The following is a 113902-nucleotide window of genomic DNA, read 5'->3' as shown; positions in this document are numbered from 1 at the left end:
TAAAGGTAGCGTTAATGGCGTTTATGAAGGCCAGCCGGTCATCAGCGACAAAGGTGTTGTTGGTCAGGTGGTGGCCGTCGCTAAACTGACCAGTCGCGTGCTGCTGATTTGTGATGCGACCCACGCGCTGCCAATCCAGGTGCTGCGCAACGATATCCGCGTGATTGCAGCCGGTAACGGTTGTACGGATGATTTGCAGCTTGAGCATCTGCCAGCGAATACGGATATTCGTGTTGGTGATGTGCTGGTGACTTCCGGTCTGGGCGGTCGTTTCCCGGAAGGCTATCCGGTCGCGGTTGTCTCTTCCGTAAAACTCGATACCCAGCGCGCTTATACTGTGATTCAGGCGCGTCCGACTGCAGGGCTGCAACGTTTGCGTTATCTGCTGCTGCTGTGGGGCGCGGATCGTAACGGCGCTAACCCGATGACGCCGGAAGAGGTGCATCGTGTTGCTAATGAACGTCTGATGCAGATGATGCCGCAGGTATTGCCTTCGCCAGACGCGATGGGGCCAAAGTTACCTGAACCGGCAACGGGGATCGCTCAGCCGACTCCGCAGCAACCGGCGACAGGAAATGCAGCTACTGCGCCTGCTGCGCCGACACAGCCCGCTGCTAATCGCTCTCCACAAAGGGCTACGCCGCCGCAAAGTGGTGCTCAACCGCCTGCGCGTGCGCCGGGAGGGCAATAGTGGCGAGCTATCGTAGCCAGGGACGCTGGGTAATCTGGCTCTCTTTCCTCATTGCGCTGTTGCTGCAAATCATGCCCTGGCCGGATAACCTGATTGTTTTCCGGCCAAACTGGGTGTTACTCATCTTGTTGTATTGGATCCTGGCCTTGCCTCATCGCGTAAATGTGGGCACAGGTTTTGTGATGGGTGCCATACTGGATCTGATCAGCGGCTCGACACTTGGCGTACGCGTATTGGCGATGAGCATCATTGCTTACCTGGTGGCGCTGAAATATCAGCTTTTCCGCAACCTCGCATTATGGCAGCAGGCGCTGGTCGTCATGTTGCTTTCGCTGGTGGTGGATATTATTGTTTTCTGGGCAGAGTTTTTAGTGATTAACGTCTCTTTCAGACCGGAAGTGTTCTGGAGTAGTGTAGTCAATGGAGTGCTCTGGCCGTGGATTTTCTTGCTGATGCGTAAAGTCCGTCAGCAGTTTGCAGTGCAATAAAGGTTTCTATGACTTCTCTGTATTTAGCTTCCGGTTCTCCGCGTCGTCAGGAGTTACTTGCGCAACTTGGCGTGACCTTTGAACGTATTGTTACGGGCATTGAGGAGCAGCGTCAGCCGCAGGAGAGCGCGCAGCAATATGTTGTGCGTCTGGCGCGCGAGAAAGCACAGGCGGGTGTCACGCACACGGCGCAGGATCTCCCGGTGCTGGGTGCGGATACTATCGTTATCCTGAATGGAGAAGTGCTGGAGAAACCGCGCGACGCAGAACATGCGGCGCAGATGTTGCGCAAATTATCGGGGCAGACCCATCAGGTGATGACGGCAGTGGCGTTGGCCGACAGTCAGCACATTCTCGATTGCCTGGTGGTCACCGATGTGACTTTCAGAACGTTAACAGACGAAGACATCGCGGGCTATGTCGCCAGCGGTGAACCGTTAGATAAAGCAGGTGCATACGGTATTCAGGGGCTGGGTGGCTGTTTTGTCAGGAAGATAAATGGCAGCTATCACGCCGTAGTCGGCTTACCGCTGGTTGAAACGTATGAATTATTAAGTAATTTTAACGCACTGCGTGAGAAAAGGGATAAACATGACGGCTGAATTGTTGGTAAACGTAACGCCTTCGGAAACGCGAGTGGCGTATATTGATGGCGGTATTCTGCAGGAAATTCATATTGAACGTGAGGCGCGACGCGGAATAGTAGGCAATATCTACAAGGGTCGTGTAAGTCGTGTACTTCCGGGTATGCAGGCGGCTTTTGTAGATATTGGGCTGGATAAAGCCGCGTTTCTTCATGCATCCGATATCATGCCGCACACTGAATGTGTGGCGGGTGAAGAACAAAAGCAATTCACGGTGCGCGACATCTCGGAACTGGTCCGTCAGGGGCAAGATCTGATGGTGCAGGTGGTGAAAGATCCGCTTGGCACTAAAGGTGCGCGCCTGACTACCGATATCACGCTGCCTTCTCGCTATCTGGTGTTTATGCCAGGGGCTTCTCACGTTGGGGTTTCCCAACGTATTGAAAGCGAATCAGAACGTGAACGCCTGAAAAAAGTGGTCGCAGAGTATTGCGACGAGCAGGGCGGGTTTATCATCCGTACCGCAGCGGAAGGGGTTGGCGAGGCTGAACTGGCCTCCGATGCCGCTTATCTGAAACGCGTCTGGACCAAAGTGATGGAGCGTAAAAAGCGCCCGCAGACTCGTTATCAGCTGTACGGCGAACTGGCGCTGGCGCAGCGTGTTCTGCGTGATTTCGCCGACGCCGAACTGGATCGCATTCGCGTTGACTCACGCCTGACTTACGAAGCATTGCTGGAGTTTACCTCGGAGTACATTCCCGAGATGACCAGCAAGCTGGAGCATTACACCGGACGCCAACCGATTTTCGATCTCTTTGATGTCGAAAACGAAATCCAGCGAGCGCTGGAACGCAAAGTTGAACTGAAATCCGGTGGTTATCTGATTATCGACCAGACCGAAGCGATGACCACCGTGGACATCAATACCGGAGCGTTTGTCGGTCATCGCAATCTGGACGACACCATTTTCAATACCAATATTGAAGCGACGCAGGCTATCGCTCGCCAGTTACGGTTGCGCAATCTGGGCGGGATTATCATTATTGATTTCATCGACATGAATAATGAAGATCACCGTCGCCGCGTGTTGCATTCGCTGGAGCAGGCGTTGAGCAAAGACCGGGTGAAAACCAGCGTTAATGGTTTTTCGGCGCTGGGGCTGGTGGAGATGACGCGTAAACGCACCCGCGAAAGCATTGAGCACGTACTATGTAACGAATGCCCAACCTGCCACGGTCGCGGAACGGTGAAAACCGTGGAAACGGTATGCTATGAAATCATGCGCGAGATTGTTCGTGTACACCATGCTTACGATTCCGACCGTTTCCTGGTCTATGCTTCTCCGGCAGTAGCCGAAGCCTTGAAAGGCGAAGAGTCACACTCGCTGGCGGAAGTGGAAATTTTCGTTGGCAAACAGGTTAAAGTACAAATTGAACCGCTCTATAACCAGGAGCAGTTTGACGTCGTAATGATGTAAACAGATGCTGGGCCGCCATCCGGCAAAGGGTTTTTGAGTCACATTTTTAGCAGACAAGGAGTGACGGGTGAGGCGATTGCCGGGGATTTTACTGCTTACTGGAGCCGCGCTCGTTGTGATCGCTGCCCTGCTGGTTAGCGGCCTGCGTATTGCTTTACCGCATCTTGACGCCTGGCGTCCGGAAATCCTCAACAAAATAGAATCCGCGACTGGCATGCCGGTAGAAGCCAGTCAGCTCTCAGCCAGCTGGCAGAATTTTGGCCCGACGCTTGAAGCGCACGACATCCGTGCAGAACTAAAAGATGGCGGCGAATTTTCGGTTAAACGCGTTACTCTGGCGCTGGATGTCTGGCAAAGCCTGTTACATATGCGCTGGCAATTTCGTGATCTCACTTTCTGGCAGCTGCGCTTTCGCACCAACACTCCTATCACCAGCGGTGGTGGTAATGATAGCCTGGAAGCCAGTCACATCAGCGATCTGTTTCTTCGTCAGTTCGACCATTTTGATCTCCGCGACAGTGAAGTCAGTTTCCTGACGCCATCCGGTCAGCGCGCCGAGCTGGCGATCCCACAACTCACCTGGCTGAACGATCCACGTCGACACCGTGCAGAAGGCCTGGTAAGCCTCTCCAGCCTTACCGGACAGCACGGCGTGATGCAGGTGCGCATGGATTTGCGTGATGATGAGGGGTTGTTAAGCAATGGTCGCGTCTGGCTCCAGGCGGATGACATCGACCTGAAGCCGTGGCTCGGTAAATGGATGCAGGACAATATTGCGCTGGAAACGGCGCAGTTCTCCCTTGAAGGCTGGATGACGATCGATAAAGGCGATGTAACCGGTGGCGACGTCTGGCTGAAACAGGGCGGTGCCAGCTGGTTGGGCGAGAAGGAAACGCATACGCTGTCGGTGGATAATCTGACCGCGCATATTACGCGTGAAAATCCGGGATGGCAGTTCTCTATTCCCGATACACGGATCACGATGGACGGCAAACCCTGGCCGAGCGGAGCATTGACGCTGGCCTGGATACCGGAACAGGACGTTGGCGGCAAAGACAATAAACGCAGTGACGAACTCCGGATTCGCGCCAGTAATCTGGAGCTGGCAGGCCTGGAGGGCATACGCCCGCTGGCCGCGAAACTTTCACCTGCACTGGGTGATGTTTGGCGCTCCACACAACCGAGCGGCAAGATTAACACGCTGGCGCTGGATATCCCGCTTCAGGCGGCAGACAAGACCCGTTTTCAGGCATCGTGGAGCGATCTGGCCTGGAAGCAATGGAAATTATTACCGGGTGCGGAACACTTCTCCGGGACGCTTTCCGGCAGCGTTGAAAATGGTTTGCTTACCGCGTCGATGAAGCAGGCAAAGATGCCTTACGAAACGGTATTCCGTGCGCCACTGGAAATCGCCGACGGCCAGGCAACTATAAGCTGGCTGAACAATGACAAAGGTTTCCAGCTGGATGGGCGTAATATTGACGTTAAAGCCAAAGCCGTCCATGCGCGCGGCGGTTTTCGTTACCTGCAACCTGCTAACGATGAACCCTGGCTGGGTATTCTGGCTGGCATCAGTACCGATGATGGTTCACAAGCCTGGCGCTATTTCCCGGAAAACTTGATGGGTAAAGACCTGGTTGATTACTTAAGTGGCGCGATTCAGGGCGGTGAAGCGGATAACGCGACGCTGGTTTATGGTGGCAATCCGCAACTCTTCCCCTATAAACACAACGAAGGTCAGTTTGAAGTGCTGGTGCCGCTGCGCAACGCGAAGTTTGCCTTCCAGCCGGACTGGCCTGCATTAACTAACCTTGATATTGAACTGGACTTTATTAACGACGGTTTATGGATGAAAACCGATGGCGTTAATCTGGGCGGCGTGCGCGCGAGTAATCTCACCGCAGTGATCCCTGACTACTCGAAAGAAAAACTGCTGATTGACGCTGACATTAAAGGTCCGGGTAAAGCCGTTGGCCCTTACTTTGATGAGACACCGCTGAAAGATTCTCTGGGTGCGACCCTGCAAGAACTCCAGCTCGATGGCGATGTGAATGCTCGCTTACATCTTGATATCCCGCTGAACGGCGAGCTGGTAACCGCGAAAGGTGAAGTGACGCTGCGTAATAACAGTCTGTTTATCAAACCACTCGACAGCACCCTGAAAAATTTGAGCGGTAAATTCAGCTTTATCAATGGCGATCTGCAAAGTGAACCGCTGACAGCAAGCTGGTTTAATCAGCCGTTGAACGTGGATTTTTCCACCAAAGAAGGGGCAAAAGCCTACCAGGTAGCGGTAAACCTCAACGGTAACTGGCAACCGGCGAAAACCGGCGTTCTGCCTGAAGCGGTGAACGAAGCATTGAGTGGCAGCGTGGCGTGGGATGGTAAAGTGGGCATTGATCTGCCTTATCATGCTGGTGCGACCTATAACGTAGAGCTGAACGGCGATCTAAAGAATGTGAGCAGTCACTTACCTTCACCGTTAGCCAAACCTGCGGGTGAACCACTAGCGGTAAACGTTAAGGTTGATGGCAATCTCAACAGCTTTGAATTAACCGGACAGGCTGGTGCGGATAATCATTTCAATAGCCGCTGGTTGCTCGGTCAAAAGCTCACGCTCGACCGTGCTATTTGGGCGGCAGACAGTAAAACGCTCCCGCCGTTGCCGGAACAAAGTGGCGTTGAACTCAATATGCCGCCGATGAATGGTGCCGAGTGGCTGGCCCTGTTTCAGAAAGGTGCGGCGGAGAGTGTCGGTGGTGCAGCGAGTTTCCCACAACACATAACGTTACGTACGCCTATGTTGTCGCTGGGAAATCAGCAATGGAATAACCTGAGTATTGTTTCGCAACCGACGGCAAATGGCACCCAGGTTGAGGCGCAAGGGCGTGAAATCAACGCCACGCTGGCGATGCGTAATAACGCGCCGTGGCTGGCGAATATCAAATATCTTTATTACAACCCGAGCGTGGCGAAAACTCGTGGTGATTCAACACAGTCATCACCTTTCCCGACAACGGAACGCATTAACTTCCGTGGCTGGCCGGACGCCCAAATACGATGCGCAGAGTGCTGGTTCTGGGGGCAAAAATTCGGGCGCATTGACAGTGATATCACCATTTCTGGCAATACATTAACGCTTACTAATGGACTGATTGATACTGGTTTTTCGCGGCTCACTGCCGATGGTGAATGGATTAACAATCCGGGGAATGAACGTACCTCGCTGAAAGGAAAACTGCGCGGGCAGAAAATTGATGCCGCCGCAGAATTTTTTGGTGTCACGACGCCCATACGCCAGTCGTCATTTAATGTGGATTACGATTTACACTGGCGCAAAGCACCGTGGCAGCCAGATGAGGCGACGTTGAATGGCATCATTCATACTCAACTGGGTAAAGGCGAAATTACCGAAATCAATACCGGACATGCCGGGCAATTGCTGCGCTTATTGAGCGTAGATGCCCTGATGCGTAAGCTGCGTTTTGATTTCAGAGACACTTTTGGCGAAGGGTTCTATTTTGACTCCATTCGCAGCACCGCGTGGATTAAAGACGGCGTTATGCACACCGACGACACGTTGGTGGATGGCCTGGAAGCGGACATTGCCATGAAAGGGTCGGTAAATCTGGTGCGTCGCGACCTGAATATGGAAGCGGTTGTCGCACCAGAGATTTCTGCGACGGTGGGCGTGGCTGCGGCTTTTGCGGTTAACCCCATTGTTGGCGCGGCAGTGTTTGCAGCCAGTAAAGTGCTGGGGCCGCTGTGGAGCAAAGTCTCCATTTTGCGCTATCACATTTCGGGTCCGCTGGACGATCCGCAAATCAACGAAGTGTTGCGCCAACCGCGTAAAGAAAAAGCGCAATGATTTGACGAGGGCGCGTAATTGCCCCAATCTCATATGATAATCGTTGCCAAAGGCCAACGAGCCGGAACATAACCGTAGGCCGGATAGGGCGTTCACGCCGCATCCGGCAGCCGTAAAAAATCCTCTACTGCAGTAACTAACGAGTAGCAAAAACGATGAGTCTGAACCTGGTAAGTGAACAATTGCTAGCGGCGAACGGCCTGAAACATCAGGACTTGTTCGCGATCCTCGGTCAACTGGCCGAACGTCGCCTTGATTATGGCGATCTCTATTTTCAGTCGAGCTATCACGAATCCTGGGTTTTAGAAGACCGCATTATTAAAGATGGTTCTTACAACATCGATCAGGGTGTTGGTGTGCGTGCAATCAGCGGTGAAAAAACCGGATTTGCTTACGCAGACCAAATCAGCCTGCTGGCGCTGGAACAGAGTGCGCAAGCGGCGCGCACCATCGTCCGTGATAGTGGTGATGGCAAAGTACAGACGCTGGGCGCGGTAGAGCATAGCCCGTTGTATACCTCGGTAGATCCGCTGCAAAGCATGAGCCGTGAAGAGAAGCTGGATATCCTGCGTCGCGTCGATAAGGTTGCCCGCGAAGCGGACAAGCGCGTACAAGAAGTGACTGCCAGCCTCAGCGGCGTTTATGAATTAATTCTGGTTGCGGCCACCGACGGCACGCTGGCGGCGGATGTTCGTCCGCTGGTGCGTCTTTCCGTGAGCGTTCTGGTCGAAGAAGATGGCAAACGCGAACGCGGTGCCAGTGGCGGCGGCGGTCGTTTTGGTTATGAGTTCTTCCTTGCCGATCTTGACGGTGAAGTCCGTGCGGATGCATGGGCAAAAGAAGCAGTGCGTATGGCGCTGGTCAATCTTTCTGCCGTCGCCGCACCAGCAGGCACCATGCCGGTAGTACTTGGCGCAGGTTGGCCGGGCGTGCTGTTGCATGAAGCGGTGGGGCACGGTCTGGAAGGCGACTTCAACCGCCGTGGCACTTCAGTATTTAGTGGACAGGTCGGGGAGCTGGTGGCTTCAGAACTGTGTACCGTGGTTGATGACGGTACGATGGTCGATCGCCGTGGTTCGGTGGCGATTGATGATGAAGGTACGCCAGGTCAGTACAACGTGCTGATTGAGAATGGCATCCTGAAAGGCTACATGCAGGATAAACTCAACGCGCGTTTGATGGGCATGACGCCGACTGGCAACGGTCGCCGTGAATCCTACGCTCATCTGCCGATGCCGCGTATGACCAACACCTATATGCTGCCGGGTAAATCGACCCCGCAGGAAATTATTGAATCCGTTGAGTACGGTATCTATGCACCGAACTTTGGTGGCGGTCAGGTGGATATCACCTCCGGCAAATTCGTTTTCTCCACTTCAGAAGCGTATCTGATTGAAAACGGTAAAGTAACGAAGCCGGTGAAAGGCGCAACGTTGATTGGTTCCGGTATCGAAACCATGCAGCAGATTTCGATGGTTGGCAACGACCTGAAACTGGATAACGGCGTGGGTGTCTGCGGTAAAGAAGGGCAAAGTTTGCCGGTTGGCGTGGGCCAGCCAACGCTGAAAGTTGATAACCTGACTGTTGGCGGTACCGCGTAATAATTTCAGTATTTTCAGAAGGATAATTAATCCTTTTACATGCACGAACGGTCCCCTCGCCCCTCTGGGATTAGGGTGAGGGGACCCCATTGGCACAGGTTTGTACAACGTAACAGTATAATATTAATTACTTCTCTTTCCCGCGCCCGTGCATCTCCTGAAACAATTTACCGACCTCAACAAAATAATCCGTTAGCGAGTTGATCACGACTTGTACCTTCAGCGGCAGCTTATCTTTTTCGGTATATAACGCATAAACCGGGCGTGGATCTGACTGATAACGCGGCAGCAGGATCTCCAGCTCCCCACGATTGATCTCGTTGATCACCCACATCAGCGGCACGTAGGCGATCCCGGCACCCGCCGTCAGCCAGCGCACCAGCGTCATCGGATCATTAGTCACAAATCTTCCTTGTGGGATCAGGCGAGTCGAGATCCCTTCCGGTGCGATCAGTTCAAATTCATTGTCGGGCCGCACGCTGTATTCAAGCCATGAATGACTACTCAAATCGGCGGGTTTTTCCGGTATGCCGTATTGTGTGAGATAGCTTTTCGCGGCGCACACCACCATTGGCATCGCGCCCAGACGGCGGGAAAACAGGCTGGAATCCTGCAACGCGCCGACGCGGATCACCACATCCAGACCGTCGGCAATCAGGTCGGGGGCAGGAATTCCGGTAACCAGATTGACGCTCAAACCTGGGTATTCTTTCAGCATTTTTGCTGTCAGCCCGGCGAGAACATTTTGTGCCATAGTTGAAGAACAGCCAATGCGCAGCGTCCCGATGGGGGTGTTATTGAAGGCATACAGTTGCTCATGAACATCCTGCACTTCATGGAGCATCCGACGGCAGCCCTGGTAGTAAATTCTACCGGCTTCGGTCAGGCCAATGCTGCGTGTGCTACGGTTTAACAGCTTTACCTGCAACTCATCTTCCAGTTTTGACACCGTCTGACTGATGGACGAAACGCTCATCTGTAGCTGTCTGGCGGCGGCGGTAAAAGAGCCAAATTCAACTACTTTGGCAAACACCGACATGCGTTTTAGTCGTTCCATTATTCACTCTGACTTAAAAGTGATTTAGATCACATAATATAGATAACAGCATAACAGTTACGCTAATATATTAAATATCAATCTACAGCAATGTTGCTCTCGCCCGGCTTTCCATGCCCTTCTCTGCGGCGACAGATGCTGAAAATAATAACGCCTGCTCTCTCTATACAACCAAGGTCAACATGAGTCTGTTTCCCGTTATCGTGGTGTTTGGGCTGTCCTTCCCACCGATATTTTTTGAATTGCTTTTATCACTGGCGATTTTCTGGCTGGTGCGCCGGGTACTTGTGCCAACAGGTATCTACGACTTTGTCTGGCATCCGGCGTTGTTCAACACCGCGCTCTATTGCTGTTTGTTTTATTTGATATCGCGACTGTTCGTTTGAGGTTGAAGTGAAAACACTAATAAGAAAATTCTCCCGTACGGCCATCACGGTCGTATTAGTCATTCTGGCCTTCATCGCAATTTTTAATGCCTGGGTCTATTACACCGAATCCCCGTGGACGCGTGACGCGCGCTTTAGCGCTGACGTCGTTGCGATCGCGCCGGACGTTTCTGGACTTATCACCCAGGTGAATGTTCATGATAACCAGCTGGTGAAAAAAGGACAGGTACTGTTCACCATCGACCAGCCGCGCTATCAAAAGGCGCTTGAGGAAGCGCAAGCCGATGTTGCTTATTATCAGGTACTGGCACAGGAGAAACGCCAGGAGGCCGGACGTCGTAACCGTCTCGGTGTGCAGGCGATGTCTCGCGAAGAGATCGATCAGGCCAACAACGTACTACAAACGGTTCTGCATCAGTTAGCGAAAGCGCAGGCGACCCGCGATCTGGCAAAACTGGATCTTGAACGCACGGTGATCCGCGCGCCAGCAGATGGCTGGGTGACCAACCTCAACGTCTATACCGGTGAGTTTATTACCCGTGGATCAACGGCGGTTGCGCTGGTGAAACAGAACTCCTTCTATGTACTGGCCTATATGGAAGAAACTAAGCTGGAAGGGGTGCGCCCTGGGTATCGTGCAGAGATCACGCCGCTTGGCAGTAACAAAGTGCTAAAAGGGACTGTTGATAGTGTTGCCGCAGGGGTCACCAACGCCAGCAGCACGCGTGACGACAAAGGGATGGCGACCATCGACTCTAACCTTGAATGGGTGCGTTTGGCGCAACGTGTTCCGGTTCGTATTCGTCTCGACAACCAGCAAGAGAACATCTGGCCTGCGGGCACCACTGCTACAGTGGTGGTCACTGGCAAACAAGATCGCGACGAAAGCCAGGATTCGTTCTTCCGTAAAATGGCCCATCGCCTGCGTGAGTTTGGTTAATCACGATGGGTATTTTCTCCATTGCTAACCAACATATTCGCTTTGCGGTAAAACTGGCGACCGCCATTGTACTGGCGCTGTTTGTTGGCTTTCACTTCCAGCTGGAAACGCCACGCTGGGCAGTACTGACAGCGGCGATTGTTGCCGCCGGTCCGGCCTTTGCTGCGGGAGGTGAACCGTATTCTGGCGCTATTCGCTATCGTGGCTTTTTGCGCATCATCGGCACATTTATTGGCTGTATTGCCGGACTGGTGATCATCATTGCGATGATCCGCGCACCATTATTGATGATTCTGGTGTGCTGTATCTGGGCCGGTTTTTGTACCTGGATATCCTCGCTGGTACGAATAGAAAACTCGTATGCGTGGGGGCTGGCCGGTTATACCGCGCTGATCATTGTGATCACCATTCAGCCGGAACCATTGCTTACGCCGCAGTTTGCCGTCGAACGTTGTAGCGAGATCGTTATCGGTATTGTGTGTGCGATTATGGCGGATTTGCTCTTTTCTCCGCGATCGATCAAACAAGAAGTGGATCGAGAGCTGGAAAGTTTGCTGGTCGCGCAATATCAATTAATGCAACTCTGTATTAAGCATGGCGATGGTGAAGTTGTCGATAAAGCCTGGGGCGATCTGGTGCGACGCACCACGGCGTTACAAGGTATGCGCAGCAACCTGAATATGGAATCTTCCCGCTGGGCGCGGGCCAATCGACGTTTAAAAGCGATCAATACGCTATCGCTGACGCTGATTACACAATCCTGCGAAACTTATCTTATTCAGAATACGCGCCCGGAATTGATCACTGATACTTTCCGCGAATTTTTTGACACGCCGGTAGAAACCGCGCAGGACGTCCACAAGCAGCTCAAACGCCTGCGGAGAGTTATCGCCTGGACCGGGGAACGGGAAACGCCTGTCACCATTTATAGCTGGGTCGCGGCGGCAACGCGTTATCAGCTTCTCAAGCGCGGCGTTATCAGTAACACAAAAATCAACGCCACCGAAGAAGAGATCCTGCAAGGCGAACCGGAAGTCAAAGTAGAGTCAGCCGAACGTCATCATGCGATGGTTAACTTCTGGCGAACCACTCTTTCCTGCATTCTGGGGACGCTTTTCTGGCTGTGGACGGGCTGGACTTCCGGCAGTGGTGCAATGGTGATGATTGCGGTAGTGACGTCACTGGCAATGCGTTTGCCAAATCCACGCATGGTGGCGATCGACTTTATCTACGGGACGCTGGCCGCGCTGCCGTTAGGGCTGCTCTACTTTTTGGTGATTATCCCTAATACTCAACAGAGCATGTTGCTGCTGTGTATTAGCCTGGCAGTGCTGGGATTCTTCCTCGGTATAGAAGTACAGAAACGGCGACTGGGCTCGATGGGGGCGCTGGCCAGCACCATAAATATTATCGTGCTGGATAACCCGATGACTTTCCATTTCAGTCAGTTTCTCGACAGCGCATTAGGGCAAATCGTCGGCTGTGTGCTCGCGTTCACCGTTATTTTGCTGGTGCGGGATAAATCGCGCGACAGGACTGGACGTGTACTGCTTAATCAGTTCGTTTCTGCTGCTGTTTCCGCGATGACTACCAATGTGGCACGTCGTAAAGAGAACCACCTCCCGGCACTTTATCAGCAGCTGTTTTTGCTGATGAATAAGTTCCCAGGGGATTTGCCGAAATTTCGCCTGGCGCTGACGATGATTATCGCGCACCAGCGCCTGCGTGATGCGCCGATCCCGGTTAACGAGGATTTATCGGCGTTTCACCGACAAATGCGCCGCACAGCAGACCATGTGATATCTGCCCGTAGCGATGATAAACGTCGTCGGTACTTTGGCCAGTTGCTGGAAGAACTTGAAATCTATCAGGAAAAGCTACGCATCTGGCAAGCGCCACCGCAGGTGACGGAACCGGTTCATCGGCTGGCGGGGATGCTGCATAAGTATCAACATGCGTTGACCGATAGTTAAGTCAAAACCGACGCCAAAAGCGTCGGTTTTTTCATGGCTATACTTAGCGATGAACGGCAGAACTCGCCGCGAAACGTGACGGTGGCAACAGATGAATATTTATACCTTTGATTTTGATGAGATTGAGAGTCAGGAGGATTTTTATCGCGACTTCAGCCAAGCCTTTGGTCTGGCGAAAGATAAGGTACGCGATCTCGACTCACTATGGGATGTGTTAATGAACGATGTCCTGCCGCTACCACTTGAGATTGAATTTGTTCATCTGGGAGAGAAAACGCGTCGCCGTTTTGGCGCGTTAATATTGCTGTTTGATGAGGCAGAGGAAGAGCTGGAAGGGCATTTGCGTTTTAATGTTCGTCATTAGCGCAAAAAAAGCCCCCGAACCGGGGGCAATATCGTCGGACAAGACGATGAGGGTTTATTTGTACAGTTCAGCCGTAGCGTGCCAAGTGTCACCACTACGAGCTTCAGTAATCTGGTAGGCCGTTGCGCCTTTCTCTTCCGCTTTTTTGTTCAGCATTTCACGCATATCCATTGGCGAAGACGCCACACCACTTACGGATACGGTCCCGATTGCTTCACGATTTTGTGCTTGTGCAGCATCAATGGAGTCGGCAGCGAATGCACCGAAAGAGAGAACAGAAAGTACGCTTAATGCAGCAACAGTGGTTTTGATTTTCATGATTTTTACCTCGACATAATCTTTTAGCTGGGCCTTTGTTTCGTGACCCATATCACAAAATCAAGTATACACTAATTGTTGGACTAATTAATACCACGCTAACTGTTTCAGTTGATACTAAGTGTTAAAAATGTGAATTTTAATAACAAAAAAGAATTAAAAACACGGTTATTTATTATTAATTCTATTGTTTTCAATTAGATAATGAATTTTGCATAATGTGCTTTTTTTACCGTATGTATTCATTGTGTGAATGACATGTCGCAGTAAAACGCACTATTCGTTAAATTAATCGCAGAGGAAAGCAGGGGGTTGAGAGGGATAAGCAACATTTTCCCCGCCGCCAGAAGCGACGGGGCAGAGATTAAAGCTCCTGGTCGAACAGCTCTAAAATCGCTTCGTACAGGTCTTTGACGGTGAAACCGTTAGCAGGGGTAGTAAAGATGGTGTCATCGCCAGCGATGGTGCCCAGAATACCTTCTGCTTTGCCCAGTGAGTCCAGCAGGCGAGCAATTAACTGCGCCGCGCCAGGGCTGGTATGAATCACGACAACTGCATCGTTGTAGTCGATATCCAGCACCAGATTTTTCAATGGACTGGAGGTGGTTGGTACACCCAGTTCAGCTGGCAGGCAGTAAACCATTTCCATTTTGGCATTGCGTGTACGTACAGCACCAAACTTGGTCAACATCCGCGAGACTTTAGACTGATTAATATTGTCAAAGCCTTGCTCCTGCAACGCGGCGACGATTTCGCCCTGGGAGCTAAATTTCTCTTCTTTAAGTAATGCTTTAAATGCTTTAACTAGTTCTTCTTGCTTAGCCGAGCTTCGCATAAGTCACCCGATATGGTGGTTGATACAACATTATTGTGCATACAGATGAATTTTTATGCAAACAGTCAGCCCTGAAGAAGGCTGAAATAATGTTATGAAAGAGCGGGATTTTATCAAATTTCGTTATTGAGAAACATGCCTGCGTCACGGCATGCAAATTCTGCTTAAAAGTAAATTAATTGTTATCAAATTGATGTTGTTTTGGCTGAACGGTAGGGTATATTGTCACCACCTGTTGGAATGTTGCGCTAATGCATAAGCGACTGTTAATTACGTAAGTTAGGTTCCTGATTACGGCAATTAAATGCATAAACGCTAAACTTGCGTGACTACACATTCTTGAGATGTGGTCATTGTAAACGGCAATTTTGTGGATTAAGGTCGCGGCAGCGGAGCAACATATCTTAGTTTATCAATATAATAAGGAGTTTAGGATGAAAGTCGCAGTCCTCGGCGCTGCTGGCGGTATTGGCCAGGCGCTTGCACTACTGTTAAAAACCCAACTGCCTTCAGGTTCAGAACTCTCTCTGTATGATATCGCTCCAGTGACTCCCGGTGTGGCTGTCGATCTGAGCCATATCCCTACTGCTGTGAAAATCAAAGGTTTTTCTGGTGAAGATGCGACTCCGGCGCTGGAAGGCGCAGATGTCGTTCTTATCTCTGCAGGTGTAGCGCGTAAACCGGGTATGGATCGTTCCGACCTGTTTAACGTTAACGCCGGCATCGTGAAAAATCTGGTACAGCAAGTTGCGAAAACCTGCCCGAAAGCGTGCATTGGTATTATCACTAACCCGGTTAACACCACAGTTGCGATTGCTGCTGAAGTGCTGAAAAAAGCCGGTGTTTATGACAAAAATAAACTGTTCGGCGTTACCACGCTGGATATCATTCGTTCCAACACCTTTGTTGCGGAACTGAAAGGCAAACAGCCAGGCGAAGTTGAAGTGCCGGTTATTGGCGGTCACTCTGGTGTTACCATTCTGCCGCTGCTGTCACAGGTTCCTGGCGTTAGCTTTACCGAGCAGGAAGTGGCTGATCTGACCAAACGTATCCAGAACGCGGGTACTGAGGTGGTTGAAGCGAAAGCCGGTGGCGGGTCTGCAACCCTGTCTATGGGCCAGGCAGCTGCACGTTTTGGTCTGTCTCTGGTTCGCGCACTGCAGGGCGAACAAGGCGTTGTCGAATGTGCCTACGTTGAAGGCGACGGTCAGTACGCACGTTTCTTCTCTCAACCGCTGCTGCTGGGTAAAAACGGCGTGGAAGAGCGTAAATTTATCGGCACCCTGAGCGCATTTGAACAGAACGCGCTGGAAGGTATGCTGGATACGCTGAAGAAAGATATCGCCCTGGGCGAAGAGTTCGTTAATAAGTAATTGATTAGCGGATAATAAAAAACCGGAGCACAGACTCCGGTTTTTTGTTTTGAGCGCACGACTTAATTGGTTGCCGGATATTCCTGAATGGTGACCTGCAGCGTTAACTGCTTATCATCACGCATCACTACAACCGGGATCACCGAGCCAGGGCGAATTTCCGCCACCTGATCCATCGTCTCCAGAGCAGAGATGGCCGGTTTGTTATCCACCGAAATAATCAAATCATTGACCTGAATACCCGCATTCGCCGCCGGGCCGTCAGGTGACACTTCATTAACCACGATCCCTTGCAGTTGATCTATACCACCGCCTTGCGCGTGCAGTGGTGCGATCTCACGTCCGCCGATACCAATGTAGCCGCGGATCACGCGACCATCGCGGATCAGCTTATCCATAATTTTGGTTGCCAACTGGAAAGGAATCGCAAAGCCGATACCTTCCGGCGTTTCGCCATCGTTACTCTTATCAAACGACAGCGTGTTAATGCCCATCAGTTCGCCCAGCGAGTTCACCAGCGCGCCGCCAGAGTTACCGTGGTTAATGGAAGCATCGGTTTGCAGGAAGTTTTGCCGCCCGGTCGGGTTCAGACCAATTCGACCCGTGGCACTAATAATCCCCTGGGTAATGGTCTGCCCGAGGTTGTACGGGTTACCGATCGCCAGTACCACGTCACCAATGTGCGGTACGCGACGTGCATTGATTGGAATGGTAGGTAAACCGCCAGTGGCATTAATTTTAAGTACCGCCAGATCGGTTAGAGAGTCAGATCCCACCAGTAATGCTTCAAATACACGTCCATCCTGTAAGGCGACGATGATCTGATCGGCGTCGTTGATGACGTGTTTATTGGTGATGATATAACCGCGTTGATCCATGATTACACCGGATCCCAGGGTGCGGATCTCAAGCTGGTTGTGAGAGTTGGTGTTCAAACCACGGTTGTAAACGTTAACCACCGCTGGCGCGGCGCGGCGAACCGCCAGATTATAGCTGGCAGGCGTCTCATCGGTACTGTCAAATTGAGGAGTGGAAAGCGGGTTAAGGCTGCGCAGCGAAGGCATGGCAACCAGCAGAATAGCGCCGACAATTAATCCAATCGCAACGGAACGTAAGAGCTTCACAAACATGATGGAGGCGTCATTAAAAAAGGGAACGGCAGCAGCATACCACGAGTTAACCGGACATCACACGTCAGCCTGATGCCCGGTTTACGACATTAACGCATCAGCAGATAGATGCTTTCATTGCCGCGTACAATTTGCAGGGCGATGATGGCCGGTTTTGCCGCCAGCACTTTACGCATTTCAGCAATCGAGTTCACCCGATCGCGGTTGACGCCAATGATCACATCGTCTTTTTGCAAGCCTGCCTGAGCAGCTGGGCTTCCTTTGACAACCTCATCGATCTTAATACCTTTGCCGCCATCTTTTAGCTGACCATCGCTCAACGTTGCACCTTCCAGCGCTGGCGTGATCATTTCAGCGCTGGCCGACGAAGAGGTGCTGGTATCGAGCGTCACTTCTACTTCCAGTGGTTTGCCGTTACGCAGCAGGCCTAGCTTCACTTTCGTGCCCGGCTCGGTGGTTGCGATACGAGAGCGCAACTCAGCAAAGCTATTCAGCGGTTTGCCGTTGAGGCTGGTAATAATATCGCCCGCTTTGATGCCCGCTTTTGCCGAGCCAGAACCTGGCAACACTTCGCTGACAAACGCGCCACGCTGCACGTCAAGGTTGAAGGCTTTGGCGATATCGGCACTCATCTCTGTGCCTTTGATGCCTAACAGACCGCGTTTGATTTCACCAAAGTCGATAAGCTGCTGCGCCAGTGTTCGCGCCATATTACTGGGGATGGCAAATCCAATCCCGACGCTCCCGCCGCCAGGCGCAAGGATTGCCGTGTTGATGCCAATTAACTCACCGTTAAGGTTTAACAGTGCACCGCCGGAGTTACCGCGGTTAATGGAAGCATCTGTCTGGATAAAGTTTTCCAGACCTTCAAGATTCAACCCACTGCGGCCTAATGCGGAAACAATGCCAGAGGTGGCGGTTTGCCCAAGGCCAAATGGGTTACCGACCGCCACGGCAAAATCACCGACGCGCAATTTATCGGAGTCGGCAATAGCGATTTGCGTTAATTTGCTCGGGTTTTGAATTTGCAACAGGGCGATATCGCTCTGGTCATCGCTACCAATCAGTTTTGCATCAAACTCGCGCCCATCATTGAGCTGAATACTGATTTTCTGTGCCTGATTAATCACATGGTTGTTAGTCAGCACATAGCCTTTACTGGCGTTGATGATGACACCGGAGCCTAAACCTTCGAAGGGTTGTGCCGGTTGATCCGGTAAATCATCACCAAAAAACTTTTTGAATTCTTCCGGGATTTTCTGTCCCTGACTGGCCGTTCCTTCCACCCGTACGCTCACCACTGCCGGAAGCACTTTTTCCAGCATTGGGGCCAGACTGGGGAGAGGGGCCTGATCGGCAACCTGGCCTGGAATCGACGCAACGGCCTGAAATGACGCCGAGAGAGTTAACCCGACACTTAACGCTAATGCACTCAACAGCTGGGTTTGTTTTTTCATTATTCCTGCTCTCGTACCTGAATGATAAGAAAAGAGATTCAAAACAGTTTGATGTTATTGAATTTTCAGACGGCTAACAATGAGACACCAGATTAAATGATAGTCGGGGAGGGAAAGAAGAGGAGGGCGCAATGGCTGCGCCCGAAAAATAAATTAGTCGCGCTTCGCGCCAGTACGCAGCAGGCCGGACGCGCCTTCAGAATAGTCGCGAGGCATCTGCACCGGTGCCTGATCGTTGCTGGCTTCAGACTCTGCCAGACGATTACGGAACGGGTTTGCTTCAGCAGACAGTTCCGGCAGCAGGCTGCTGGAGCTTTTCGCCATGTGTTGATACAGCTGGCGATAGTCGTGCGCCATGGTATCCAGTAATTCCGCGCTGCGGGCAAAGTGGCTAACCAGCTCTTCGCGATACTCGTCCAGTTCAGCTTTATTCTTTTCCAGTTCGTACTGCAACGCCTGTTGCTGGCGTAGTTTACGATTACCAAAACGCATGGCCACAGCACCAATAATGATGCCGACGACTAACCCAATTAGCGCATATTCCCAGGTCATGAACATCTCCCGTTGTCTTTTGTTTCCGTAGGGTGTTGGCTTCAGGCTCCATGCCTGCGGCTGATTATGCCACTATAACCGTTAATTCCACAGAAGTGGAATCCCGACTGCATATCGCGTAGTGTAGAACGGCCTTTTTTTCGTCAACCGTGAACAACGGCGCACCGATTATTCAAGGAATAACAATAAGATCATGCAAAGCGTTACCCCAACATCGCAATACCTGAAGGCGCTCAATGAAGGCAGCCATCAACCCGACGACGTTCAAAAAGAGGCCGTCAGCCGCCTGGAAATTATTTATCAGGAACTCATCAATAGCACGCCTCCAGCCCCCAGGACGAGTGGGCTAATGGCGCGGGTTGGTAAGCTGTGGGGTAAACGTGAAGACACAAAGCATACGCCAGTGCGTGGCTTATATATGTGGGGCGGGGTAGGACGCGGGAAAACCTGGCTGATGGACCTTTTCTATCAAAGCCTGCCGGGAGAGCGGAAACAGCGTCTGCACTTTCACCGTTTTATGCTGCGGGTACATGAAGAGCTAACTGCTTTGCAGGGGCAGACCGATCCGCTGGAAATTATTGCCGATCGCTTTAAAGCAGAAACTGACGTGCTCTGTTTTGACGAATTTTTTGTTTCTGATATTACCGATGCCATGCTACTTGGCGGTCTGATGAAAGCCCTGTTCGCCCGCGGTATTACCCTGGTAGCGACGTCAAATATTCCGCCGGACGAACTTTATCGAAATGGCCTACAACGTGCGTGTTTTTTGCCTGCAATCGATGCCATTAAACAGCATTGTGATGTAATGAACGTGGACGCTGGTGTTGACTATCGACTGCGTACGCTTACTCAGGCGCATCTGTGGCTTTCACCCCTCAACGATGAAACCCGGGCGCAAATGGATAAACTATGGTTGGCGCTGGCGGGGGCGAAACGAGAAAATTCACCGACGTTAGAAATCAACCATCGACCGTTGGCGACAATGGGCGTCGAGAACCAGACGCTGGCGGTCTCTTTTACTACGCTGTGCGTTGATGCCCGCAGTCAGCATGACTATATTGCGCTCTCACGCCTCTTTCACACGGTCATGTTGTTTGATGTGCCGGTCATGACGCGGTTGATGGAGAGCGAAGCGCGGCGCTTTATTGCGCTGGTGGATGAGTTTTACGAGCGCCATGTCAAATTAGTGGTGAGTGCAGAAGTGCCGCTATATGACATTTATCAGGGCGAGCGGCTGAAGTTTGAGTTCCAGCGTTGCCTGTCACGTCTGCAAGAGATGCAAAGCGAAGAGTATTTGAAGCGCGAGCATTTAGCGGGTTAAAACCTGCCACAAATCACAAAAAGGGGTCGATCTTTGACCCCGACTTCTCTATAATCCTGCGACCCCACGTTACAAGAAAGTTTTTTTCCCAAAACTTTTTGTGTGCTGGCATAGGCTATTCGAAGGGGTAGGTTTGCCGGACTTTGTCGTGTGAACCTCAACAATTGAAGACGTTTGGGTGTTCACCAACGTGTAACTATTTATTGGGTAAGCTTTTAATGAAAACTTTTACAGCTAAACCAGAAACCGTAAAACGCGACTGGTATGTTGTTGACGCGACCGGTAAAACTCTGGGCCGTCTGGCTACTGAACTGGCTCGTCGCCTGCGCGGTAAGCACAAAGCGGAATACACTCCGCACGTAGATACCGGTGATTACATCATCGTTCTGAACGCTGACAAAGTTGCTGTAACCGGCAACAAGCGTACTGACAAAGTGTACTATCACCACACCGGCCACATCGGTGGTATCAAACAAGCGACCTTTGAAGAGATGATTGCTCGCCGTCCTGAGCGTGTGATTGAAATCGCGGTTAAAGGCATGTTGCCAAAAGGCCCGCTGGGTCGTGCTATGTTCCGTAAACTGAAAGTTTACGCGGGTAACGAGCACAACCACGCGGCACAGCAACCGCAAGTTCTTGACATCTAATCGGGATTATAGGCAATGGCTGAAAATCAATACTACGGCACTGGTCGCCGCAAAAGTTCCGCAGCTCGCGTTTTCATCAAACCGGGCAACGGTAAAATCGTAATCAACCAACGTTCTCTGGAACAGTACTTCGGTCGTGAAACTGCCCGCATGGTAGTTCGTCAGCCGCTGGAACTGGTCGACATGGTTGAGAAACTGGACCTGTACATCACCGTTAAAGGTGGTGGTATCTCTGGTCAGGCTGGTGCGATCCGTCACGGTATCACCCGCGCTCTGATGGAATACGACGAGTCCCTGCGTTCTGAACTGCGTAAAGCTGGCTTCGTTACTCGTGACGCTCGTCAGGTTGAACGTAAGAAAGTCGGTCTGCGTAAAGCACGTCGTCGTCCGCAGTTCTCCAAACGTTAATTGGCTTCTGCTCCGGCAGAAAACAATTTGCGAAAAAACCCGCTTCGGCGGGTTTTTTTATGGCTAAATTCTGAATCAGCGTAAAAAATGGAAAGTTGCTTTTTGCTGCCGTCTGACAGACAGGTAAAACAAAAACCACATCGCCAATAAGGGACTAAGTCAACTATTTCAGACTAAAGCGCATCTCTTTTTCCCCATTTCCGGCATCGACTCACCACAAAGGTCGCAAAATCTGGTAAACTATCATCCAATTTTCTGCCCAAATGTCGGGTATTGCTCATTTTTTGTTTGATTTTCGAACAAAGAGAGTCGTTCCTTACTGGGTAACACAACTTCTGACTGGCCACCTGGTGGCTGGTAGCAGTAAAAATTCTGACTATACCTGGAGGTTTTCATGGCTGTCGCTGCCAACAAACGTTCGGTAATGACGCTGTTTTCCGGTCCTACTGACATCTATAGCCATCAGGTCCGCATTGTGCTGGCTGAGAAAGGTGTAAGTTTCGAGATCGAACACGTGGAAAAGGACAATCCGCCTCAGGATCTGATTGACCTCAACCCGAATCAGAGCGTTCCGACCCTGGTGGATCGTGAGCTGACCCTGTGGGAATCTCGCATCATTATGGAATATCTGGATGAGCGTTTCCCGCATCCGCCACTGATGCCTGTTTACCCGGTAGCTCGCGGTGAAAGCCGTCTGTACATGCATCGCATCGAAAAAGATTGGTACACGCTGATGAACACCATCATCAACGGTTCAGCTTCTGAAGCAGATGCCGCACGTAAGCAACTGCGCGAAGAACTGCTGGCGATTGCGCCGGTCTTCGGTCAGAAGCCGTACTTCCTGAGCGATGAGTTCAGCCTGGTCGATTGCTACCTTGCTCCGCTGCTGTGGCGTTTGCCGCAACTGGGCATCGAGTTCAGCGGCCCGGGTGCGAAAGAGCTGAAAGGCTATATGACCCGCGTCTTTGAGCGTGACTCTTTCCTTGCTTCTTTAACTGAAGCTGAACGTGAAATGCGTCTGGGCCGGAGTTAATCTGTATGGATTTGTCACAGCTAACACCACGTCGTCCCTATCTGCTGCGTGCATTCTATGAGTGGTTGCTGGATAACCAGCTCACGCCGCACCTGGTGGTGGATGTGACGCTCCCTGGCGTGCAGGTTCCTATGGAATATGCGCGTGACGGGCAAATCGTACTCAACATTGCGCCGCGAGCTGTCGGCAATCTGGAACTGGCGAATGATGAGGTGCGCTTTAACGCGCGCTTTGGTGGCATTCCGCGTCAGGTTTCTGTGCCGCTGGCTGCCGTGCTGGCTATCTACGCCCGTGAAAATGGCGCAGGCACGATGTTTGAACCTGAAGCTGCCTACGATGAAGATGCCAGCATCATGAATGATGAAGAGGCATCGGCAGACAACGAAACCGTTATGTCGGTTATTGATGGCGACAAGCCAGATCACGATGATGACACTCATCCTGACGATGAACCACCGCAGCCACCACGTGGTGGTCGACCAGCATTACGCGTTGTGAAGTAATACTAAAACAGGCCCTGGCGGCCTGTTTTGTCTTTTTAATGACTTAATAAAATAGCGTGATTGTGGCAATCATATTCACCACGAAACCGACTGCCATGGGGATCGCTGTCCGCTTCACTACCGCAAAAGGCGAAACGCCTGCAATTCCTGACGTAACGACCACCACCGCAGTAATCGGCGAAACAGCGCGCGCTAGCGTCGTGGCAAAATGCATCGGCATAATCATTACAACCGCTGGTACATGTAGTCCGGCTGCGATATTCGGAATAAGACTGGCAAATGACATAAACGGCGCATTGCCTGAGCCCATCACAATGGCACAAATGGCAATGACCAGCGCCATAATAATCATCACGCCAATACCGCCCAGGCCAGAATGCTCCGCACCCCTGATAACCGCATCGACAGTGCCAATCGTCGTTAAGCCTTTCGCAAATATTTCACCCGCGACCACCAGCGTTACCACGTTGGCAAACTGCGTACCCATGCCGTCAAAAAACGCCTGCACATCGTCCATTGTTTCGCGCAAGTTATGCTTGCGGAAGAACTCAACAAACATCGTCACCGTCAAACTCAGTAACATCACCACCACCAGATGCAGTTCTGACTGCATCAGCCCGACGTGGGCAAGGAACAGCGAGCCGAGCATCAGGATTAACGGCATCACCGGTAAAATGGCGTAATAGAGCGGCGGGACATTATCGAGAGCTTTTTGCTCTGCCTGTTCGTGATTGATATTTTTATCTTTTTTGTCGAAAGCGCGTTGCACGAAAAAGTGGGAGATCGCCACCGAGATAATGACACAAGAGGCGACCGGAAGCTGGTAGTGGAAGAAGTAAGTGGCAATTTTCATTCCCGCTACCTGGGCAGCAAAAATGGAGTTCGTTTCCAGAATCCCCCACTCAATGGACATCGTGGTTGCGATAACCGCCACCGCAGAGAGGCGACTTACTCCCAGACTCACCAGCGTCGGAAATAAGGTGACCATCAGCAACATACCCAGACCGGAGGCGCTGGTAATAAACTGCGCCATGATTTGGCCGATGACGTAAGTTGCCGACAGAATAATATACGGCGAGCGAATGAGTTTTAACGGGCGGCTTAACAAGCTCACCATCGCGCGACTTGCCCCTATGCGCTCCATATAGCGGGCATAACCGCCCACTGCCATAATCGACAGCCCCAATCCGGCAATGCGGTTGGACAGCATGCGCAGGATTTCATTATAAATATCGACGATCAAGTAGCCGCTGCTTTTGGCGGGATCGAGCACACCACCGAACCCTAACCAGACACCGCACATCATCAGGAAGATACCTGCGGCAGCCAGCACCACCTGAGGTTTGTAGTTTTTCAGGATCAAATAGCCCATCGTAATTAATACGATGACAGATATAATTATGCCGAACATTGTTGAACTCCGTGTCAAAAGAAAACGGTCAATCCCATAAACGGCAGATTGAAAACAATGATGTTATATTTTTTGCAAGGCTATTTATGGTGCGGATGTCGTGTTTTTAATTGTAGGTGAGGTGATTTTTCATTAAAAAATATGCGCTTATGATTATTTTGTAAGAACACATTCATAATATTCATAATGCTCGTGAATAGTCTTATAAATAATTCAATCGGGATGTTTTTATCTGCGTTACATTAATTTTTCGCAATAGTTAATTATTCCGTTAATTATGGTAATGATGAGGCACAAAGAGAAAACCCTGCCATTTTCCCCTACTTTCAATCCTGTGATAGGATGTCACTGATGATGTTAATCACACTGACCTTACAGAATGGGCCTTATGAACGCATTTGATTCGCAAACCGAAGATTCTTCACCTGCAATTGGTCGCAACTTGCGTAGCCGCCCGCTGGCGCGTAAAAAACTCTCCGAAATGGTGGAAGAAGAGCTGGAACAGATGATCCGCCGTCGTGAATTTGGCGAAGGTGAACAATTACCGTCTGAACGCGAACTGATGGCGTTCTTTAATGTCGGGCGTCCTTCGGTGCGTGAAGCGCTGGCAGCGTTAAAACGTAAAGGTCTGGTGCAAATAAACAACGGCGAACGCGCTCGCGTCTCACGTCCTTCTGCGGACACCATCATCGGCGAGCTTTCCGGCATGGCGAAAGATTTCCTTTCTCATCCTGGCGGGATTGCCCATTTCGAACAATTACGTCTGTTCTTTGAATCCAGCCTGGTGCGCTATGCGGCTGAACACGCCACCGATGAGCAAATCGATTTGCTGGCAAAAGCACTGGAAATCAACAGTCAGTCGCTTGATAACAACGCGGCATTCATTCGTTCAGACGTTGATTTCCACCGCGTGCTGGCGGAGATCCCCGGTAACCCAATCTTCATGGCGATCCACGTTGCCCTGCTCGACTGGCTGATCGCCGCACGTCCAACCGTGGCTGATCAGGCTCTGCACGAGCATAATAACGTTAGCTATCAACAGCATATTGCGATCGTTGACGCGATCCGCCGCCACGATCCCGATGAAGCCGATCGCGCGTTGCAATCGCATCTCAACAGCGTCTCTGCTACCTGGCACGCCTTCGGTCAGACCACCAACAAAAAGAAATAATGCCACTTTAGTGAAGCAGATCGCATTATAAGCTTTCTGTATGGGGTGTTGCTTAATTGATCTGGTATAACAGGTATAAAGGTATATCGTTTATCAGACAAGCATCACTTCAGAGGTATTTATGGCAACGAATTTACGTGGCGTAATGGCCGCACTCCTGACTCCTTTTGACCAACAACAAGCACTGGATAAAGCGAGTCTGCGTCGCCTGGTTCAGTTCAATATTCAGCAGGGCATCGACGGTTTATACGTGGGTGGTTCTACCGGCGAAGCCTTTGTACAAAGCCTTTCCGAGCGTGAACAGGTACTGGAAATCGTCGCCGAAGAGGCGAAAGGCAAGATTAAACTCATCGCCCACGTTGGTTGCGTCAGCACTGCTGAAAGCCAACAACTTGCGGCATCGGCTAAACGTTATGGCTTCGATGCCGTCTCCGCCGTCACGCCGTTCTACTATCCTTTCAGCTTTGAAGAACACTGCGATCACTATCGGGCAATTATTGATTCGGCGGATGGGTTGCCGATGGTGGTGTACAACATTCCTGCCCTGAGCGGGGTAAAACTAACCCTGGATCAGATCAACACCCTGGTTACGCTGCCTGGTGTCGGCGCGCTGAAACAGACCTCTGGCGATCTCTATCAGATGGAACAGATCCGTCGTGAACATCCTGATCTGGTGCTCTATAACGGTTACGACGAAATCTTCGCCTCTGGTCTTCTGGCGGGCGCTGATGGTGGTATCGGTAGTACCTACAACATTATGGGCTGGCGTTATCAGGGGATTGTGAAGGCGCTGAAAGAAGGCGATATCCAGACCGCGCAGAAGCTGCAAACCGAATGTAATAAAGTCATTGATTTACTGATCAAAACGGGCGTATTCCGCGGCCTGAAAACGGTCCTGCATTATATGGATGTCGTTTCTGTGCCGCTGTGCCGCAAACCGTTTGGTCCGGTAGATGAAAAATATCTGCCAGAACTGAAAGCGCTGGCCCAGCAGTTGATGCAAGAGCGCGGGTGAGTTGTTTCCCCTCGCTCGCCCCTACCGGGTGAGGGGAAATAAACGCATCTGTACCCTACAATTTTCATACCAAAGCGTGTGGGCATCGCCCACCGCGGGAGACTCACAATGAGTACTACAACCCAGAATATCCCGTGGTATCGCCATCTCAATCGTGCACAATGGCGGGCATTTTCCGCTGCCTGGTTGGGATATCTGCTTGACGGTTTTGATTTCGTTTTAATCGCCCTGGTACTCACCGAAGTACAAGGTGAATTCGGGCTGACGACGGTGCAGGCGGCAAGTCTGATCTCCGCAGCCTTTATCTCTCGCTGGTTCGGCGGCCTGATGCTCGGCGCTATGGGTGACCGCTACGGGCGTCGTCTGGCAATGGTCACCAGCATCGTTCTCTTCTCGGCCGGGACGCTGGCCTGCGGCTTTGCGCCAGGCTACATCACCATGTTTATCGCTCGTCTGGTCATCGGCATGGGGATGGCGGGTGAATACGGTTCCAGCGCCACCTATGTCATTGAAAGCTGGCCAAAACATCTGCGTAATAAAGCCAGTGGTTTTCTGATTTCCGGCTTCTCTGTGGGGGCCGTCGTTGCCGCTCAGGTCTATAGCCTGGTGGTTCCGGTCTGGGGCTGGCGTGCGCTGTTCTTTATCGGCATTTTGCCAATCATCTTTGCTCTCTGGCTGCGTAAAAACATCCCGGAAGCGGAAGACTGGAAAGAGAAACATGCTGGTAAAGCACCAGTACGCACGATGGTAGATATTCTCTACCGTGGTGAACATCGCATTGCCAATATCGTAATGACACTGGCGGCGGCTACTGCGCTGTGGTTCTGCTTCGCCGGTAACCTGCAAAATGCCGCAATCGTCGCTGTTCTCGGGCTGTTATGCGCCGCAATCTTTATCAGCTTTATGGTACAGAGTACGGGCAAACGCTGGCCAACGGGCGTAATGCTGATGGTGGTCGTGTTGTTTGCTTTCCTCTATTCATGGCCGATTCAGGCACTGCTGCCAACGTATCTGAAAACCGATCTGGCTTATAACCCGCATACTGTCGCCAATGTGCTGTTCTTTAGTGGCTTTGGCGCGGCGGTGGGGTGCTGCGTCGGTGGCTTCCTCGGTGACTGGCTGGGAACCCGCAAAGCGTACGTTTGTAGTCTGCTGGCCTCGCAGCTACTGATTATTCCAGTATTTGCGATTGGCGGCGCAAACGTCTGGGTGCTCGGTCTGTTACTGTTCTTCCAGCAAATGCTTGGACAAGGGATCGCCGGGATCTTACCGAAACTGATTGGCGGTTATTTCGATACCGACCAGCGTGCAGCGGGCCTGGGCTTTACCTACAACGTCGGCGCATTGGGCGGTGCACTGGCCCCAATCATCGGCGCGTTGATCGCTCAACGTCTGGATCTGGGTACTGCGCTGGCATCGCTCTCGTTCAGTCTGACATTTGTGGTGATCCTGCTGATTGGTCTGGATATGCCTTCCCGCGTTCAGCGTTGGCTGCGCCCGGAAGCATTGCGTACTCATGACGCTATCGACGGCAAACCATTTAGCGGTGCCGTGCCATTTGGCCGCGCCAAAAACGATTTAGTCAAAACCAAAAGTTAATCCTGTTGCCCGGTCTCTGTACCGGGCCTTTCGCTAAGGGAAGATGTATGTCGTTACTTGCACAACTGGATCAAAAAATCGCTGCTAACGGTGGCCTGATTGTCTCCTGCCAGCCGGTTCCGGACAGCCCGCTCGATAAACCCGAAATCGTCGCCGCCATGGCATTAGCTGCAGAGCAGGCGGGTGCGGTCGCCATTCGCATTGAAGGTGTGGCAAATCTGCAAGCCACGCGTGCGGTGGTGAGTGTGCCGATTATCGGGATTGTGAAACGCGATCTGGAGGATTCTCCGGTACGCATCACGGCCTATATTGAAGATGTCGATGCGCTGGCGCAGGCAGGCGCGGACATTATCGCCATTGACGGCACCGATCGTCCGCGTCCGGTGCCTGTTGAAACGTTGCTGGCACGTATTCACCATCACGGTTTACTGGCGATGACCGACTGTTCCACGCCGGAAGACGGCCTGGCATGCCAAAAGCTGGGAGCCGAAATTATTGGCACTACGCTTTCTGGCTATACCACGCCTGAAACGCCAGAAGAGCCGGATCTGGCGCTGGTGAAAACGTTGAGCGACGCCGGATGTCGGGTGATTGCCGAAGGGCGTTACAACACGCCTGCTCAGGCGGCAGATGCGATGCGCCACGGCGCGTGGGCGGTGACGGTCGGTTCTGCCATAACGCGTCTTGAACACATTTGTCAGTGGTACAACACAGCGATGAAAAAGGCGGTGCTATGACCACACTGGCGATTGATATCGGCGGTACTAAACTTGCCGCCGCGCTGATTGGCGCTGACGGGCAGATCCGCGATCGTCGTGAGCTTCCTACGCCAGCCAGCCAGACACCAGAAGCCTTGCGTGATGCCTTATCCGCATTAGTCTCTCCGTTGCAAGCTCATGCGCAGAGGGTTGCTATCGCTTCAACCGGAATTATTCGCGACGGCAGCTTGCTGGCGCTAAATCCGCATAATCTTGGTGGATTGCTACACTTTCCGTTAGTCAAAACACTGGAGCAGCTTACCGATTTGCCGACCATTGCCATTAACGACGCGCAGGCCGCAGCATGGGCGGAGTATCAGGCGCTGGAAGGCGATATAACCGAGATGGTGTTTATCACCGTTTCCACTGGCGTCGGCGGCGGTGTAGTGAGCGGCGGCAAACTGCTTACCGGCCCTGGCGGTCTGGCGGGGCATATCGGGCATACGCTTGCCGATCCGCATGGTCCAGTCTGCGGCTGTGGACGCACAGGTTGCGTGGAGGCGATTGCTTCTGGTCGCGGCATTGCAGCGGCAGCGCAGGGGGAGTTGGCTGGTGCGAATGCGAAAACTATTTTCACGCACGCCGGGCAGGGCGATGAGCAGGCGCAGCAACTGATTCACCGCTCCGCGCATGTGCTGGCAAGGCTGATCGCTGATATTAAAGCCACAACTGATTGCCAGTGCGTGGTGGTCGGTGGCAGCGTTGGTCTGGCAGAAGGGTATCTGGCGTTGGTGGAAACGTATCTGGCACAGGAGCCAGCGGCATTTCATGTTGATTTACTGGCGGCGCACTACCGCCATGATGCAGGTTTACTTGGGGCTGCGCTGTTGGCCCAGGGAGAAAAATTATGATGATGGGTGAAGTACAGTCATTACCGTCTGCCGGATTACATCCTGCGTTACAGGACGCGTTAACACTAGCCTTAGCTGCCAGACCGCAAGAAAAAGCGCCGGGTCGTTACGAATTACAGGGCGACAATATCTTTATGAATGTCATGACGTTTAACACTCAATCGCCCGTTGAGAAAAAAGCGGAGCTGCACGAGCAATACATTGATATCCAGCTGTTATTAAACGGTGAGGAACGGATTCTGTTTGGCACGGCAGGCACTGCGCGTCAGTGTGAAGAGTTCCACCATGAGGATGATTACCAGCTTTGCAGCGCCATTGAGAACGAGCAAACCATCATCTTAAAACCGGGAATGTTTGCCGTGTTTATGCCTGGAGAACCGCATAAGCCGGGATGCGTTGTCGGCGAACCTGGTGAGATTAAAAAGGTGGTAGTGAAGGTTAAGGCTGATTTAATGGCTTAAAACTTAGTTCGTTTTAAAGATTCTGCAGACACTGTCTGCAGAATTCGAAATTGCTGAAATTATCGGCGTCTATAGCCTTCCTCTAGCACCGCCTGTGTTCGAACGAGTTCATCCGCGAGTCGTTTTTCATCAGGTAGTTGCATCTTATATTCGCTCGCCAGAACGGTGTTAGGCAAACCTGCCAGAGCATAATGTGCTTCTCCGGCTCCTTTCTCTGCACAGAGAACCAGACCGATGGGCGGATTTTCATCCGGTAGCGTCCAGTGCTCTTTGGCGTAGTTGAGATACATATTCATCTGTCCGGCATCGCTATAGCTAAATTTGCCCACTTTTAGATCGACGATTAGCAGGCAGCGTAAACGGCGGTGGAAAAACAGCAGATCGACCCGAAACCAGTTGTCATCAATGCGTAACCTTCGCTGCCGACCAACAAAGGCAAAATCATCCCCAAGTTCCAGCATGAAATCCATCAGGTGGTTGATCAGCGCCTCCTCAAAATCAGATTCTGAGTATTCATCTTTCAACTCCAGAAATTCGAGCACAAAGGGATCGCGTATCGCCTGTTGCGGAAGAATATGCATCTCGGCAGGAGCGTGTTGTTGCAGCATGGCTGATTTGTCATGTGACAGTAGTGTTCGCTCATAAAATTGGGTCGCAATTTGCCGCTCTAGCTGGCGAACAGACCAGCCACAGCGGAGCGTCTCTTTTTCATAAAAGCTGCGGGCGTCAGCGTTTTTAACAGAAAGCAAACGGACGTAAGTGGACCAGGGCAGGGGGAAAGATTTGGCAGACAGCGTCTGCCAAATCTTTGCCGATGGGAATTCTGCAGATGGTGTCTGCGGAATTCCCAATGGTGTTAATTCGCCAGACACTGTCTGGCGAATTTCAACATGTTGAAAAAAGAGGTAAAAAAGCCTCATTTGGCGTAAGTTTTTTGCAGAGAACCCACGCTTAAACCTTAGACTTAAATCCTTTGATAGTCGCTTGATTAGCTGCGCACCATACGCAGCCCTGGCCTCGCCACCTTGTTCAAATTCGACAATTCGTCGGCCAATTTCCCAGTATGTCGCGGTCATCAGCGCGTTAACGCTACGTACCGTTTCCGTTCGGGCGCTATCGACCAGATGAATAATGCCGTCGTGGATTTGCTGGTAGCCTGCTGTGGTTCCTTCTGAGAGCGATTCCATTATCTGTCCCTTAATATGGCGCAGTGTTGAATAATGGAATCAGCTATACGCCGGGCATCTGCCGGTAACAATCCAGATGTGCGTATTACATTGGTTTTCTTCAGATTATGCGAGGCGCTTTCCAGAACGAAAGGAGAATTTCAGCGCCGACTCTTTTCTGAGGAGGCGGCGCTGGGACAGAGCTTAAACTTCCAGCCAGTTCATAATGCCGTCTGCCGCTTTGCGACCTTCGGCGATGGCGGTAACGACCAGATCGGAACCACGGACGATATCGCCGCCAGCAAAGATTTTCGGGTTACTGGTCTGGAAGGCGTTGTCGCTGCCTTCCGGGGCGATGATGCGGCCTTGTGAATCCAGCTCGACGCTGTGTTTTGCCAGCCATTCCATGTTGTGTGGACGGAAACCAAACGCCATGATCACCGCATCTGCCGGAACGATATGTTCGGAACCTGCCACGATCTCCGCGCGGCGACGGCCTTTGGCATCCGGTTCGCCCATTTCGGTACGTACCATTTTTACGCCGCTGACTTTGCCGTTACCGTTCACTTCAATCCCCAGTGGCTGGACATTGAATTTGAACTCTACGCCTTCTTCTCGCGCGTTTTTCACTTCGCGGCGGGAACCTGGCATGTTCTCTTCATCACGACGATAGGCACAGGTAACGTGCTTCGCTCCCTGGCGTACAGACGTACGCACGCAGTCCATCGCAGTGTCGCCACCGCCAAGTACCACCACGCGTTTGCCTTCCATGCTGACGAACGGTTCTTCGCGGGTTTCGCCAAAGCCCATTAACTGTTTGGTGTTGGCGATAAGGAACGGCAGCGCTGCGTACACGCCATCGGCGTCTTCGTTTTCCAGCCCGCCGCGCATTGACTGATAAGTCCCGACGCCAAGGAACACGGCATCGTAATCACTCAGCAGATCGTCCAGCTGTACGTCGCGGCCCACTTCGGTATTGAGTTTGAATTCAATACCCATGCCGGTGAAGATTTCACGGCGGCGCGTCATTACCTCTTTTTCCAGCTTGAAAGCCGGAATACCGAAGGTCAGCAATCCGCCAATTTCCGGGTGACGGTCGAAGACGACCGCTTTTACGCCGTTGCGCGTCAGAACATCCGCACACGCCAGACCCGCCGGGCCAGCGCCGATAATCGCCACTTTTTTACCGGTCTGTTTCACGCCGGACAGATCCGGACGCCAGCCCATTTCGAACGCTTTATCGTTGATATAACGCTCAATGTTGCCGATGGTCACAGCGCCAAACTCATCGTTCAGGGTGCAGGAACCTTCGCACAGACGGTCTTGCGGGCAGACACGTCCGCATACTTCCGGCAGGGTGTTGGTCTGGTGCGACAGTTCCGCCGCTTCAAAAATACGCCCCTCGTTGGCGAGCTTCAGCCAGTTCGGGATGTAGTTGTGTACCGGGCATTTCCACTCGCAGTATGGGTTGCCGCACGACAGGCAGCGGTCAGCCTGCGCTTTGGCCTGGCCTTCGGAAAACGGCTCGTAAATTTCAACAAACTCAATTTTACGGATCTTCAGCGGTTTCTTTGGCGGATCAACGCGCTGCAGGTCGATAAATTGATAAACATTCTGACTCATTGTTGCTACCCCTTACTGCGCCTGCACGCGCAACTCTGCTGCGCTACGACTACGGTGACCCAGCAGTGCTTTTACATCACTGGACTTCGGTTTAACCAGCGCGAATTTCGTGGCGAAGGTTGACCAGTTCGCCAGAATCTCTTCACCGCGCTGGGAACCGGTATGCTGCACATGCTCGGTGATAAGACCGCGCAGATGCTCTTCATGGATCGCCAGATCGTCAACGCTTAAGACCTCGACCAGTTCCGGGTTAACGCGTTTGCGGAAATCGCCGCTTTCATCGAGAACGTAAGCGAAGCCTCCGGTCATACCCGCGCCGAAATTCACGCCGGTTTTACCCAGAATACAGACAATACCGCCCGTCATATATTCACAGCCATTGTCGCCAATGCCTTCTACCACGGTGATAGCACCGGAGTTCCGCACGCCGAAACGTTCACCCGCGCGGCCTGCGGCATACAGACGACCACCGGTCGCGCCATACAGGCAGGTGTTGCCGATAATACTTGCTTCATGGCTGCGGAAGGCTGAGCCAACCGGAGGGCGAATGGCGATTAAGCCGCCCGCCATGCCTTTACCGACATAGTCGTTGGCATCACCGGTCAGGTACAGTTCCACGCCGCCCGCGTTCCACACACCGAAGCTCTGGCCTGCGGTGCCGTTGAAGTACGCTTTGATCGGATCGGCTGCCAGACCCTGATCGCCGTGCGTCTGGGCGATATAGCCTGAAAGCGACGCGCCGACAGAACGGTCGGTGTTGCGAATATCGAACCAGAAGGTTTTGCTCTGACGCTCATCGACAAACGGTTTTGCCTGTTGCAGCAACTGTGCGTTCAGCAGGCCGTTATCAAACGGCGGGTTGTTTTCGGTACAGTAGAGCGCCTTACCTGGATGCGGCTCAGCGGTCTCCAGCAGTTTCGACAGCGCCAGTTTCTGCTGTTTGGCGGTGAAACCGTCCAGCTCTTTCAGCAGGTCGGTGCGACCAATCAGATCCACCAGACGCGTTACCCCCAGCTGTGCCATCAGCTCGCGGGTTTCACGGGCGATAAACTCAAAGTAATTGGTCACCTTGAACGGCAGGCCGTGATAGTGATTCTTACGCAGTTTGTCATCCTGAGTTGCTACACCCGTGGCGCAGTTGTTCAGATGGCAAATTCGCAGATATTTACAACCGAGCGCGACCATTGGGCCAGTGCCGAAGCCGAAGCTTTCTGCGCCGAGAATCGCCGCTTTGATGATATCAACGCCCGTTTTCAGGCCGCCATCAACCTGCAAACGAATTTTATGACGTAAACCGTTGGCAACCAGCGCCTGTTGGGTTTCAACAAGCCCCAGCTCCCACGGACAGCCTGCGTATTTCACCGATGAAAGCGGACTTGCGCCGGTGCCGCCGTCATAGCCTGCGATGGTGATTAAATCGGCATAAGCTTTCGCCACGCCAGTCGCGATGGTGCCTACTCCCGGTTCGGAAACCAGCTTCACGGAGATCATCGCTTTCGAGTTAACCTGCTTGAGGTCGAAAATAAGCTGCGCTAAGTCCTCGATAGAGTAGATATCATGGTGCGGCGGCGGGGAGATCAGCGTCACTCCGGGCACCGAATAGCGCAGTTTGGCGATGTAAGGCGTGACTTTATCGCCCGGTAACTGACCGCCTTCGCCCGGCTTCGCGCCCTGGGCGACTTTAATCTGAATGACGTCGGCATTGACCAGGTACGCCGGAGTAACGCCGAAGCGACCGGACGCCACCTGCTTGATGCGCGACACTTTGTTAGTGCCATAGCGCGCCGGGTCTTCGCCGCCTTCACCGGAGTTCGAGTTACCGCCGATGCTGTTCATCGCTTCAGCCAGCGCCTCGTGGGCTTCCGGGCTTAACGCGCCGATAGACATCGCAGCGGTATCGAAGCGTTTAAACAGTTCGCTTGCCGGTTCAACATCGGCAATGTTGACTGCGTTTTCACCCGGCGTAATTGCCAGCAGATCGCGTAGCGTGGTTGCCGGACGCTCATTAACCAGCTTCGCGTATTCCTGATAGTCGCTATACTCGCCGCTTTGTACCGCCTGCTGCAGTGTGCGCACCACGTCCGGGTTGTAGGCGTGGTATTCGCCGCCGTGCACATATTTCAGCAGGCCGCCCTGGCTGATGGGCTTGCGCGCCAGCCAGGCACGTTTCGACAGATTCAGCAGATCCTGCTGGAAGTCTTCAAAGCTCGCCCCGCCAATGCGGCTAACCGCGCCCTGGAAGCACAGGCCTACGACATCATCGTGCAGACCGACCGCTTCAAACAGTTTCGAGCAGCGGTAAGAGGCGATGGTGGAGATGCCCATTTTGGACATGATTTTGTACAAGCCTTTGTTGATGCCGTTACGGTAGTTGAGCATCACGGTACGATAATCTTTGGCAATCGCGTGGGTGTCTACCAGGCGGCCCAGCGTTTCATAGGCAAGGTACGGATAAATAGCCGTCGCACCGAAGCCCAGCAACACGGCGAAATGGTGCGGATCGCGGGCGCTGGCGGTTTCGACGATGATGTTGGCATCGCAACGCAGGCTTTGCTCGACCAGACGGGTCTGGATCGCGCCAACCGCCATCGGGGCTGGAACCGGCAGGCGATCTTTAGCGATATTCCTGTCGGAGAGCACCAGCAACACGGTGCCGCTACGTACCATTTTTTCAGCTTTGTCGCACAGCTCTTTGACCGTCGCTTCGAGCGTGGTTTTGGTGACGTCAAAGGTGATATCCAGTGTATCTGCGCGGTAGTGCTCCTCTTTCATCGTCGTGAGCTGTTTGAAATCGGAGTAGAGCAGAATCGGCGATTTAAAACTTAAACGGTGCGCCTGGCCCTCTGCTTCACAGAAGACGTTCATTTCACGCCCGATGCTGGTGGCGAGCGACATAACATGCGCTTCACGCAGCGGGTCGATTGGCGGGTTAGTCACTTGGGCAAATTGCTGGCGGAAGTAATCGTAAATAATGCGCGGCTGACTGGAGAGCACGGCGAATGGGGTGTCGTCGCCCATCGAACCGACCGCTTCCTGACCGTTTTCGCCCAGTACGCGAATTACGGAGTCCAGTTCTTCCGCGCTGTAGTTAAACTGTTTCTGGTAGCTGGCAAGTGTGTCGTCGTCCAGTTCGCGGCTACCCACTTCTTCATCGGGCAGATCTTCAAACGGTACCAGTCGGCGGACGTTTTTCTCCATCCACTCTTTATATGGATGGCGGCTTTTCAGATCGTCATCGGTTTCTGCCGAGTGCAGAATACGCCCACTGCGGGTGTCGATAACCATCAGTTCGCCTGGCCCGACGCGGCCTTTTTCGACCACTTCGTCAGGCTGATAATCCCAGATACCGACTTCAGAGGCGCAAGTAATGAGCTTATCTTTGGTGATGACGTAGCGCGCCGGACGCAGACCGTTACGGTCGAGGTTACAGGCGGCAAAACGACCGTCAGACATCACGATGCCTGCCGGGCCATCCCACGGCTCCATATGCATGGAGTTAAAGTCAAAGAAGGCGCGCAGTTCCGGGTCCATATCCGGGTTGTTCTGCCAGGCAGGTGGCACTAATAGACGCATGGCACGGATGATATCCATCCCGCCTGCCAGCAGGAGTTCCAGCATGTTATCCATCGAACTGGAGTCAGAACCGGTTTCGTTGACGAACGGCGCGGCGTCGTGCAGGTCAGGGATCAGCGGCGTCTGGAATTTATAGGTACGTGCGCGCGCCCATTGGCGGTTACCGGTGATGGTGTTGATTTCACCGTTATGCGCCAGGTAGCGGAACGGCTGCGCCAGCGGCCAGCGCGGTACGGTGTTAGTGGAGAAGCGCTGGTGGAACAGGCAAATGGCCGATTCCAGACGCAGGTCCGCAAGATCCAGATAAAAGCGCGGCAGATCCGCCGGCATACACAGACCTTTATAAATATTGACCAGATTCGACAGGCTACAGACGTAGAAGTCTTTGTCGGCTTCGAGACGCTTTTCAATGCGGCGGCGGGCGATAAACAGACGGCGCTCCATATCGCGCGGACGCCAGCCTGCCGGGGCGTTCACAAAAATTTGCTCAATGCGTGGCAGAGAGGAGAGGGCGATTTCACCCAGCACGCCTTCGTTAGTGGGGACATCACGCCAGCCCACAATCGACAACGTTTCGCGTTGCAGCTCTTCTTCAACGATGCGGCGTGCGGCAGCGGCGAGCTCAGGATCTTTATTCAGGAAGAGCATCCCGACGGCGTAGTTTTTCGCTAAACGCCAGCCGCGCTCCTGCGCAACGATGCGAAAAAAGCGATCCGGTTTTTGTAACAGCAAGCCGCAACCGTCACCGGTTTTACCATCGGCGAGAATCGCGCCACGGTGCTGCATGCGGGCCAGTGCGTGTATTGCAGTACGCACTACCTTGTGGCTAGGTTCGCCTTCTATGTGGGCGATCAGGCCGAAACCACAGTTATCCCTCTCAAGGGATTTATCGTACAACATATCGTGAACCTCCCCCAGGCTCTGCGGGAACCCCACTTCCGAACCGCTGCGCACGGGCACAGAAAGAGCGTGGCGACGGGGGTTGCGTGTCATACGCGCGCCTCGCATTCGCCCCCTTGTTGTCCTTTTCGCATCGGTTAATACGGTGAAGAGGGGATCTCAATTACTGCATAAATATGATGAGCAGGCTGCTCATCCAGAAAGCTTCCAGCGGATTTCCAACTTATCGGGAAAGCTGATACAGGTCAAATGGCAAGCTTATTGGTACAGAAATGTGCTTTAGCGCAAAATTCTTTATTAATTAGCTGAAATTAAAATAGATTTTCTCTTTAAGGCTAAAAGGGGAGTCGTTAGAGAAACTGCCAATTCCTGACTGTCATAAAGGCGTGTTAACCCTTATCCTGCCTTGAACTGACGAGAAAACCAGCATTTTATACTGCCTTAATTGGTAATGGCATTTTATGCTACTGTTTTTGCCTAAAATCTATAAGGAGATAAAAAAATCTGACACAAGATAAGCAAAAATGATTTATGTGATCATGCATGAAATTTCGGTAATTTTGATTGATTATGCAGTTGATAAAAGCAGGCCGGGGCGATTGATCCAGGTCATCGCCGAATTGAGCTAAAAATGGCAGGCTTTGGCCTCTTTTCAAGGCGCGGTCTATCAGATTATGCAGTTACAGAAATTAGTCAATATGTTTGGTGGTGATCTCACCCGTCGTTATGGGCAAAAGGTGCATAAGCTGACGCTGCACGGCGGTTTTAGCTGCCCTAACCGTGACGGTACCATCGGGCGTGGTGGCTGCACATTCTGTAATGTTGCCTCGTTTGCCGATGAAGCGCAGCAACATCGTTCCATTGCCGAACAACTGGCGCACCAGGCGAATTTAGTTAACCGCGCTAAACGCTATCTGGCCTACTTTCAGGCGTATACCAGCACCTTTGCGGAAGTTCAGGTGCTGCGTTCTATGTATCAGCAGGCGGTGAGCCAGGCCAATATTGTCGGTTTGTGTGTTGGTACCCGCCCGGACTGCGTGCCAGATGCGGTGTTGGATCTGCTTTGCGAATATAAGGACCAGGGCTACGAAGTGTGGCTGGAGCTGGGGCTACAAACCGCGCACGACAAAACGCTGCATCGCATCAACCGCGGCCATGATTTTGCCTGTTATCAGCGTACAACCCAGCTGGCACGTCAGCGCGGGCTGAAGGTGTGTTCTCACTTAATTGTCGGCCTGCCAGGTGAAGGACACGCTGAATGTCTGCAAACCCTGGAGCGAGTGGTTGAGACCGGCGTGGACGGCATAAAGCTGCATCCGCTGCATATTGTGAAAGGCAGCATTATGGCGAAAGCCTGGGAAGCGGGGCGTTTGAACGGTATTGAACTGGAAGATTACACGCTCACTGCCGGAGAAATGATTCGCCATACGCCACCGGAAGTGATCTACCACCGCATTTCCGCCAGCGCCCGTCGCCCGACGCTGCTTGCTCCTCTGTGGTGTGAAAATCGCTGGACGGGAATGGTCGAGCTGGATCGTTATCTGAATGAACATGGCGTACAGGGATCGGCGCTGGGACGTCCGTGGCTACCTCCAACGGAGTAGTCCATTGAGGGGAATTCCGCATTTCTCACACAATTTATAACGTAACTGTCAGAATTGGGTATTATTGGGGCAGGTTGTCGTGAAGGAATTCCCTAATGAAGCAAATTCGTCTGCTGGCGCAGTATTATGTTGACCTGATGATGAAGTTAGGTCTGGTGCGCTTCTCAATGCTGCTGGCGCTGGCCCTCGTCGTTCTTGCCATTGTGGTACAAATGGCAGTGACCATGGTGCTGCATGGTCAGGTCGAAAGCATTGATGTTATTCGTTCTATCTTCTTTGGTTTGCTGATTACGCCGTGGGCGGTCTACTTTCTATCGGTGGTCGTCGAGCAACTGGAGGAGTCACGGCAACGTCTGTCACGGCTGGTGCAAAAACTGGAGGAGATGCGCGAGCGCGATTTGAGCCTCAACGTTCAGTTAAAAGATAATATTGCCCAGCTAAATCAGGAAATCGCCGTTCGTGAAAAAGCGGAAGCAGAACTGCAGGAAACCTTCGGCCAACTGAAAATTGAAATCAAAGAGCGCGAAGAGACACAAATTCAGCTCGAACAGCAATCCTCATTCTTACGTTCCTTCCTTGATGCTTCACCCGACCTGGTTTTTTATCGTAACGAAGATAAAGAGTTTTCCGGCTGTAACCGCGCGATGGAGCTGCTGACCGGAAAAAGCGAAAAACAACTGGTTCACCTGAAACCTGCTGATGTTTACTCACCGGAAGCCGCCGCAAAAGTCATTGAAACCGATGAAAAAGTGTTCCGTCATAATGTGTCACTGACCTATGAACAGTGGCTGGATTACCCGGACGGGCGCAAAGCCTGCTTTGAAATCCGTAAAGTGCCGTACTACGACCGCGTGGGTAAACGTCACGGTTTGATGGGCTTTGGTCGCGACATTACCGAGCGTAAGCGGTATCAGGATGCGCTTGAACGCGCCAGCCGCGACAAAACGACGTTTATCTCCACCATCAGTCACGAATTGCGTACACCGCTGAATGGTATCGTCGGCCTGAGCCGCATTCTGCTGGATACAGAACTCACCGCCGAGCAGGAAAAATATCTCAAAACCATCCATGTTTCGGCCGTCACGCTGGGGAATATCTTCAACGATATTATCGACATGGATAAGATGGAACGGCGTAAGGTCCAGCTTGATAATCAGCCGGTTGATTTCACCAGCTTCCTTGCCGATCTGGAAAATCTCTCCGCATTGCAGGCGCAACAAAAAGGATTGCGCTTTAATCTGGAGCCTACGCTGCCATTACCGCATCAGGTCATTACCGACGGGACGCGTTTACGGCAGATCCTGTGGAACCTCATCAGTAACGCCGTCAAATTCACCCAGCAAGGCCAGGTTACTGTGCGCGTGCGCTACGATGAAGGCGATATGCTGCATTTTGAAGTGGAAGACTCTGGTATCGGCATTCCGCAGGATGAGCTGGATAAAATCTTTGCCATGTATTACCAGGTGAAAGACAGTCATGGCGGTAAACCTGCCACCGGCACCGGTATTGGTCTGGCCGTTTCTCGTCGTCTGGCGAAAAATATGGGCGGCGATATTACGGTTACCAGCGAACAGGGCAAAGGTTCAACCTTTACGTTGACGATCCACGCACCGTCGGTGGCTGAAGAGGTCGATGATGCGTTTGATGAAGACGATATGCCTTTACCGGCGCTGAATGTGCTGCTGGTGGAAGACATTGAACTGAACGTGATTGTCGCGCGTTCTGTGCTGGAAAAATTAGGTAACAGCGTTGATGTCGCCATGACCGGCAAGGCGGCGCTGGAGATGTTTAAACCGGGCGAATACGACCTGGTATTGCTGGATATTCAGTTGCCAGATATGACCGGGCTGGATATCTCTCGTGAACTGACGAAGCGTTATCCGCGCGAGGATTTACCGCCGCTGGTGGCCTTAACCGCTAACGTGCTGAAAGACAAGCAAGAGTACCTCAATGCTGGAATGGATGATGTGCTGAGTAAGCCGCTTTCTGTTCCGGCGCTAACCGCGATGATCAAGAAATTCTGGGATACCCAGGATGATGAGGAGAGTACGGTGACGACAGAAGAGAACAGTAAATCAGAAGCATTGCTCGATATTCCCATGCTGGAACAGTATCTCGAACTTGTAGGACCGAAGCTGATCACCGACGGGTTAGCGGTGTTTGAGAAGATGATGCCGGGCTATGTCAGCGTGCTGGAGTCGAATCTGACGGCGCAGGATAAAAAAGGCATTGTTGAGGAAGGACATAAAATTAAAGGTGCGGCGGGGTCAGTGGGGTTACGCCATCTGCAACAGCTGGGTCAGCAAATTCAGTCTCCTGACCTTCCCGCCTGGGAAGATAACGTCGGTGAATGGATTGAAGAGATGAAAGAAGAGTGGCGTCACGACGTAGAAGTACTGAAAGCGTGGGTGGCAAAAGCCACTAAAAAATGACCCCGGCTAGACCGGGGTGCGCGAATACTGCGCCAACACCAGGGAAATCTTGGCTGCGCCGTAAATTATTATGATGAGTTACAAGGGCACAGCACTGTTTTTCAGGCCGCACGCAGTTAAGATAGCAAAACTTAAATGATTTGTTACATGAATCAGTTAAATGTGTGATGCGTAGCATTTTTATTAAAAAAATTAATGTGTTTCAGTCAATTGCGAAAGGATGATCACAATGAAGAAAATTGGCGTAATTCTGAGCGGATGCGGCGTCTATGACGGTTCTGAAATTCATGAAGCGGTGTTGACGTTGTTAGCTATTTCACGCAGCGGTGCGCAGGCGGTCTGCTTTGCACCGGATAAGCAGCAGGTTGATGTTATCAATCATTTAACTGGCCAAGCGATGACGGAAACGCGCAATGTGCTGATTGAAGCGGCACGAATAACGCGCGGTGAAGTCCGTCCTCTGGCTCAGGCCGATGCCGCTGAACTGGATGCGTTGATTGTGCCGGGGGGTTTTGGCGCGGCAAAGAATTTAAGCAATTTTGCCAGTCTTGGTAGCGAATGCACCGTTGACCGTGAATTAAAGGCGCTGGCACAAGCGATGCATCAGGCCGGAAAACCGCTTGGTTTTATGTGTATTGCCCCGGCGATGCTGCCGAAAATTTTCGATTTCCCGCTGCGTTTGACCATCGGTACTGATATCGATACCGCAGAAGTGCTGGAAGAGATGGGCGCGGAGCATGTGCCGTGTCCTGTCGATGATATCGTGGTTGATGAAGACAATAAGATTGTCACCACCCCGGCATATATGCTGGCGCAGAACATTGCAGAAGCGGCGAGCGGCATTGATAAGCTGGTTTCCCGCGTGCTGGTACTGGCTGAATGAGTAAAAGCCGCTTAACGGTGTTTAGTTTCATTCGCCGTTTTCTTCTGCGGTTAATGGTTGTCCTCGCCGTTTTCTGGGGCGGGGGCATCGCGTTGTTTAGCGTTGCGCCTGTTCCTTTCTCAGCGGTAATGGCCGAGCGACAAGTCAGCGCCTGGCTGCATGGCAATTTTCGTTACGTGGCACATTCTGACTGGGTCAGTATGGATCAAATTTCGCCGTGGATGGGACTGGCGGTGATTGCCGCAGAAGATCAGAAGTTTCCTGAGCACTGGGGCTTTGATGTCGCCTCCATTGAGCAAGCCCTGGCCCACAACGAGCGCAATGAAAACCGTATTCGCGGTGCGTCAACGATTTCTCAGCAGACAGCCAAAAATCTCTTTTTATGGGATGGGCGTAGCTGGGTTCGAAAAGGGCTGGAAGCTGGATTAACGCTGGGGATAGAAACTGTCTGGAGCAAAAAGCGTATCCTGACGGTTTACCTGAATATCGCCGAATTTGGCGACGGTGTGTTTGGCGTCGAAGCTGCGGCACAACGTTATTTCCACAAACCCGCGAGCAAACTTACCCGCTCGGAAGCTGCATTACTGGCAGCTGTATTACCTAATCCACTTCGTTTCAAAGTCTCCGCGCCATCGGGCTACGTGCGTGGCCGTCAGGCGTGGATTTTACGGCAGATGTATCAGTTAGGCGGTGAGTCGTTTATGCAACAGCACCAGCTGGATTAAGCTTCGCGCGAAGTGAGGGCCAGCGTTTTGCTTTCACGAGGTTGCAGATCTTTCTGCAGGGCAATAGCCAGCGCCGGTTGGGCGATAAATCGTTTCCATAACCGCTCTTGCTTACGCAGACAACACCACTTCGACCAGGTCGCCAGTGGAATCAATGTGCTTTCACCAATGTTGTCGCAGACGACGGGGATAACCTCTGACTCACTGATGCGGTGACAGAGGATATTCTGCGGCTTCAGCGACATCGTCACGATACGGTTATCCTGCAAATAACGCTTCAGCTGTTTCAGTAACTGGCGTAGTTGTGCAATGTCTTCTTCGTAACGGCATTGTTCTGCAAATTCGGTCAGCGTAATGGAAGGCTTGCCGTCGAAATCGGCAATCACATCGTAGACATAACCGGTTCCGCAATCCGTCTCAACGGTACCGTGATAGCGCGGTATTCCACTCCAGTCTTTTAACCGGCGACCAAGATGCGCGTAGTACTTTAACTCACGGCGGATCTCTTTATCGCCACCATCGCCACGATGGTAGACAATCTTGATACAGCGTTGGGCATCTTCCGGATGCGCATAACATTTCCGATGTCTTCCGGTGCCCAGGGGACTTTGTTCAGATAAGCGAATCATGCCATCTCCTGGAAATATTTTCTGACGATCTCCAGTATGGTCGATTAACTTAAACGAAACCTAAACAATGCTTCTTAAGGTTTTCTTAAGGTTCTTCTGAAAGTAAAAAGCGCACGAAATGTACAATTGACGTTGATTGAGAACGATTTCAGTACGCGCTTTTCTTATTGCCGGGGGAGCTTGAAGGGATTTGAATGTCAAAGTGATGAAGATTAATCTTCATCAAAACCAGAGTTAAAGAGGGCGATAACGGCGGCCAGTGCTTCCTCTTCCTGTGGACCGGTCGCTTCAACTTCAATCTGCCGTCCTTTGGCAGAATCCAACATCAGCAGCGCAATAACGCTGTTGGCTTCAGCCTCGGTGCCTTCGTCATTACGTAACAGCACTTCAGCGTCAAAACCTTGCATTAATTCAAACAGCTTCATTGCAGGCCGGGCATGCATGCCCAGCTTGTTTGTGATTTCAACAGTTTGCTTGACGGTCATGGTTTACGTTTTTCCAGCGTACGATGGCGTGACTGGACATTTTTACCGCGCGAGCGGAAGTAGTCTGCCAGTTGCTCTGCAATATACACCGAACGGTGCTTCCCGCCGGTACAACCAATGGCGACCGTCAAGTAGCTACGGTTGTTGGTTTCCAGCATAGGTAACCATAGCTCAAGATAGCTTCGCGTCTGGTAGATAAAATTGTGTACTTCTGTGTGGCGGTCGAGGAACGCGGCGACAGGTTTATCAAGACCTGTCATTGGACGCAGTTTCGGATCCCAGTGCGGGTTCGGCAAGAAGCGCACGTCAAAGACGTAATCTGCATCGATAGGGATACCGTGTTTGAAGCCGAAAGACTCAAAGACCATGGTCAGTTCGCGTTCACGTTTACCCAGCAGACGGGTACGCAGCATTTCAGCCAGCTCGTGAACGGACATTTCTGAGGTATCGACAATCAGATCCGCTCGCGAACGCAGAGGCTCCAGCAAATCGCTTTCTTTGTCGATAGCACTTTCCAGCGACAGGTTTTTGCTGGAAAGCGGATGCAGTCGGCGCGTGTCACTGTAACGACGAATTAAGGTATTACGGTCGGCATCCAGGAACAGTAGTTGCGGTGAGAAAGCGTCAGGCAGGTTACTCATCGCCTGTTCGAATATTTCTGGTGACTCCGGCATATTACGAACATCAATGCTGACGGCGGCAGAAATCTCGCGATCGGCCAGGGTTCGAGCCAGATCGGGTAACAACACTACGGGAAGGTTATCCACGCAGTAAAAACCCATATCTTCCAGCGCACGCAGGGCGACAGATTTACCTGAACCTGAACGTCCGCTGACGATCATCAGTACCATGTACTGTTTCTCCTCACAACGTCTAAAAGAGACATTACCGAATAACTACGCTTCATCCGGAGTACCTTCGGTATCCGTAATGATTTGATACAGCTCTTCATCGCTCTGGGCTGCGCGTAAACGGCGGCAGATGGTTTTGTCCGCCAGACGTTTCGCCACCAGCGACAGAGTATGCAGGTGCGTTTTGGTTTGGTCAGCCGGAACCAGCAACGCAAATAGTAAATCTACCGGTTGGTTGTCAATGGCATCGAAAGCTATAGGCGTTTCGAGCTGAACGAAAACGCCAACGGCGCGCAGAGTATCTTCTTCCAGTTTACCATGCGGAATGGCAATACCATTGCCGATACCGGTACTGCCCATTTTTTCCCGCGTCAGGATAGCTTCAAAAACCACCTGAGGCGGCAGGCTAAGTTGTTTCGCCGCCAGCTCGCTGATGATTTCCAGGGCGCGTTTTTTGCTCTGACAGTGGACGCGGCTTCGCGTACATTCCCTGTTAAGAACACTGCTAAGCTGTAGAGTTGTATCATTATTTGTCATAATTTCACCTAAGAACCTGCCCACTCAAACAGTGGAACAGGCTCGGAGCATTAACCGTACAAATGGCCCGTTGTGCCGCACAACAGGCCGCCATGCACATGCTAATTGCCCGGACAATTAGTGTTGTTTCAGTTTATCTTTATGTTTGGTCAACTGGCGTGCCAGCTTATCAATTAAGCCATCAATGGCAGCGTACATGTCCTGACCTTCCGCGCTGGCATGAATTTCACCACCGTTTACATGCAGTGTTGCATCTGAGGTGTGGGTGACTTTCTCCACTTTCAGAACAACATAGACCTGGTTGATTCGGTCAAAATATTGCTCAAGTTTGGCAAATTTGGCTGTAACAAATTCGCGCAGTGCCTCGGTGATCTCGACGTTATTTCCGGTAATGTTGAGCTGCATAGTGTCTTCCTTATCGGTTGGGTCAAACGAGCTGTTTACGCTGGTTTGACGGCGGAATGGATAAAGACTCTCGGTACTTCGCAACAGTGCGGCGTGCCACCATGATACCTTGTTCCGACAGCAAAGAGGTTAACTTGCTGTCGCTCAACGGTTTCGCTGGGTTTTCCGCCGCGATTAATTTCTTCACCAGCGCACGAATCGCCGTGGAGGAAGCTTCGCCGCCGCCCTCGGTATTGACGTGACTGGAAAAGAAATACTTCAGTTCAAAAATGCCTCGTGGACTATGCAGGTATTTTTGCGTGGTCACGCGAGATATCGTCGATTCATGCATTTCGACAGCCTGGGCGATATCGGCCAGTACCATCGGTTTCATATATTCTTCACCTTGCTCAAAGAAGGCTTGCTGCTGTTCAACGATACAGCGACTCACGCGCAGTAGCGTATCGTTACGGCTTTCCAGACTCTTGATCAACCATTTGGCATCCTGCAGATTGCTGCGGATAAACTGGCTATCACCATCGTTGCGCGCGTTATTGCACATCGAGGCGTAGTGCTGGTTGATTTGCAGACGCGGAATGCTGTCACTGTTGAGTTCTACCGTCCAGTGACCGTTATGCTTACGCACCAGCACATCTGGAATGACATACTCAGGTTCGCCCGTCTGGATCGACTGCCCGGGGCGCGGATCGAGCGACTGGATCAGATTGACGGCTTCTTTCAGCACATCTTCTTTCAGCCGCGTGACGCGCATTAAAGTGCGGAAGTCGTGATTGGCTAACAGATCGAGATGATCGCTAATGATCAGTCTGGCCTCTTCCAGCCATGGCGTGGTTTTATCGAATTGGGAGAGTTGGATCAGCAGACAGTCACGCAGATCTTTTGCTGCCACACCGACCGGATCAAACCGTTGGATCCGCTTAAGGACGGCTTCAACTTCGTCGATGTCAATCTCTTCATCGCCCATACTTTCGAGAATATCTTCCAGCGGGACAGTCAGATAACCGGTGTCATCAACGGCATCGACGATAGAGGTAGCAATGGCGCGGTCAGTGTCAGAAAACGGTGTCAGCTCGACCTGCCACATCAGGTAATCCTGCAAGGTCTGCGTCGTTTCGCCCTGATAGACCGGCAGCTCGTCGTCAATGTAGTCACCGCTGGTGCCGGATGGTGTACCAGCGGTGTAAATGGTGTCCCAACTGGCATCGAGCGGCAGCTCTTCCGGCATCTCTTTTTGTTCGAGCGCGTCGGCGGTGTCCAGTGTTTCACTGTCTTGCGTTTCGCGGGTGTCGATTTCTTCATGAGTGTCGATTTGCTCAAGCAGCGGATTACTCTCCAGCGCCTGCTGTAGCTCCTGCTGAAGTTCCAGCGTCGACAACTGCAACAGACGAATTGCCTGTTGGAGCTGTGGCGTCATCGCCAGTTGTTGGCTAAGCCTGAGTTGCAAACCTTGCTTCATGTTCAGAATCGTACTCTCCTGCTAAAACGTCGCAAACTTCTACCCTATCAGAGTCTGAAGTCTTCCCCAAGGTATACACGCTTAACGTGTTCGTCTTGTAAGATTTCTGTAGGCGTGCCGTGGGCGATCAAATGCCCCTGACTGACGATATAAGCGCGTTCACAAACCGCCAGTGTTTCACGCACGTTGTGGTCAGTGATCAGTACGCCCAGGCCGCTGTCGCGCAGGTGTTCAATGATGCGTTTAATGTCGATAACCGAGATCGGGTCAACCCCGGCAAACGGTTCGTCGAGCAGAATAAATTTCGGATTCGCAGCCAGTGCGCGGGCAATTTCTACACGGCGACGTTCACCCCCGGAGAGTGACTGCCCCATGCTGTCACGCAGGTGCTCAATGTGAAACTCTTCCATCAGCTCGTTCGCGCGGTCTTCACGTTGTTCAGCAGACAAGTCGTCACGAATTTGCAGTACCGCCATCAGGTTATCGTAAACGCTGAGGCGACGGAAAATGGAGGCTTCCTGTGGCAGATAGCCGATACCGCGGCGCGCGCGTGCATGCAGTGGCAGCAGACTGATATCGTCATCATCAATAATGATGTTGCCCGCATCGCGCGGCACAATGCCTACAACCATGTAGAAAGTGGTGGTCTTACCGGCACCGTTTGGCCCCAGCAGACCGACAATTTCCCCGGAGTTGACGGTCAGGCTGACGTCTTCTACCACGCGACGGCCTTTATAGGCTTTTGCAAGGTTCTTTGCAGTTAATGTTGCCATAACGAATTAATTACCCTTCTTCTGTGCCGGGGTCTGGCCTTTGTTGTTTTTGTCCTGCAGCTGCGACGGCACCAGAACGGTGGTTACGCGCTTACCTTTGTCGCTGAAAGCCTGCATTTTCTGCTCTTTCACCAGGTAAGTGATCTTATCGCCCTTAATGTTGCTATCGACCTGCTGCAGATAAGCATTACCCGTCAGAACGACAAAATCTTTTGCCAGTTCGTAGTGCATCTGGGAAGCGTGACCTTCAACGGGTTTACCATTGTCCTGCATCTGGTAGAACGTTGCCGGTTTACCGTAGCCGTCAATCACTTCTTTACCTTGTTCGCCGCCCGGACGGGTAACGACCACTTTGTCGGCATTAATTTTGATGGTGCCCTGGGTGACGATGACATTACCGGTAAAGGTAACCACGTTGCCTTGCATATCAAGAGATTGCTGGTCCGATTCAATGTGGATCGGCTGATCAGTGTCTCCGGTTACGGCAAATGCCGGAATGCTGGCGGCCAGAAGTGAGCTGGCAAGCACAAGATTAAGGCTGAGTTTGTTTGTTTTGAATTTCATAGGATGTTCTAACCTTTTCAATCAGCTCGGCGTTCTTGCTGCGTAAGTTGCCGCGCATTTTCAGACCGCTGGAGTTAAATGTTGTTCCGTATAACGTGACGAGGTCTTCAGAGGTAACATCCTGCGTCACCAGATTGATCTGCGCGTTATCCGTCGTGATTCTGCGAAGTTGAGAGTCCGGCACAAGTGCGTTGACTTCAACGTGTCCATATAAATAGAGCATCCGGTCATTGGTCAGCTTGGCTTTATCTGCTTTTACGGACCATGTCGGGATTTTATCCTTATCAAACGTGGTAAGTACCGGCTGCGTAAACCACGAAACGGCCTGATCGGAATAATATTCAACATGTTGAGCAATCAATCGATAGCTTAGTGCCCCTTCTGGGTTATAGACGAGCGTGTCCGTATGCTCGCTTTTATAGGTGGGATCATTGTTGTTGACGACCACCTGGGCGGTATCGTCTTTTTCGGCCATATTAATGCCGATCATCACCAGAACCGCCAGTGATAGCACAATGATAACCCAACGTCTGGCTTTACTCATATCGATTGCCCTTTGGCTTCATCCAGTTTGCCCTGCGCCAGGAGTAATAAGTCGCAAACTTCGCGCACTGCGCCACGACCGCCAGCAATGCGCGTCACGTAATCGGCGCGCGGGATCAACAGTGGATGCGCATCGGCCACGGCGACGCTTAAACCCACTTTTTCCATTACCGGCCAGTCGATGAGATCATCGCCGACATAGGCCACATTTTCCGGGGCAATCGCCAGTTTTTCCAGCAGATCGCTAAAGGCGATCAGTTTGTTTGACTGCCCCTGATACAAGTGAGTGATCCCCAATGTGGCACAACGATCTTCTACCAGTTTAGCCTTTCGCCCGGTAATGATAGCGACTTCAATATCAGAGGTGAGCGCACAACGAATGCCATAACCGTCACGAACATTGAACGCTTTCAGCTCTTCGCCATTATTGCCCATATAAATCAGGCCATCTGACAGTACGCCATCGACATCGAGGATCAGCAGACGAATGTTCTCTGCTTTTGCTATAACGTCGGCGCTGACAGGGCCGTAACAGGTCGCAAGCGACGCACCTGCTTTGCTCATTGTTGTTTATCCTTGAATCTTTACACTACGCCTGCACGCAGTAAATCATGCATATGTAACACACCGAGTAAATGGTCGCCATCGGCAACCATCACGGAGGTGATATGGCGGGACTGCATTAAGTTCAGTGCCTCAACGGCCAGAATGCCAGGGCGCACACGTATTCCCCCCGGCGTCATCACATCGGCAATACTTAACTGACGAACATCCACGCCCATATCGAAGACACGGCGTAAATCACCGTCGGTAAAGATGCCTTCAATCATCATATTGTCATCGCAAATGACAGTCATACCAAGATTTTTGCGGGTAACTTCCAGCAATGCGTCACGCAGACTGGCCGTTTTCTTAACATGCGGGATCTCATCGCCCGTATGCATAATATCGTTTACGCGCAGCAGAAGTTTACGACCCAGTGCGCCGCCTGGGTGTGAGAGCGCAAAATCTTCAGCAGTAAAGCCGCGTGCTTTTAACAGCGCGACAGCGAGGGCATCGCCCATAACCAGCGTGGCGGTGGTGCTGCTGGTCGGTGCCAGCCCTAACGGACAGGCTTCTTTCGCTACTTTAACACACAGATGCACATCTGCGGCGCGCGCCATGCTGCTCTCCGGGCGACCGGTGATGCAGATTAACGGTACGTGAAGACGCTTAAGCACTGGAATTAAGGCCGTGATTTCGCTGGATTCACCTGAGTTAGAGATAGCAATCACCACATCCTGTGGGGTGACCATGCCTAAATCACCATGCGCGGCTTCACCAGGATGGACGAAAAATGAAGGTGTACCGGTGCTGGCAAACGTTGCGGCCATTTTGCGCCCGATGTGCCCCGATTTCCCCATCCCCATGACGACAACTTTCCCTTTACACCAGAACATCTTTTCACAGGCAAGCGTGAAATTCTGATTGATGTATTGATCAAGCTCCGCCAGGCATTCACGTTCAATCGCCAGGACTTCTTTACCTGCTTGCTGAAAGTCAAAACCCGGTTGTAACTCTACGTGCGACATAATGCGTTTCCAGTTATTCAACGAGTATTGGCGATAACCAGTACAACATCGCCAGCCATACGATAAATCCGCCAGTTAATAATACCCCTACACCACGGCCCGGTTGCGGGGAGCGCCGCCAGCACAGCAACGCAAAAATAATGCTCACCAGCAACATCACGCTGTAGTCACGACTGTACGCCAGTGGATCAATCTCTCCTGGCGTTATCAGCGCGGGTAAACCCAACACGATGACAATATTAAAAATGTTTGCGCCAATGATATTTCCGACCGCAATGTCGTTTTCACCTTTGCGAACCCCCGCTATTGCGGTTGCCAGTTCCGGCAGGCTGGTTCCGATAGCAATTGCTGTCAGACCCATCATCAACTCGCTGATGGCAAAGTAATTCGCCAGCACCGTGGCGTTATCAACCACCATCCGCGTGGCCACTGGCATGATGATAAGCGCAATGCCGAGCCATAAAAACGCGACGGGCAATCCGCCGTCACGCGGCAGCTCTGCAAGCTGCTCTCTGGTCAGGCTGTCAGTCCCCTGACGTTCAGCCTGACGTGCAAGTTTAACAATGAACAGCAGCCATAGCACAGCCAGAAAGAGGAGAAAGATACCATCGCTGCGACTAAGTTGTCCGTCATAGAGTACGGAACCGGCCACCACGCTGACCAACAACATTAAGGGTAATTCACGGCGTAGAACATCAGAATGGACGGTAAAAGGACGAACCAGCGCAGCCAGACCGAGGATCAGCAATATATTGATAATGTTTGAGCCGAGGGCTGTACCAACGGCTAAATCGCGTTGTTCGTGCAGAGACGCGGCAAGCGAGACGATGATTTCTGGTAACGATGTACCAATACTGACCACCGTCATGCCGATGATTAGCGGCGGGATGCCAAAGGTTCGGCAAAGAATAGACGCGGCAAAAACCAGGCGGTCGGCACTGTAAACGACCAAAAGTAAACCAACAATTAACAGTGCCGTAGCTAAAAGCATCTAACGTCCTTTCTTCAGGTATACTCGCCGGTCCGCTGAAGATTTTCAGAAAGCCGTAACGGATTCTTAATTTTGACTTTATGCGGCTAAAAAGTAAAACAAATGCCAGCTTTCGCTAACCACGGCGGGTAATATTCTGTAAATATGTTGGGTTCAAGGTTAAATTGAGCGCCATGCTTAGAAAATCAACGCAAGACGAAGGGTGAATTATGGAGCAGTCTGTGGCGAATTTAGTCGATATGCGCGATGTCAGTTTTACGCGTGGCAATCGCTGCATCTTCGATAATATTTCCCTGACCGTGCCGCGAGGGAAGATCACGGCGATCATGGGGCCATCGGGCATCGGTAAAACGACGCTACTCCGTCTGATTGGCGGGCAAATCGCACCAGATCATGGTGAGATTCTTTTCGATGGTGAGAATATTCCGGCGATGTCTCGTTCGCGCCTGTATACAGTGCGCAAACGGATGAGCATGTTATTTCAGTCCGGGGCGTTGTTCACTGATATGAACGTATTTGACAACGTCGCCTATCCACTGCGCGAACATACTCAACTTCCCGCGCCATTGTTGCATAGTACGGTGATGATGAAGCTGGAGGCCGTGGGGCTGCGTGGAGCGGCTAAACTAATGCCTTCTGAACTTTCCGGTGGGATGGCGCGGCGTGCAGCGCTGGCGCGTGCGATTGCGCTGGAGCCGGATCTCATCATGTTTGATGAGCCCTTTGTTGGGCAAGATCCCATCACCATGGGCGTACTGGTGAAGCTGATTTCTGAGCTGAACAGCGCGCTGGGCGTGACTTGTGTGGTGGTTTCTCACGATGTGCCGGAAGTGTTAAGTATTGCGGATCACGCCTGGATCCTGGCGGACAAAAAAATTGTCGCTCATGGCAGTGCCCAGGCGTTGCAGGCGAATCCTGATCCACGCGTACGTCAGTTTCTGGACGGGATAGCTGACGGGCCTGTTCCGTTCCGCTATCCTGCCGGCGATTATCACGCTGATCTTTTACCAGGGAGTTAAGCCACTCATGCTGTTAAATGCGCTGGCGTCGCTCGGACATAAAGGGATTAAAACCCTGAGAACGTTCGGGCGGGCCGGGTTAATGTTATTCAATGCGCTGGTCGGCAAACCGGAATTTCGCAAACATGCGCCGCTGCTGGTGCGCCAGCTCTATAATGTCGGCGTCCTGTCGATGCTGATTATTGTAGTTTCTGGCGTGTTCATCGGAATGGTGTTGGGGCTGCAAGGTTATCTGGTTCTGACCACTTATAGTGCGGAAACCAGTCTGGGTATGCTGGTGGCGTTATCGCTACTGCGTGAACTGGGGCCGGTGGTTGCCGCGTTGTTGTTTGCCGGGCGTGCGGGTTCGGCGCTAACCGCAGAAATCGGCCTGATGCGCGCTACAGAGCAACTCTCCAGTATGGAGATGATGGCGGTGGATCCGCTGCGTCGGGTTATTTCTCCCCGTTTCTGGGCTGGGGTTATTTCATTACCACTGTTGACGGTTATTTTCGTCGCCGTGGGGATCTGGGGCGGATCTCTGGTCGGCGTCAGTTGGAAAGGCATTGATAGCGGGTTCTTCTGGTCGGCAATGCAAAATGCCGTCGACTGGCGTATGGATCTGGTCAACTGTCTGATTAAGAGCGTGGTGTTTGCCATCACGGTGACGTGGATTTCGTTGTTTAACGGCTACGACGCCATCCCGACGTCTGCCGGGATTAGCCGGGCAACCACTCGCACCGTTGTCCACTCGTCTCTGGCTGTTCTGGGGCTGGATTTTGTGCTGACCGCATTGATGTTTGGGAATTGAGTTCATGCAAACGAAAAAAAATGAAATTTGGGTGGGTATCTTTTTATTAGCAGCACTACTGGCGGCGCTGTTTGTTTGCCTGAAGGCGGCGAACGTGACGTCCATACGTACTGAACCGACCTACACGCTTTATGCGACGTTCGATAACATTGGCGGCCTGAAAGCGCGCTCTCCGGTCAGCATTGGTGGTGTTGTTGTGGGCCGGGTGGCGGATATTACGCTGGACCCGAAAACATATCTGCCGCGCGTAACGCTGGAAATTGAACAACGTTATAACCACATTCCTGATACCAGTTCGCTGAGCATTCGTACTTCCGGCCTGCTGGGGGAACAATATCTGGCATTAAACGTCGGTTTTGAAGACCCGGAACTGGGGACTGCTATCCTGAAGGATGGCGATACAATTCAGGACACCAAGTCTGCGATGGTGCTGGAAGATCTTATTGGTCAGTTCCTTTACGGTAGTAAAGGCGATGACAATAAGAATAGTGGCGATGCGCCAGCTGCTGCGCCAGGTAATAATGAAACCACTGAACCTGTGGGTACAACGAAATAATTTCAGGAGAACCGACGCATGTTTAAACGTTTAATGATGGTCGCTTTGCTGGTGATTGCACCGCTGAGTGCGGCAACCGCGGCAGACCAGACCAATCCGTATAAGCTGATGGACGAGGCGGCGCAGAAAACGTTCGATCGCCTGAAGAATGAGCAACCGCAAATTCGGGCCAACCCGGATTATCTGCGTACCATTGTCGATCAGGAACTGCTGCCATACGTACAGGTGAAATACGCCGGTGCGCTGGTGCTGGGCCAGTATTACAAGAGTGCGACCCCTGCTCAACGTGATGCTTACTTTGCCGCTTTCCGTGAGTACCTGAAGCAGGCTTACGGTCAGGCGCTGGCGATGTATCACGGTCAAACCTATCAGATTGCGCCAGAACAGCCGCTGGGCGATAAAACCATTGTGCCTATTCGCGTTACCATTATTGACCCGAATGGCCGCCCGCCGGTGCGTCTGGACTTCCAGTGGCGTAAAAACTCCCAGACGGGCAACTGGCAGGCTTACGACATGATTGCTGAAGGCGTCAGTATGATCACCACCAAACAAAACGAGTGGGGAACGCTGCTGCGTACCAAAGGTATCGACGGCCTGACTGCACAACTGAAATCGATTTCTCAACAGAAAATCACTCTGGAAGAGAAAAAATAATGAGCGAGTCACTGAGCTGGATGCAGACGGGTGACACGCTGGCGCTATCCGGAGAGCTGGATCAGGACGTTCTGCTACCGCTTTGGGAAATGCGTGAGGAAGCGGTGAAGGGGATTACCTGCATCGATCTTAGCCGTGTGTCCCGCGTGGATACGGGTGGACTGGCACTGCTGCTCCATCTTATCGATCTGGCGAAAAAGCAGGGCAACAACGTGACGCTTCAGGGGGTAAACGATAAAGTGTATACCCTGGCGAAATTGTATAATTTGCCTGCTGATGTTCTGCCTCGTTAAATTTTTTCAGGCCGGATATGGCGTTAACCGCCTGTCCGGCAAACCTGCCTGCAAGTCGAGCCTTGTCTGATTTATCAGCGAGGCTTTTTGCTTATTTATGCCAGCGCAACTTTGCTCTAAGATGTTTCGCTGGTTTATTAACTGATGATTGAAGATCCCATGGAAAATAATGAAATTCAGAGCGTGTTGATGAACGCTCTCTCCCTCCAGGAAGTCCACGTTTCCGGCGATGGCAGCCACTTTCAGGTTATTGCCGTGGGTGAGTTGTTTGACGGCATGAGTCGGGTTAAAAAACAGCAGACGGTCTATGGCCCGCTGATGGAATATATTGCGGATAACCGCATTCATGCTGTGTCGATCAAAGCGTATACCCCTGCGGAGTGGGCGCGCGATCGCAAACTGAACGGCTTTTGAGCTATGGGCGATTCGCCGGTAGCGGATATGAATTGTTAACTGAGAACAACCTAAATGGATAAATTTCGTGTTCAGGGGCCAACGAAGCTCCAGGGCGAAGTCACAATTTCCGGCGCTAAAAATGCTGCTCTGCCTATCCTTTTTGCCGCACTACTGGCGGAAGAACCGGTAGAGATCCAGAACGTCCCGAAACTGAAAGACGTCGATACATCAATGAAGCTGCTAAGCCAGCTGGGTGCGAAAGTAGAACGTAATGGTTCTGTGCATATTGATGCCCGCGACGTTAATGTATTCTGCGCACCTTACGATCTGGTTAAAACCATGCGTGCTTCTATCTGGGCGCTGGGGCCGCTGGTAGCGCGCTTTGGTCAGGGGCAAGTTTCACTGCCTGGCGGTTGTACGATTGGTGCACGTCCGGTTGATCTACACATTTCTGGTCTCGAACAATTAGGCGCGACCATCAAACTGGAAGAAGGTTACGTTAAAGCTTCCGTCGATGGTCGTCTGAAAGGCGCACATATCGTGATGGATAAAGTCAGCGTTGGCGCAACGGTGACCATCATGTGTGCTGCAACCCTGGCGGAAGGCACCACGATTATTGAAAACGCAGCGCGTGAACCGGAAATCGTCGATACCGCGAACTTCCTGATTACGCTGGGTGCGAAAATTAGCGGTCAGGGCACCGATCGTATCGTCATCGAAGGTGTGGAACGTTTAGGCGGCGGTGTCTATCGCGTGCTGCCGGATCGTATCGAAACCGGTACTTTCCTGGTGGCGGCGGCGATCTCTCGCGGCAAAATTATCTGCCGTAACGCGCAGCCAGATACTCTCGACGCCGTGCTGGCGAAACTGCGTGACGCTGGAGCAGACATCGAAGTCGGCGAAGACTGGATTAGCCTGGATATGCATGGCAAACGTCCGAAGGCTGTTAACGTACGTACCGCGCCGCATCCGGCATTCCCGACCGATATGCAGGCCCAGTTCACGCTGTTGAACCTGGTGGCAGAAGGGACCGGCTTCATCACCGAAACGGTCTTTGAAAACCGCTTTATGCATGTGCCAGAGCTGAGCCGTATGGGCGCGCACGCCGAAATCGAAAGCAATACCGTTATTTGTCACGGTGTTGAAAAACTTTCTGGCGCACAGGTTATGGCAACCGATCTGCGTGCATCAGCAAGCCTGGTGCTGGCTGGCTGTATTGCGGAAGGGACGACGGTAGTTGATCGTATTTATCACATCGATCGTGGCTACGAACGCATTGAAGACAAACTGCGCGCTTTAGGTGCAAATATTGAGCGTGTGAAAGGCGAGTAATCGTCTGAGAGCTGGCAGCCCCGTTCGCGGGGCTACCGCCAGACCACTCATTTTTTCGGTTTAGTGTAGCTACGCATCAACTGCGTTCTGTCGATAAACTCATGGGTCTGCGGATCATGGTAGCGTGATGGCCAGATAACCCAGGGGTCAGTTCCCAGGGCTTTCGCAATAATCATCTCTCCTTTCGGCCATGGGCGCGATAATGCGTTCGCCAGCGTTGAGGAACTCAAACCATTTCTGCGAGATTCCGCCGCCATTGACGTTCCCTTCTTGCGCAAACCCGCAATGATGTCAGCGGGATGCCAGTCAATGAAATTACTTTCCATCTTTCCTCACTCCTTAAGTTAGTCGCTTTCATTCAGAACATTTCTTTTGTCGGGCATCACTATACTCCTGATGGCCTATTGCTCTAAAAAGTTCCTGTAAAGAGTGTGAATGTTCAGAATATATAAAGATACATACACTGGTTTTTCAGGCGTTATTACGCTGAATAAGTGTTTTTATGGAACTTATTGGAATCATCCCGCGCACTGCGCGGGATGAGGGGGAGGGGATTAACGATCGCGTTGAACAGCTATGTGCGCGAGGCCGATGAGTGCTTCTCGCCACGGGGTGTCCGGGAGCACCTGTAACGCTGCGATGGCTTTGTCTGCTTCTTCCTCGGCACGCTGACGCGTCCATTCAAGAGATCCACAAGCGTTCATTGCTTCCAGAACCGGTTCCAGAAGATGGCGACCGTTACCCTGTTCGATGGCGGTACGAATCATCTGTGCCTGTTCTGGTGTGCCATGATGCATTGCATGCAGCAGCGGCAGCGTCGGTTTACCTTCGTTCAGATCGTCGCCGACGTTTTTACCTAACTGTTCGCCATCGGCATTGTAATCGAGTAAATCGTCGATCAACTGGAAAGCAGTGCCGAGATAGCGCCCATAATCCTGCAGGCCTTTCTCCTCCTCCGGCGTACAGCCAGCCAGAATCCCGGAACACTGCGCGGCAGCCTCAAACAGACGCGCGGTTTTGCTATAGATAACGCGCATGTAGTTTTCTTCAGTGATGTCCGGATCGTTAACGTTCATCAGTTGCAGAACTTCACCTTCTGCGATGACGTTTACGGCTTCTGACATGACTTCCAGCACTTTGAGCGAGCCGAGGCTGGTCATCATCTGGAACGCGCGGGTATAAATAAAATCGCCTACCAGCACGCTGGCGGCATTGCCAAATGCGGCGTTGGCGGTAGCTTTACCCCTGCGCATATCTGATTCATCCACAACGTCGTCGTGCAGCAGAGTCGCCGTGTGGATAAACTCGATCAGGGCAGCAATGGTGACATGCGCATTTCCCTCATAGCCAACAGCTCGTGCAGCCAGTACAGCAATCATCGGGCGAATACGTTTACCGCCGCCGCTGACGATGTAATAGCCTAACTGATTGATCAGTTGGACGTCGGAATTAAGCTGCTCAAGGATTGCCGCATTAACACCCGCCATATCTTGCGCGGTTAACTCATTGATTTTTTCTAAATTCATCGCAAAAGCCGGGCTTTTCGCCCCGATTACCTTACTGTGAACAAAGGCAAGTTAGGGTTTATGGTTAGGAATATAGGGTGATTGTACTGAAAAAATGGCACAGATAAACGTTACCGTACAAGTTGTGTTTTTTTTCTTCGTGTATTGACTGTAGCACTTGTCAAAGGCGTGCGTTTTGCGTAATATTCGCGCCCTATTGTGAATATTTATAGCGCACTCTGAATCATTGAAAAGGTGTGCGCGGAAGCGGAGTTTTATATGTACGCGGTTTTCCAAAGTGGTGGTAAACAACACCGAGTAAGCGAAGGTCAGACCGTTCGCCTGGAAAAGCTGGACATCGCAACTGGCGAAACTGTTGAGTTCGCTGAAGTGCTGATGATCGCAAACGGTGAAGAAGTCAAAATCGGCGTTCCTTTCGTTGATGGCGGCGTAATCAAAGCTGAAGTTGTTGCTCACGGTCGTGGCGAGAAAGTTAAAATCGTTAAGTTTCGTCGTCGTAAACACTATCGTAAGCAGCAGGGCCATCGTCAGTGGTTCACTGATGTGAAAATTACTGGCATCAGCGCCTAAGACCTGAGGAGAGATTTCAAATGGCACATAAAAAGGCTGGCGGCTCCACACGTAACGGTCGCGATTCAGAAGCTAAACGCCTGGGCGTTAAGCGTTTCGGTGGCGAATCCGTTCTGGCGGGTAGCATCATCGTTCGTCAACGTGGTACCAAATTCCACGCTGGCGCTAACGTAGGTTGCGGTCGTGACCACACTCTGTTTGCTAAAGCAGACGGTAAAGTGAAATTCGAAGTTAAAGGCCCGAAAAACCGTAAATTTATCAGCATCGAAGCTGAATAAGTTTTTCGCGTCCCGGTAACGGATGAAAGCCCCGCAACACGTTGCGGGGCTTTTTACATTCGATAACCGGTAAAAATGCGCATGGTGCGACGTTAATTCGCAAATGCGCTTTGCAGGGAATACGGTATGAAGCAGCAGGCAGGCATTGGCATTCTTTTGGCGCTCACCACAGCAATTTGCTGGGGGGCGTTGCCAATCGCAATGAAGCAGGTGCTGGAGGTGATGGAACCTCCGACAATCGTGTTTTACCGTTTCTTGATGGCGAGTATTGGCCTTGGTGCCATTCTTGCGGTGAAGAAGAGGTTGCCGCCATTACGCGTGTTTCGTAAGCCACGCTGGTTGATTTTGTTGGCAGTGGCGACCGCCGGGCTGTTTGGGAACTTCATCCTGTTCAGCTCATCCTTGCAATACCTGAGTCCGACCGCTTCGCAGGTGATTGGGCAACTCTCGCCAGTTGGCATGATGGTTGCCAGCGTATTTATCCTGAAAGAGAAAATGCGCAGCACTCAGGTTGTAGGGGCATTGATGCTCCTGAGCGGCCTGGTGATGTTTTTTAACACCAGTCTGGTCGAGATATTTACAAAGCTCACCGATTACACCTGGGGAGTTATCTTTGGGGTCGGTGCTGCGACGGTTTGGGTGAGTTATGGCGTGGCGCAAAAGGTTTTATTGCGTCGGCTGGCCTCACCGCAGATTCTGTTTTTACTGTACACTTTATGTACAATTGCGCTCTTCCCTCTGGCAAAGCCTGGAGTGATAGCGCAGCTTAGCCACTGGCAGCTCGCATGTTTAATTTTTTGCGGACTGAATACATTGGTAGGATATGGCGCCCTGGCGGAAGCGATGGCTCGCTGGCAGGCAGCGCAGGTGAGCGCGATCATTACGCTCACCCCACTGTTTACGCTGTTTTTTTCAGATCTTTTATCACTGGCCTGGCCCGATTTCTTCGCCAGACCGATGTTAAACCTTTTAGGTTATCTCGGTGCGTTTGTCGTGGTTGCGGGCGCGATGTATTCCGCCATTGGTCATCGTATTTGGGGCGGATTACGTAAGCATACAACGGTGGTATCGCAACCCCGCGCAGGCGAATGATTTACGGAGAATAAAATGAAGTTTGTTGATGAAGCATCGATTCTGGTCGTTGCAGGTGATGGCGGTAATGGTTGCGTGAGCTTCCGCCGCGAAAAGTATATTCCGAAAGGCGGCCCGGATGGCGGCGACGGCGGTGACGGCGGTGACGTATGGATGGAAGCCGACGAGAACCTGAACACGCTTATCGATTATCGTTTTGAAAAATCTTTCCGCGCAGAGCGTGGTCAGAATGGCGCAAGCCGCGACTGTACCGGTAAGCGCGGTAAAGACGTGACGATTAAAGTGCCGGTAGGTACGCGTGTTATCGACCAGGGTACCGGTGAAACCATGGGCGATATGACCAAACACGGTCAGCGTCTGCTGGTTGCTAAGGGCGGCTGGCACGGTCTGGGCAATACCCGTTTCAAATCGTCAGTTAACCGTACACCACGGCAGAAAACTAACGGTACGCCGGGCGATAAGCGTGAGCTGCTGCTGGAGCTGATGCTGCTGGCTGACGTCGGTATGTTGGGGATGCCAAACGCGGGTAAATCGACCTTTATTCGTGCGGTATCGGCGGCTAAACCGAAAGTGGCGGATTATCCGTTTACCACTCTGGTGCCAAGTCTTGGTGTGGTACGAATGGACAACGAAAAGAGCTTCGTTGTTGCCGATATTCCAGGACTGATTGAAGGCGCTGCAGAAGGCGCAGGTCTGGGCATTCGCTTCCTGAAGCACCTGGAACGTTGCCGCGTCCTGTTGCACCTCATCGATATCGATCCGATTGACGGCACCGATCCGGTTGAAAACGCGCGTATTATTATCAGCGAGCTGGAAAAATACAGCCAGGATCTGGCGGCGAAACCGCGTTGGTTAGTCTTCAACAAGATCGACCTGCTGGATAAGGCAGAAGCCGAAGAGAAAGCGAAAGCGATCGCTGAGGCGCTGGGTTGGGAAGATAAATATTATCTGATCTCTGCGGCGAGCGGACTGGGCGTGAAAGATCTCTGCTGGGATGTGATGACCTTTATCATTGAAAACCCGGTCGTGCAGGCTGAAGAAGCGAAACAGCCAGAGAAAGTTGAATTCATGTGGGATGATTATCACCGTCAGCAGCTTGAAGAGATTGCTGAAGAGGATGATGAAGACTGGGATGACGACTGGGACGAAGACGACGAAGAAGGCGTTGAGTTCATTTACAAGCGTTAATCAGCAAAACCCCGGCCATGCGCCGGGGTTTCTTTTTGACTAATTGTTCTGATAAATATCTTTGTACAAACGGCTTTCAAAACGCACTAACGGAATACGGCGATTACGCTGATCCGCGGGTTCTACTGCATAGCCGGAAAGATATTGCACAAACGCCATTCGTTGCCCGCTCGCCGTGGTAATGAATCCCGCCAGGTTATATACCCCCTGCAACGAGCCGGTTTTCGCTGAGACTTTGCCATCCACGCCCGCCTGATGCAGACCTGCACGGTACTGCAAAGAGCCGTCATAGCCCGCCAGCGGCAGCATAGAGATAAAGTTAAGTTCATTGTCGTGTTGGGCTATGTATTGCAGCACCTGCATCATGGTGGCGGGGGCAATCAGGTTATGCCGCGAAAGCCCTGAACCATCGGCAATAATGGTGTTACCAATATCGACACCGGCTTGCTGGCGCAGGATCTGACGCACGGCGTCCGACCCGGCCCGCCATGTTCCAGGCACATTGAAGCGCGCATGGCCTATCATGCGGAAAACCGTATCGGCAATCATGTTGTCCGACTTTTTCAGCATAATCTTAAGCAGATCGTGCAGCGGGGCCGACTGTTTACTGGCAACTACCGTTCCAGGTTCGTTAACCTGCGTCTGACGCAGCAGTGTTCCGCTCCAGGTGATACCTGCCTGTTTTAACTCATCTTTCAGAATTGCTCCGGCATAGCTGGCTCCATCCTGCACGGCAAAAGCCAACGGGAGCGGCTCAGAACGTTGTGGCAGGCATCCGGTCAGCGTAAAGCGGTTCAGGTCGCCTGGCACCACATCCAGCTCGCAATATTGCGCTTCGGCAGAACCACGGGGGAGGGTGCGTACCTGGCTGAACATCGTAACGGGGTAATAAGATGCCACGCGTATAAAAGCCATATCACCAGGTTTTGGGGCACTGTAGAGCGAGACGGAGAAACAGTTGCGGTCAACTATGGCGGCAGCAGGCGGAGCGCTAAAGCATTGTGTCATGTCATTCCATGGCCAGCCGGGGGCTTTATCGTGGCTGGCGAAAATGGAGGTATCTATCAACACATTGCCATCGATTTGGTTGACGCCAGATTTTTTCAAAGTCGCGACCATATTGCGAATATCCTGACGTTTTAACGTCGGATCGGCACCAAATCGCGCCACTAAGTCACCCTTAAGTACGCCGTTTTCCACATTACCTTTGGTTTCAAGCGTCGTGGTAAAACGAAAATCGGGGCCGAGTTGAATCAACGCCGCCAGTGCAGTAATCACTTTCTGCGTACTGGCGGGCAGCGCCATCTGCTGACTGTGGTAATCAATAGCGGGGGCCGACGCGCCGACTTTTTGCACCATCAGGGCAAGGTTGGCACCAGCGGGGAGTTGAGTAATGTACTCATCAACATTTGCGGCCTGAACACTGAACGCTATACAGCTGGTCAATCCGATGATAAATCTGGAAAATCGCATAATCTCGCGCTAACAACCTGGAATCGAGCCGTCATACTACGGCGCAACGCCCTATAAAGTAAACGATGACCCTTCGGGAACTTCAGGGTAAAATGACTATCAAAATGTGAATTGTAGCTGACCTGGGACTTGTACCCGGGTCGGTATTTTTTTGCTTCTGGTCCCGGTGAGGAGTTATGCCGGGCAGGCCGAACAGCCGGGGTGGGTGAAGACTTGCCCCATCAGGAATATTCAAGAGGTATAACAAATGCAAGCTATTCCGATGACCTTACGCGGCGCTGAAAAATTACGCGAAGAGCTGGATTTTCTGAAATCTGTGCGCCGTCCTGAAATCATTGCTGCTATCGCGGAAGCGCGTGAGCATGGCGACCTGAAAGAAAACGCCGAATACCACGCAGCTCGTGAACAGCAGGGCTTCTGCGAAGGCCGTATCAAAGACATCGAAGCCAAGCTGTCGAACGCGCAGGTGATTGATGTCACCAAAATGCCCAACAATGGGCGCGTTATTTTTGGTGCTACCGTAACGGTGCTGAATCTCGATTCTGACGAAGAACAGACTTATCGCATCGTTGGCGATGACGAAGCTGACTTTAAACAAAACCTGATTTCTGTAAACTCACCTATTGCTCGTGGCCTGATCGGCAAAGAAGAAGATGATGTTGTGGTCATCAAAACGCCGGGCGGCGAAGTAGAATTTGAAGTAATTAAGGTGGAATACCTGTAAGAATTACCCAATACTCAAGATGTTGATGTATTGTAAAGAAAGGAAAAAGGCCGCTATGCGGCCTTTTATCAACGAACAGAGCGTGGCATTTTGCTCTCCTGCCTGCGGAAAACCCCTCGTTTTACACAGCAAATGTGTGTAACTTTAGGATAATCTTAGCGTGGCAGCGAGATTTTACGTTCTTTAGTTGGGCGATAAAGCACCAGCGTTTTACCGATGACCTGTACATTACAGGCGCCGGTTTCGCGCACGATAGCTTCCACGATCAAGGTTTTAGTTTCGCGATCTTCGGTGGCGATTTTCACCTTGATGAGTTCATGGTGCTCTAACGCTTGTTCAATCTCGGCCAGCACCCCTTCGGTCAAACCATTACTGCCAAGCAGAACAACTGGCTTGAGCGGATGTGCCAGACCTTTCAGGTGCTGTTTTTGTTTAGTACTCAGATTCATCGTATTTTTTGCTTACGTTGGGATTGAAAACGGGTCATTCTACCGCCATCTCCCATATATCACCAAATAGGCGCGTAAAAATTTACGCAATTGGTTACGATGAGTTATCCCAATGGGAAAGTTAAATGACAGGTAAGAAGCGTTCTGCCAGCTCCAGCCGCTGGCTTCAGGAACACTTTAGCGATAAATATGTTCAACAGGCACAGAAAAAGGGGTTACGTTCCCGTGCCTGGTTTAAACTTGATGAAATACAGCAAAGTGACAAACTCTTTAAACCGGGAATGACGGTTGTCGACCTTGGTGCTGCGCCGGGTGGTTGGTCACAATATGTGGTCACCCAAATTGGCGGCAAAGGCCGTATCATCGCTTGCGATCTTTTACCTATGGATCCTATCGTTGGTGTGGACTTTCTTCAGGGCGATTTTCGTGATGAACTGGTGATGAAAGCACTGCTGGAGCGCGTTGGCGACAGCAAAGTCCAGGTTGTCATGTCCGATATGGCACCAAACATGAGCGGAACACCGGCGGTGGATATCCCCCGTGCCATGTATCTGGTGGAACTGGCGCTAGAAATGTGTCGTGATGTATTAGCGCCAGGTGGCAGTTTTGTAGTGAAGGTGTTCCAGGGCGAAGGTTTCGATGAGTATCTAAGGGAAATTCGCTCCCTGTTTACGAAGGTCAAAGTTCGTAAGCCGGACTCTTCTCGCGCACGTTCGCGGGAAGTGTATATTGTAGCGACCGGGCGTAAACCCTAACCGGGAGATTTCAGACGAAAGTTTGAAAGATGCTGGATATAGAGTATCCTGACGCTGTTTTTAACACAGTTGTAATAAGAGGTTAATCCCTTGAGTGACATGGCGAAAAACCTAATACTCTGGCTGGTCATTGCCGTTGTGCTGATGTCAGTATTCCAGAGCTTTGGGCCCAGCGAGTCTAATGGCCGTAAGGTGGATTACTCTACCTTCCTACAAGAGGTCAATAACGACCAGGTTCGTGAAGCGCGTATCAACGGACGTGAAATCAACGTTACCAAGAAAGATAGTAACCGTTATACCACTTACATTCCGGTTCAGGATCCGAAATTACTGGATAACCTGTTGACCAAGAACGTCAAGGTTGTCGGTGAACCGCCTGAAGAACCAAGCCTGCTGGCTTCTATCTTCATCTCCTGGTTCCCGATGCTGTTGCTGATTGGTGTCTGGATCTTCTTCATGCGTCAAATGCAGGGCGGCGGTGGCAAAGGTGCCATGTCGTTTGGTAAGAGCAAAGCGCGCATGCTGACGGAAGATCAGATCAAAACGACCTTTGCTGACGTTGCGGGCTGCGACGAAGCAAAAGAAGAAGTTGCTGAACTGGTTGAGTATCTGCGCGAGCCGAGCCGCTTCCAGAAACTCGGCGGTAAGATCCCGAAAGGCGTCCTGATGGTCGGTCCTCCGGGTACCGGTAAAACGCTGCTGGCGAAAGCGATTGCAGGCGAAGCGAAAGTTCCGTTCTTTACTATCTCCGGTTCTGACTTCGTCGAAATGTTCGTCGGTGTGGGTGCATCCCGTGTTCGTGACATGTTCGAACAGGCGAAGAAAGCGGCACCGTGTATCATCTTTATCGATGAAATCGACGCCGTAGGCCGCCAGCGTGGCGCAGGCCTGGGCGGTGGTCACGATGAACGTGAACAGACTCTGAACCAGATGCTGGTTGAGATGGATGGCTTCGAAGGTAACGAAGGTATCATCGTTATCGCCGCGACTAACCGTCCGGACGTTCTTGACCCGGCGCTGCTGCGTCCTGGCCGTTTCGACCGTCAGGTTGTGGTTGGCTTGCCAGATGTTCGCGGTCGTGAGCAGATCCTGAAAGTTCACATGCGTCGCGTACCATTGGCACCCGATATCGACGCGGCAATCATTGCCCGTGGTACTCCTGGTTTCTCCGGTGCTGACCTGGCGAACCTGGTGAACGAAGCGGCACTGTTCGCTGCTCGTGGCAACAAACGCGTTGTGTCGATGGTTGAGTTCGAGAAAGCGAAAGACAAAATCATGATGGGTGCGGAACGTCGCTCCATGGTGATGACGGAAGCGCAGAAAGAATCGACGGCTTACCACGAAGCGGGTCACGCGATTATCGGTCGCCTGGTGCCGGAACACGATCCGGTGCACAAAGTGACGATTATCCCACGCGGTCGTGCGCTGGGTGTAACTTTCTTCTTGCCTGAGGGCGACGCAATCAGCGCCAGCCGTCAGAAACTGGAAAGCCAGATTTCTACGCTGTACGGTGGTCGTCTGGCAGAAGAGATCATCTACGGGCCGGAACATGTTTCTACCGGTGCGTCCAACGATATTAAAGTTGCGACCAACCTGGCACGTAACATGGTGACTCAGTGGGGCTTCTCTGAGAAATTGGGTCCACTGCTGTACGCGGAAGAAGAAGGTGAAGTGTTCCTCGGCCGTAGCGTAGCGAAAGCGAAACATATGTCTGATGAAACTGCACGTATCATCGACCAGGAAGTGAAAGCACTGATTGAGCGTAACTATAATCGTGCGCGTCAGCTTCTGACCGACAATATGGATATTCTGCATGCGATGAAAGATGCTCTCATGAAATATGAGACTATCGACGCACCGCAGATTGATGACCTGATGGCACGTCGCGATGTACGTCCGCCAGCGGGCTGGGAAGAACCAGGCGCTTCTAACAATTCTGGCGACAATGGTAGTCCAAAGGCTCCTCGTCCGGTTGATGAACCGCGTACGCCGAACCCGGGTAACACCATGTCAGAGCAGTTAGGCGACAAGTAAGTTCCCGCATCAGATGACTGTATTTGTACCAAAAACCCCGGGGCGTGCTCCGGGGTTTTTTCTTATCAATTCATACCAGGGATAACATTATGAAACTCTTTGCCCAGGGTACTTCACTGGACCTTAGCCATCCTCACGTAATGGGGATCCTCAACGTCACGCCTGATTCCTTTTCGGATGGTGGCACGCATAACTCGCTGATAGATGCGGTGAAACATGCGAATCTGATGATCAACGCTGGCGCGACGATCATTGACGTTGGTGGCGAGTCCACACGTCCAGGGGCGGCGGAAGTTAGCGTTGAAGAAGAGTTACAACGTGTTATTCCTGTGGTTGAGGCAATTGCTCAACGCTTCGAAGTCTGGATCTCGGTAGATACATCCAAACCAGAAGTCATCCGTGAGTCAGCGAAAGTTGGCGCTCACATTATTAACGATATCCGCTCCCTTTCCGAACCTGGCGCTCTGGAGGCGGCTGCAGAAACCGGTTTACCGGTTTGTCTGATGCATATGCAGGGAAATCCAAAAACTATGCAGGAAGCCCCGAAGTATGACGATGTCTTTGCAGAAGTGAATCGCTACTTTATTGAGCAAATAGCACGTTGCGAGCAGGCGGGTATCGCAAAAGAGAAATTGTTGCTCGACCCCGGATTCGGTTTCGGTAAAAATCTCTCCCATAACTATTCATTACTGGCGCGCCTGGCTGAATTTCACCATTTCAACCTGCCGCTGTTGGTGGGTATGTCACGAAAATCGATGATTGGGCAGCTGCTGAACGTGGGGCCGTCCGAGCGCCTGAGCGGTAGTCTGGCCTGTGCGGTCATTGCCGCAATGCAAGGCGCGCACATCATTCGTGTTCATGACGTCAAAGAAACCGTAGAAGCGATGCGGGTGGTGGAAGCCACTCTGTCTGCAAAGGAAAACAAACGCTATGAGTAATCGTAAATATTTCGGTACCGATGGGATTCGTGGTCGTGTAGGGGATGCGCCGATCACACCTGATTTTGTGCTTAAGCTGGGTTGGGCCGCGGGTAAAGTGTTGGCGCGCCACGGCTCCCGTAAGATCATTATTGGTAAAGACACGCGTATTTCTGGCTATATGCTGGAGTCAGCACTGGAAGCGGGTCTGGCGGCTGCCGGTCTTTCCGCGCTCTTCACTGGCCCGATGCCAACACCGGCCGTGGCTTATCTGACGCGGACTTTCCGCGCAGAGGCTGGGATTGTGATATCTGCATCGCATAACCCGTTCTACGATAATGGCATTAAATTTTTCTCTATCGACGGCACCAAACTGCCGGATGCAGTTGAAGAGGCCATCGAAGCGGAAATGGAAAAAGAGATCAGCTGCGTTGATTCGGCAGAACTGGGTAAAGCCAGCCGTATCGTTGATGCTGCGGGTCGCTATATCGAGTTTTGCAAAGCCACGTTCCCGAACGAACTTAGCCTCAGTGAACTGAAGATTGTGGTGGATTGTGCAAACGGTGCGACTTATCACATCGCGCCGAACGTGCTGCGTGAACTGGGGGCGAACGTTATCGCTATCGGTTGTGAGCCGAACGGTGTAAACATCAATGCCGAAGTGGGGGCTACCGACGTTCGCGCGCTCCAGGCTCGTGTGCTGGCTGAAAAAGCGGATCTCGGTATTGCCTTTGACGGCGACGGCGATCGCGTGATTATGGTTGACCATGAAGGCAATAAAGTCGATGGCGATCAGATCATGTATATCATCGCGCGTGAAGGTCTTCGTCAGGGCCAGCTGCGTGGTGGCGCTGTGGGTACATTGATGAGCAACATGGGGCTTGAACTGGCGCTGAAACAGTTAGGAATTCCATTTGCGCGCGCGAAAGTGGGTGACCGCTACGTACTGGAAAAAATGCAGGAGAAAGGCTGGCGTATCGGTGCAGAGAATTCCGGTCATGTGATCCTGCTGGATAAAACCACTACCGGTGACGGTATCGTTGCTGGCTTGCAGGTGCTGGCGGCGATGGCGCGTAACCATATGAGCCTGCACGATCTTTGCAGCGGCATGAAAATGTTCCCGCAGATTCTGGTTAACGTGCGTTACACCGCAGGTAGCGGCGATCCGCTGGAGCATGAATCAGTCAAAGCTGTGACCGCAGAAGTTGAAGCGGCGCTGGGTAGCCGTGGACGTGTGCTGTTGCGTAAATCCGGCACCGAACCGTTAATTCGCGTGATGGTGGAAGGCGAAGACGAAGCGCAGGTGACTGAATTTGCACACCGCATCGCCGATGCAGTAAAAGCCGTTTAAAACGATAAATGGCTGGCTAAAAAGGCGGCGATTGTCGCCTTTTTTCTCAGCGAACACATCGGTTTTGCTGTTTTTTTCCGCAGTTGATACAATGCGATAAAATTGCCCTTGCGAAGGTCATTCGCTTTGGTTAGTATTCACACCCGCTTCAGTGGGAAAGATTAAAAACTCCCGCTTTATTGGTTGAAGCATTGGTACGCGGCAACTCCGCAAGGAACAGGTTGATTATGTACGAAGCTCTTTTAGTAGTTTTCCTTATTGTGGCAATTGGCCTTGTTGGTCTGATCATGCTGCAGCAAGGTAAAGGCGCTGATATGGGAGCCTCCTTCGGAGCAGGCGCTTCCGCTACGCTGTTTGGTTCAAGTGGTTCTGGTAACTTCATGACCCGCATGACGGCGCTGCTGGCAACGTTATTCTTCATCATCAGTCTGGTGCTGGGTAACATCAATAGCAATAAAACCAATAAAGGTAGCGAATGGGAAAACCTGAGTGCGCCGGCGAAAACCGAACAAACTCAGCCAGCTGCTCCGGCTAAGCCGACCAGCGATATCCCGAACTAAAAAGTAGTATCCGTGCCGAGGTGGTGGAATTGGTAGACACGCTACCTTGAGGTGGTAGTGCCCAATAGGGCTTACGGGTTCAAGTCCCGTCCTCGGTACCAAATTCCAGAAAAGAGACGCTGAAAAGCGTCTTTTTTCGTTTTGGTCCTGGTCTGAGGAATGGTTGTCAGGTATCTGTATCTCGTCCAGTTGCTTTACTCGTAGCTGGTACTTTGAAACGATGGTATCGGTACGCCTTAGTTATAAACTTTTCCCTTCTGCTGACATAATTGGCACTTTATTGTGTCAACTCCAGTTCCGGTACGAATACGGATATGTTTACTTCTCGATAAACCATCCTGCTCCTGTCAGTATAACTACTGATGGCTACGTTCTGCGTAATGTTTAGAGACGCATTGATAATGTTATTTAATTACTGAGAACAATGGCCGCATCATTTAAAAAGAAAAAACTAACAGTGTTTCGGTCTGATATGGATCAGAGTTGAAAAACATGTCTGATATAAAATTGAACATTGTTGATAATTGTTTATATTGGTTGTGAACTTGGATTTCTGGATGACAGTATTCAACAAATTTGTTAGAAGTTTTAAATCTCATTGGTTGTTGTATCTTTGTGTTATTGTTTTTGGTATTACGAACTTAGTCGCCTCTTCCGGAGCGCATATGGTTCAGCGATTGCTGTTCTTCGTTCTGACCATCCTGGTTGTTAAACGTATATCATCCCTTCCGCTTCGCCTGCTTGTTGCCGCACCATTTGTGTTACTGACAGCGGCAGACATGAGTATTAGCCTCTATTCATGGTGTACCTTTGGTACAACTTTCAATGATGGATTTGCGATTAGTGTGCTGCAGAGTGATCCGGATGAAGTTGTCAAAATGCTGGGGATGTATATCCCTTATCTATGTGCTTTTGCCTTTTTATCCCTTCTTTTTTTGGCAGTAATAATAAAATATGATGTTTCCTTGCCGACGAAAAAAGTGACAGGAATATTATTGCTGATTGTCATTTCGGGCAGTTTATTTTCCGCTTGTCAATTTGCTTATAAAGATGCAAAAAATAAAAAAGCGTTCAGTCCATATATACTAGCGTCGCGATTTGCTACCTATACACCGTTTTTCAATCTCAATTATTTTGCTTTAGCAGCGAAAGAGCATCAAAGATTACTCTCAATTGCAAACACGGTGCCGTATTTTCAATTATCAGTCAGGGATACAGGTATTGATACCTACGTGTTGATTGTGGGGGAGTCTGTACGCGTCGACAATATGTCTTTGTATGGATATACACGCTCTACGACACCGCAAGTCGAAGCACAAAGAAAACAGATCAAACTGTTTAATCAAGCAATAAGCGGTGCACCTTACACTGCGCTGTCGGTTCCCCTTTCTTTAACTGCTGATTCCGTTTTGAGTCATGACATTCATAATTACCCCGACAACATTATTAATATGGCTAATCAAGCAGGATTTCAGACTTTCTGGCTAAGCTCGCAATCCGCTTTTCGGCAGAATGGTACAGCAGTTACCAGTATCGCCATGCGCGCCATGGAAACAGTCTATGTCAGAGGATTTGATGAATTGTTGTTGCCGCATTTATCGCAAGCGTTACAGCAAAAGACGCAGCAAAAGAAATTGATTGTTCTTCATTTAAATGGAAGCCATGAACCGGCTTGTAGCGCCTATCCGCAATCCAGCGCCGTGTTTCAACCGCAGGACGATCAGGATGCCTGCTATGACAACTCCATTCATTACACAGATAGTTTGCTAGGTCAGGTTTTTGAATTATTAAAAGATCGCCGCGCCTCGGTCATGTATTTTGCCGATCACGGCTTGGAACGCGACCCTACGAAGAAGAACGTCTATTTTCATGGAGGCAGGGAGGCCAGCCAGCAGGCATATCATGTCCCGATGTTTATCTGGTATAGCCCCGTTCTTGGGGATGGCGTTGATCGTACAACGGAAAACGATATCTTTTCCACTGCGTACAATAATTACCTTATTAATGCGTGGATGGGGGTAACAAAGCCGGAACAGCCGCAAACGCTGGAGGAAGTGATTGCACACTATAAAGGAGACTCACGGGTTGTAGATGCAAACCATGATGTTTTCGATTTTGTGATGCTAAGAAAGGAGTTTACTGAGGATAAGCAAGGTAACCCCACCCCTGAAGGGCAGGGTTGATGTCGAATTACTGGCCTTTATTTTCCAGATTCTCCACCTGCGGCACGCCCGAAGCGGCAGAGGAGGAGAGCAGGCCAGTTTTGGCATAACCGAAAAGTTTCTCGCGGGTATCGGTGATATCCAGGTTACGCATGGTCAATTGACCAATACGATCATCTGGTGAGAACACCGAGTCGCCTTTTTCCATCGTCAGACGCTCTGGCTTGTAGGTCAGGTTCTCTGAGACGGTATTCAGGATTGAATAATCGTTCCCACGGCGCAGCTCCAGGGTAACTTCACCAGTGATTTGGCTGGCAACCCAGCGTTGCAGAGAGTCACGCAGCATCAGCGCCTGGGAGTCAAACCAACGCCCCTGGTACAGCAGACGGCCCAATTGACGTCCATGCGCATGATACTGCTCAATGGTGTCTTCGTTGTGAATACCGGTCAACAGACGTTCATACGCAATGTGCAGCAGTGCCATCCCCGGAGCCTCGTAAATACCACGGCTTTTCGCTTCGATGATACGGTTTTCAATCTGGTCGCTCATGCCCAGGCCGTGACGACCGCCGATGCGGTTAGCTTCCAGCATCATTTCTACGTCGTCGCTAAAGGTTTTACCGTTCAGCGCCACCGGATGACCTTGCTCAAAGCGTACTGTGACTTCTTCTGCCGGGATCTTCACGCTCTCATCCCAGAACTTCACGCCCATAATCGGGTTGACGATTTTGACGCTGGAGTTGAGGTATTCCAGATCCTTTGCTTCATGCGTTGCACCAAGCATGTTGGAGTCCGTGGAGTAGGCTTTTTCGACAGACATTTTGTAGTCGAAACCGCAGGCAATCATAAATTCAGACATTTCATGACGACCGCCCAGTTCATCAATAAAGTCAGTATCAAGCCACGGTTTGTAAATCTGCAGTTCAGCATTGGTCAGCAGACCGTAACGATAGAAACGTTCGATATCGTTTCCTTTATAGGTGCTGCCGTCACCCCAGATATTCACGCCATCTTCTTTCATGGCAGCAACCAGCATGGTGCCAGTCACGGCGCGGCCCAGCGGCGTCGTGTTGAAATAGGTCAGGCCGCCAGTGGTGTTATGAAATGCGCCACACTGAATAGCGGCAATACCTTCGGCCACCAGTTGTTTGCGGCAGTCGATCAGACGTGCGTTCTCCGCGCCGTATTCCATGGCACGACGAGGGATCGCATCATAATCCTCTTCGTCTGGCTGGCCCAGATTTGCAGTATATGCATAAGGAACCGCTCCCTTTTGTCGCATCCACAGCAGTGCGGCACTGGTGTCCAGACCGCCGGAAAAAGCGATACCAATACGTTGACCTACCGGGAGATGCTTGAGAATCGTCGTCATAAAATAACACCCTGCTTAATTAACTGATGATGAGCCTGGAATTCCGCTCTCACTGAATTTTTATGCAAAATAAATGAGTTTTCATTTAATCATCTTTTATCGGAGACAGGAAGAGTTTAGTGTGTTTTTTGTAAAATAATGCGCTTAAGGGAGAGCAGGAGAAGGCAAAAGTATTCAACAAATGAAAGTGAACTGGATATTCATTCACGTGATTAGCAATAAACGTTGACAAAATGTGGCATGGATCACTATAATGCTTGCAGATTTTACGTCCCGTCTCGGTACACCAAATCCCAGCAGTATTTGCATTTTTTACCCAAAACGAGTAGAATTTGCCACGTTTCAGGCGCGGGGTGGAGCAGCCTGGTAGCTCGTCGGGCTCATAACCCGAAGGTCGTCGGTTCAAATCCGGCCCCCGCAACCACTTTCCCTTAGAGTCCTTTTTCAAATATACTGTGAAGACTTCGGCCTTCGTAGTGGGATTTGAAAAAATCCTTCTGGAAAGTGCTCCAGACCGCAGTTGCGGTTATAGGGTTCAGTTATATAAAGCCCCGATTTATCGGGGTTTTTTGTTATCTGACTACAGAATAACTGGGCTTTAGGCCCTTTTTTTATGTCTTGGGGGTGGGCTTGTCCACATTAGAGCAAAAATTAACAGAGATGATTACTGCGCCAGTTGAGGCCCTGGGTTTTGAACTGGTTGGCATCGAATTTATTCGCGGTCGCACATCCACACTGCGCATCTATATTGATAGTGAAGATGGCATCAATGTTGATGATTGTGCTGATGTGAGCCACCAGGTAAGTGCTGTGCTGGATGTTGAAGATCCCATCACCGTTGCTTATAACCTGGAAGTCTCCTCACCGGGTCTCGATCGCCCACTGTTCACGGCTGAACACTACGCCCGTTTCGTCGGAGAAGAGGTGACTCTGGTTCTCCGCATGGCGGTACAAAACCGTCGTAAATGGCAGGGCGTTATCAAAGCGGTAGACGGTGAAATGATCACAGTTACCGTCGAAGGTAAAGATGAAGTGTTCGCGCTGAGTAATATCCAGAAGGCGAACCTGGTTCCCCACTTTTAATAGTCTGGATGAGGTGAAAAGCCCGCGATGAACAAAGAAATTTTGGCTGTAGTTGAAGCCGTATCCAATGAAAAGGCGCTACCTCGCGAGAAGATTTTCGAAGCATTGGAAAGCGCGCTGGCGACAGCAACAAAGAAAAAATATGAACAAGAGATCGACGTCCGCGTACAGATCGATCGCAAAAGCGGTGATTTTGACACCTTCCGTCGCTGGTTAGTTGTTGATGAAGTCACCCAGCCGACCAAGGAAATCACCCTTGAAGCCGCACGTTATGAAGATGAAAGCCTGAACCTGGGCGATTACGTTGAAGATCAGATTGAGTCTGTTACCTTTGACCGTATCACCACCCAGACGGCAAAACAGGTTATCGTGCAGAAAGTGCGTGAAGCCGAACGTGCTATGGTGGTTGATCAGTTCCGTGAACACGAAGGTGAAATCATCACCGGCGTGGTGAAAAAAGTAAACCGCGACAACATCTCTCTGGATCTGGGCAACAACGCTGAAGCCGTGATCCTGCGCGAAGATATGCTGCCGCGTGAAAACTTCCGCCCTGGCGACCGTGTTCGTGGCGTGCTCTATTCCGTTCGCCCGGAAGCGCGTGGTGCGCAACTGTTCGTCACTCGTTCCAAGCCGGAAATGCTGATCGAACTGTTCCGTATTGAAGTGCCGGAAATCGGCGAAGAAGTGATTGAAATTAAAGCAGCGGCTCGCGATCCGGGTTCTCGTGCGAAAATCGCGGTGAAAACCAACGATAAACGTATCGATCCGGTAGGTGCTTGCGTAGGTATGCGTGGCGCGCGTGTTCAGGCGGTTTCTACTGAACTGGGCGGCGAGCGTATCGATATCGTCCTGTGGGATGATAACCCGGCGCAGTTCGTGATTAACGCAATGGCACCGGCAGACGTTGCTTCTATCGTGGTGGATGAAGATAAACACACCATGGATATCGCCGTTGAAGCCGGTAACCTGGCGCAGGCGATTGGCCGTAACGGTCAGAACGTGCGTCTGGCTTCGCAGCTGAGCGGTTGGGAACTCAACGTGATGACCGTTGACGACCTGCAGGCTAAGCATCAGGCGGAAGCGCACGCAGCGATCGACACCTTCACCAAATATCTCGACATCGACGAAGACTTTGCGACTGTTCTGGTAGAAGAAGGCTTCTCGACGCTGGAAGAACTGGCCTATGTGCCGATGAAAGAGCTGTTGGAAATCGAAGGCCTTGATGAGCCGACCGTTGAAGCACTGCGCGAGCGTGCTAAAAATGCACTGGCCACCATTGCACAGGCCCAGGAAGAAAGCCTCGGTGATAACAAACCGGCTGACGATCTGCTGAACCTTGAAGGGATAGATCGTGATTTGGCATTCAAACTGGCCGCCCGTGGCGTTTGTACGCTGGAAGATCTCGCCGAACAGGGCATTGATGATCTGGCTGATATCGAAGGGTTGACCGACGAAAAAGCCGGAGCACTGATTATGGCTGCCCGTAATATTTGCTGGTTCGGTGACGAAGCGTAATAAACTGTAGCAGGAAGGAACAGCATGACAGATGTAACGATTAAAACGCTGGCCGCAGAGCGACAGACCTCCGTGGAACGCCTGGTACAGCAATTTGCTGATGCAGGTATCCGGAAGTCTGCTGACGACTCTGTGTCCGCACAAGAGAAACAGACTTTGATTGACCACCTGAATCAGAAAAATTCAGGCCCGGACAAATTGACGCTGCAACGTAAAACACGCAGCACCCTTAACATTCCTGGTACCGGTGGAAAAAGCAAATCGGTACAAATCGAAGTCCGCAAGAAACGCACCTTTGTGAAACGCGATCCGCAAGAGGCTGAACGCCTTGCTGCGGAAGAGCAAGCGCAGCGTGAAGCGGAAGAGCAAGCCCGTCGTGAGGCAGAAGAATCGGCCAAACGTGAGGCGCAACAAAAAGCTGAACGTGAGGCCGCAGAACAAGCTAAGCGTGAAGCTGCTGAACAAGCGAAACGTGAAGCTGCGGAAAAAGACAAAGTGAGCAATCAACAAGACGATATGACTAAAAACGCCCAGGCTGAAAAAGCCCGCCGTGAGCAGGAAGCTGCAGAGCTCAAGCGTAAAGCCGAAGAAGAAGCGCGTCGTAAACTCGAAGAAGAAGCACGTCGCGTTGCTGAAGAAGCACGTCGTATGGCGGAAGAAAACAAATGGACTGATAACGCGGAACCGACTGAAGATTCCAGCGATTATCACGTCACTACTTCTCAACATGCTCGCCAGGCAGAAGACGAAAGCGATCGTGAAGTCGAAGGCGGCCGTGGCCGTGGTCGTAACGCGAAAGCTGCGCGTCCGAAGAAAGGCAACAAACACGCTGAATCAAAAGCTGATCGTGAAGAAGCACGCGCAGCAGTACGTGGCGGTAAAGGCGGAAAACGTAAAGGTTCTTCGCTGCAGCAAGGCTTCCAGAAGCCTGCTCAGGCCGTTAACCGTGACGTTGTGATCGGCGAAACTATCACCGTTGGCGAACTGGCGAACAAGATGGCGGTTAAAGGCTCTCAGGTCATCAAAGCGATGATGAAACTGGGCGCAATGGCAACCATCAACCAGGTTATCGATCAGGAAACCGCACAGCTGGTTGCTGAAGAGATGGGCCACAAAGTTATCCTGCGTCGTGAAAACGAGCTGGAAGAAGCGGTAATGAGCGACCGTGACACGGGTGCAGCGGCTGAACCGCGCGCGCCGGTTGTGACCATCATGGGTCACGTTGACCACGGTAAAACCTCTCTACTGGACTACATTCGTTCAACGAAAGTGGCCTCTGGCGAAGCGGGCGGCATTACCCAGCACATTGGTGCATACCACGTTGAAACTGAAAACGGCATGATCACCTTCCTGGACACCCCGGGGCACGCCGCGTTTACTTCAATGCGTGCTCGTGGTGCGCAGGCAACGGACATCGTAGTCCTGGTTGTTGCTGCCGACGACGGCGTAATGCCGCAGACCATCGAAGCAATCCAGCACGCGAAAGCGGCGCAGGTTCCGGTGGTGGTTGCAGTGAACAAGATCGATAAACCAGAAGCCGATCCGGATCGCGTTAAGAACGAACTCTCCCAGTACGGCATCCTGCCGGAAGAGTGGGGCGGTGAAAGCCAGTTCGTACATGTGTCTGCGAAAGCGGGTACTGGTATCGATGAACTGCTGGACGCTATCCTGCTGCAGGCGGAAGTTCTGGAACTGAAAGCGGTACGTAAAGGTATGGCGAGCGGTGCGGTTATCGAATCCTTCCTCGATAAAGGTCGTGGTCCGGTTGCTACCGTTCTGGTACGTGAAGGTACTCTGCACAAGGGCGATATCGTTCTGTGTGGCTTCGAATACGGTCGTGTTCGTGCGATGCGCAACGAACTGGGTCAGGAAGTGCTGGAAGCGGGTCCGTCCATTCCGGTGGAAATCCTCGGCCTGTCCGGCGTTCCGGCTGCGGGTGATGAAGTTACCGTTGTACGTGACGAGAAGAAAGCGCGTGAAGTTGCACTCTATCGTCAGGGTAAATTCCGCGAAGTTAAACTGGCGCGTCAGCAGAAATCTAAACTCGAGAACATGTTCGCCAACATGACCGAAGGCGAAGTTCACGAAGTGAATATCGTCCTGAAGGCAGACGTACAGGGTTCTGTGGAAGCTATCTCCGACTCCTTGCTGAAACTGTCTACTGACGAAGTTAAAGTGAAGATCATCGGTTCTGGCGTAGGTGGTATCACCGAAACCGACGCTACCCTGGCTGCGGCGTCCAACGCCATCCTGGTTGGCTTCAACGTACGTGCTGATGCCTCTGCACGTAAAGTAATTGAAGCGGAAAGCCTGGATCTGCGTTACTACTCCGTCATCTATAACCTGATCGACGAAGTGAAAGCGGCAATGAGCGGTATGCTGTCTCCGGAACTGAAACAACAGATTATCGGTCTGGCGGAAGTTCGTGACGTATTCAAATCACCGAAATTTGGTGCCATCGCAGGTTGTATGGTTACCGAAGGTGTGGTTAAACGTCACAACCCGATCCGCGTTCTGCGCGACAACGTGGTTATCTACGAAGGCGAGCTGGAGTCCCTGCGCCGCTTCAAAGATGACGTTAACGAAGTCCGTAATGGTATGGAATGTGGTATCGGCGTTAAGAACTACAACGATGTCCGCACTGGCGATGTGATCGAAGTATTCGAGATCATCGAAATCCAACGTACCATCGCTTAAGGTTGTCTGGGTTGTAGGCCGGATAAGGCTTTTACGCCGCATCCGGCAGCCGTTGCCTGATGCGACGCTCGCGCGTCTTATCAGGCCTACACAGCCCTTTCCACCTGAGATTAATTTTAAAAGGGGCTATGGCCCCTTTTTTGTCAGGAGAATTTATTATGGCGAAAGAATTTGGTCGCCCGCAGCGCGTAGCGCAGGAAATGCAAAAAGAGATCGCTCTCATCCTGCAGCGTGAAATTAAAGATCCTCGTCTGGGCATGATGACCACCGTTTCCGGTGTCGAAATGTCTCGCGACCTGGCGTATGCCAAAGTATATGTAACGTTCCTCAACGACAAAGATGAAGACGCGGTTAAAGCGGGCATCAAAGCGCTGCAGGAAGCTTCTGGTTTCATCCGCAGCCTGCTGGGGAAAGCGATGCGCTTGCGTATCGTGCCGGAACTGACCTTCTTCTACGACAACTCGCTGGTTGAAGGGATGCGCATGTCAAACCTGGTGACCAGCGTGGTCAAACATGACGAAGAACGTCGTGTTAACCCGGACGACAGCAAGGAGGACTAATGAGTCGTCCTCGTCGTCGCGGTCGCGACATTAACGGCGTGTTGTTGCTGGATAAACCGCAGGGTATGTCCAGCAACGATGCGCTGCAAAAAGTGAAACGGATTTATAACGCCAACCGTGCTGGGCATACCGGTGCGCTGGACCCGCTGGCAACTGGCATGTTGCCAATTTGCCTCGGGGAAGCGACGAAGTTTTCCCAGTATCTGCTGGACTCCGACAAACGCTATCGGGTGATTGCGCGTCTTGGACAGCGTACCGATACGTCTGACGCCGATGGACAAATCGTTGAAGAACGTCCGGTAACCTTTAGCGCAGAGCAACTGGCGGCGGCACTGGATACTTTCCGTGGCGATATCGAACAGATCCCATCGATGTATTCAGCACTGAAATACCAGGGCAAAAAACTGTACGAATATGCGCGTCAGGGCATTGAAGTTCCGCGTGAAGCGCGCCCGATTACCGTTTATGAATTGCTGTTTATTCGCCACGAAGGCAATGAGCTGGAGCTGGAAATTCACTGCTCAAAAGGCACTTATATCCGCACCATCATTGATGACCTGGGTGAAAAACTCGGTTGTGGCGCGCATGTTATTTACCTGCGTCGTCTGGCGGTAAGTAAATATCCGGTTGAACGGATGGTGACCCTGGAACATCTGCGTGAACTGGTTGAACAAGCCGAACAGCAGGATATTCCAGCCGCGGAGTTACTTGATCCATTACTGATGCCAATGGACAGTCCAGCTTCGGACTACCCGGTGGTGAATCTTCCGTTAACGTCTTCTGTTTACTTCAAAAATGGTAACCCGGTTCGTACATCCGGTGCGCCGCTGGAAGGACTGGTTCGCGTTACTGAAGGTGAGAACGGCAAGTTTATCGGTATGGGCGAAATTGACGATGAAGGCCGCGTCGCGCCTCGTCGCCTGGTGGTTGAATACCCGGCGTAATGTTAACCGTCTTGCGATAACAGGTCGCTACGAGTAGAATACTGCCGCTTAACGTCGCGTAAATTGTTTAACACTTTGCGTAACGTACACTGGGATCGCTGAATTAGAGATCGGCGTCCTTTCATTCTATATACTTTGGAGTTTTAAAATGTCTCTAAGTACTGAAGCAACAGCTAAAATCGTTTCTGAGTTTGGTCGTGACGCAAACGACACCGGTTCTACCGAAGTTCAGGTAGCACTGCTGACTGCACAGATCAACCACCTGCAGGGCCACTTTGCAGAGCACAAAAAAGATCACCACAGCCGTCGTGGTCTGCTGCGCATGGTTTCTCAGCGTCGTAAACTGCTCGACTACCTGAAACGTAAAGACGTAGCACGTTACACCCAGCTCATCGAGCGCCTGGGTCTGCGTCGCTAATTCTTGCGAGTTTCAGAAAAGGGGGCCTGAGTGGCCCCTTTTTTCAAGCTGACGGCAGCAATTCACTGGAAACTAATGTATTGTTGCTATGAATGATCTTCCGTTGCAGAGGTTCGCGCGGCTAATGAGAGGCTTTACCCACATTGGGCTGGGTTAGGGTTGTCATTAGTCGCGAGGATGCGCAGAAGATCGGGTATTAACACCAGTGCCGTAAGGTACTGTCTAAGAAAGAGAAAGGATATTACATTGCTTAATCCGATCGTTCGTAAATTCCAGTACGGCCAACACACCGTGACTCTGGAAACCGGCATGATGGCTCGTCAGGCTACTGCCGCTGTTATGGTTAGCATGGATGACACCGCGGTATTCGTTACCGTTGTTGGCCAGAAAAAAGCCAAACCAGGTCAGGACTTCTTCCCACTGACCGTTAACTATCAGGAGCGTACCTACGCTGCTGGTCGTATCCCGGGTAGCTTCTTCCGTCGTGAAGGCCGCCCAAGCGAAGGCGAAACCCTGATCGCGCGTCTGATTGACCGCCCGATTCGCCCGCTGTTCCCGGAAGGCTTCGTCAACGAAGTTCAGGTTATCGCCACCGTGGTTTCTGTTAACCCGCAGGTTAACCCGGATATCGTCGCGATGATTGGTGCTTCCGCAGCACTGTCTCTGTCTGGTATTCCGTTCAATGGTCCGATTGGTGCTGCCCGCGTAGGTTACATCAATGACCAGTACGTACTGAACCCGACTCAGGACGAACTGAAAGAGAGCAAACTGGATCTGGTTGTTGCGGGTACTGAAGCCGCTGTACTGATGGTTGAATCTGAAGCTGAACTGCTGAGCGAAGACCAGATGCTGGGCGCAGTAGTGTTCGGTCATGAACAACAGCAGGTTGTTATTCAGAACATCAATGAACTGGTGAAAGAAGCCGGTAAACCGCGTTGGGATTGGCAGCCGGAGCCGGTAAACGAAGCGCTGAACGCGCGCGTTGCTGCACTGGCTGAAGCTCGTCTGAGCGATGCTTACCGCATCACCGACAAACAAGAGCGTTATGCGCAGGTTGATGTCATCAAATCTGAAACCATCGCGACGCTGCTTGCTGAAGATGAAACCCTGGACGAAAACGAACTGGGTGAAATTCTGCACGCTATCGAGAAAAACGTTGTTCGTAGCCGCGTACTGGCAGGCGAACCGCGTATCGACGGTCGTGAAAAAGATATGATTCGTGGTCTGGATGTGCGTACTGGCGTGCTGCCGCGTACTCACGGTTCTGCGCTGTTCACCCGTGGTGAAACTCAGGCGCTGGTTACCGCAACGCTGGGTACTGCACGTGACGCGCAAGTTCTTGATGAACTAATGGGCGAACGTACTGACACCTTCCTGTTCCACTACAACTTCCCTCCGTACTCAGTAGGCGAAACCGGCATGGTCGGTTCTCCGAAGCGTCGTGAAATTGGTCACGGTCGTCTGGCGAAGCGCGGTGTGCTGGCAGTCATGCCGGATATGGACAAATTCCCGTACACCGTACGTGTTGTGTCTGAAATCACTGAATCCAACGGTTCCTCTTCTATGGCTTCCGTGTGCGGCGCGTCTCTGGCGCTGATGGACGCAGGTGTGCCAATCAAAGCTGCTGTTGCGGGTATCGCAATGGGTCTGGTGAAAGAAGGCGACAACTACGTTGTACTGTCTGACATTTTGGGCGACGAAGATCACCTGGGCGATATGGACTTCAAAGTTGCGGGTTCCCGCGACGGTATCTCTGCATTGCAGATGGATATCAAAATTGAAGGTATCACCAAAGAGATCATGCAGGTTGCGCTGAACCAGGCTAAAGGTGCGCGTCTGCATATCCTGGGCGTAATGGAACAGGCGATCAACGCGCCGCGCGGCGATATCTCTGAGTTCGCTCCGCGTATCCATACCATCAAGATCAACCCGGACAAGATCAAAGACGTTATCGGTAAAGGCGGTTCTGTTATCCGTGCTCTGACCGAAGAAACTGGCACCACCATCGAAATCGAAGATGACGGTACTGTGAAGATCGCAGCGACCGACGGCGAGAAAGCGAAACATGCTATTCGTCGTATCGAAGAGATCACTGCAGAAATCGAAGTGGGCCGCGTCTACAATGGTAAAGTGACCCGTATCGTTGACTTTGGCGCATTTGTTGCCATCGGCGGCGGTAAAGAAGGTCTGGTACACATCTCTCAGATCGCTGACAAACGCGTAGAGAAAGTGACCGATTACCTGCAGATGGGTCAGGAAGTACCGGTGAAAGTTCTGGAAGTTGATCGCCAGGGCCGTATCCGTCTGAGCATTAAAGAAGCGACTGAGCAGTCTCAACCTGCTGCAGCACCGGAAGCTCCGGCTGCTGAACAGGGCGAGTAAGGTTGCCATTTGCCCTCCGCTGCGGCGGGGGGCTTTTAACCGGGCAGGACGCCTTGTTAGCAACCGGGAACAGGACGTTCATTCAACCGTGGTCTTCGGGAGTGGGAAATGAAGCCTTTTTTGCGCTGGTGTTTCGTTGCGACAGCACTTACGCTTGCAGGATGCAGTAATACTTCCTGGCGTAAAAGTGAAGTCCTCGCGGTACCATTGCAACCGACTTTACAGCAGGAAGTGATTCTGGCACGTATGGAACAAATCCTTGCCAGTCGGGCTTTAACCGATGACGAACGCGCACAGCTTTTATATGAGCGCGGAGTGTTGTATGATAGTCTCGGTCTGAGGGCATTAGCGCGTAACGATTTTTCGCAAGCGCTGGCAATCCGACCGGATATGCCTGAAGTATTCAATTACTTAGGTATATATTTAACGCAGGCAGGCAATTTTGATGCTGCCTATGAAGCGTTTGATTCTGTACTTGAGCTTGATCCAACTTACAACTACGCGCACTTGAATCGCGGGATCGCATTATATTACGGCGGTCGTGACAAGTTAGCGCAAGATGATCTGCTGGCGTTTTATCAAGACGATCCCAATGATCCTTTCCGTAGTCTGTGGCTTTATCTCGCCGAGCAGAAGCTCGATGAGAAGCAGGCTAAAGAAGTGTTGAAACAGCACTTCGAAAAATCGGATAAGGAACAGTGGGGATGGAACATTGTCGAGTTCTACCTGGGCAACATTAGCGAACAAACGTTAATGGAAAGGCTCAAGGCGGACGCAACGGATAACACCTCGCTCGCTGAGCATCTCAGTGAAACCAACTTCTATTTAGGTAAGTACTACCTAAGTCTGGGGGATTTGGACAGCGCCACGGCACTGTTCAAACTGGCGGTTGCCAACAACGTTCATAACTTTGTTGAGCACCGATACGCATTGTTGGAATTATCGCTCCTGGGCCAGGACCAAGATGACCTGGCAGAATCGGACCAGCAATAGCTGACGTACACATCAGCCCGTAATCTTTTTTGATTGCCATCACCTTAACGGGTGAGGGCGTTGTTGTTCGTTAATACACCTACTTTGAGCCGGTTCACACTTTTCAATGAAAATTGCTGATCAATTTCATGATGAGTTATGTAGACTGGCCGCCATTAATTTTGAGGCACACGTACTACATGGCTGAATTCGAAACCACTTTTGCAGATCTGGGCCTGAAGGCTCCTATCCTTGAAGCCCTTAACGATCTGGGTTACGAAAAACCATCTCCAATTCAGGCAGAGTGTATTCCACATCTGCTGAATGGCCGCGACGTTCTGGGTATGGCCCAGACGGGGAGCGGAAAAACTGCAGCATTCTCTTTACCTCTGCTGCAAAATCTTGATCCTGAGCTGAAAGCACCACAGATTCTGGTGCTGGCACCGACCCGCGAACTGGCGGTACAGGTTGCTGAAGCAATGACGGATTTCTCTAAACACATGCGCGGCGTAAACGTGGTTGCCCTGTACGGCGGCCAGCGTTATGACGTGCAATTACGCGCCCTGCGTCAGGGGCCGCAGATCGTTGTCGGTACTCCGGGCCGTCTGCTGGACCACCTGAAACGTGGCACTCTGGACCTCTCTAAACTGAGCGGTCTGGTTCTGGATGAAGCTGACGAAATGCTGCGCATGGGCTTCATCGAAGACGTTGAAACCATTATGGCGCAGATCCCGGAAGGTCATCAGACCGCTCTGTTCTCTGCAACCATGCCGGAAGCGATTCGTCGCATTACCCGCCGCTTTATGAAAGAGCCGCAGGAAGTGCGCATTCAGTCCAGCGTGACTACCCGTCCTGACATCAGCCAGAGCTACTGGACTGTCTGGGGTATGCGTAAAAACGAAGCACTGGTACGTTTCCTGGAAGCGGAAGATTTTGATGCGGCGATTATCTTCGTTCGTACCAAAAATGCGACTCTGGAAGTGGCTGAAGCTCTTGAGCGTAACGGCTACAACAGCGCCGCGCTGAACGGTGACATGAACCAGGCGCTGCGTGAACAGACACTGGAACGCCTGAAAGATGGTCGTCTGGACATCCTGATTGCGACCGACGTTGCAGCCCGTGGCCTGGACGTTGAGCGTATCAGCCTGGTGGTTAACTACGATATCCCGATGGATTCTGAGTCTTACGTTCACCGTATCGGTCGTACCGGTCGTGCGGGTCGTGCTGGCCGCGCACTGCTGTTCGTTGAGAACCGCGAGCGTCGTCTGCTGCGCAACATTGAACGTACTATGAAGCTAACTATTCCGGAAGTAGAACTGCCGAACGCAGAACTGCTGGGCAAACGCCGTCTGGAAAAATTCGCCGCTAAAGTACAGCAGCAGCTGGAAAGCAGCGATCTGGATCAATACCGCGCACTGCTGAGCAAAATTCAGCCGACTGCAGAAGGTGAAGAGCTGGATCTCGAAACTCTGGCCGCCGCACTGCTGAAAATGGCACAGGGTGAACGTACTCTGATTGTTCCGCCAGATGCGCCGATGCGTCCGAAACGTGAATTCCGTGACCGTGATGACCGTGGTCCGCGCGATCGTAACGACCGTGGCCCGCGTGGTGACCGTGAAGATCGTCCGCGTCGTGAACGTCGTGATGTTGGCGATATGCAGCTGTACCGCATTGAAGTGGGCCGCGATGATGGTGTTGAAGTTCGTCATATCGTTGGCGCGATTGCTAACGAAGGTGACATCAGCAGCCGTTACATCGGTAACATCAAGCTGTTTGCTTCTCACTCCACCATCGAACTGCCGAAAGGTATGCCGGGTGAAGTGCTGCAACACTTTACGCGTACTCGCATTCTCAACAAGCCGATGAACATGCAGTTACTGGGCGATGCACAGCCGCATACTGGCGGTGAGCGTCGTGGCGGTGGTCGTGGTTTCGGTGGCGAACGTCGTGAAGGTGGTCGTAACTTCAGCGGTGAACGCCGTGAAGGTGGTCGTGGTGATGGTCGTCGTTTTAGCGGCGAACGTCGTGAAGGCCGCGCACCGCGTCGTGATGACTCTACCGGTCGTCGTCGTTTCGGTGGTGATGCGTAATCATCGCTAAACAGCGAACACAATCTGTAAAATAATATATACAGCCCCGATTTTTACCATCGGGGCTTTTTTTCTGTCTTTTGTACTCGTGTACTGGTACAGTGCAATACATAACAACGCAGTCGCACTATTTTTCACTGGAGAGAAGCCCTCATGGCAACACTAACCACCACCCAAACGTCACCGTCGCTGCTTGGCGGCGTGGTGATTATCGGCGGCACCATTATTGGCGCAGGGATGTTTTCTCTGCCTGTGGTCATGTCCGGGGCGTGGTTCTTCTGGTCAATGGCGGCGCTGATCTTTACCTGGTTCTGTATGCTGCATTCCGGCTTGATGATTCTGGAAGCTAACCTGAATTATCGAATCGGTTCTAGTTTTGACACCATCACCAAAGATTTGCTGGGCAAAGGCTGGAATGTAGTCAACGGCATTTCCATTGCCTTTGTGCTCTATATCCTGACTTACGCCTATATTTCTGCCAGCGGTTCGATTCTGCATCACACCTTCGCGGAGATGTCGCTAAACGTCCCTGCACGGGCAGCTGGATTTGGTTTTGCACTGCTGGTAGCGTTCGTGGTGTGGTTGAGTACGAAAGCTGTCAGCCGGATGACAGCAATTGTGCTGGGGGCGAAAGTCATTACTTTCTTCCTCACCTTCGGCAGCCTGCTGGGGCATGTACAGCCTGCGACATTGTTCAACGTCGCCGAAAGCAATGCGTCTTATGCGCCGTATCTGCTGATGACACTGCCATTCTGTCTGGCATCGTTTGGTTATCACGGTAACGTGCCGAGCCTGATGAAGTATTACGGCAAAGATCCGAAAACCATCGTGAAATGCCTGGTGTACGGTACGCTGATGGCGCTGGCGCTGTATACCATCTGGTTGCTGGCGACGATGGGCAACATCCCTCGTCCGGAGTTTATCGGCATCGCCGAGAAGGGCGGTAACATTGATGTGCTGGTACAGGCATTAAGCGGCGTGCTGAACAGCCGTAGCCTGGATCTGCTGCTGGTCGTGTTCTCAAACTTTGCGGTAGCAAGTTCGTTCCTTGGCGTAACGCTGGGTTTGTTTGACTATCTGGCAGATCTGTTTGGTTTCGATGACTCGGCTATGGGCCGCTTGAAAACAGCATTGTTGACCTTTGCACCGCCTGTTGTGGGTGGTCTGCTGTTCCCGAATGGATTCCTGTACGCCATTGGCTATGCTGGCTTAGCAGCTACCATCTGGGCGGCAATTGTACCGGCGCTGTTGGCCCGCGCATCGCGTAAACGCTTTGGCAGCCCGAAATTCCGCGTCTGGGGCGGTAAGCCGATGATTGCGCTGATTCTGGTGTTTGGCGTCGGCAACGCACTGGTGCATATTTTATCGAGCTTTAATTTGCTGCCGGTGTATCAGTAATCAGCGGTGCCTTATCCGACATTTCTGCTGCCTACACAATGCCTGATGCGCTTCGCTTATCAGGTCTACGTAGGACAGCGTTGCCAGCTCGGATAAGGCTTCCCGCGTTAAGACATACTATCCCAACAACTCTTCCTTCACATCCATCGCCAGTTCAAACGAATGCAGGCGTGCCTGGTGATCGAAAATCTGCCCGTTAACCATAATCTCATCGGCGTCGGTTTCGCGCAGGATCGACTGCAAGCCATGACGCACTTTCGCTTTATCACCTACCAACGACATACTCAGCGCCTGCTGCACGCCATACTGCTCAGACGGTGACCAGAACTGATCCATATTTTGAATCGGTGGCGGTAGTTGTCCGGTTTCGCCACGGCGTAGTTTCACAAAGGCTTGCTGCATTGAGGTAAACAGAAATTCAGCGTCGCGGTTGCTGTCGGCGGCGATAATATTGATGCACACCATCGCATACGGTTTTTCCAGCCGTGCCGACGGTTTGAAGTTGCTGCGATAAAGATGCAGCGCCTGGAACAACATATCCGGCGCGAAGTGTGAGGCAAACGCAAACGGCAGACCAAGCTGCGCCGCCAGTTGCGCGCTGTAAAGGCTGGAGCCTAACAACCACACGGGGATTTTCTCGCCATAGCCTGGTACCGGGCGCACATGCGGATTGGGATCGCGGGCGTCAAACCAGTCCACCAGCTCCGCGACATCGCGGGGGAAATTATCAATATCGCCGCTCATATGACGACGTAGAGCCATCATGGTTCGCTGGTCACTACCCGGAGCACGACCCAGCCCCAAATCGATTCGCCCCGGATAGAGCGTATTAAGCGTGCCGAACTGTTCGGCAATGACCAACGGTGAGTGGTTAGGCAACATCACGCCGCCAGACCCCAGATGCAGCGTAGTGGTATTCGCCGCCAGATAGCCAATCAAAACTGATGTTGCAGCACTGGCAATGCCGGTCATATTGTGGTGTTCCGCCAGCCAGTAGCGATGATAGCCGCGCTTTTCAGCCAGACGGGCGAGGTCGAGAGAGTGGGAGAACGCTTCTCGCGCTGAAGAACCTTCGGGAATAGGGGCCAGATCGAGTAGCGAAAACGCAATGGTTTTATCAGTCATAACAGCTCACTTTGTTACCGATTAATCTTTAATACTGCATTAAAGAGTAGTTAAAGTTGTTAACAAAGTGAGCTATATACTTACGCTTGCAGCTCCAGCCCGGCCAGCCGCCGCCAGTAGCCGTTACAATCGCTGTTTGCCGTCAACGGCAGTGGTGCAGCGCCATTTTCATTGGCGCGGAAGGCGTCGAGTATCGCGAAAGTGTCAGTACCCTGCGGTGACAGGCGGACCACATCGACCAGCCCCTGCATGGATGCCAGCTCGTTACCGAGGTTGTAAACGTAGCCGCTCATGGTCTGAATGCCATTGAGTACAAACACTTGTTGGTTTTCCTGCGATAGCACGTTGCGCCCGTTCGGATACTTAATGCAGCAGGTTTCACACTCATCTTTCGGGCGGTCTTCCGAACGCGCGGTAAAGCAGCGGGCGGAGTAGGCCAGCGGCAGATGACCGTAGCTCAGGACTTCCACTTCAAACTGGTTGCGAATGCCCAGCTCATCGCACTGATTAAGCAGATTCACCAGCCAGTCGCGGGAAAGCTCCACCGGCATACACCAGCGCATCATGCCCTGTTTGAGCAATATTTTCAGTGTCACCGCGTTGTAGCAGTTCAGCGCGTGCCCGGCGACGAACGGCAGTTTGCGTTCAGCGCACATATTCACCACGCCGAGATCGCTGGCTTCAATCAGAAACTCACCGTTCTCAACATAGCGTTTCAGTTCGCCCAGTTCAGAGGATGCCTGCACCAGCGCCAGCGTGGAGAGCACAATCTGCTTACCACTTCCGGCGAGTGATTTTGCCATCTCCAGCCAGTCGCCAACTTTGGTTGCCCGGCGCTTGCTGCATACCGCTTCACCAAGATAAATCACGTCGGCGCTGCTGGCGGCGGCCTGCTGATAAAATTCTTCCAGCGTCTCTTTTGGCCAGTACCACAGCACTGGCCCTAAGGAATATTTCATTGCTTTTCTCACTGCCATTTACGGTGATACGCGCCAAGGGTGGTCTGCGTGCCTTCGGACATCGACCCGAGCGTCTCCATCCACGCGCTTTGCGGTATGAAGTTTTGCGGATCGGCCTTACAACGGTCGATAGCCTGACGCCAGACTTTCGCCACCTGGCTGACATACGCCGGGCTACGCTGGCGGCCTTCAATTTTCACCGAAGCAATATTCGCTGCCATTAACTCCGGCAGCAGTTCCAGGGTATTGAGACTGGTGGGTTCTTCCAGCGCGTGATAGCGCTCGCCGTCCACCAGATAACGCCCTTTACACAGCGTCGGATAACCTGCGTTTTCGCCATCCTGATAACGGTCGATCAGCACTTCGTTCAGGCGAGATTCCAGCCCCTGCGGCGTTTGCTGCCAGCGCACGAAACGGGCCGGAGAACACGCACCCACAGTGTTGGGCGACTCACCTGTCAGATACGACGACAGATAGCAACGGCCCTCCGACATAATGCACAGGCTGCCAAAAGCAAAGACTTCCAGTGGTACAGGTGTGACCCGTGCCAGCTGTTTCACCTGATGAATCGACAACACGCGCGGCAGCACCACGCGGGCAACGTCAAAATGGCGATGATAAAAGTTAATCGCCTCTTCATTGGTCGCCGAAGCCTGCACTGACACATGACGCTCAATATGCGGGTAACGCTCGGCGGCGTACTCCAGCATGGCGAGGTCGGCGAGGATCAGCGCGTCGGCACCCAGCTGCGCCGCCATATCCACGGCACGCTGCCAACGGGCGTAACCGTCCGGATGCGCAAAAGTGTTAATCGCGATGTGAAGTTTGCGGCGATGTTGATGGACAAAACTCACCGCTTCCTGCAATTTTTTCTCGGTAAAGTTAAGGCCGGCGAAGTGACGGGCATTGGTATCATCTTTTAGCCCGATATAAACAGCATCTGCGCCGTTTTCGATGGCCGCCTTAAGCGCCGGGAGATTTCCGGCAGGGCAGAGCAGCTCCATAATTTTTCCTGAAGGTTGCGCTATCAAAGCGCAAAAATGTTAACGAACTGGGATTTTAGTTAACCTTGCTGCGACAATTTTTGATTTAAGGCAGTTAAAGTTGTATTGGTGGTAGCAGCAATTTCATATGGAATTGTTGATTTATACCGCTATGTTATTTTTCTGATATGGCAAAATAGGATGATTGTTGAAACAGGGAGTAAAACTCGTGTTGGATAAACTGCGTTCCCGTATTGTGCATTTGGGGCCATCTCTGTTGAGTGTACCGGTAAAACTGACGCCATTTGCGCTAAAACGCCAGGTTCTTGAGCAGGTCCTAAGCTGGCAATTCCGTCAGGCGCTGGATGATGGCGAGCTGGAGTTTCTTGAAGGCCGCTGGTTAAGTATTCATGTGCGTGATATTGACCTGCAATGGTTTACCTCGGTGGTGAATGGCAAACTGGTCGTTAGCCAGAACGCGCAAGCTGATGTGAGTTTTAGTGCCGACGCCAGCGATCTGCTGATGATTGCGGCGCGTAAACAGGATCCGGATACGCTCTTCTTCCAGCGTCTGCTGGTGATTGAAGGCGATACGGAGCTGGGGCTGTATGTGAAAAACCTGATGGACGCCATTGAACTGGAGCAAATGCCGAAAGCCTTACGCATGATGCTGCTGCAACTGGCGGATTTTGTTGAGGCGGGAATGAAAACCGCGCCTGAAACCAAACAGACATCGGTAGGTGAACCATGCTAATTCGAGTAGAAATTCCCATTGATGCGCCGGGTATTGATGCCCTGCTGCGTCGTTCATTCGAAAGCGATGCGGAAGCGAAGCTGGTTCACGATCTGCGTGAAGATGGCTTTCTGACGCTGGGGCTGGTGGCGACAGATGACGAAGGTCAGGTCATTGGCTATGTGGCATTTAGTCCGGTTGATGTGCAGGGCGAAGACCTGCAATGGGTCGGCATGGCACCGCTGGCGGTAGATGAAAAATACCGTGGACAGGGGCTGGCACGCCAACTGGTCTATGAAGGACTCGATTCGCTTAATGAGTTCGGCTATGCCGCAGTGGTGACGCTGGGCGATCCGGCGCTGTACAGTCGTTTCGGCTTTGAGCTGGCGGCGCATCACGATCTGCGTTGCCGCTGGCCGGGCACTGAAAGCGCCTTCCAGGTACATCGTTTAGCGGATGACGCGCTGAACGGCGTAACCGGTCTGGTTGAGTATCACGAGCACTTCAATCGCTTTTAATCTTTGGGGTTTGCAGGCTGCTCAACAGTTCTGCAAACCCTGTGCCTTTCGCTACCAGACGCTCTTTCTGCCGTTTGGTCAGTTGCTTAACGCGATATTCCGCCCGTAGTGCCAGTGAACGGTCGCCCACTGGCGCGGAAAATGCCAGCGTCAGTTCACCTTTCCCACGCAGTGCTTTTGCGCCTTTGCCGCTTTGATGTTGCTGATAGCGGCGTTCGACATCCGTGGTGATCCCGGTATAAAGCTTATTGTCGGCGGTACGGATCAAGTAAAGAAACCAGGGTGTCATCGTCTGCGTCGCATGTTAAGGTCAGGCCCACAGTATAAAAGAGAACAGCAATGGAAACACTCACCGCCATCAGCCGTTGGCTGGCAAAACAACATGTTGTCACCTGGTGTGTGCAGCAGGAAGGGGAACTCTGGTGCGCTAATGCCTTTTATCTTTTTGATGCGCAGAAAGTCGCCTTCTACATTTTGACGGAAGAAAAAACGCGCCACGCGCAGATGAGTGGGCCGCAGGCGGCAGTTGCCGGAACGGTAAACGGTCAGCCGAAAACGGTAGCGTTAATTCGCGGCGTGCAATTTAAAGGCGAGATCCGCAGGCTTGAAGGTGAGGAAAGCGACCTCGCACGCAAGGCGTACAACCGTCGCTTTCCGGTTGCCAGAATGCTGTCGGCCCCGGTGTGGGAAATCCGGCTTGATGAAATCAAATTCACCGACAACACGCTGGGCTTTGGTAAAAAAATGATCTGGCTACGTAACTCAGGCACCGAGCAGGCGTAATGCCTCGCGGTTAAACGCTGGCAGATCGTCCGGTGTACGGCTGGTAACCAGCTGATCTTTATCGACCACCACTTCCTGATCGTAAAATTCCGCGCCCGCGTTTTTAACATCAATAATGATCGGTTTAACTGCGGTCAGTTTGCGCCCCCGAATCACATCGGCGCTGATCAGCAGCTGCGGACCGTGACAGATGGCGAAAACAGGTTTGCCGCTATTCACAAAATCACGGGTAAAGGTGACAAAACGGTTGTCGCCACGCAGATAATCCGGTGAATGACCCCCTGGTAGCAGCAGGGCATCAAACTCCGCTGGCGTCACTTCATCGATGGATTGATCGATAGTCACGCTGGCTTCTCCTTTTTTGCCTTTCACCGTTTTACCCGCTTGTTTTTCAATGGTAATCACTTCGTGTCCGGCTTTACGGAACTCGTCTGCGGGTGAAGTAAATTCTGAATCCTCAAATTCATCAGTGATTAAAACGGCAATTTTCTTACTCATGCTTCCTCCGCGTTGTTGCATTGGATGAGGCGAATTTCCCACAATCGGGGATAATTACCTCATGGTCTATTAAGCCTGGTGCATGAGCCGTGGAGCGCAAGGCAGACAATTCTGTAAAGGAGCGAAGATGAGTCAGGTACTGATTACAGGCGCAACGGGGCTGGTGGGCGGTCACCTGCTGCGGATGTTGATTAACGAACCGAAAGTTAACGCCATAGCCGCGCCGACGCGACGTCCGTTGGGCGATATGCCCGGGGTGTTTAATCCCCATGATCCGCAACTGACCGACGCGCTGGCGCAGGTCACCGATCCCATCGACATTGTGTTTTGTTGTCTCGGCACCACGCGGCGAGAAGCGGGGAGCAAAGAGGCGTTTATTCATGCCGATTACATGCTGGTAGTGGATACCGCATTAACCGGGCGGCGACTGGGCGCGCAGCATATGCTGGTGGTCAGTGCTATGGGTGCCAATGCACACTCGCCGTTTTTCTATAACCGCGTCAAGGGGGAGATGGAAGAAGCATTAATCTCCCAGAACTGGCCGAAATTAACCATTGCTCGCCCTTCGATGTTGCTGGGCGATCGTAGCAAACAGCGGATGAACGAAACGCTTTTTGCGCCGCTGTTCCGTTTGTTACCAGGTAACTGGAAATCCATTGATGCGAGAGACGTGGCGCGGGTCATGCTGGCAGAGGCGATGCGGCCTGAGCATGAAGGTGTGACGATTTTAAGCTCTTCAGAATTACGCAAAAGAGCTGAATAATTATTCCCAAGAATTGATAGTGAGCGTAATATTCACGCGCTCAATTATCATAACTTATTCCTGGGGAATGCTATGACTGGTCAGTCTTCATCTCAGGCGGCAACGCCCATTCAGTGGTGGAAACCCGCGCTTTTCTTTCTCGTTGTCATTGCTGGTCTCTGGTATGTGAAATGGCAACCTTACTACGGCAAAGCGTTTACTGCTGCCGAAACCCACAGTATCGGTAAATCTATCCTTGCGCAGGCGGATGCTAATCCGTGGCAGGCGGCGTTGGATTACGCGATGATCTATTTCCTCGCGGTATGGAAAGCGGCGGTGCTGGGGGTGATCCTCGGTTCGTTGATTCAGGTGCTGATCCCGCGTGACTGGTTGCTGCGTACGCTTGGGCAATCGCGCTTTCGCGGCACGCTGCTGGGAACGCTGTTTTCGCTGCCGGGCATGATGTGTACCTGCTGTGCGGCTCCGGTCGCGGCGGGAATGCGTCGCCAACAGGTATCGATGGGCGGGGCGCTGGCATTCTGGATGGGGAATCCGTTGTTAAACCCGGCGACGCTGGTGTTTATGGGGTTTGTCCTCGGTTGGCAATTTGCCGCGATTCGTCTGGTTGCAGGCCTTGCGATGGTGTTGCTGATTGCGACGCTGGTGCAAAAATGGGTGCGTGAAACACCGCAAACGCAGGCTCCGGTCGAAATTGACATACCGGAAGCGCAGGGCGGATTTTTTAGCCGCTGGGGCAGGGCGCTATGGACGCTTTTCTGGAGTACGATCCCGGTTTACATCCTTGCAGTACTGGTGTTGGGTGCCGCTCGCGTCTGGTTATTCCCCCATGCCGATGGTGCTGTCGATAACAGCCTGATGTGGGTGGTGGCGATGGCGATAGCGGGATGCTTGTTTGTCATTCCCACGGCAGCAGAAATTCCGATTGTGCAAACGATGATGCTGGCAGGCATGGGAACCGCTCCGGCGCTGGCATTGTTGATGACGCTCCCGGCGGTGAGTTTGCCGTCACTGATTATGCTGCGCAAAGCGTTCCCGGCGAAAGCCTTATGGCTGACGGGGGCGATGGTGGCAGTGTCTGGTGTGATTGTCGGCGGGCTGGCGCTGTTGGTTTGATTTGAGGGAAAACATGTCGGATGCGGCGTAAACGCGTTATTCGACCTACGGTTTGCATCGTTGTAGGCCTGATAAGACGCGGCAAGCGTCGCATCAGGCATTACAAGGGCTGCTATTTAATAAACGTAAACGCCGTGGTTACCCGCTTCACGCCGCTTACCCGGCTGGCAATATCTGCCGCCGCTTTCGCTTCACGTTCAGTCACCAGCCCCATCAGGAACACTTCACCGTTTTCGGTGGTCACTTTCACGTTGGACGATTTCACCAGGTCGCTGGTTAACAGCTGCGAACGCACTTTGGTGGTGATCCACGTATCGTTAGACGCTTCGCCCAGACCAATCGGCTGGCCCTGACGAATCTCGTTATACACTTCGTTGGCACCGTCGACGCCCATCGCAATTTGTTTAGCGCGAGCCGAAAGTTCAGCGTTTGGTGACTGCCCAACCAGCAGCACTTTGCCCTGATACGCCGTGACATTAATACGGGTTTCTTTCTTTATCTGTTCGTCTTTCGACAATGCGCTGTTTACGCGCACTTCCAGGGTACCATCGTCCACCTGGGTGCCGACACTGCGTGGGTCAGTTGCGGCTTTGGTACCCACAGCAGCGGTACCCACTACGGCAGCGGCAACACAACCTTGCAACAGCAGCGCGGAAAGAAGGACTGCGATTGGCGATAATGCCTTCATGTATTCTCCTTAAACATCCTGGTGAGGGAAAAGCGTGTTATCGATCAGATCGCACAGGCAATTTACCGTCAGCATATGCATCTCCTGAATGCGAGCACTACGATGCGAAGGAATGCGGATCTCCACATCCTGTGGCCCTAACAAACCTGCAAGTTCACCGCCGTCATAGCCGGTTAATGCCACAATGGTCATATCACGCGTAACGGCAGCTTCTACCGCTTTTACAATATCGCGGCTGTTGCCACGGGTGGAAATGGCTAACAATACATCTCCCGCATGACCCAGCGCCCGCACCTGTTTTGCATACACTTCATCATGTAAGCGATCGTTGGCAATCGCCGTTAAGACAACATTATCAGTATTTAGTGCAATGGCAGGTAAGCTGGGCCGCTCCGTTTCGAAACGGTTAATCATGCTGGCAGCAAAATGCTGTGCATTGGCAGCGGAAGTTCCATTACCACAACAGAGGATTTTGTTGCCATTGAGCAGAGACTGAACCAGCGTCATAGCTGCACGCGAGATGGCATCCGGAAGCGCCTCTGCCGCCGCAATTTGAGTTTGAATGCTTTCAGTGAAGCAAGCTTTAATTCTTTCTTGCACGCTAATCCTTAAACCTTAATTATGAGTGGTCATTAAAGGCATCCTTAATCCACTCAACCTCATTCCCGGTGAAGGCTACCACATCGAACCGGCAATCCACAGTATCAAAACTCCCATTATGACGCGCGAGCCACAAGCGGGCAGTCTGTAATAATTTGTGTTGTTTGCTGCGGGTCACACTGGCTGCCGCGCCGCCATAAAGCGCAGAGCGGCGGTAACGCACCTCGACAAAAACGGTGGTCCGGCCTTCACGCATTATCAGATCGATCTCGCCGCCACGCTCGTTCACGTTAGCGGCGATAAACCGCAGTCCTTTGCCTTCCAGCCAGCGACGCGCTTGTGCTTCCCACGCATCGCCGGTCTGTTTGGTGGTTAACTGGCGGGGACTACCTGACCTTGTTGGTACTGTAGCCATGATAACTTCCTGTTAATCACGCAATCCGGGTTAGCCGTCAGACTTCCGGTATTACCGTTGATTTCAAAACCCTGAACCTGGCGCATTTGTGAGAAATGATTTGCCAACGACCAGGCATCGACGCCCATCGCATACATGCGAGCCAGCGAATAATCGTTGTTCACCGCGCTGAGCGCCTGCTGCATTAACGGCAGATTACCGCCTGCCAGCATCGGGATTTCGCTGTACTGCAAGCCTTCCATCTCCAGACGGAAATCCGGGCCTGCGGTGCCTTGTGCGCTGCGGGAACTGGCGTACAGCGTTGCACCGCTCTGGCTACCGTTACGCATGGCGATCATCGGTTTGATAAAAGCGATTTCACCCGGCGTTGCCACAATGTAGACCGCATCGACACGACCGCCATTATTGGTGAACTGGTCATCGGTTGGCGTGGTTTGCAGCGTTGGATTGTTGGTCGTCATGCCGGAGTCGGTTGTCGCTCTGGGAGTAATCGGGCTACCCGTTAAAGCAATACCAGAACCGCCGTTAACACCCGCGCGTAATTCGCTGGTGGAACCAAATTTTTGTTGCAGAACGGTGCCGCCACCCAGTTTCTGCCACTCTTGCGCAAACGCATTGGCTACGCGATCGCCCAATGAACTACGTGGGATCAGCACCAGCGGCGCTTGTTTACCCTGGTCACGAATATGACGCGCAGCATCGCGCGCTTCGTCTTCTGGTGAAAGCGCGAAGTAACAAATATTGACGCGGTTTTCGATATTCTCCGGCTGGTTCAGTGCCAGCACGTTCAGCGGGGTGTTGCTCTTCAGCAACTCTTCAACGTTATTTTTCAGCAACGGACCGACCACAATACTCGCGCCATCCTGTTGAACCTGGTTGAGGATCTGGCTAAGTGGTTGTGATGATGTATCGTAGATTTTCAGCTCTGCGGATGGATTCGCGGGTGCGCTTACAGCTGCGGTGGTTGCCGCCGGGGCGCTTACAGGCACCGGCTGGGCTGCAGGTTGTTCACCGGTCAGATCGCTAACCGAGGCTTGCGCCGGGCTGGCAACGCCATCCACGGTTTGCGGCTGAGGTTGTTCTGCTACGTCTGCGGCAGGTGCGGCAACTACCTGAGCCGCCACTGGCTGAGTGCCGATATTTTTCGCCGCTTCAAAGCCTTGCTGAATAGTGCGACCAAATACCGCTGCCTGGCCATTCAGTGGCAACAGCAGGGCGATTTTGTTGGTCGATGCGGGTTTAAACGCTTTTACGTTAACCAACTGCGTTGGCAGCATTTTCGCGCCCGGGTTGTTCGGATAACGTTTCTGCCAGTCGGCGATCCCGGCTTTCATCATGTCGGGATCGTTACGGTTATCAAACCAGATGCGCTGCAGATCCTGCCAGCCTTGCAGAATATTTTCGTCGGCATTGATCACCAGCGTATTCGCCTGTTCCTGAGTCATGGAGGAGAGCGCCTGCCAGGTGGCGTCAATATTCTGCTGCTTTTCTTTCGCGCCGAGCAGCGGTTCCTGAGCAATTAACGCGCGCAGTAAATCAATGGAAGGACGCCCCTGGCTGGCATCGATTTTTGCCTGCCAGTAACGCGCTTGCTGGTTTTGTTCTAAATCTGCAGGTGTGATTTTCGCCAGCAAGTTTTGCGCGCCAGCAAAATCTTTCTGCGCCAGTTTAATCTCTGCCGCCAGCAGTGTTTTCTCGCGACGCTGAGAATCGTTCAGTTCTTGCGGTAGTTGGTTAAACAACTCCACCGCCTGTCCGGTTTTACCTTCTTTCACCAGTGCACGAATGGCGAGTAATTGCCAGTTGATCCTGGTATCATCAGAACTTTGCTGCATCTGTTGCAGGTAAAAGGCAGAATCAGCCTGCGCCGTGCCCTGCATATAAGCAGTGGACTGATCGGGAGTATGGGTGCCACAACCGGCGAAAATCAGGGCTGCCAGAACAACAGGCAGACAACGCGCGGCTTTCAAACGAGAAAATGTTGAGGGTACCATAATGTATCCAGTGATATTTTTTTTACGCAATGCTCAATATTAAATCGGCAATACGGACGACACAATGAAACAACACCAATCGGCGGATAATTCTCAGGGCCAGCTTTACATTGTACCGACGCCAATCGGCAATCTGGCGGATATCACCCAGCGTGCGTTGGAGGTATTACAGGCCGTTGATCTGATTGCCGCCGAGGATACGCGTCACACCGGTTTATTGCTGCAACATTTTGGGATTAATGCTCGGTTGTTTGCGCTGCACGACCATAACGAACAACAAAAAGCCGAAACGCTGCTGGCGAAGCTGCAAGAGGGGCAAAACATTGCGCTGGTTTCCGATGCCGGAACGCCGCTAATTAACGATCCTGGCTACCATCTGGTGCGTACCTGCCGTGAAGCGGGGATTCGCGTGGTGCCGCTACCCGGGCCGTGTGCTGCTATCACTGCGTTAAGCGCCGCGGGTTTACCATCCGATCGTTTTTGTTATGAAGGCTTTTTACCTGCCAAATCAAAAGGCCGCCGTGATGCGCTAAAAGCCATTGAAGCGGAGCCGCGCACGCTGATTTTTTATGAATCTACCCACCGTCTGTTAGATAGCCTGGAAGATATCGTTGCGGTATTAGGCGAATCCCGCTACGTGGTTCTGGCGCGTGAGCTGACCAAAACCTGGGAAACCATTCACGGCGCGCCCGTTGGCGAGCTGCTGGCGTGGGTCAAAGAAGATGAAAACCGTCGCAAAGGCGAAATGGTACTGATTGTCGAAGGCCATAAAGCACAGGAAGAAGACTTACCCGCCGATGCCCTGCGCACGCTGGCGCTGTTGCAGGCAGAACTGCCACTGAAAAAAGCGGCGGCGCTGGCAGCAGAAATTCACGGCGTGAAGAAAAATGCGCTATATAAGTATGCGCTGGAGCAGCAGGGAGAGTGATTACAGGCGTCGCAGCAGGAATAGCGTTGCAACGCCTGTAGCAGGCGAGTTAACGACGACACATCTCATCAATCATGCATGTGAAATAGTTATGCAGCCATAAAAACGAAGCCGGGATAGCGGTGGAGACTTTAGCCGTGAGAAAACGTTCTGTCGCATCCTGCTTTCCTTCGCCAGTCACCAGTAGCAAAACTTCGCGGGCATTGAGAATATCCTTCAGGCCTAAGGTGATCCCACGAGTCACGGGACGGCCCGCGGTTTTTAACATCTCATGTTGCTGTGTTCTGGCATCAAGTTGACTGATATGGCAGGCCGGTTGCAGGCTTTCTCCCGGTTCGTTCAGCCCAAGATGACCGTTTTTCCCCAATCCGAGAACGCATAAATCCAGACCGCCTTTGCGCGCAATCAGGTTCGTTACCCGTTCGCACTCTGTCTCATTTATCTCTTCGGAGCGAAAGCTGATGAGCTGGTCTTCACGTAGCCCCAGCGGCTGCACGATATGCTGTTGCAGGAAAGTTTCGCAGGTACTAGGCATAGTTAATGGCAGATCCACCCATTCGTCGAGCTTCACGAAGGTGAGCTGGCTGACATCAACCTGCTGCTGGTGGATTTTTTCTACCAGATAATGATACGTCAGTAATGGCGTGGCTCCGGTCGCCAGGCAAATCACGGCATCCGGTTTGCTACGGATCACGGCCAATAAATATTCGCTGGCACGTTCACTTAACGCCGTATAGTTTTCAACTTGTTGAAGGGTTTGCACAGGATGAAATTCCTTAAGTAAAGAGGCACCGCCAGACGCAGTGCCTCGTTCCATTTACAAAATGCCGAATGCGGAACAAACAATAGAGAGCACAAAAGTCACGCCGATTAACAGCACCGGATGCGCTTTTTTCACCCGCAGGAAGTAATACATCAGCAGGGTGTAGGCCATCGGTAAAATGTTCGGGAAGACTTTATCGAAGAAATCCTGCTGCAGTGCGACGCTGTGGGTACTGTCGATGGCAAACGATGTCACCACGTTAATATGCACATACGAAGCGATCAGCCCCCCGATTACCGTGATCCCGAGGATGGTTGCCGAACGGGCAATCATCTGCGAGTTCTCTCGCACTTTATCGATCGCCTTCACGCCGACTGAATAACCGACGTGGGTCCAGCCGACGCGCAGGAAAAAGATAAGCAGGTAAACGGCGAAAAATAGAATCGGCCCCAGCAGGTTTCCCTGGCTGGCAAATGATGAGCAAATTCCCGCCATAATCGGTAATAAGGTAAACCAAAAAATCGCATCGCCAATCCCGGCGATTGGTCCAAACAGTGCAACTTTGAGGCCTTTAATGGTGTCGCGGTTTTCTCCTTTTTCTTCCATCGAAATTAATAACCCCATCAGGAATCCGACCAGATTCGGGTGGGTATTAATAAATTCGAGGTTATCTTTCATTGCCGCGCTTAGGCCCGGTTTGTCGTCCTTATAAATCTTTTTCAGGATCGGCAACATCGCCCAGGTAAAACCGCCCGCCTGCATCCTTTCGTAGTTAAAGCTCGCTTGCAGCAGCGACGAACGAAAGCCCAGACGGGTGATATCTTTTTTACTGATTTCAGATCCCATTGCTGTAGTCCTCTTCTTCATTTTTACTGGCAACGGGCTGCGGTTGCGCTTGCTGCCGGGATTTCGCATTGAAAAACTCATACACCGCAAAGCCTGCGCCCAGTACGGCAACCGGCAACAGGTTGCTGACCTGGATGTAGCAAACAAACAGGAAACCGGCGATCAGGTAAGGGATATATTGCGCTTTGAACATTACGCGCAGCAGCAAGCCAAAACCAACGGCAGGCAGAATACCGCCAGCCACTTCAAAGCCGTGGGTCAGCCAGGCGGGCATCGCTTTCACCAGCGCCTGCATCGCCCCTTGTGCCAGGTAAGTACAGAGGAAAGCAATCACCGCATACGCTGAAGCGACGATGAGCATCGTTGTCCAGTTAAGTCGGGAAAACGCTGCCGTATCCGCCCCTTTCGCGCATTTATCGGCTTTGGTCATAAATAATGAGAAAGCGGAATAGAAGAATAGAATGACGTACTGCATTAACAAACTAAACGGCAGGCCAAGACCAATTGCCGTTTTGGCATCAACGCCCGTAGACCATGCAATGACAGTGGTCATCAGACCCGCCATAATCGGGTTGGGCGGCTGAACACCACCTGCAGGGGTTAATCCGGCGAAAGCCAACTCTGTCAGACCACCGGTAATTAAGCCAGTCTGAATATCACCGAGAATAGCGCCAGTTAGGGTACAAACGATTATCGGGCGGAATAAAAATAAGGCTTCCAGCCAAAAATCAATCCCCAGAACGAAAACTAACGCCGCCAGGGATAATCCCTGAAGTAGGGTTATTTCATGCATTTTTATTACCTCAAACCAATATTAAGGCGATTTTAGATTTAGTCAGGGATTTGTTCTTTTTGATCGCCAGGGACGTCCTGAATGAAAACATTCACGCCACGTTGTTTAATAAAACGTAAGTCCGTGAGATCCTGGTCATCGACATAAACTTTACTGCTGATTTGCTTTTTCCCTTCCGAGAAATGCATATTGCCGACGTTGACATCTTTCAGGTCAATGCCACCTTCTACCAATTTACGTACCGTTTGTGGCGTACGGCAAATCAGGAAGATCTTTTGATGCGGTGCAGCTTTGCCGATGACGTTAATGGTTTTTTCGATAGTAAAGAAACGAATGCCAAAGCCGTAGGTTTCTGCGGTAATACCCATTAATTTCTGTTGAATATCATCGTTAGCGACAACATCATCCACGACTACCAGCAAATTTGCACCGATGGTAGATGTCCAGGTCACGCCAACCTGACCGTGAACCAAACGGTTATCAATACGGGTTAAGAGAATATTTGGACTGCTCATTGTGTAATCCTCACCATAAAGTTGAATAATATAATCTTTTTAAATATATTATTGTTGCGATATTGTACTGATGTATTTATTAAGGTTTAGTTATCTCCTTTACCATTAAGGCACTCCCCGATATTAATCGGGAAGTACATTGGGATAAATCATAAAAAACTAATGATTATGCTGAAATTCGATTCGCTGAACCACAGACATTAATTTTATTTCTGACAACTTCTTTCATCGCATCCATACCGACGCGCATATAATAACGAGGATCATTACCCTGCGGATTTTCCGCAAACCAGGCTTTAACCGCGCCAGCGAAGGCTATTTTTAATTCTGTGGCAACGTTCACTTTTGTGACGCCAAGTTCAATAGTGCGACGGACAAATTCATCCGGGACATCGCTGGCACCATGCAGCACCAGAGGAACATCCACCACTTCACGAATTTCCGCCAGCCGCTGGAAATCAATCTTCGGCGTTTTGCTGTATAAGCCGTGCGCCGTACCAATCGCTACCGCCAGGCTGTCGACGCCAGTCAGTTCGACAAAGCGTTTAGCTTCTTGTGGATCGGTCAGGAATGCACTTTCGGCGTCAACGCTCATGTCATCTTCAACACCGCCCAGGCGGCCCAGTTCTGCTTCCACGCTGCAATCCTGTGAGTGGCAGAAGTCGACAACCGATTTCACCAGCTTCACGTTCTCGGCAAACGGGAAGTGGCTGCCGTCGATCATCGCACTGCGCACGCCAGCGTGGACTTTACGGCGAATATCATCCAGCGATTCGTGGTGGTCGAGATGCAGCGCCAGTGGCATGTTGTAGGTTGTGGAATAGGCACTACACAGGGCGTAGATCTCTTCCAGCGCGATATGTTTAAAGGTCCCCGGCGTCCCGGCGAGGATCACCGGCGATCGCATTTCACTGCACACTTCGAGGATCGCCTGGATCGTCTCGGCGTTATGAATGTTAAAAGCAGGCACCGCGTAGCCATTGGCCTGGGCGTCCTGTAACAGATATTTGGTGGAGATAATGCTCATAATGCGATCCTCTTATGCCTGCCACGGATGAATGATTACGCCTTGCACCACGCGGTTAACGGTGCCGCTGGCTGATGGGGTATCCGGCGTATTGCCCATGTGCAGCGACTGCATAAGTGCAAACGTCTGGGCGTACATCAGGAAGCAAAATGCCTGCTCAACGTCGATAAAGTGACGTGACGGCGGCAGGATAATATGTGGACCGGCAGCAACGATGTCTGTGCTTTCCGCGGCGATGGCGATTACGCGCATTGCCTGGTTGTCACGACGAAGTTCAGCCAGCAGATCAAGATCATACTGACGGGTGTAAGGGTGGCTGGAGACAAATACCACCACCAGCGTTTCGTTATCGACCAGCGATTTTGGTCCATGACGGAATCCGGTCGGGGAATCATAAAAGGCCGCCAGTTTACCCGCTGTCAGTTCCAGCACTTTCAGCGCCGACTCGCGTGCTGCGCCCTGTAAGCCACCGCTGCCGAGATAAACGATCCGTTTCCACGGTGCGTAACCAAACACACCCTCGCTGAAATCGCCCAGTGAGGTCAGGATCGCCTGGCAACGATCCGCCACGTCGCGGAAGCTCTGGCTATTGATCGTCTCAGGTGCGAAAACCGCGAGGCAGCTGGCCATCATGGTGGTAATGCTGCTGGTCATCGCAAAGCCGCGATCGTGCGTTTCTGCGGGCATCAGCAGGGCAAACGCGTTGTCGCTGTTGATCGCGTTTTGGTAAAGAGCGCCCGCTTCGTTGCAGGTGATCGGCAGGTGATAGCATTCTGGTACAAATTGATTTGCCAGTTCCACGGCGGCGACGCTTTCCGGGCTGTTGCCGGATCGACCGAAGGAGATCAACAGCAGCGGATGGGCTGGATTCAGGTAGTCCATCGGATTGGTGACCAGATCGGTGGTTGGTACGGCGCTGAAGTTTTTACCGGTATGGCTGGCGAGCCACGGCGCGATGATGTCACCGATAAATGCCGAGGTTCCGGCTCCGGTCAGGATGATCCGCAGATTCTCTTTGCGCAGTAACGGTTCAAGGAAGTTATTGAGCGTGGAACGTAGCGCGTCGATGTTGGTGAGTGAACGGATCCATGCGCGAGGCTGATGGCGGATCTCTTCTTCAGTCCATGTACCGGTTGCGGCAGCAGCAGGGGTGTAATTTTCTGGCATAACTCAATCCTTAGTCTGATGAACTTGACGTCGGGCGTTGTCGCTTTCGCTTACCTTTCGTTTCATTTCACTTGGTGATGTCTTTCGTTGATTAAAATCTATAGAAAAGAAATTGAAAGTTCAATGGAGAAAAAAGAAATAAAACGAAATTTGTGATCATTGAAAGAAAAGACAAGGGAAGATTAAAGAATTGCGTAATGACGTCGCTATGTTCACCGATTGCCGGATGCGGCGTACCGTAGGTCAAAGAAGACGCGTCAGCGTCGCATCCGACACCCTGCACAGAGCACAACGAAAGAAAAAGAAAGGCCTTACGGGGGAAGTGAAGGCCCAACAAAGGAGCAAACCATCAAAACGAAGCTAATTGACCCTGAATCCAGATTTGTTGCACATGCAGCCCGCTATCCAGCGCAACGATGCTGGCGCGTTTGCCCGGTTTAAGCGATCCCAGAACATCATCAACACCCAGCATTTGCGCCGGATGCAGCGACGCCATATGGATGGCTTCCGCAGGCGTTACGCCCGTCAACTCGACCATGTTGCGCACTGCCGCATCGACAGACAGCGTACTGCCCGCCAGCCCACCGGACGCGGTACGGACAACGCCACCGTGCATCTGCACCTCTTCACCACATAACGTATAGCGACCATCCGGCATCCCTGCTGCCTGCATCGCGTCGGTGATGAGCACGATTCTCTCTTTCGCACAGCAACAACACAGCGACATCGCCGCCGGATGCACATGATGACCATCGGCTATCAGTTCCAGCCAGGCGCGCTTGTCCGTTAATCCCGCGCCAACCATTCCCGGTTCGCGGTGATGTAAACCTGTCATCCCGTTATAGCAATGCACCAGGCCGTCGGCACCAGCGTCAAACGCGGCACGGGTTTGTTGCCAGGTCGCCGCGCTATGCCCCAGCATCACCCTTACGTTTTGCTGTTTAAGATGGCGGATGGCCTGCAATGCCCCTTCTTTTTCCGGTGCCAGCGCTACCACGCGCAAGGTGTGCTGAGAAACGGCAATCAATTGATCCAGCTCGGCAATTTCCAGTTCGCGAAACAGCTCCGGCGGATGCGCGCCTTTATTCTGCGGCGTGAAGTATGGCCCTTCGAGATAACTCCCCAGCACTTGCGCACCAGGTCCGCCGCGTTGGCAACGTTGAGCAATACGTTTCAGCGCCGCATGAATGGTATTAAGCGGCGCGGTTACGGTGGTCGGTAACCAACTGCCGACACCTTCGCGTGCTTTGTGCATTGCCAGCTTGTCGAGCACATCCGGCGCGTCATCCATTACATCAACGCCCGCACCACCGTGTACATGGGTGTCGATGTAAGCGGGGCAGAGCAGTTCCGCATCGCGTTCAGTCACGCCCACTGGAATCGGTTCGATTGCTGCGATGACACCGTCAGCAATACGCAACTGATGGTCATCGAGCCATCCCTCTTCAGTTAGCAGCCTTCTGGCGCGCAGAACGGGTGTCATATTCCTTCCTCGACCGGACATTCTTCATGGCAGCGGCCTAACTCGTCCACCAAACTGGTCAGCCCACGGTGTCCACACTCCAGCGCCTGCACACGGAACTCTTCACTGCTTAACCCTTCGCGCTCCAGCACCATCTCCAGTAGCAGTTGCAAATTGGTGCCGGTGATCACTTCACAGCCCGGTTTTTGCATCGCCAGCGTTGAAGCTACGCGAAACGGCGTGCCGCCCAGCAAATCCGTCAGAAAAACAATGCCGTCTTCACAATCGAGTTGGGCGATGGCCTCTTCAAGCTGCGATGTAAGCAGCGCGGTGCTTGAGGTTTCGGGAAAATCGATGGCAATAAACTGCGATTGCTCGCCGAGGATTTGCTTCATTGCTTTTTCCATGCCACTGGCAAACCCGCCATGCCCTGTCAAAATAATACTTAACATCTAATACCTCATTGTATTTAAAGGAAATGGCAGAATTTACCGACGATGCCGAGAACCACGGTAACTGCAATCAGGCGCAGCGGACTCCAGCCGCGGCGTACCAGCCAGAACATGGTCAGGGTGTAGACCAGCGGTAAGAAGGCTGGCATCAGTTTGTCGATAACATCAGCCTGTAACTTAACCACTGCGTCGCCCGCTGTGATTTCCAGCGTGGTGCTTAAACGAACATAGGTTGCCACCAGCGCGCCGATTACCGTCATCCCAACGATTGACGCAGCATGGCCGACTTTTTTGGTATTCGCTTTAATGAGTGGAATCGCCGCCACGCCCATGCGGTAAGCATAATGCGCCAGACCAAAACGCAGCCCCAGGTGTACCACGTTAAACAGCACAATAAAGACGACTGCGCCAAGAATAGAGCCTTGTAGCGCGAGGCTTGCGCCTATCCCGCCACAAATCGGCAGTAGCGTTAGCCAGAACATCGCATCGCCAATCCCGCCGAGCGGCGCACCGACGGCAATTTTGGTGCTCTGAATACTGTTAACGTCCTGCTTAGAACGCTCCATCGCAAGGATAATGCCGATAACAAACGTCACCAGAAACGGATGGGTATTGAAGAAACCCATATGCCCTTTCATGGCGCGCGCCAGGTCGCGTTTATTAGTGTGGATCTTTTTCAGAGCAGGCAGCAGACCGTACAACCAGCCAGAAGCCTGCATACGTTCGTAGTTAAAAGACGCTTGTAACAGCATGGAACGCCAGGCGACGCGGTTGATATCTTTTTTCGTCAGCTCTGCGCCAATACTCTGATCTTCATACACGTTTTCATTAACGCCTGTCAGCAATGTTTCTTCGTTTTCACTGACGTTCGGCAGGGTGGTTTGATTAGATGCCATCTTCAAATTCCTCTTTCTGTGCCGCAGGTTGAGTCGGTTCAGGAGATTTACGCAGCAGGTCGATCAACGCCATCGCCAGCGCTGCGGCAGCAATAGCCAGCACCGGTAACTTGAGCCAGGCTGCGGCAACAAAGCCCAGGATGAAGTAGGGGATGTAGACGTTTTTCATCATGATTTTCAGCAGCACGGCAAAACCGATTGCTGGCATGATGCCGCCCGCGACGCCGAGGCCGTCGATTAATCGTTGCGGCAGGACATCAATGATGGTTTTGGCATGTTCTGCGCCGAAGTAGATAGGCAGGAAAGCGCAGAGAAAATAGAAAGTGCCGAGTGCCAGCAGTGCCAGATAGTTCACGCGTTCAATGCCGCGTGTATCGGCGTTCTCCGCCATCCGGTCGCAGCGGGACATCACGCCAGACATCACCGAGAACAGGAAGGTAATCCCCATCTGTACTGCGACAGCGAAAGGTACGGCGACACCGACCGCGACATCGGGTTTCACGCCAGTAGTAATGGCAAACGCCGTGCCGACGATAGTACCGATAATCACGTTAGGCGGTTGTGCGCCTGCCAGCGGGGCCAGCCCCATCCACACCAGTTCCAGCGTACCGCCGGTTAAAATACCGGTATGCAGATCGCCAAGTACCAGCCCGACCAACGGGCCGAGGACCACCGGGCGGTGCATATGGGTTAGGCCGTTAAACATATCCAGGCCAGCGATAAAGGCGATAATGCCCAATGCAAATGCCTGCAACAGACTGATTTCCATGATGAATCCCTCAAAGTAATTTAAAGAGGTCCACAGCAGGCTCTGTCGGGACTCCCTGAACGAAGCATTCCACCCCAGCGGCTTTCAGGTCGTTAAATGCTGCGATATCACCCGCATCCACAGAAACCGTTTTGGCGATTTGTTGCTTGCCATTGGCGTAGTGCATATTGCCAACGTTAATGCGATTCACCGGAACGCCACCTTTCACCAGCGTCAGGAAATCAGCAGGTGTTTTACAAACCAGCAGGATTTTCTGTCGATCGGCGGCGCGATGAATGTTGTCGATGACTTTTTGCAGCGTCCAGAAACGTACGGCGATCCCTTCTGCCAGTACCATTTCCATCAGGTTTTGTTGTACCGGATCTTCGGCAACCTCATCGTTGGCTACCAGCACCAGATTTGCCCCCGCAAATCCGACCCACTGAACGCCGACCTGACCGTGAATCAAGCGTTCATCAATCCGGCTTAAAACAATATTTGGCATAGCGTGTTCCTCTTTGTTTTGCTTATTGGCCTTCACAGGCTGTGTGGTACTGCGCCAGGATGTCCTGAATATGGTTGATAATGAGTTCCCGTGGCGTCGGTTGCAGCTCGCCGGAGCGAACTTTCACGTATTGCAGCGGCAGATACTGGCTGATGAGCGGTAGCGGAATCGGTGAATCCGCCAGATTACGAACCAGATGGGCGAAAGCGTCATCAATCTGGCTGTCCGGCCAGTAATAGCGCACGCGATCTGAGTAGCTGTAACCACGCGCCAGGCGACGTGCGTTGCCGTCACCGTGGTAGTGGCTTTGCCAGTATTCCGGGCGGTCGAGCATCACGTTTTCCAGCACCTGACGCAGACCAGAACAGGCTTTTGCTGGTACCAGTTCTTCTTCAATCGCTGCCAGAGAGAACAGAGCTTCACGCAGGGCGAAGGTCAGCGCCGGGCCAACTTTCAGAATGGCAAAGTGGTCAATCACTAGCTGGCGCAACGATTGCGGCGTTTGGTAATCGGTAGAGTGCGCTTCGAAAATCAGCGTTTCGTAGTTTTCGACCATCTGGCTTAAGGCGGTCGCTTTGACGGGCTGATAATCAATAACGTTGGTGTGATCGAATTCGACGCCGGGTTGTACCACCAGAGCAATGATGCGTGGCCAGATGGCACTCAGACCTTGCTTTTCAAAGGCGTGACGATGGGCTTCCAGCGTGGCGCGGGCGGCATCCGGCGTGGTGACCGCCAGCTCGCTTAAGGTTTCATGCGCGCCGCCAGGTACCGGTACTTCGGTACCAATGACATACACCAGATCGGCTTCGCCAAAGTGTTCACGACAGGTTTCTTCCGCCACTTTCGCCAGACGTGCGGCGCGTTCAGCCACGATGTCATCAGTTAAGGGAACCGGATCGTCCTGACAGGACATGCTGCAATCAAGGTGAATTTTTTTGAATCCTGCCGCCACGTAGCTTTTAATCAAATCATCGGCATTGGCCATTGCCTGAGCGGCTGGCAGGTTTTGCCAGCGGTTTGGCCCCAGATGGTCACCACCCAGAATCAACGCATCCTGCGGGAAATTCAACGAGTCGGCGAGCTGACAAACAAAGCCGCGAAAATCGGCGGGCGTCATTCCGGTATAACCGCCGAACTGGTCTACCTGATTGGAGGTTGCTTCAATCAGTAACGGCGTTTGGTTTGCACTGGCGTAGCGGATTGCAGCCTCCAGCACCAGCGGATGTGCGGAACAAACGGCATAAATTCCATTTGTTTTGCCCGCTTTGTGCTGTCTCACCATTTCTGTCAGATGTTTCACTTTCCTCTCCAGTTCAGATTACTGCGATATTAATCTTTCGTTTTGTTTCAATTGATACTGCGTCATGGTGAGATAAAAATAAAACGAAAGATAATAGTTTTCTGATCTGATTCACAAAAGAAACATAATGAAAGCCACTGAAACGAGAGTAGCTTGCGCCAATGGGTAAGGTGGGCTTGCATTTGCTTAATAGAAAGGCGTTAATAGGCAAAACGAAATGAAACGAAAGTTTTACGAAAGGACTTACTATGAGTAATACCGACGCTTCAGGTGAGAAGCGAATGACAGGCACCAGCGAGCGACGAGAACAGATCATTCAGCGTCTGCGACAGCAAGGGAGTGTGCAGGTTAACGATCTGTCGGCATTGTATGGCGTATCTACTGTGACGATCCGCAACGATCTGGCGTTTCTGGAAAAGCAGGGGATCGCTGTGCGTGCCTATGGCGGCGCGTTGATCTGCGATAGCACCACGCCGTCAGTCGAGCCATCAGTGGAAGATAAAAGCGCGCTGAACACCGCAATGAAACGCAGCGTTGCGAAAGCTGCCGTTGAGTTGATTCAGCCAGGTCATCGGGTGATCCTCGATTCCGGGACCACCACTTTTGAGATTGCTCGTCTGATGCGCAAGCACACTGACGTAATTGCGATGACCAACGGTATGAACGTGGCTAATGCGTTGCTGGAAGCGGAAGGCGTTGAGCTGCTGATGACCGGTGGGCATTTGCGCCGTCAGTCGCAATCTTTTTACGGCGATCAGGCTGAACAATCGCTGCAAAATTACCACTTCGATATGCTGTTTCTTGGCGTAGATGCGATCGATCTGGAGCGCGGCGTCAGTACGCATAATGAAGATGAAGCCCGTTTAAACCGCCGGATGTGCGAAGTTGCGGAACGGATCATCGTGGTCACCGATTCCAGTAAGTTCAATCGTTCCAGTTTACATAAGATCATTGATACTCAACGTATCGACATGATCATTGTTGATGAAGGCATTCCTGCGGATAGTCTGGAAGGCCTGCGAAAGGCTGGGGTTGAAGTGATTCTGGTCGGGGAGTGAGAAAGGGTGCCCGCTGGTCAACACGAATGCGTTCGGCGGGCATTGTGAACACCATCAATGGGGTTCTTCTGTCTCTCGGGTGAGGGTTTCCCAGTCGGCAGGAGGATGTCCTCTTTTTAACATTTTGCTGAATACGGTATAGGCATCTGTTTTTTTACCGTAGGTGCGCAGAGTGTTTTCATCGTTCATCCATCCCAGAATGATGACTTTCTCTTTTTCACTATAACGAAAGAAGAGACGATAACGACCAGCACCAAATTTTACCCGTGACCAGTCTTTATTTTTCCCAGAGCCTAACGACTTGCCATGACGGAATGCCGGTGATGATGGATTGACCGTGATATGCTCCTCAATCACTTTATGGACTACCGCCAATAACTTTGTGGCGGCTTTTCTCTGATAATTTTCAGGATCTTTTCCCTTTAATATCTCGACTTCGGCAACTAAAGCGTCGTAGGTTTCCTGAAAACAGGGATGAGCATATAGCGCCCAACCATTAACCCTTTGTGGAAAATCCATTATTCGTCGTCGCCAATCTCATCATCAATGTTGACGTCCAGGCCAGCGACAAGTTTCTTTCCTTGTTGAATGTTGAATGGACGAGTTTTTTGCGGGTTGTTCTGGATATCTGCATCCAGAAAACGCAAAAATGCATTCATGGTATGATCCTCCTGTTCATCTCCCAGTCGGCACATAAATACTTGCCCACCAGGCAGAATTTCGTAATGAATGCTGTCCTGGCCTGGCTTCAGTTTTAAGGCCTCACGCACTGGCGCGGGGATAGTTGTTTGTCCGCGTATCGTGACCTTTGATTCAGTGGTCAGTACAGCGTGAGAGCGAGCATTAGCGGGCATGATTCACTGTCCTTTTACAGCCTGTTTTCTGCTCAAATTATAAGCTTGAACTAAGGTAATGCAAATGCATTATTAATGGACGTGGGGACTTTAAACAATAAAAACATGGCACTAAGGCCATGTTTTGCGAGGGACGTTCCAAAAGAAATCAGGTCACCGGTGCTGGGTTAAACACCGCCAGCTGGTTATGCAGTCCCCATTGATCCGAGAAGGTTTTCTTCTTCCCGCTGGCGACGTCGAGAATAAAGTGGAACAACTTCCAGCCCACCTCTTCAATGCTCTCTTCGCCGGTAGCGATAGTGCCCGCGTTAATATCCATTAAATCAAACCAGCGGTTCGCCAGCTCGGTGCGGGTTGCCATTTTAATGACGGGTACCGCCATCAGGCCGTACGGCGTACCACGGCCGGTCGTAAACACTTGCACGGTGATACCCGAAGCCACCTGTTGCGTGCCACAGACAAAATCGCTGGCTGGCGTCGCGGCGTAAATTAATCCGCGTTTAGTCGGGCGTTGACCGGGCGACAGCACTTCAACAATTGCACTTTTGCCTGACTTCGCAATGGAGCCGAGCGCTTTCTCCACCACGTTTGCCAGACCGCCTTTCTTGTTGCCCGGCGAAGGGTTGGCGCTGCGGTCGGTTTTTCCCATATTAAGATAGTTATCGTACCACTCCATCTCCTCCAGCAGCCGTTTGCCGACCTCTTCGTTCACTGCGCGTGGTGTCAGCAGATGGATCGCGTCACGCACTTCCGTGACTTCTGAAAACATCACCGTTGCGCCGCAGCGCACCAGTAGATCAGACGCATACCCAACCGCCGGGTTTGCCGTTACGCCAGAAAACGCATCGCTGCCGCCGCACTGCATGCCGACAACCAGTTCTGAAGCCGGACAGGTTTCTCGCTGCCGTTGATTCAGTTTGTGCAAATGGCGTTCGGCGACCTGCAAAATATCCTCGACCATGGACTGAAAACCGACATGCTTTTCATCCTGCAAACTGACAATGCTGGCGCTTTCTACTGGAATAGCTTGCACATCATCCGTTCCAGTCAGCAGGCGCTCAGGCTGCAACTTTTCACAACCCAGACCAATCACCATTACTTCGCCGCCAAAGTTAGGGTTCAGCGAAATATTGTGGATGGTACGGATAGGCACAACTGCCGCCGGTGCGTTAATCGCCACGCCACAACCGTACAAATGATTCAGCCCCACCACGCCATCGACGTTCGGGTATTTCGGTAGCAGATCGCGTTCAATGATTTTTACTACATAGTCCACCACGCCTGCCACACAGTGGACGCTGGTGGTGATGCCGAGCAGGTTTTTGGTGCCTACGCTGCCATCGGCATTGCGATAGCCCTCAAAGGTGTATCCTTCCAGTGGCGGTAAGGGTGCCGGGACTTTGGTTGCCAGTGGCAGCGTGTGTAACGGCGGCGCTTCCGGTAGTACAACCATTGATTCGTCGATCCAGCTTCCGCGTGGGATTGCGCGTACGGCGTAACCAATCACTTCGCCATAACGAATAATTTCACCATTAGCCGGAATGTCCAGCAATGCGACTTTATGCCCCTGGGGAATATGTTCAATTAATTCCAGCCCATCCGGAAAACGCGTTCCTGCTTTCAGGCCATTATCATTAACAATAATTGCCACATTATCTGTGTCGTGAACTTTTATATAAAACGCAGTTGGCGTTTCTTGTCTGATTTCGATGTTGGCCATTGTGCAATATTCTCCAGCCAGGGGTTATTAAAATGAGGACCTGGTCTCATTTAAAAATAAATGACTTCATTGGGTGAAATAAGAATGTCAGGAGTTTAAAGGCAGAAATGTGATCAATGTCAATCATTTCAGGGATTGCAGTGCCGCCCGGTAAGGTAAA

Annotated in this window: 113 protein-coding genes and 2 tRNA genes (1 of these 115 only partly in view); 64 read left to right on the top strand and 51 right to left on the bottom strand. The window is 51.9% G+C overall.

What is annotated here, in order from left to right; genetic code table 11:
• The 6 genes from mreC to tldD all read left to right on the top strand — a co-directional run.
• On the top strand, positions 1-691 hold the 3' portion of the coding sequence (gene mreC, locus ACJHXB_RS03345) for a rod shape-determining protein MreC (RefSeq protein ID WP_000802511.1). Its footprint begins 413 nt before the window's first position; only the last 691 of its 1104 coding nucleotides appear in the window; its start codon lies beyond the left edge, outside the window; its stop codon occupies positions 689-691.
• Entirely contained in the window at positions 691-1179 is a 489-nt protein-coding gene (mreD, locus tag ACJHXB_RS03340; RefSeq protein ID WP_000179409.1) for a rod shape-determining protein MreD, read from the top strand. The genes mreC and mreD overlap by 1 nt, the downstream gene beginning before the upstream one ends.
• 8 nt (positions 1180-1187) lie before the next feature.
• Positions 1188-1781, top strand: a complete 594-nt coding sequence (gene yhdE / locus ACJHXB_RS03335) for a nucleoside triphosphate pyrophosphatase YhdE (protein ID WP_000203103.1) — start codon at positions 1188-1190, stop codon at positions 1779-1781.
• Complete coding sequence (gene rng / locus ACJHXB_RS03330; RefSeq protein WP_000123197.1) at positions 1771-3240, top strand: ribonuclease G; 1470 nt, start codon at positions 1771-1773, stop codon at positions 3238-3240. Before yhdE ends, rng begins: the two co-directional genes overlap by 11 nt.
• 67 nt (positions 3241-3307) lie before the next feature.
• Positions 3308-7108, top strand: a complete 3801-nt coding sequence (gene yhdP / locus ACJHXB_RS03325) for an AsmA2 domain-containing protein YhdP (RefSeq protein WP_001253531.1) — start codon at positions 3308-3310, stop codon at positions 7106-7108.
• Between the two features lie 155 nt (positions 7109-7263).
• Entirely contained in the window at positions 7264-8709 is a 1446-nt protein-coding gene (gene tldD, locus ACJHXB_RS03320; RefSeq protein ID WP_000055909.1) for a metalloprotease TldD, read from the top strand.
• 127 nt (positions 8710-8836) lie between these two features.
• Here tldD and aaeR read toward each other — a convergent pair whose 3' ends face one another.
• Positions 8837-9766, bottom strand: coding sequence for an HTH-type transcriptional activator AaeR (aaeR, locus tag ACJHXB_RS03315; protein ID WP_000440317.1), 930 nt, complete (start codon positions 9764-9766; stop codon positions 8837-8839).
• A gap of 182 nt (positions 9767-9948) precedes the next feature.
• On the opposite strand from aaeR, the gene aaeX reads away from it, so the two are divergent.
• The 4 genes from aaeX (at position 9949) to ACJHXB_RS03295 (ending at position 13429) form a co-directional block, all read left to right on the top strand.
• On the top strand, positions 9949-10152 hold the full coding sequence (aaeX, locus tag ACJHXB_RS03310; protein ID WP_000051841.1) for a p-hydroxybenzoic acid efflux pump operon protein AaeX: 204 nt from the start codon (positions 9949-9951) through the stop codon (positions 10150-10152).
• Positions 10153-10159: 7 nt separating this feature from the next.
• Positions 10160-11092: a p-hydroxybenzoic acid efflux pump subunit AaeA gene (gene aaeA / locus ACJHXB_RS03305; protein ID WP_000854033.1), complete on the top strand. Its 933-nt coding sequence runs from the start codon at positions 10160-10162 to the stop codon at positions 11090-11092.
• 5 nt (positions 11093-11097) lie between these two features.
• Positions 11098-13065, top strand: a complete 1968-nt coding sequence (aaeB, locus tag ACJHXB_RS03300) for a p-hydroxybenzoic acid efflux pump subunit AaeB (protein WP_000510962.1) — start codon at positions 11098-11100, stop codon at positions 13063-13065.
• Positions 13066-13156: 91 nt separating this feature from the next.
• Positions 13157-13429: a barstar family protein gene (locus tag ACJHXB_RS03295; protein WP_001029005.1), complete on the top strand. Its 273-nt coding sequence runs from the start codon at positions 13157-13159 to the stop codon at positions 13427-13429.
• Positions 13430-13483: 54 nt separating this feature from the next.
• Here ACJHXB_RS03295 and yhcN read toward each other — a convergent pair whose 3' ends face one another.
• Positions 13484-13747 carry a peroxide/acid stress response protein YhcN gene (gene yhcN / locus ACJHXB_RS03290; protein WP_000695690.1) on the bottom strand — a complete coding sequence of 88 codons (264 nt, stop codon included), beginning with the start codon at positions 13745-13747 and terminating at the stop codon, positions 13484-13486.
• A 364-nt stretch (positions 13748-14111) separates the two neighbouring features.
• Complete coding sequence (argR, locus tag ACJHXB_RS03285; protein ID WP_001257846.1) at positions 14112-14582, bottom strand: transcriptional regulator ArgR; 471 nt, start codon at positions 14580-14582, stop codon at positions 14112-14114.
• Between the two features lie 434 nt (positions 14583-15016).
• On the opposite strand from argR, the gene mdh reads away from it, so the two are divergent.
• Positions 15017-15955 (top strand): malate dehydrogenase, encoded by a 939-nt coding sequence (mdh, locus tag ACJHXB_RS03280; RefSeq protein WP_001469265.1) that lies wholly within the window; start codon positions 15017-15019, stop codon positions 15953-15955.
• Positions 15956-16017: 62 nt separating this feature from the next.
• Here mdh and degS read toward each other — a convergent pair whose 3' ends face one another.
• From degS to zapG, 3 genes are all read right to left on the bottom strand, one after another.
• Positions 16018-17085 carry an outer membrane-stress sensor serine endopeptidase DegS gene (gene degS / locus ACJHXB_RS03275; RefSeq protein ID WP_000497723.1) on the bottom strand — a complete coding sequence of 356 codons (1068 nt, stop codon included), beginning with the start codon at positions 17083-17085 and terminating at the stop codon, positions 16018-16020.
• Between the two features lie 89 nt (positions 17086-17174).
• Positions 17175-18542 carry a serine endoprotease DegQ gene (gene degQ, locus ACJHXB_RS03270; protein WP_001316675.1) on the bottom strand — a complete coding sequence of 456 codons (1368 nt, stop codon included), beginning with the start codon at positions 18540-18542 and terminating at the stop codon, positions 17175-17177.
• Positions 18543-18695: 153 nt separating this feature from the next.
• Entirely contained in the window at positions 18696-19094 is a 399-nt protein-coding gene (gene zapG, locus ACJHXB_RS03265) for a Z-ring associated protein ZapG (protein ID WP_001295270.1), read from the bottom strand.
• Positions 19095-19287: 193 nt separating this feature from the next.
• Here zapG and zapE point away from each other — a divergent pair, with 193 nt between their 5' ends.
• The 5 genes from zapE (at position 19288) to sspB (ending at position 23006) form a co-directional block, all read left to right on the top strand.
• On the top strand, positions 19288-20415 hold the full coding sequence (gene zapE, locus ACJHXB_RS03260) for a cell division protein ZapE (RefSeq protein ID WP_001192328.1): 1128 nt from the start codon (positions 19288-19290) through the stop codon (positions 20413-20415).
• A gap of 218 nt (positions 20416-20633) precedes the next feature.
• Positions 20634-21062: a 50S ribosomal protein L13 gene (gene rplM / locus ACJHXB_RS03255; protein ID WP_000847559.1), complete on the top strand. Its 429-nt coding sequence runs from the start codon at positions 20634-20636 to the stop codon at positions 21060-21062.
• 15 nt (positions 21063-21077) lie between these two features.
• Positions 21078-21470 carry a 30S ribosomal protein S9 gene (rpsI, locus tag ACJHXB_RS03250; RefSeq protein WP_000829818.1) on the top strand — a complete coding sequence of 131 codons (393 nt, stop codon included), beginning with the start codon at positions 21078-21080 and terminating at the stop codon, positions 21468-21470.
• A gap of 394 nt (positions 21471-21864) precedes the next feature.
• Positions 21865-22503: a stringent starvation protein SspA gene (sspA, locus tag ACJHXB_RS03245; RefSeq protein ID WP_000257293.1), complete on the top strand. Its 639-nt coding sequence runs from the start codon at positions 21865-21867 to the stop codon at positions 22501-22503.
• A 5-nt stretch (positions 22504-22508) separates the two neighbouring features.
• Entirely contained in the window at positions 22509-23006 is a 498-nt protein-coding gene (gene sspB, locus ACJHXB_RS03240; protein ID WP_000366126.1) for a ClpXP protease specificity-enhancing factor, read from the top strand.
• A 43-nt stretch (positions 23007-23049) separates the two neighbouring features.
• On the opposite strand, the gene dcuC is transcribed toward sspB, so the two are convergent.
• Positions 23050-24417: an anaerobic C4-dicarboxylate transporter DcuC gene (gene dcuC, locus ACJHXB_RS03235; protein ID WP_000466989.1), complete on the bottom strand. Its 1368-nt coding sequence runs from the start codon at positions 24415-24417 to the stop codon at positions 23050-23052.
• A 379-nt stretch (positions 24418-24796) separates the two neighbouring features.
• Between dcuC and nanR the strand changes: the two genes are divergently transcribed.
• The 6 genes from nanR to nanQ all read left to right on the top strand — a co-directional run bounded on the left by nanR (position 24797) and on the right by nanQ (position 30272).
• A complete protein-coding gene (gene nanR, locus ACJHXB_RS03230) occupies positions 24797-25588 on the top strand; it encodes a transcriptional regulator NanR (protein ID WP_000523844.1) in 792 nt (263 codons plus the stop codon).
• 121 nt (positions 25589-25709) lie between these two features.
• Positions 25710-26603 carry an N-acetylneuraminate lyase gene (gene nanA, locus ACJHXB_RS03225; RefSeq protein ID WP_000224714.1) on the top strand — a complete coding sequence of 298 codons (894 nt, stop codon included), beginning with the start codon at positions 25710-25712 and terminating at the stop codon, positions 26601-26603.
• Positions 26604-26711: 108 nt separating this feature from the next.
• Positions 26712-28202, top strand: coding sequence for a sialic acid transporter NanT (gene nanT, locus ACJHXB_RS03220; protein WP_000108458.1), 1491 nt, complete (start codon positions 26712-26714; stop codon positions 28200-28202).
• 47 nt (positions 28203-28249) lie between these two features.
• Positions 28250-28939: an N-acetylmannosamine-6-phosphate 2-epimerase gene (locus ACJHXB_RS03215; protein ID WP_000054239.1), complete on the top strand. Its 690-nt coding sequence runs from the start codon at positions 28250-28252 to the stop codon at positions 28937-28939.
• Positions 28936-29811, top strand: a complete 876-nt coding sequence (nanK, locus tag ACJHXB_RS03210; RefSeq protein WP_001559999.1) for an N-acetylmannosamine kinase — start codon at positions 28936-28938, stop codon at positions 29809-29811. The genes ACJHXB_RS03215 and nanK overlap by 4 nt, the downstream gene beginning before the upstream one ends.
• On the top strand, positions 29808-30272 hold the full coding sequence (gene nanQ, locus ACJHXB_RS03205; RefSeq protein ID WP_000979889.1) for an N-acetylneuraminate anomerase: 465 nt from the start codon (positions 29808-29810) through the stop codon (positions 30270-30272). The genes nanK and nanQ overlap by 4 nt, the downstream gene beginning before the upstream one ends.
• 59 nt (positions 30273-30331) lie before the next feature.
• Here nanQ and ACJHXB_RS03200 read toward each other — a convergent pair whose 3' ends face one another.
• The 3 genes from ACJHXB_RS03200 to gltB form a co-directional block, all read right to left on the bottom strand.
• Positions 30332-31459, bottom strand: coding sequence for a YhcG family protein (locus tag ACJHXB_RS03200; protein ID WP_000445119.1), 1128 nt, complete (start codon positions 31457-31459; stop codon positions 30332-30334).
• A gap of 183 nt (positions 31460-31642) precedes the next feature.
• The gene (gltD, locus tag ACJHXB_RS03195; RefSeq protein WP_000081646.1) at positions 31643-33061 is read right to left on the bottom strand and encodes a glutamate synthase subunit GltD; all 1419 of its coding nucleotides are present in this window, start codon (positions 33059-33061) and stop codon (positions 31643-31645) included.
• A 12-nt stretch (positions 33062-33073) separates the two neighbouring features.
• Positions 33074-37534: a glutamate synthase large subunit gene (gene gltB, locus ACJHXB_RS03190; protein WP_032159278.1), complete on the bottom strand. Its 4461-nt coding sequence runs from the start codon at positions 37532-37534 to the stop codon at positions 33074-33076.
• Positions 37535-38208: 674 nt separating this feature from the next.
• On the opposite strand from gltB, the gene ACJHXB_RS03185 reads away from it, so the two are divergent.
• From ACJHXB_RS03185 to mtgA, 4 genes are all read left to right on the top strand, one after another.
• Complete coding sequence (locus tag ACJHXB_RS03185; RefSeq protein WP_001604885.1) at positions 38209-39138, top strand: TIGR01212 family radical SAM protein; 930 nt, start codon at positions 38209-38211, stop codon at positions 39136-39138.
• A 95-nt stretch (positions 39139-39233) separates the two neighbouring features.
• Positions 39234-41570 carry an aerobic respiration two-component sensor histidine kinase ArcB gene (arcB, locus tag ACJHXB_RS03180; protein ID WP_000809774.1) on the top strand — a complete coding sequence of 779 codons (2337 nt, stop codon included), beginning with the start codon at positions 39234-39236 and terminating at the stop codon, positions 41568-41570.
• 229 nt (positions 41571-41799) lie between these two features.
• Positions 41800-42453 (top strand): isoprenoid biosynthesis glyoxalase ElbB, encoded by a 654-nt coding sequence (gene elbB / locus ACJHXB_RS03175; RefSeq protein ID WP_001469263.1) that lies wholly within the window; start codon positions 41800-41802, stop codon positions 42451-42453.
• Positions 42450-43178: a monofunctional biosynthetic peptidoglycan transglycosylase gene (mtgA, locus tag ACJHXB_RS03170; RefSeq protein WP_000047061.1), complete on the top strand. Its 729-nt coding sequence runs from the start codon at positions 42450-42452 to the stop codon at positions 43176-43178. Before elbB ends, mtgA begins: the two co-directional genes overlap by 4 nt.
• Here mtgA and yrbL read toward each other — a convergent pair.
• From yrbL to ACJHXB_RS03110, 12 genes are all read right to left on the bottom strand, one after another.
• The gene (yrbL, locus tag ACJHXB_RS03165) at positions 43175-43807 is read right to left on the bottom strand and encodes a PhoP regulatory network protein YrbL (RefSeq protein WP_000620405.1); all 633 of its coding nucleotides are present in this window, start codon (positions 43805-43807) and stop codon (positions 43175-43177) included. The genes mtgA and yrbL overlap by 4 nt on opposite strands.
• A 212-nt stretch (positions 43808-44019) precedes the next feature.
• The gene (gene npr, locus ACJHXB_RS03160) at positions 44020-44292 is read right to left on the bottom strand and encodes a PTS phosphocarrier protein NPr (protein WP_000216791.1); all 273 of its coding nucleotides are present in this window, start codon (positions 44290-44292) and stop codon (positions 44020-44022) included.
• Complete coding sequence (rapZ, locus tag ACJHXB_RS03155; RefSeq protein WP_000243741.1) at positions 44289-45143, bottom strand: RNase adapter RapZ; 855 nt, start codon at positions 45141-45143, stop codon at positions 44289-44291. The genes npr and rapZ overlap by 4 nt, the downstream gene beginning before the upstream one ends.
• 45 nt (positions 45144-45188) lie before the next feature.
• The gene (gene ptsN, locus ACJHXB_RS03150; protein WP_000183676.1) at positions 45189-45680 is read right to left on the bottom strand and encodes a PTS IIA-like nitrogen regulatory protein PtsN; all 492 of its coding nucleotides are present in this window, start codon (positions 45678-45680) and stop codon (positions 45189-45191) included.
• Positions 45681-45797: 117 nt separating this feature from the next.
• Complete coding sequence (hpf, locus tag ACJHXB_RS03145; RefSeq protein WP_001176599.1) at positions 45798-46085, bottom strand: ribosome hibernation promoting factor; 288 nt, start codon at positions 46083-46085, stop codon at positions 45798-45800.
• A 22-nt stretch (positions 46086-46107) separates the two neighbouring features.
• Positions 46108-47541 (bottom strand): RNA polymerase factor sigma-54, encoded by a 1434-nt coding sequence (gene rpoN / locus ACJHXB_RS03140; RefSeq protein WP_000809051.1) that lies wholly within the window; start codon positions 47539-47541, stop codon positions 46108-46110.
• Positions 47542-47588: 47 nt separating this feature from the next.
• Positions 47589-48314: an LPS export ABC transporter ATP-binding protein gene (lptB, locus tag ACJHXB_RS03135; RefSeq protein WP_000224099.1), complete on the bottom strand. Its 726-nt coding sequence runs from the start codon at positions 48312-48314 to the stop codon at positions 47589-47591.
• Between the two features lie 6 nt (positions 48315-48320).
• Positions 48321-48878, bottom strand: a complete 558-nt coding sequence (gene lptA, locus ACJHXB_RS03130) for a lipopolysaccharide ABC transporter substrate-binding protein LptA (protein WP_000669785.1) — start codon at positions 48876-48878, stop codon at positions 48321-48323.
• Positions 48847-49422 (bottom strand): LPS export ABC transporter periplasmic protein LptC, encoded by a 576-nt coding sequence (lptC, locus tag ACJHXB_RS03125; RefSeq protein WP_000030537.1) that lies wholly within the window; start codon positions 49420-49422, stop codon positions 48847-48849. Before lptC ends, lptA begins: the two co-directional genes overlap by 32 nt.
• Entirely contained in the window at positions 49419-49985 is a 567-nt protein-coding gene (gene kdsC / locus ACJHXB_RS03120; protein ID WP_000030005.1) for a 3-deoxy-manno-octulosonate-8-phosphatase KdsC, read from the bottom strand. Before kdsC ends, lptC begins: the two co-directional genes overlap by 4 nt.
• 20 nt (positions 49986-50005) lie before the next feature.
• Positions 50006-50992, bottom strand: a complete 987-nt coding sequence (gene kdsD / locus ACJHXB_RS03115) for an arabinose-5-phosphate isomerase KdsD (RefSeq protein ID WP_001295557.1) — start codon at positions 50990-50992, stop codon at positions 50006-50008.
• A gap of 13 nt (positions 50993-51005) precedes the next feature.
• Entirely contained in the window at positions 51006-51983 is a 978-nt protein-coding gene (locus ACJHXB_RS03110; protein WP_000922865.1) for a calcium/sodium antiporter, read from the bottom strand.
• A gap of 209 nt (positions 51984-52192) precedes the next feature.
• Between ACJHXB_RS03110 and mlaF the strand changes: the two genes are divergently transcribed.
• The 7 genes from mlaF (at position 52193) to murA (ending at position 57023) form a co-directional block, all read left to right on the top strand.
• Entirely contained in the window at positions 52193-53002 is an 810-nt protein-coding gene (mlaF, locus tag ACJHXB_RS03105) for a phospholipid ABC transporter ATP-binding protein MlaF (RefSeq protein WP_000438245.1), read from the top strand.
• A 7-nt stretch (positions 53003-53009) separates the two neighbouring features.
• Positions 53010-53792, top strand: coding sequence for a lipid asymmetry maintenance ABC transporter permease subunit MlaE (gene mlaE, locus ACJHXB_RS03100; RefSeq protein WP_000925795.1), 783 nt, complete (start codon positions 53010-53012; stop codon positions 53790-53792).
• Positions 53793-53796: 4 nt separating this feature from the next.
• A complete protein-coding gene (mlaD, locus tag ACJHXB_RS03095) occupies positions 53797-54348 on the top strand; it encodes an outer membrane lipid asymmetry maintenance protein MlaD (RefSeq protein WP_001296448.1) in 552 nt (183 codons plus the stop codon).
• Positions 54349-54366: 18 nt separating this feature from the next.
• The gene (gene mlaC / locus ACJHXB_RS03090; RefSeq protein WP_000476484.1) at positions 54367-55002 is read left to right on the top strand and encodes a phospholipid-binding protein MlaC; all 636 of its coding nucleotides are present in this window, start codon (positions 54367-54369) and stop codon (positions 55000-55002) included.
• A complete protein-coding gene (gene mlaB / locus ACJHXB_RS03085) occupies positions 55002-55295 on the top strand; it encodes a lipid asymmetry maintenance protein MlaB (protein WP_000004488.1) in 294 nt (97 codons plus the stop codon). The genes mlaC and mlaB overlap by 1 nt, the downstream gene beginning before the upstream one ends.
• Positions 55296-55454: 159 nt before the next feature.
• The gene (gene ibaG, locus ACJHXB_RS03080) at positions 55455-55709 is read left to right on the top strand and encodes a BolA family iron metabolism protein IbaG (RefSeq protein WP_000429656.1); all 255 of its coding nucleotides are present in this window, start codon (positions 55455-55457) and stop codon (positions 55707-55709) included.
• Between the two features lie 54 nt (positions 55710-55763).
• Entirely contained in the window at positions 55764-57023 is a 1260-nt protein-coding gene (murA, locus tag ACJHXB_RS03075; protein ID WP_000357259.1) for a UDP-N-acetylglucosamine 1-carboxyvinyltransferase, read from the top strand.
• A 47-nt stretch (positions 57024-57070) separates the two neighbouring features.
• Here the strand turns inward: murA and sfsB are convergent, their stop codons facing one another.
• Positions 57071-57349, bottom strand: coding sequence for a DNA-binding transcriptional regulator SfsB (sfsB, locus tag ACJHXB_RS03070; RefSeq protein WP_000445413.1), 279 nt, complete (start codon positions 57347-57349; stop codon positions 57071-57073).
• 228 nt (positions 57350-57577) lie between these two features.
• Entirely contained in the window at positions 57578-58549 is a 972-nt protein-coding gene (gene ispB / locus ACJHXB_RS03065; protein ID WP_001047336.1) for an octaprenyl diphosphate synthase, read from the bottom strand.
• Between the two features lie 258 nt (positions 58550-58807).
• Between ispB and rplU the strand changes: the two genes are divergently transcribed.
• The 4 genes from rplU to cgtA all read left to right on the top strand — a co-directional run bounded on the left by rplU (position 58808) and on the right by cgtA (position 61677).
• Complete coding sequence (gene rplU, locus ACJHXB_RS03060) at positions 58808-59119, top strand: 50S ribosomal protein L21 (RefSeq protein ID WP_000271401.1); 312 nt, start codon at positions 58808-58810, stop codon at positions 59117-59119.
• A gap of 20 nt (positions 59120-59139) precedes the next feature.
• Positions 59140-59397, top strand: coding sequence for a 50S ribosomal protein L27 (rpmA, locus tag ACJHXB_RS03055; protein ID WP_000940595.1), 258 nt, complete (start codon positions 59140-59142; stop codon positions 59395-59397).
• Between the two features lie 126 nt (positions 59398-59523).
• Positions 59524-60489 (top strand): DMT family transporter, encoded by a 966-nt coding sequence (locus ACJHXB_RS03050; protein WP_000813037.1) that lies wholly within the window; start codon positions 59524-59526, stop codon positions 60487-60489.
• Positions 60490-60504: 15 nt separating this feature from the next.
• Positions 60505-61677 carry an Obg family GTPase CgtA gene (gene cgtA, locus ACJHXB_RS03045; RefSeq protein ID WP_000673561.1) on the top strand — a complete coding sequence of 391 codons (1173 nt, stop codon included), beginning with the start codon at positions 60505-60507 and terminating at the stop codon, positions 61675-61677.
• A gap of 39 nt (positions 61678-61716) precedes the next feature.
• Here the strand turns inward: cgtA and dacB are convergent, their stop codons facing one another.
• Positions 61717-63150 (bottom strand): serine-type D-Ala-D-Ala carboxypeptidase, encoded by a 1434-nt coding sequence (gene dacB / locus ACJHXB_RS03040; protein WP_001212619.1) that lies wholly within the window; start codon positions 63148-63150, stop codon positions 61717-61719.
• A 247-nt stretch (positions 63151-63397) separates the two neighbouring features.
• Here dacB and greA point away from each other — a divergent pair, with 247 nt between their 5' ends.
• A complete protein-coding gene (gene greA, locus ACJHXB_RS03035; protein ID WP_001148001.1) occupies positions 63398-63874 on the top strand; it encodes a transcription elongation factor GreA in 477 nt (158 codons plus the stop codon).
• A gap of 155 nt (positions 63875-64029) precedes the next feature.
• Here the strand turns inward: greA and yhbY are convergent, their stop codons facing one another.
• Positions 64030-64323 (bottom strand): ribosome assembly RNA-binding protein YhbY, encoded by a 294-nt coding sequence (yhbY, locus tag ACJHXB_RS03030; RefSeq protein ID WP_001054420.1) that lies wholly within the window; start codon positions 64321-64323, stop codon positions 64030-64032.
• A gap of 125 nt (positions 64324-64448) precedes the next feature.
• Between yhbY and rlmE the strand changes: the two genes are divergently transcribed.
• The 7 genes from rlmE to ACJHXB_RS02995 all read left to right on the top strand — a co-directional run bounded on the left by rlmE (position 64449) and on the right by ACJHXB_RS02995 (position 72123).
• Entirely contained in the window at positions 64449-65078 is a 630-nt protein-coding gene (gene rlmE, locus ACJHXB_RS03025) for a 23S rRNA (uridine(2552)-2'-O)-methyltransferase RlmE (RefSeq protein WP_000145975.1), read from the top strand.
• 99 nt (positions 65079-65177) lie between these two features.
• Positions 65178-67112 carry an ATP-dependent zinc metalloprotease FtsH gene (gene ftsH / locus ACJHXB_RS03020; protein WP_001107467.1) on the top strand — a complete coding sequence of 645 codons (1935 nt, stop codon included), beginning with the start codon at positions 65178-65180 and terminating at the stop codon, positions 67110-67112.
• Positions 67113-67201: 89 nt separating this feature from the next.
• Positions 67202-68050, top strand: coding sequence for a dihydropteroate synthase (gene folP, locus ACJHXB_RS03015; protein ID WP_000764731.1), 849 nt, complete (start codon positions 67202-67204; stop codon positions 68048-68050).
• Complete coding sequence (gene glmM / locus ACJHXB_RS03010) at positions 68043-69380, top strand: phosphoglucosamine mutase (protein WP_000071137.1); 1338 nt, start codon at positions 68043-68045, stop codon at positions 69378-69380. Before folP ends, glmM begins: the two co-directional genes overlap by 8 nt.
• A gap of 227 nt (positions 69381-69607) precedes the next feature.
• Entirely contained in the window at positions 69608-69940 is a 333-nt protein-coding gene (secG, locus tag ACJHXB_RS03005; protein WP_001295556.1) for a preprotein translocase subunit SecG, read from the top strand.
• 14 nt (positions 69941-69954) lie between these two features.
• Positions 69955-70041 (top strand) — tRNA-Leu (locus ACJHXB_RS03000).
• Positions 70042-70497: 456 nt separating this feature from the next.
• Positions 70498-72123, top strand: coding sequence for a phosphoethanolamine transferase (locus ACJHXB_RS02995; protein WP_001469259.1), 1626 nt, complete (start codon positions 70498-70500; stop codon positions 72121-72123).
• Between the two features lie 7 nt (positions 72124-72130).
• Here the strand turns inward: ACJHXB_RS02995 and argG are convergent, their stop codons facing one another.
• Entirely contained in the window at positions 72131-73474 is a 1344-nt protein-coding gene (gene argG / locus ACJHXB_RS02990; protein ID WP_000207680.1) for an argininosuccinate synthase, read from the bottom strand.
• A gap of 347 nt (positions 73475-73821) precedes the next feature.
• Here argG and ACJHXB_RS02985 point away from each other — a divergent pair.
• The 12 genes from ACJHXB_RS02985 to mtr all read left to right on the top strand — a co-directional run bounded on the left by ACJHXB_RS02985 (position 73822) and on the right by mtr (position 87533).
• Positions 73822-73898: transfer RNA gene (locus ACJHXB_RS02985), tRNA-Met, on the top strand.
• 206 nt (positions 73899-74104) lie between these two features.
• Positions 74105-74557 carry a ribosome maturation factor RimP gene (rimP, locus tag ACJHXB_RS02980; RefSeq protein ID WP_001300397.1) on the top strand — a complete coding sequence of 151 codons (453 nt, stop codon included), beginning with the start codon at positions 74105-74107 and terminating at the stop codon, positions 74555-74557.
• Positions 74558-74584: 27 nt separating this feature from the next.
• The gene (gene nusA / locus ACJHXB_RS02975; protein WP_001031055.1) at positions 74585-76072 is read left to right on the top strand and encodes a transcription termination factor NusA; all 1488 of its coding nucleotides are present in this window, start codon (positions 74585-74587) and stop codon (positions 76070-76072) included.
• Positions 76073-76096: 24 nt separating this feature from the next.
• Positions 76097-78769 carry a translation initiation factor IF-2 gene (gene infB, locus ACJHXB_RS02970; RefSeq protein ID WP_000133044.1) on the top strand — a complete coding sequence of 891 codons (2673 nt, stop codon included), beginning with the start codon at positions 76097-76099 and terminating at the stop codon, positions 78767-78769.
• A gap of 158 nt (positions 78770-78927) precedes the next feature.
• Positions 78928-79329 carry a 30S ribosome-binding factor RbfA gene (gene rbfA / locus ACJHXB_RS02965; RefSeq protein WP_001040205.1) on the top strand — a complete coding sequence of 134 codons (402 nt, stop codon included), beginning with the start codon at positions 78928-78930 and terminating at the stop codon, positions 79327-79329.
• Complete coding sequence (truB, locus tag ACJHXB_RS02960) at positions 79329-80273, top strand: tRNA pseudouridine(55) synthase TruB (RefSeq protein ID WP_000089698.1); 945 nt, start codon at positions 79329-79331, stop codon at positions 80271-80273. The genes rbfA and truB overlap by 1 nt, the downstream gene beginning before the upstream one ends.
• Before the next feature lie 148 nt (positions 80274-80421).
• A complete protein-coding gene (gene rpsO / locus ACJHXB_RS02955; RefSeq protein ID WP_000059466.1) occupies positions 80422-80691 on the top strand; it encodes a 30S ribosomal protein S15 in 270 nt (89 codons plus the stop codon).
• Positions 80692-80937: 246 nt separating this feature from the next.
• Positions 80938-83073, top strand: a complete 2136-nt coding sequence (gene pnp, locus ACJHXB_RS02950; protein WP_001298330.1) for a polyribonucleotide nucleotidyltransferase — start codon at positions 80938-80940, stop codon at positions 83071-83073.
• 108 nt (positions 83074-83181) lie between these two features.
• A complete protein-coding gene (gene nlpI / locus ACJHXB_RS02945) occupies positions 83182-84066 on the top strand; it encodes a lipoprotein NlpI (RefSeq protein ID WP_000802080.1) in 885 nt (294 codons plus the stop codon).
• A gap of 106 nt (positions 84067-84172) precedes the next feature.
• Positions 84173-84253: a protein YrbN gene (gene yrbN / locus ACJHXB_RS02940; RefSeq protein ID WP_010723222.1), complete on the top strand. Its 81-nt coding sequence runs from the start codon at positions 84173-84175 to the stop codon at positions 84251-84253.
• Complete coding sequence (deaD, locus tag ACJHXB_RS02935) at positions 84246-86135, top strand: ATP-dependent RNA helicase DeaD (RefSeq protein ID WP_001295553.1); 1890 nt, start codon at positions 84246-84248, stop codon at positions 86133-86135. Before yrbN ends, deaD begins: the two co-directional genes overlap by 8 nt.
• Before the next feature lie 153 nt (positions 86136-86288).
• On the top strand, positions 86289-87533 hold the full coding sequence (mtr, locus tag ACJHXB_RS02930) for a tryptophan permease (protein WP_000224345.1): 1245 nt from the start codon (positions 86289-86291) through the stop codon (positions 87531-87533).
• Positions 87534-87650: 117 nt separating this feature from the next.
• Here mtr and ACJHXB_RS02925 read toward each other — a convergent pair whose 3' ends face one another.
• From ACJHXB_RS02925 to ACJHXB_RS02915, 3 genes are all read right to left on the bottom strand, one after another.
• Positions 87651-88658, bottom strand: coding sequence for a luciferase-like monooxygenase (locus ACJHXB_RS02925; RefSeq protein WP_000130380.1), 1008 nt, complete (start codon positions 88656-88658; stop codon positions 87651-87653).
• A gap of 80 nt (positions 88659-88738) precedes the next feature.
• Complete coding sequence (locus tag ACJHXB_RS02920) at positions 88739-89617, bottom strand: U32 family peptidase (RefSeq protein WP_001318059.1); 879 nt, start codon at positions 89615-89617, stop codon at positions 88739-88741.
• Between the two features lie 8 nt (positions 89618-89625).
• Positions 89626-90621 (bottom strand): peptidase U32 family protein, encoded by a 996-nt coding sequence (locus tag ACJHXB_RS02915; RefSeq protein WP_001298771.1) that lies wholly within the window; start codon positions 90619-90621, stop codon positions 89626-89628.
• Positions 90622-90829: 208 nt separating this feature from the next.
• Between ACJHXB_RS02915 and ACJHXB_RS02910 the strand changes: the two genes are divergently transcribed.
• Together ACJHXB_RS02910 and ACJHXB_RS02905 are read left to right on the top strand one after the other, a co-directional pair.
• Positions 90830-91354: an SCP2 domain-containing protein gene (locus ACJHXB_RS02910; protein ID WP_001469258.1), complete on the top strand. Its 525-nt coding sequence runs from the start codon at positions 90830-90832 to the stop codon at positions 91352-91354.
• Complete coding sequence (locus ACJHXB_RS02905; RefSeq protein ID WP_000908554.1) at positions 91348-91851, top strand: GNAT family N-acetyltransferase; 504 nt, start codon at positions 91348-91350, stop codon at positions 91849-91851. The genes ACJHXB_RS02910 and ACJHXB_RS02905 overlap by 7 nt, the downstream gene beginning before the upstream one ends.
• Here the strand turns inward: ACJHXB_RS02905 and yhbQ are convergent.
• Positions 91838-92140, bottom strand: coding sequence for a DNA damage response exodeoxyribonuclease YhbQ (yhbQ, locus tag ACJHXB_RS02900; protein ID WP_001469257.1), 303 nt, complete (start codon positions 92138-92140; stop codon positions 91838-91840). The two genes, ACJHXB_RS02905 and yhbQ, sit on opposite strands and share 14 nt — an antisense overlap.
• Before the next feature lie 50 nt (positions 92141-92190).
• On the opposite strand from yhbQ, the gene ACJHXB_RS02895 reads away from it, so the two are divergent.
• Complete coding sequence (locus ACJHXB_RS02895; protein WP_000449453.1) at positions 92191-92634, top strand: YhbP family protein; 444 nt, start codon at positions 92191-92193, stop codon at positions 92632-92634.
• On the opposite strand, the gene yhbO is transcribed toward ACJHXB_RS02895, so the two are convergent.
• Positions 92614-93132: a protein/nucleic acid deglycase gene (gene yhbO / locus ACJHXB_RS02890; protein WP_000037615.1), complete on the bottom strand. Its 519-nt coding sequence runs from the start codon at positions 93130-93132 to the stop codon at positions 92614-92616. The two genes, ACJHXB_RS02895 and yhbO, sit on opposite strands and share 21 nt — an antisense overlap.
• A 127-nt stretch (positions 93133-93259) precedes the next feature.
• On the opposite strand from yhbO, the gene ACJHXB_RS02885 reads away from it, so the two are divergent.
• On the top strand, positions 93260-93895 hold the full coding sequence (locus tag ACJHXB_RS02885; protein ID WP_001469256.1) for an NAD(P)H-binding protein: 636 nt from the start codon (positions 93260-93262) through the stop codon (positions 93893-93895).
• Positions 93896-93967: 72 nt separating this feature from the next.
• On the top strand, positions 93968-95008 hold the full coding sequence (locus ACJHXB_RS02880) for a permease (protein WP_000147609.1): 1041 nt from the start codon (positions 93968-93970) through the stop codon (positions 95006-95008).
• Between the two features lie 112 nt (positions 95009-95120).
• Here ACJHXB_RS02880 and dolP read toward each other — a convergent pair whose 3' ends face one another.
• The 4 genes from dolP to lpoA are packed head-to-tail and all read right to left on the bottom strand — an operon-like array spanning position 95121 to position 98705.
• Positions 95121-95696 carry a division/outer membrane stress-associated lipid-binding lipoprotein gene (dolP, locus tag ACJHXB_RS02875; RefSeq protein WP_000646049.1) on the bottom strand — a complete coding sequence of 192 codons (576 nt, stop codon included), beginning with the start codon at positions 95694-95696 and terminating at the stop codon, positions 95121-95123.
• 9 nt (positions 95697-95705) lie between these two features.
• Positions 95706-96296 carry a DnaA initiator-associating protein DiaA gene (gene diaA, locus ACJHXB_RS02870; protein WP_001158035.1) on the bottom strand — a complete coding sequence of 197 codons (591 nt, stop codon included), beginning with the start codon at positions 96294-96296 and terminating at the stop codon, positions 95706-95708.
• 19 nt (positions 96297-96315) lie between these two features.
• Entirely contained in the window at positions 96316-96711 is a 396-nt protein-coding gene (locus tag ACJHXB_RS02865; RefSeq protein ID WP_000246837.1) for a YraN family protein, read from the bottom strand.
• The gene (gene lpoA / locus ACJHXB_RS02860; RefSeq protein WP_410233461.1) at positions 96669-98705 is read right to left on the bottom strand and encodes a penicillin-binding protein activator LpoA; all 2037 of its coding nucleotides are present in this window, start codon (positions 98703-98705) and stop codon (positions 96669-96671) included. The genes ACJHXB_RS02865 and lpoA overlap by 43 nt, the downstream gene beginning before the upstream one ends.
• A gap of 64 nt (positions 98706-98769) precedes the next feature.
• Here lpoA and rsmI point away from each other — a divergent pair, with 64 nt between their 5' ends.
• On the top strand, positions 98770-99633 hold the full coding sequence (gene rsmI / locus ACJHXB_RS02855; RefSeq protein WP_000809263.1) for a 16S rRNA (cytidine(1402)-2'-O)-methyltransferase: 864 nt from the start codon (positions 98770-98772) through the stop codon (positions 99631-99633).
• A gap of 49 nt (positions 99634-99682) precedes the next feature.
• Here rsmI and ACJHXB_RS02850 read toward each other — a convergent pair whose 3' ends face one another.
• The 12 genes from ACJHXB_RS02850 to kbaZ form a co-directional block, all read right to left on the bottom strand.
• Entirely contained in the window at positions 99683-100450 is a 768-nt protein-coding gene (locus ACJHXB_RS02850; RefSeq protein ID WP_019843039.1) for a galactosamine-6-phosphate isomerase, read from the bottom strand.
• Positions 100451-101242, bottom strand: coding sequence for a PTS galactosamine transporter subunit IID (gene agaD / locus ACJHXB_RS02845; protein ID WP_000534351.1), 792 nt, complete (start codon positions 101240-101242; stop codon positions 100451-100453).
• Complete coding sequence (gene agaC / locus ACJHXB_RS02840) at positions 101232-102035, bottom strand: PTS galactosamine transporter subunit IIC (protein WP_000544496.1); 804 nt, start codon at positions 102033-102035, stop codon at positions 101232-101234. Before agaC ends, agaD begins: the two co-directional genes overlap by 11 nt.
• A gap of 38 nt (positions 102036-102073) precedes the next feature.
• Positions 102074-102550: a PTS galactosamine transporter subunit IIB gene (agaB, locus tag ACJHXB_RS02835; RefSeq protein WP_000098025.1), complete on the bottom strand. Its 477-nt coding sequence runs from the start codon at positions 102548-102550 to the stop codon at positions 102074-102076.
• 166 nt (positions 102551-102716) lie between these two features.
• Complete coding sequence (gene kbaY / locus ACJHXB_RS02830; RefSeq protein WP_000022766.1) at positions 102717-103577, bottom strand: tagatose-bisphosphate aldolase subunit KbaY; 861 nt, start codon at positions 103575-103577, stop codon at positions 102717-102719.
• 12 nt (positions 103578-103589) lie between these two features.
• Positions 103590-104744, bottom strand: coding sequence for an AgaS family sugar isomerase (locus tag ACJHXB_RS02825; protein WP_001114890.1), 1155 nt, complete (start codon positions 104742-104744; stop codon positions 103590-103592).
• Between the two features lie 349 nt (positions 104745-105093).
• Complete coding sequence (nagA, locus tag ACJHXB_RS02820) at positions 105094-106227, bottom strand: N-acetylglucosamine-6-phosphate deacetylase (protein ID WP_001469255.1); 1134 nt, start codon at positions 106225-106227, stop codon at positions 105094-105096.
• On the bottom strand, positions 106224-106658 hold the full coding sequence (agaF, locus tag ACJHXB_RS02815) for a PTS galactosamine/N-acetylgalactosamine transporter subunit IIA (RefSeq protein WP_000948829.1): 435 nt from the start codon (positions 106656-106658) through the stop codon (positions 106224-106226). Before agaF ends, nagA begins: the two co-directional genes overlap by 4 nt.
• 17 nt (positions 106659-106675) lie before the next feature.
• On the bottom strand, positions 106676-107554 hold the full coding sequence (gene agaE / locus ACJHXB_RS02810) for a PTS N-acetylgalactosamine transporter subunit IID (RefSeq protein ID WP_001295548.1): 879 nt from the start codon (positions 107552-107554) through the stop codon (positions 106676-106678).
• A complete protein-coding gene (gene agaW, locus ACJHXB_RS02805; protein WP_000406214.1) occupies positions 107544-108323 on the bottom strand; it encodes a PTS N-acetylgalactosamine transporter subunit IIC in 780 nt (259 codons plus the stop codon). The genes agaE and agaW overlap by 11 nt, the downstream gene beginning before the upstream one ends.
• A gap of 10 nt (positions 108324-108333) precedes the next feature.
• Entirely contained in the window at positions 108334-108807 is a 474-nt protein-coding gene (gene agaV / locus ACJHXB_RS02800) for a PTS N-acetylgalactosamine transporter subunit IIB (RefSeq protein ID WP_001295547.1), read from the bottom strand.
• A gap of 22 nt (positions 108808-108829) precedes the next feature.
• A complete protein-coding gene (gene kbaZ / locus ACJHXB_RS02795) occupies positions 108830-110110 on the bottom strand; it encodes a tagatose-bisphosphate aldolase subunit KbaZ (protein ID WP_000681943.1) in 1281 nt (426 codons plus the stop codon).
• Between the two features lie 248 nt (positions 110111-110358).
• Here kbaZ and agaR point away from each other — a divergent pair, with 248 nt between their 5' ends.
• Positions 110359-111168: an aga operon transcriptional regulator AgaR gene (agaR, locus tag ACJHXB_RS02790; RefSeq protein WP_000072171.1), complete on the top strand. Its 810-nt coding sequence runs from the start codon at positions 110359-110361 to the stop codon at positions 111166-111168.
• 54 nt (positions 111169-111222) lie between these two features.
• Here the strand turns inward: agaR and yhaV are convergent, their stop codons facing one another.
• The 3 genes from yhaV to garD form a co-directional block, all read right to left on the bottom strand.
• Complete coding sequence (yhaV, locus tag ACJHXB_RS02785) at positions 111223-111687, bottom strand: type II toxin-antitoxin system ribonuclease toxin YhaV (protein ID WP_000347258.1); 465 nt, start codon at positions 111685-111687, stop codon at positions 111223-111225.
• Positions 111687-112022 (bottom strand): type II toxin-antitoxin system antitoxin PrlF, encoded by a 336-nt coding sequence (gene prlF / locus ACJHXB_RS02780; protein WP_001604880.1) that lies wholly within the window; start codon positions 112020-112022, stop codon positions 111687-111689. The genes yhaV and prlF overlap by 1 nt, the downstream gene beginning before the upstream one ends.
• A gap of 148 nt (positions 112023-112170) precedes the next feature.
• Positions 112171-113742, bottom strand: coding sequence for a galactarate dehydratase (gene garD, locus ACJHXB_RS02775; RefSeq protein ID WP_001273737.1), 1572 nt, complete (start codon positions 113740-113742; stop codon positions 112171-112173).
• Positions 113743-113902: the final 160 nt, after the last annotated feature.

Source organism: Escherichia sp. WS3227_2 (assembly GCF_046486495.1).
Taxonomy (GTDB): Bacteria; Pseudomonadota; Gammaproteobacteria; order Enterobacterales; family Enterobacteriaceae; genus Escherichia; species Escherichia coli.
The sequence above is the reverse complement of the archived record's forward strand: the minus strand, read 5'-3'. Positions and strand labels throughout refer to the sequence as shown.

What these genes read in the sequence shown, in the direction of transcription:
- ACJHXB_RS02825 (WP_001114890.1), bottom strand. Translation starts at nt 104,744, where the DNA reads ATGCCAGAAAATTACACCCCTGCTGCTGCCGCAACCGGTACATGGACT.
- ACJHXB_RS03295 (WP_001029005.1), top strand. Translation starts at nt 13,157, where the DNA reads ATGAATATTTATACCTTTGATTTTGATGAGATTGAGAGTCAGGAGGAT.
- murA (WP_000357259.1), top strand. Translation starts at nt 55,764, where the DNA reads ATGGATAAATTTCGTGTTCAGGGGCCAACGAAGCTCCAGGGCGAAGTC.
- rbfA (WP_001040205.1), top strand. Translation starts at nt 78,928, where the DNA reads ATGGCGAAAGAATTTGGTCGCCCGCAGCGCGTAGCGCAGGAAATGCAA.
- mlaD (WP_001296448.1), top strand. Translation starts at nt 53,797, where the DNA reads ATGCAAACGAAAAAAAATGAAATTTGGGTGGGTATCTTTTTATTAGCA.
- dolP (WP_000646049.1), bottom strand. Translation starts at nt 95,696, where the DNA reads ATGAAGGCATTATCGCCAATCGCAGTCCTTCTTTCCGCGCTGCTGTTG.
- ACJHXB_RS03215 (WP_000054239.1), top strand. Translation starts at nt 28,250, where the DNA reads ATGTCGTTACTTGCACAACTGGATCAAAAAATCGCTGCTAACGGTGGC.
- arcB (WP_000809774.1), top strand. Translation starts at nt 39,234, where the DNA reads ATGAAGCAAATTCGTCTGCTGGCGCAGTATTATGTTGACCTGATGATG.
- cgtA (WP_000673561.1), top strand. Translation starts at nt 60,505, where the DNA reads ATGAAGTTTGTTGATGAAGCATCGATTCTGGTCGTTGCAGGTGATGGC.
- deaD (WP_001295553.1), top strand. Translation starts at nt 84,246, where the DNA reads ATGGCTGAATTCGAAACCACTTTTGCAGATCTGGGCCTGAAGGCTCCT.
- gltD (WP_000081646.1), bottom strand. Translation starts at nt 33,061, where the DNA reads ATGAGTCAGAATGTTTATCAATTTATCGACCTGCAGCGCGTTGATCCG.
- lptA (WP_000669785.1), bottom strand. Translation starts at nt 48,878, where the DNA reads ATGAAATTCAAAACAAACAAACTCAGCCTTAATCTTGTGCTTGCCAGC.
- sspB (WP_000366126.1), top strand. Translation starts at nt 22,509, where the DNA reads ATGGATTTGTCACAGCTAACACCACGTCGTCCCTATCTGCTGCGTGCA.
- dacB (WP_001212619.1), bottom strand. Translation starts at nt 63,150, where the DNA reads ATGCGATTTTCCAGATTTATCATCGGATTGACCAGCTGTATAGCGTTC.
- nusA (WP_001031055.1), top strand. Translation starts at nt 74,585, where the DNA reads ATGAACAAAGAAATTTTGGCTGTAGTTGAAGCCGTATCCAATGAAAAG.
- zapE (WP_001192328.1), top strand. Translation starts at nt 19,288, where the DNA reads ATGCAAAGCGTTACCCCAACATCGCAATACCTGAAGGCGCTCAATGAA.
- truB (WP_000089698.1), top strand. Translation starts at nt 79,329, where the DNA reads ATGAGTCGTCCTCGTCGTCGCGGTCGCGACATTAACGGCGTGTTGTTG.
- secG (WP_001295556.1), top strand. Translation starts at nt 69,608, where the DNA reads ATGTACGAAGCTCTTTTAGTAGTTTTCCTTATTGTGGCAATTGGCCTT.
- degS (WP_000497723.1), bottom strand. Translation starts at nt 17,085, where the DNA reads ATGTTTGTGAAGCTCTTACGTTCCGTTGCGATTGGATTAATTGTCGGC.
- ACJHXB_RS02915 (WP_001298771.1), bottom strand. Translation starts at nt 90,621, where the DNA reads ATGGAGCTGCTCTGCCCTGCCGGAAATCTCCCGGCGCTTAAGGCGGCC.
- rlmE (WP_000145975.1), top strand. Translation starts at nt 64,449, where the DNA reads ATGACAGGTAAGAAGCGTTCTGCCAGCTCCAGCCGCTGGCTTCAGGAA.
- zapG (WP_001295270.1), bottom strand. Translation starts at nt 19,094, where the DNA reads ATGACCTGGGAATATGCGCTAATTGGGTTAGTCGTCGGCATCATTATT.
- ACJHXB_RS02850 (WP_019843039.1), bottom strand. Translation starts at nt 100,450, where the DNA reads ATGGAACGAGGCACTGCGTCTGGCGGTGCCTCTTTACTTAAGGAATTT.
- ACJHXB_RS02880 (WP_000147609.1), top strand. Translation starts at nt 93,968, where the DNA reads ATGACTGGTCAGTCTTCATCTCAGGCGGCAACGCCCATTCAGTGGTGG.
- mdh (WP_001469265.1), top strand. Translation starts at nt 15,017, where the DNA reads ATGAAAGTCGCAGTCCTCGGCGCTGCTGGCGGTATTGGCCAGGCGCTT.
- agaB (WP_000098025.1), bottom strand. Translation starts at nt 102,550, where the DNA reads ATGAGCAGTCCAAATATTCTCTTAACCCGTATTGATAACCGTTTGGTT.
- aaeX (WP_000051841.1), top strand. Translation starts at nt 9,949, where the DNA reads ATGAGTCTGTTTCCCGTTATCGTGGTGTTTGGGCTGTCCTTCCCACCG.
- ACJHXB_RS02995 (WP_001469259.1), top strand. Translation starts at nt 70,498, where the DNA reads ATGACAGTATTCAACAAATTTGTTAGAAGTTTTAAATCTCATTGGTTG.
- ACJHXB_RS02885 (WP_001469256.1), top strand. Translation starts at nt 93,260, where the DNA reads ATGAGTCAGGTACTGATTACAGGCGCAACGGGGCTGGTGGGCGGTCAC.
- yhdE (WP_000203103.1), top strand. Translation starts at nt 1,188, where the DNA reads ATGACTTCTCTGTATTTAGCTTCCGGTTCTCCGCGTCGTCAGGAGTTA.
- rng (WP_000123197.1), top strand. Translation starts at nt 1,771, where the DNA reads ATGACGGCTGAATTGTTGGTAAACGTAACGCCTTCGGAAACGCGAGTG.
- nanQ (WP_000979889.1), top strand. Translation starts at nt 29,808, where the DNA reads ATGATGATGGGTGAAGTACAGTCATTACCGTCTGCCGGATTACATCCT.
- elbB (WP_001469263.1), top strand. Translation starts at nt 41,800, where the DNA reads ATGAAGAAAATTGGCGTAATTCTGAGCGGATGCGGCGTCTATGACGGT.
- rsmI (WP_000809263.1), top strand. Translation starts at nt 98,770, where the DNA reads ATGAAACAACACCAATCGGCGGATAATTCTCAGGGCCAGCTTTACATT.
- infB (WP_000133044.1), top strand. Translation starts at nt 76,097, where the DNA reads ATGACAGATGTAACGATTAAAACGCTGGCCGCAGAGCGACAGACCTCC.
- ACJHXB_RS02920 (WP_001318059.1), bottom strand. Translation starts at nt 89,617, where the DNA reads ATGAAATATTCCTTAGGGCCAGTGCTGTGGTACTGGCCAAAAGAGACG.
- rplU (WP_000271401.1), top strand. Translation starts at nt 58,808, where the DNA reads ATGTACGCGGTTTTCCAAAGTGGTGGTAAACAACACCGAGTAAGCGAA.
- aaeB (WP_000510962.1), top strand. Translation starts at nt 11,098, where the DNA reads ATGGGTATTTTCTCCATTGCTAACCAACATATTCGCTTTGCGGTAAAA.
- rpmA (WP_000940595.1), top strand. Translation starts at nt 59,140, where the DNA reads ATGGCACATAAAAAGGCTGGCGGCTCCACACGTAACGGTCGCGATTCA.
- ispB (WP_001047336.1), bottom strand. Translation starts at nt 58,549, where the DNA reads ATGAATTTAGAAAAAATCAATGAGTTAACCGCGCAAGATATGGCGGGT.
- prlF (WP_001604880.1), bottom strand. Translation starts at nt 112,022, where the DNA reads ATGCCCGCTAATGCTCGCTCTCACGCTGTACTGACCACTGAATCAAAG.
- argG (WP_000207680.1), bottom strand. Translation starts at nt 73,474, where the DNA reads ATGACGACGATTCTCAAGCATCTCCCGGTAGGTCAACGTATTGGTATC.
- argR (WP_001257846.1), bottom strand. Translation starts at nt 14,582, where the DNA reads ATGCGAAGCTCGGCTAAGCAAGAAGAACTAGTTAAAGCATTTAAAGCA.
- mlaB (WP_000004488.1), top strand. Translation starts at nt 55,002, where the DNA reads ATGAGCGAGTCACTGAGCTGGATGCAGACGGGTGACACGCTGGCGCTA.
- ACJHXB_RS03050 (WP_000813037.1), top strand. Translation starts at nt 59,524, where the DNA reads ATGAAGCAGCAGGCAGGCATTGGCATTCTTTTGGCGCTCACCACAGCA.
- lptB (WP_000224099.1), bottom strand. Translation starts at nt 48,314, where the DNA reads ATGGCAACATTAACTGCAAAGAACCTTGCAAAAGCCTATAAAGGCCGT.
- mlaE (WP_000925795.1), top strand. Translation starts at nt 53,010, where the DNA reads ATGCTGTTAAATGCGCTGGCGTCGCTCGGACATAAAGGGATTAAAACC.
- ACJHXB_RS02925 (WP_000130380.1), bottom strand. Translation starts at nt 88,658, where the DNA reads ATGACTGATAAAACCATTGCGTTTTCGCTACTCGATCTGGCCCCTATT.
- nanK (WP_001559999.1), top strand. Translation starts at nt 28,936, where the DNA reads ATGACCACACTGGCGATTGATATCGGCGGTACTAAACTTGCCGCCGCG.
- dcuC (WP_000466989.1), bottom strand. Translation starts at nt 24,417, where the DNA reads ATGTTCGGCATAATTATATCTGTCATCGTATTAATTACGATGGGCTAT.
- ACJHXB_RS02895 (WP_000449453.1), top strand. Translation starts at nt 92,191, where the DNA reads ATGGAAACACTCACCGCCATCAGCCGTTGGCTGGCAAAACAACATGTT.
- mlaC (WP_000476484.1), top strand. Translation starts at nt 54,367, where the DNA reads ATGTTTAAACGTTTAATGATGGTCGCTTTGCTGGTGATTGCACCGCTG.
- npr (WP_000216791.1), bottom strand. Translation starts at nt 44,292, where the DNA reads ATGACCGTCAAGCAAACTGTTGAAATCACAAACAAGCTGGGCATGCAT.
- agaC (WP_000544496.1), bottom strand. Translation starts at nt 102,035, where the DNA reads ATGCATGAAATAACCCTACTTCAGGGATTATCCCTGGCGGCGTTAGTT.
- yhbY (WP_001054420.1), bottom strand. Translation starts at nt 64,323, where the DNA reads ATGAATCTGAGTACTAAACAAAAACAGCACCTGAAAGGTCTGGCACAT.
- agaW (WP_000406214.1), bottom strand. Translation starts at nt 108,323, where the DNA reads ATGGAAATCAGTCTGTTGCAGGCATTTGCATTGGGCATTATCGCCTTT.
- nanT (WP_000108458.1), top strand. Translation starts at nt 26,712, where the DNA reads ATGAGTACTACAACCCAGAATATCCCGTGGTATCGCCATCTCAATCGT.
- rapZ (WP_000243741.1), bottom strand. Translation starts at nt 45,143, where the DNA reads ATGGTACTGATGATCGTCAGCGGACGTTCAGGTTCAGGTAAATCTGTC.
- nanA (WP_000224714.1), top strand. Translation starts at nt 25,710, where the DNA reads ATGGCAACGAATTTACGTGGCGTAATGGCCGCACTCCTGACTCCTTTT.
- gltB (WP_032159278.1), bottom strand. Translation starts at nt 37,534, where the DNA reads ATGTTGTACGATAAATCCCTTGAGAGGGATAACTGTGGTTTCGGCCTG.
- tldD (WP_000055909.1), top strand. Translation starts at nt 7,264, where the DNA reads ATGAGTCTGAACCTGGTAAGTGAACAATTGCTAGCGGCGAACGGCCTG.
- ftsH (WP_001107467.1), top strand. Translation starts at nt 65,178, where the DNA reads ATGGCGAAAAACCTAATACTCTGGCTGGTCATTGCCGTTGTGCTGATG.
- ptsN (WP_000183676.1), bottom strand. Translation starts at nt 45,680, where the DNA reads ATGACAAATAATGATACAACTCTACAGCTTAGCAGTGTTCTTAACAGG.
- sspA (WP_000257293.1), top strand. Translation starts at nt 21,865, where the DNA reads ATGGCTGTCGCTGCCAACAAACGTTCGGTAATGACGCTGTTTTCCGGT.
- greA (WP_001148001.1), top strand. Translation starts at nt 63,398, where the DNA reads ATGCAAGCTATTCCGATGACCTTACGCGGCGCTGAAAAATTACGCGAA.
- agaD (WP_000534351.1), bottom strand. Translation starts at nt 101,242, where the DNA reads ATGGGATCTGAAATCAGTAAAAAAGATATCACCCGTCTGGGCTTTCGT.
- agaF (WP_000948829.1), bottom strand. Translation starts at nt 106,658, where the DNA reads ATGTTAAGTATTATTTTGACAGGGCATGGCGGGTTTGCCAGTGGCATG.
- ACJHXB_RS03185 (WP_001604885.1), top strand. Translation starts at nt 38,209, where the DNA reads ATGCAGTTACAGAAATTAGTCAATATGTTTGGTGGTGATCTCACCCGT.
- nanR (WP_000523844.1), top strand. Translation starts at nt 24,797, where the DNA reads ATGGGCCTTATGAACGCATTTGATTCGCAAACCGAAGATTCTTCACCT.
- rpsI (WP_000829818.1), top strand. Translation starts at nt 21,078, where the DNA reads ATGGCTGAAAATCAATACTACGGCACTGGTCGCCGCAAAAGTTCCGCA.
- ibaG (WP_000429656.1), top strand. Translation starts at nt 55,455, where the DNA reads ATGGAAAATAATGAAATTCAGAGCGTGTTGATGAACGCTCTCTCCCTC.
- folP (WP_000764731.1), top strand. Translation starts at nt 67,202, where the DNA reads ATGAAACTCTTTGCCCAGGGTACTTCACTGGACCTTAGCCATCCTCAC.
- yhbQ (WP_001469257.1), bottom strand. Translation starts at nt 92,140, where the DNA reads ATGACACCCTGGTTTCTTTACTTGATCCGTACCGCCGACAATAAGCTT.
- agaR (WP_000072171.1), top strand. Translation starts at nt 110,359, where the DNA reads ATGAGTAATACCGACGCTTCAGGTGAGAAGCGAATGACAGGCACCAGC.
- garD (WP_001273737.1), bottom strand. Translation starts at nt 113,742, where the DNA reads ATGGCCAACATCGAAATCAGACAAGAAACGCCAACTGCGTTTTATATA.
- kdsC (WP_000030005.1), bottom strand. Translation starts at nt 49,985, where the DNA reads ATGAGCAAAGCAGGTGCGTCGCTTGCGACCTGTTACGGCCCTGTCAGC.
- nlpI (WP_000802080.1), top strand. Translation starts at nt 83,182, where the DNA reads ATGAAGCCTTTTTTGCGCTGGTGTTTCGTTGCGACAGCACTTACGCTT.
- kbaY (WP_000022766.1), bottom strand. Translation starts at nt 103,577, where the DNA reads ATGAGCATTATCTCCACCAAATATCTGTTACAGGACGCCCAGGCCAAT.
- mtr (WP_000224345.1), top strand. Translation starts at nt 86,289, where the DNA reads ATGGCAACACTAACCACCACCCAAACGTCACCGTCGCTGCTTGGCGGC.
- yrbN (WP_010723222.1), top strand. Translation starts at nt 84,173, where the DNA reads ATGAAAATTGCTGATCAATTTCATGATGAGTTATGTAGACTGGCCGCC.
- hpf (WP_001176599.1), bottom strand. Translation starts at nt 46,085, where the DNA reads ATGCAGCTCAACATTACCGGAAATAACGTCGAGATCACCGAGGCACTG.
- yhbO (WP_000037615.1), bottom strand. Translation starts at nt 93,132, where the DNA reads ATGAGTAAGAAAATTGCCGTTTTAATCACTGATGAATTTGAGGATTCA.
- kdsD (WP_001295557.1), bottom strand. Translation starts at nt 50,992, where the DNA reads ATGTCGCACGTAGAGTTACAACCGGGTTTTGACTTTCAGCAAGCAGGT.
- nagA (WP_001469255.1), bottom strand. Translation starts at nt 106,227, where the DNA reads ATGACACCCGTTCTGCGCGCCAGAAGGCTGCTAACTGAAGAGGGATGG.
- yhcN (WP_000695690.1), bottom strand. Translation starts at nt 13,747, where the DNA reads ATGAAAATCAAAACCACTGTTGCTGCATTAAGCGTACTTTCTGTTCTC.
- agaE (WP_001295548.1), bottom strand. Translation starts at nt 107,554, where the DNA reads ATGGCATCTAATCAAACCACCCTGCCGAACGTCAGTGAAAACGAAGAA.
- aaeR (WP_000440317.1), bottom strand. Translation starts at nt 9,766, where the DNA reads ATGGAACGACTAAAACGCATGTCGGTGTTTGCCAAAGTAGTTGAATTT.
- rplM (WP_000847559.1), top strand. Translation starts at nt 20,634, where the DNA reads ATGAAAACTTTTACAGCTAAACCAGAAACCGTAAAACGCGACTGGTAT.
- lptC (WP_000030537.1), bottom strand. Translation starts at nt 49,422, where the DNA reads ATGAGTAAAGCCAGACGTTGGGTTATCATTGTGCTATCACTGGCGGTT.
- yrbL (WP_000620405.1), bottom strand. Translation starts at nt 43,807, where the DNA reads ATGATTCGCTTATCTGAACAAAGTCCCCTGGGCACCGGAAGACATCGG.
- sfsB (WP_000445413.1), bottom strand. Translation starts at nt 57,349, where the DNA reads ATGGAAAGTAATTTCATTGACTGGCATCCCGCTGACATCATTGCGGGT.
- ACJHXB_RS02905 (WP_000908554.1), top strand. Translation starts at nt 91,348, where the DNA reads ATGCTAATTCGAGTAGAAATTCCCATTGATGCGCCGGGTATTGATGCC.
- degQ (WP_001316675.1), bottom strand. Translation starts at nt 18,542, where the DNA reads ATGAAAAAACAAACCCAGCTGTTGAGTGCATTAGCGTTAAGTGTCGGG.
- rpsO (WP_000059466.1), top strand. Translation starts at nt 80,422, where the DNA reads ATGTCTCTAAGTACTGAAGCAACAGCTAAAATCGTTTCTGAGTTTGGT.
- mlaF (WP_000438245.1), top strand. Translation starts at nt 52,193, where the DNA reads ATGGAGCAGTCTGTGGCGAATTTAGTCGATATGCGCGATGTCAGTTTT.
- glmM (WP_000071137.1), top strand. Translation starts at nt 68,043, where the DNA reads ATGAGTAATCGTAAATATTTCGGTACCGATGGGATTCGTGGTCGTGTA.
- ACJHXB_RS02865 (WP_000246837.1), bottom strand. Translation starts at nt 96,711, where the DNA reads ATGGCTACAGTACCAACAAGGTCAGGTAGTCCCCGCCAGTTAACCACC.
- rpoN (WP_000809051.1), bottom strand. Translation starts at nt 47,541, where the DNA reads ATGAAGCAAGGTTTGCAACTCAGGCTTAGCCAACAACTGGCGATGACG.
- ACJHXB_RS03110 (WP_000922865.1), bottom strand. Translation starts at nt 51,983, where the DNA reads ATGCTTTTAGCTACGGCACTGTTAATTGTTGGTTTACTTTTGGTCGTT.
- lpoA (WP_410233461.1), bottom strand. Translation starts at nt 98,705, where the DNA reads ATGGTACCCTCAACATTTTCTCGTTTGAAAGCCGCGCGTTGTCTGCCT.
- mtgA (WP_000047061.1), top strand. Translation starts at nt 42,450, where the DNA reads ATGAGTAAAAGCCGCTTAACGGTGTTTAGTTTCATTCGCCGTTTTCTT.
- agaV (WP_001295547.1), bottom strand. Translation starts at nt 108,807, where the DNA reads ATGCCAAATATTGTTTTAAGCCGGATTGATGAACGCTTGATTCACGGT.
- ACJHXB_RS03200 (WP_000445119.1), bottom strand. Translation starts at nt 31,459, where the DNA reads ATGGAATCGCTCTCAGAAGGAACCACAGCAGGCTACCAGCAAATCCAC.
- yhaV (WP_000347258.1), bottom strand. Translation starts at nt 111,687, where the DNA reads ATGGATTTTCCACAAAGGGTTAATGGTTGGGCGCTATATGCTCATCCC.